Below are 115,343 nucleotides of genomic sequence, written 5' to 3'. Positions count from 1 at the left end.
GATATCTTTTCTTTCAAAGGGTTGAGTATAGGACAATTTATAGCTTCCTTCTTCTACTTCCGAAAGATATATGTCAATGGATAAAAGTGCTATAAGAAATACTAGTATTATTAGATTGTTTCCTTTTAAAAACATAACTAGTGAATTTGCTCCTGTCATTGTATAGGGATTTATAACTGGCTCTATTTCGTTATCTAATATGTATTGATTTAATGCCACTTCCTTTTGTATTTCTTCTATATTGGAATTTTTACCTAATAAGAAATCTTCTTTAATTACACCATCATTTAATCCCTTAATAATATTCTCATATCTTTCATTTTTATATATTAATATATCTCTATAGTACTCTGGCCTATTATTTACGTATTTTCCTTCAATCAATTTTAATTTACTTCTCTCTACCTTATAAAACTCCATTTGTTTCTCTATTTCTTCAATCTCTTCATCGGTTAATATATCACTTCTACTTACCAGTAATCTGGCGTTTCCCATAAAAAATCCATCTGCTTGAGCATAATTATTCAAATATTCTTGTTTGATTTCCTTCATATATATTTTGTATTCTTTTAAATTATAGAAATTGATACATAGTAGATAAGCGAAAAATAGGATTATAACAATAATGTTTTTCTTGCTTTTAAAAAACTTATATATTTCATTTTTAATTGTTTTTGTCATTTCCATCACCATATACTTCCTTATAGACGGACTCCACATCTATACTATCCTTATATATATCCAATATATTTATGTCTTTTTCTATAAGATATTTAAGGGTTCTTCCTAATTCTTCTTGGTTATCTAATTCCACTCGGATAGAATCATGAGAAATCTTTTCTACCTTTTCTATTTTTATCTCTTCTTTTATTATCTTATAAACTTCCTCATTATGATTTACCTGCAAAATATATCTATATTTTTGCTCCATTGACTTAGGTGTTTCTATGATTTTTCCTTTATTTATGCAAATGATCCTATTAGCTAATTTTTCTACTTCTCCTAATTGATGAGAAGAAAATAGTATGGATATATCCTCTTCTTTTATTAACATTTGTAATGTATTTCTTAAATGTATAATCCCTGTTGGATCTAATCCATTAGTAGGTTCATCTAATATAAGAAGTTTTGGCTTACTCATAATGGAAATTCCCAGACCTAGTCTTTGTTTCATTCCCATTGAATATCCTGATACATTTCTATCTAATGCATCTCCGATTTCTGTAAAATCATATATTTCTTTTACCCTTTCTTTTGATATATTTCTTAGCTTGGCTATTAAGTTTATATTTTCTTTTCCCGTCATATCTTGATATAGCCCTGGACTTTCTATTAATGCTGCTTGAGCATCCAATGCCTTTTCTCTGTCTTTAAATAAATCATATCCATTGATTGTTACTCTACCACTATCTGGATAAATTAGATTACATATGCATTTCATTGTGGTAGATTTTCCTGCTCCATTCGGACCAATAAAGCCTACGATTTCATTTGATCTTAAGTAAAGAGATACATCATCTAGTACTTTCTTTTTCCCATAGGTTTTATTTAAACCTTCCACAACAACTACATAGTTCTCATTCATAACTAATACCTCCTATTAGATTTCTTTTCTCTTGAAATAGATGGTCCCTGCTATCAACAAAACTATCGTAGATGCCAATAAAATAAGCGTACTGGTTAATGCTGTAACATTATAGGTTCCTATAACAATTCTTGATGCGTGTTTCATAGTAAAGGGGCTTAAATTTAAATGCTTACCATATTTAAAAGGGCTACTTATTAATATACCTATGGCAAATACTATTGATATTGCAACAAAACTTATTATCTCTTTATTAATAATTGCAGATATAAGCTGTGTTAGTGCTACAGTAAAGGCTATAAATAGAATAGTTGATAATATTACCATTAATAGATAGTTGAAAAAAGGAATAACTTCTATCTTATCGTGTGGATCAACAATATTAATATGATTCATATAATCATATTTTGGGGCGAAATAACTAAAGGTAGATTCATTAGGTAAAATGTAGGATAGTTTAAGGGTACAAATCCTTTTTTTAATCCTAACAATATACTTATAACCACTGACGGGAAAAATAGAATAAATATTATATGGATAACCCCACTTAACCATTTACTTATATAATATTTACATCTACTAATAGATTGAGTAAGAACTAGCTTTAAACTTCCTATATTCTTTTCTTTATTGATAATATTGTAAATAAAAAGTATTGGAATGATAATAATAAACTTTGGCAGGATATTAAAGAAATACTCATATAAATATGTAATATTGTTCACATCATCTGAATAAATAGGCTCCAAATTATTTAAATATAGCTGATAATAATATTTTGCAGATAGCAAAAACCAATTGCCTGCATCCGAATCTTCTCTAATGATAAATCCTATGTCCTCATAAGGTATCCCTCCGCTGACATCCATCCATATATTTATGACTTTTTTTTGAAAAATTTCGTTCATTATAGGGTCATTAGTTATTGAAGATGCTTTAGCAAATAAAAGATCATAGAAACTCATCAATCTAGTTATTTCTTTTATATTATTTTCTTCATTTGCTTTAAGTAAATCTTCTTGTACTTTATTAAGCATAGAATCTGAATAATATGCCTTTGGATATAATTTCATCTCACGATCACCATATACTTTACCCCATCCAAAAGTCCAATCAGTAAATCCTCTATTTCCTAAGGAATAAACATCATGCCCACTAAATCTACGATTAAACCTAGCATTTTTTGTTTCTATAATATTTAACATGGACATTATGCATAGTATCAATATAATAAACCAAGTCAATGGATGCTTTACTCTTTGTTTTAAATCCATTTTTATTAGTGTAAACATGAATATCTAACCCCCTTTAGATATTTTCTTATATATAAGATCTATATAAAACATTAGTATAATACCGAATATATCTTATCTATACTTTGAAAGTGGCCTTCAATAATTTTTTCTTCTAAAATCGACAAATTGTAGTTCTTCTTTATGTGAAAATATAGATATAATACTTGCTCTGCAGTTAAATAAAATGGATCGCAGAACAGGGATTTATCCGTGTTTTTTAATACCAAATTTATATCTTTTTTATAAATTCTAGCAATATCATCGCATAGTTTTATTTTTAATCCATCCAAGTCATTCCCCCCTTATGAGAACCTTTCAATTATATTATTTATCACTATATCTATACTTTCTTTTTTATTCAAATTAATTAGATTTAAATCACAGTTAGTTTTTTTGTCTAATATCATTTCATCAATTTCTTCTTCTAACATATACAAAGGCTTATCAATTATATCAGTTACTTCAGCAGTAATATCATATATTGCATTTGTCACATTACGCATATCAATGCTCTTTCCTATGATATTCTTAAAATGCTTGTCTATATCCTCTATGTATTCTTTAATAGTGATTGTAGGTAATACTGTTAATATTAAATAATCTGGCGGCAGAGTTTGGGCAATCATATAAGTGTAAATGCCAAAGGTATTATGGAAGCTATCACTATATTGAATCATTCCCTTTGGTATATCCATTAGTATAATATCTGGCTTTTCTGCATAATCAATAGCTTGTACAAATCTATTAACTTAGACTATCTGTCTTTCTATGGATTCATTCTCTTTCATAAATTCTTTTGGATAATTTATAGCACCAAATATTCTTCCGTCTATTTCCCTTGTTATCAAAGATGCGTTATACCCTAACTTTTCCATTCTCAATTTAATCTGTAATGCTATATCAAAACTATCTATAGTTTCTAATAATCCTCCAATATAGACTATTGGTGTTTTGGGTTTATATAATGGTAGATTTAGTTCATTATATCTCTTTATAGCAGTTCGAATCTCTTTTATCTTTTCTAACTCCCCTAATGAGTATTTTTTATATGATTCTAATAGCTTATTTATTTCTTCATCTTCTCCTAGATAAACAATCTCCATATTTTCTTTTTTGGATTGATTAATAATATCTGATATCTCATTTTTACATAGTTTATAACTAATATGAGAAGAGATAATTAGGGTATCGTAGTTTTTATAATCTATTTCTTTAGTAGACTTGACTATCTGCTTTATTTCATTTCGATTAACTGCATAAGCTATATCTTCACCTACAAGTCCTGTCCCTATAGGCGCTAAGATATCTATAGCTTCATTATTTAGTAATAATCCTTTAACTAATCCATAGCTTTCATCACTATAAGGATAGAATAAATATTTTTTCTATTGGTCATATCTCACACCTCAATTTATGGTTATTTCATTTATTATTTCTCTTCCTACTAATTCACTATGAAAATTATATCGTACATCCTTACATTTGCTTCTTATCCTATCTTCATCAATAAGTTTACATTCATGTTCTTTTACACACAAAGTACAATGCCTAAATGCAAAACATTCCTTGCAATTTTCAATGACAGACTGTGCAATGTTTAGTATTTTTTCTGCATTTTCTATATTAAATCCGCTATCTATACTACCAATACAATTAGAGTCTATATTTTCGCTGACTCTTTCACAAGGAAGTAATAATCCATCTACGCTTACCATTAGTCTATTATTACCTGGGATACATGGCCCTGATGGACAATTTATACTACCTAAAGTTACATGTCTAGCTAATTTCCCACATGCTTTTTTTATTGATGGAAAAAATACATTAGTATAAAATTTATTGTTCTCCATGTCTATTTCTCCGAAATAATGTAAATATGATAAAAATTTTGTATAATTAGAAGCACTCCTAAATTCTTCTGACTGTGTTATTAGATAGATATCCCCCATCTTTTAGATCTTTTAATTTTTCTTCTAATAAATCATTTACAATAAAATTATCTGGATTATGCAACATATTATGCAAATACTTATATAAATCCTGTTCAATTCTTACATTTTCATTTTTATTTACATCATAAAAATAAAAATTTTTAGGTGTGTCAAAAAGATGAATAAATGGTTGCATAGTTTATCCCCCTCTCAAATCTTAGTATTGGTATAAGTAAGGCTAAATTGTACTGTATTCAATTTATAAGCATCCCCTAATCACCTTTTCAATTAAAAATATTTCTATATTATACAACGAATGGAAAAATCATTTTGTAACAAAAATAGAGGTTGCCCTCGCGAGAAGTAAAATATTTTCATTAAATTATTCTATCACTTGAATACATAGCTTTAGTTTTTATAATTACTACCAAGATTAAATATTGACTTTTCATAATTTTATCACATATCAGAAAATTAATAAAGGAATTTGACCCCATACCTTCGGTCAAATATCGACATAAGTTCATTCTATTTTATAATAAAATCAATAAAATAATCTATTAACCGAAAAGTAAAAATTGGTTTTGTGATTTCCATAATTTTCATTAGCACAGCAAACTAAATTGCATATCATTAATTGTACTTAATAAAGATTATGAAATGACTCAATCTGAAAACTTATTAGATTTAAAACTGATTGCAGCAAAAAATGATGTTAAAGAAACTTTTCAGTTGTTATAATTATATTGATATTACTAGGTCTCGGACAAGAAAATAATAAAATAAATAATAGGGAAAATACATGTATTCCCCCTATTATTTATCATAAAATAATCAATATATTATAATTACATTTCTACAAACTTGACCATAAAACAAATTTTATCTTCATAGACCTCATAATCCATATATGCATTGTTCTTTTCAGCTAATTCTTTACAGATGAATAGTCCTAGCCCTGAACTTGTGTGGGTATATTCTTCATAATTATACTTAATAAATGGCTCTAAAAGATTTTCTCTAATTTCTTGTGGAATAGGTAAAATTTTATTCTCTATCGTAATACAAACACCATCTTCTGATTTACATTTAATAATTATATTTCCATCTTGACTATATTTAATCCCATTATCAATTAGATTTCGAATTATAGTTCTTATTTCTTCTTTTACAGCAAATATAACAGCATCATCACAATCAAAATAAATATCAACCTTTTGCTTATTAAAGGTCAATTCAAAATCATAGACTATCTTAGATAATAATTCTTTAACATTAAAATTTTCTGCCTTATATTCTTCTAATTGTCTACACCTGGCAACGGCTAACATATTTTGAACGAGTTTATACATTCTTTCAGATTCAGCTATAATTCTAGTATAAGCTCTTTCAATTACTTCACTGTCCAAGTTTCCTTTCTGCAATAATTGAGTATATCCTAAAATTGAAGTAATAGGCGTTTTCATTTCATGAGTTGCATAATTAAAAAAGTCTCTAGATTCTTTCTCTAACTCTTCTATCTTTTTCTTTTCTGATTGCAGATATCTCATCTGCTCTATTATTTGTTCTTCCATTTTATTGAAATGTTCAATTAATATACCTATCTCATCATTATTCTTATATTTTAATTTATTAAAAAATTTGCCTTCTCCTACAAAAGTCATAGCCATTGATAAGTCATTTAAAGGGTCTGTTATTTTTCTTAGCCATATATAATTGACGAAAATCATAAGGATAAATAAATTGAACTGTATCAATATAATCTTCATCATTAGATTAACATAATTATTATATTCATTTAAATAATCCTTTTGAAACACAAAGACACCTATATAGTCATTATCTATATAAACAGGATAAGAATAAGTAGCATAGAATTTTATTTTTGTATTGTGAATATATAATAATGATGATTTTTTATTACTATCTATAATTATATTATCCATACGTTCACTATCCAATAATTCGCCAGCAAATTGTCGAAAATTATTTTTAATATAATTCATAGATAAATATGTATTATATTGATTACTTACAGTGTTTAGGACAGACCATATTTCATTTTTATTAACTAAATTATTTTTTCCATTACTAATAGGATATTGTCTCTTAATTTCAGAAAAAACAATATCCCTTATCTTTTCCATATCGTTTATAATAAAATTTTGTAAATTTCTTTCGAATATTCCCCATATGATTAGATTAATTATAACAAGTACAATTATACTAATAGATACAATACCTACTGTAATTTTACCTTTAATAGTTCTTAACATTTCTTACCTCATAACATAGCCTGTCCCAAATACAGTTTCTATAATACTGTCCCCAGGCATTTTTAATTTAGCTCTAATTCTTCTAATATGTACATCTACTGTTCTAGCATCTCCATAGTAATCATACCCCCAAACTTTATCTAAAAGTTCTGGACGAGAAAACACTTGATTTCTATGTTTAAGTAGATAGAAAAACAATTTAGACTCTTGTCTCTTTAGTTGTATTTCTTTTCCACTTTTAAATACTCTTTCCCCAACTATATCTACATCTATATCTCCTTTTAATCTAATTACTTGTTCAATAAATGAGGATTTATCTTTTTCTAAGCTTCTAAATAATGCTTTTACTCTGACTATAACTTCTCTTATTTCAAATGGCTTTACAATATAGTCATCTGCTCCTAATTCTAATCCAACAATTCTATCAAAGATATTATCTCTAGCTGTGATCATAATCACCAAATAATTATTTGATATTTCCCTACATATTTCAAAACCATCTATATCTGGCAGCATAAGGTCTAATAAGACCAACTCTGGGTTAAAACTTTTTATTGCCTCTAATGCAGACTTGCCATTAAATACACTTTTAACCTCATATCCTTCATCTATTAATGCTATAGTTAAAATATCATTGATTGAATATTCATCTTCAACTACTAAAATTTTTTTACTCATTATATTCACCCTAATCCTTATAATGATTATAAACACGTTAAAATGAGTATAACTATATTTATTATACTCATTTTAATTGTATCTTAAATTTATCCCACCATCAATGTCTATACATATATTAAATCAATTCTCACTATATTTAATATAGTATTTTTTATAAATCATTTTTTCCGTCGTCACTACTCTGTCTTTTATCCTATTTATTTCCATAGCATCAAATATCTCTTCTCCATCTCCACTGATTACAATCCAATTATTTAAATACCTCTGCCCTGATTCTTCTTTAATCTCCTCCTCAAATATGGTATTCATTTCATTATTTCTTATTTGCTTAAAATATCTTTTTACAGACATTTCTATATTGCTATCTTCCTCTTTTTTAAGCTCTTCAATCAACAATATATCATTACCTATATACTCAGATGATATATTAACTTCATCAGGTACTTCAAATAATGGATTATATTGATTAGTCCTAAAATTTAATTTACCAATATATTTAGTCTCAAAATAGATTCCATTTATATTTACATCCATAAATAATATCATCTCGTCATCACTTTTCATTTCCGCTCTTATTTTATCTGCTTTTCCATATCTGTTTAAATCAATATATTCTTCTAAAGAATAATATCCATTTTTAAAAATGATCTTATATATCTTAAAATCTTTATTATCTACCCAAACTAATGATTGCAAGGCATTCACATAATAAATTTCACCATCTTTCTCCTCATTTTTCATTTTATATATTTTCTTATTTTCTATATCATATATATACTTTTTTTCTTTCCAATCACTCCAATATATGCTTTCATTCTTTTCATTTATATACTTTTCACTTTCATTATTAATTATTGTCTCTCTAATAACTAAGTAATTTTCATTCTCTGGAACCGATTTTATAAAGTAAAGCTTATAATCACTATCACCTTTTAACTTATTTACTACATCTGTTAATTCTGGCCAAGGCTTAGGAATGTCCTCACTTTTGTAGTCTACAGTAAATACTACATCTTCCACTAACTGAATGAATTTTGTATCCCGTGGATAAGCTTGTGAATTCACCTGAATATAATCATGATACATCTTAGAAGTCTTTATTAGATTATTATCCTTATCTATTTTATATAGATATTCCATTTGAGCCTCTTCTCTCCTATTACTCACATATTCCTTAATTCCACTTCCTTCCCAAACACACCCATATACTTCTCCTTGATAATAGAAAGATGGATAAAAATAGTATCCCTCATCTAATGGAAACTCTATTGATTTTGATGTTATACCTTCTATAGTCTTAGAGTTCACAGTCTTACTATTTTCATAATTCTTAGAACTACTATCTTCCTTATTGTTTATATTTACATCATCTTCAATTACAACTCTTTTTACATCATCTTCAATTACAACTCTTTTTACATTATCTTCTTTACAACCAACTAATCCTATAGTTAAGCCTAGAATTAAGGTTATTAAAATTATCTTTTTATTCATCTAAGCACCTCCATTTTAGTATAAAGTTATTACAAAGTAAGTTAAAGATGGCTAAGTTATCAACTCTCTTTATTTTTATAACTATGAACAATCACTGATACTCTTTCAAGAGAATACTCTTTATACCCTTAACTAATATTTAATATAGTATTTTTGATAAATTGCCTTATCCTTTGTCATTTCTATATCCAATATCATAGATTTTTCCTTTTCGATTATAAATCTAACAGAAAATATTTCTTTTCCATCTTCACTAATTAATAACTGATAATTTGGATATAACTCTACTGATTCACCTTCAAACTCTTCCTCAAATATGGTATTTATTTCATTATCTCTTATTTGCTTTAAATATCTTTTTATAGGTTTCTTAATATAACTATCCTCATCTACTTTAAATTCCTCAATTAACAATATATCATTGCCTATATAGTTAGAATGTATATTAATCTCATTAGGTGCTTCAAATAATAGGTTATATTGATTTGTCCTAAAATTAAATTTACCAATATAACTGGTCTTTCCAAGAAACATATCTATATCTGGACGATTTTCACTTATATCCATATCCATAAATAATAGCATTTCGTCATTGTTCTTCATTACCGTACTTATCTTATTTCCTTTACCATATATATTTAAATCAATATATTCTTCTAAATCATAATATCCTTCATTCAAAACTATCTTATATAATTTAAAATCATTATGATCCACCCAAATTAATGACTGTAAAACATCTGTATAATATATACTACCGCTTCTTTCCCCATTTTTCATAGTATAAAGCTTCTTATTTTCTCTATCATATATATATGGTCTTTTTTTCTTAAATTCTTCTTTTGTATTGATCCGTTCATTAATAATTAAATAATTTTCATTTTCCGAAAGATACTCTATAAAATATAATTTATCAGTACTATCTCCTTTTAATTTATTAACCATCTCCGTTAATTCTATTGATGGTTTAGGTTTATCCTCTTGTGTATAATCTACAACATATACTTTATCTTTCACAAAATTAATAAATTTTGTTCCAGTAGGATTATTTCCAATTAAAACAAATCCCCCATCTCCTTGAAAGTAATTATGATACTCCTTAGAGGTCTTTATTAAATTATTATGTTTATCTATTTTATATAAATATGTGATTTCAACTTCTCCCTCTGAGTCATAATTCATTCTTTTATCCTCTGAAACACTTCCATATATCTCTCCTTCATAGTAAAAAAACGGGCTAAAATAAGGCAACTCATAATTATACCTATCATCTAATATTTTTATTGGTTTAGATACTTTTACATTTTTTACTGTCTTATTATTTTGAAAGCTTATTAAATTACTTTTTTCCTTTTCTTTATCTTCCACGTTTACATCGTCTTCAATTATGACCCTTTTCACATTATCTTGTTTCTTCTCTTTACACCCAGTCAGCCCTATAGTTATGCCTAGAATTGTTATCATTAAGATTATCTTTTTATTCATCTCCCATCCCCCCTAGTTCATATCTTAGCACAAGGTTATTACAAACTAGGTTAAGGATGTTACCAAATTATTAACTTTTTGAATTTATATGTCTATAAGTTGTTACTTATCTTTTTTAATTTACATATAACTTAATAAACAGGCCTAAACTATTTTAAAAGCTTTTATGAATTCTTTTAGATTTATATGGAATACTAAATTTAACAAAACTTAGGAGGTAATATTAGTTATGAGAATTCCAAATCATATAGGTGTAATTCCAGATGGAAATAGACGTTGGGCTGTAAATCAGGGATTAACCAAAGAAAAAGGTTATAATAGCGGATTAAATCCTGGTTTAGAATTATTTAAGCTCTGTGAAAAGGTTGGGATAAAAGAAATCACTTATTATGGTTTTACAGTAGATAATACTAAAAGACCTAAGTTTCAAAGACTAGCATTTACAAAGGCATGTATTGATGCAGTAGATATGTTGTCCAAAGAAAATGCCGACCTCTTAGTATTGGGCAATACTGAATCAGATATGTTTCCAAAGGCTCTTTTGCCCTTTGCTATTAAAAGACAAAAGTTTGGAACTGGGGGAATTAAAGTTAATTTCCTAGTAAACTATGGCTGGCAATGGGATTTAAAACATTATTTCTCTAACAATGATGGAAAAGTCGATTTATTAGGAAATATTAAATCCAGGGATATATCTAGAGTGGATCTGATCATAAGATGGGGAGGTCGCAGAAGATTAAGTGGATTTTTACCTTTACAATCTGTATATTCAGATTTTTATATAATTGATGAATTCTGGCCAGATTTTCAACCAGAACATTTTTATAATGCATTAGAATGGTATAACAGTCAAGATATTACTCTCGGGGGTTAATTTTATTGCCAAATTCCTAATTAAGTGATAAAATTAATAGACTATAAAATTAGGGGGTAATACAATGAAAGATTATGGAGTTTTTGATATATTAGGTCCAGTTATGATTGGTCCTTCAAGCTCACATACTGCTGGTGCTGCCAGATTAGGTAAAATTGCCAAGGATATTGTAGGTACTGATTTTCATAAGGTAATTTTTTATTTACATGGTTCATTCGGTAAAACCTTTAAAGGTCATGGCACTGATAAAGCTTTAGTAGCAGGTATTCTTGGAATGGATCCCTCTGACGAAAAACTTAGAGATTCTTTTGAAATAGCAAAATCTAGGAATATAGAATTTGAATTTATAGAAGCCGACTTAGGCTATCAACATCCAAATACTGTAAAGATAGTTTTTAAGTTTGAAAATCAGGAGGATATTTATATTACAGGTTCATCCATTGGTGGAGGAAATATATTGATTACAGATATTAATGGAAACAAAGTAGAATTTAGTGGGGATTATCCAACTATGATTATTAAATATATAGATCAAAAAGGTGTTATATCTCGTATTAGTTCAATTTTATCAACTAATGGAATAAATATTGCAACTATGAAGGTAACAAGAGAAGAAGATATAGCAACTATGGTTGTAGAAACAGATTCAGATATTAAAGAAGAAATTATAAATGAAATCCATAAGTTAAACGAAATAATATATGTTAAAGGGATAAATCCAATCAAGAGGTGATTTTATGTTCAACAAAGCTGAAGAACTATTGAATTTGTGTAACGAAAATAATAAAAGAATATCTGAAATAGTAATTGAAAAAGAAATTAAAAATACTGATATCTCATATGATGAATTGATTCATAAAATGAAAGATAACTTATCTGTAATGAAACGTTCTGCTACATCTGCACTGAATAAGGAAGTAAAATCAGTTAGTGGATTAACAGGTGGAGATTCTAAAAAGGTTGAAGAATATAAGAATTCAGGAAATACATTAACTGGTAGTATAATAGTCTCTGCTATGGCTAAGGCTCTATCTACTTCAGAAGTAAACGCATCTATGGGAAGAATAGTTGCAGCTCCAACAGCTGGCGCTTCTGGCATTTTGCCATCAGCTGTATTATCTGCCCAAGAAAAGCTAAACCTAACAGACGACCAAGTTATCATGGGTCTTTTTACAGCTGCTGGCATTGGTGAGATTGTAGCCAAGAACGCAACTGTTTCTGGAGCAGAAGGTGGTTGTCAGGCAGAATGTGGTGTTGCCTCTGCTATGGCTGCTGCTGCTATTGTGGAAATGGCTGGTGGAAGTCCAGAGGCTTCTTTCAATGCTGCATCCTTTGCATTGGTTAATATAATGGGTCTTGTATGTGACCCCATAGGCGGTTTAGTAGAATATCCTTGTGCACTTCGTAATGCATCTGGTGTGGTAAATGCCCTTATTTCTGCTGACTTAGCATTGGCTGGAATTAAATCTTTAGTTCCTTTTGATGAAGTAGTTGAAGCTATGTATAAGGTAGGAAAATTGTTACCAGAATCATTGAGAGAAACTGCATTAGGTGGAGTTGCTACTACTCCAACAGGACAATGTTTAAAAAAGAAACTTAATATTAAATAAGATAAGAGCTTTGAAAATTCAAGGCTCTTATCTTATTGTAATGTATTTCCATTTATTTGTTTTCAACCTAATCAAAATAAGTCCCCATCTAATGGATTGATCTATAAGTACAGCTAACCAAGCTCCCATAAGCCCCATATCCATATTCAATACAAATATATAAGCTAGAGCTACTCTAATAACTAAAATCCCAATAAAAGTAGATACTAAAGTCCATACTGTATCCCCTGCACCTCGTAAACCTCCCGAAATAATCAATTGCGAACATTGAAAAGGCTGAATAAACGCCATTAGTTTTAGCACCTGTCCCGCTTCCCTGACTACTTCTTCATTATTAGTATAAAGGCTTGCTATAAACGTGCCAAAGAAGAAAAATAGAATTCCCATTGTAGCCGCTATTACAGCGCCTATTTTACCACATATCTTTATATAGGCTTCTGCCTTATCTGGTTCTTGCTCCCCTAAGCTTCGGCCTGTCAGTGTTGATGCTGATATACCAAATGCCTGACCAGGTGTAAAGGATAGATTAAGTATACTAATACAAATTTGATGAGTTGCATATGCAGTTGTACCTAACCTAGCCACTATCTTTGTAAATGCTAACAGTCCTGCTCTCATGGCAATTTGCTCTAAGGATGCTGGCAGTCCTATTTTAACTAAATTATATACAATATCATTATCTAATTTAAATCTATGCTTTAAATTTATATGAACTAAATTCTTCTCATTAAATATTATTCTCGTCAACATAATACTTGCTATTACATGGGATAAAGATGTAGATATACCTGCTCCTAATACCCCAAGCTTAGGAAAACCAAATAATCCATAAATTAAAATTGCATTTCCAACTACATTAAGTAAATTTACCTTTATATTGATTTTCATAGGTGTTTTAGTATCTCCAGCACCTCTTAAAGCTGCAAATATTGAGAAGTTAAAAGCTTGAAATATAAATCCTAAGGCAATTACCCTAAAATATCCTCTACCTATGGCAAGGGTATCGTGCCCAGCTCCTAAAAATCTCATGGTACTATCTGTCATACCTAATCCTATAAATAATATAGGGATTACCAAAAGTAATTGAGTTAATATCATAACATGTTTTACGACAGATTCTATTCTATCTTCGCGTTTTGCTCCAATATAACGGGCGACCATAGTTGTTCCCCCAGTATTTAAGGATTGCACTAAAGATAATCCTATAAATACCAATTGATTTGTAACACCTATAGCAGCTATTGATGCAGCAGTAGTAGCATTATCGCCAGATCTGCCTAGCATCATCATATCCACCATTCCAAAAAGGGTACCCATAAGTAATTCTATAAATACAGGTCCTGCTATTTTTACTATTTCATCTTTTAGATGTTTTTTGTCAAGATTAGACTCCATCCATAAATCACCTTTACTTTCTCTCCATTAATTCGATACCCTAAACATTATAACATAAACAATAAAAAAAATAAACTCTACAAAAGAGAGTTTACTTTTCTACTTATGCTATTATTTGCTCTTTGATGTTATATATTCATAAGAACTACTCTTTACATTACAGACATTTAGTTTATAATATATTCCCTTTATTATAATGATGACATGATAACTTATCAAATCTTTTTTCAATGTCTTTCTCAAAATTTAGATTATATTAAAATAAATTCATCTATCTTCTTTTGGTCTTATATTAAATCTAATAATAGCTCCCTTTGGATTATTATTTTCACCTTTAATATTTCCACCATGTTTTTCAACAATATTCTTAGATATATACATGCCTAAACCAGAATATCCCTTTTCAAAGGAACGAGATTTATCTCCCTTATAGAATTTATTAAATAGATTTTTTAAATCCTCATTACTAAATCCCTTTCCTGTATCTATAATAGAAAACTCTATGTCATCATCTTTACACAAAACAACTAATTTAACATATCCGCCTTTCTCTGTATATCTAATACTATTAGATATACAATTATCCAATACTTCTTCTATAGATTTAATATCAAATTTATCTATAAAATTACTTTTTCTTGAATCTATAATATCTATTATAAAATTAATCTCTCTTTTTTTACACAATATCTTATAATCTTTTTCTTTCAACTTTAAAAATTCTGCAATATTAATCTCCATATAATCCAAGGTAAAATTGGGATTTTCAATACTAGACACTTTATTCATATCCTGTATAAGAATCAAGGCCCTTTCACAATTTCTTTTGATTACTTTTATATAATCATTAAACTTATTCTCCTTGATTGTACCATCTATTAATGCTTCAGAATAAGTATTAATAATTGTAATAGGAGTCTTTAGATCATGAGCAATACTTGATATATTTTCCTTTCTCCTCTCTTCTAAATCCCATTGTCTTATAAGAGAATCTTTAAGATTTATCCTCATATCTTCAAAAGCACTGCAAAGTTTTGTGAATTCATTATTTTCACTATATTCAATAGTAAAATCTAGGTCCTGATTTTTTATTTTTTCTGATGCATTTAATAATATATTTACTGGCCTATTTAAATCCTTACTTAATTTTTTGGCATATACAAAAGTAAATATGATTATAAATACAAAAGGCCAGAATATCATTGAGTTATACAATAGGAACAAAAGATTACTATGAGTTTTTTGCGTACTTACTATTCTGTATCCTAATACAACGGCCCCTTTAATATCACTATTTCTATCTAAAATCGGAATTGTTCTAGTAAAAAATTTTCCATTAAAGGATTTAGCAGAGTTTATACTAATAATTACGTCTCTTTTACCTTCTATTATCTTTTTATCTAATGTTCCATATAATATATTCCCATCTATATCTAAGACTTGATAGGTTATTCCATTATGAGGTACTATTTTGTTCATTTCCCTTTCAAAACTTTTATCTAAAACAATCTCATGATTTTCATCTATTTTCCCTATTATATCTCCAATCTGTTTTTCATAGTGATTAGCTGGATATCTGACATAAGTAAATGTTACAATCCATATAAAAAGAGAAATTAGGGAACAAATTAAACTTAAAGCTAATATCTTTACAAAGGTTATTATGAATTGCTCTTTAAAGCTTTTATTTTTCATAATTTATTTCTCCCATTTATATCCTAGTCCCCAAACAGTTTCAATATATTTGTTTTCTTTATCAAGGGAACCTATCTTAAACCTAATATTTTTAATATGCTCTGTTACTGTAGAAGTATCTCCCAATCCATTATAGCCCCATATCTTATCATATATTTGATCCTTTGAAAACACTTGACCAGTGTTTAAAGCTAATAATTCTACTATTTCAAATTCTTTTTTAGTTAGATTTATATTTTCATTATTGACTCTTACATTTAACCCCTTTAGATCAATATCTAAGTTCTTGAAATTTAAAAATGTAGTGTCCTCTTTTTTTAGCTTTCTCTTTTCACGCCTTAAATGAGCTTTAACTCTGGAGACTAATTCCTTTAAACTAAAGGGTTTAGTTATATAGTCATCGCCGCCAATAGCAAATCCTTTTATCTTATCCTTTTCGCTATCCTTTGCAGATAGAAATAATATAGGACAACCTACATTATCTCTTATAAGATTGCAAACACTAAATCCATCTATATCAGGCATCATAATATCTAGAATAATTAAATCTGGTTTCTTTCTAGACATTTCAATTCCATCAAATCCATTGTAGGCAGTTAAAACATTATATCCATTTACCTCTAGGATATCAGTAATAATCCTAACTAAATCCTCTTCATCATCTATTATAAGGATAGTCTCCATAATATCTCCCCTAAATTAATATTTAAAATTATAAAGCAAAATAGATAATACATACAATATATAAACATGAGCTGGGTAGAATATATAAAATAATTTTTTCATAGATTTACCCCTTTCTCCATTATATAAAAACATGAAGATTACTGCAAAGACACTCATCCATTCATAATAATTTGTAAACATAAGTTTTAAACTAATAGGCCTAATATATGCCAATGGTATACCAATCATCCAAACTAATGTAAACATTATATAAGATGTAAATTGTAATTTCTTATTTTCATGAAATACATATAATATAAGTCCAGTTAAAATTACATATAATCCACCTTCAACCCAAAATGGAGAAGGAATAAAAGAGCATACTAGTAAATACACGCAATTAGCTGTATATATTCCCATAATTGGAATAATTATTACTTGGAAAATAATAACTAAAGCATAGCTTATTAAAAATGGAGATAATAATAGTCCAATACCTTTTAATATCTTTTTCTCTCTTATATAATCTATTCCCTTAAACATTATAATTAAAATTACAAAGGTAGAAAATATGCCATTTTCAGCATAGAATCCATCTCCTCTTTGAAGTGACTGAAATATCTGCATTAAACTCTTTATAACTGCCATAAATACAGACATAAAATATATCCTTGTAAAGTACTTTTTCCTATTTGAAGTGTGAATATATCCTTCTATCATAGTAAATAAAAACAAATCTCCTGATAATCTACCAATCCATGAAAATACAACAGGAACTTTGCCTGTAAATTTAAAAAAGTAATGAATATGGTCCAATAGCATAAATATAAGGGCCAAAAATTTAATTTGAAATCCTGTAAGTCCTCCTAAATCTTTTTTACTGTCTTCTATAATCATTTTACTTCCTCCTTATAAATAAAACTCCAACTGATATTATCCGAAGGCAATCATAAATCGTTGGATAATTTCTATATATAATTTAACATCTAAATATAAAGAATTTATAAGGTTTATGTAAAAAGTTTATCTGATGTAAGTATTCAATAATATATCTCTCATAATAGTTACTATATTTTAATTAATCTTGACATAAAAATATACTCCTCCTTGTCTTAGACAATTTTTATTGTTTTAACTTTCTACTACAAAGGGAACATATCAACTAGTTTATGCCTAATGATTGATACAATAAAAAAATAAACTCTATTAAATAGAGTTTATTTTTTTATTGTCATATTATTTGCTCTTTGATTTTATATATTCATCTATAGCTTTAGCTGCATCTTTACCAGCACCCATAGCTAAAATTACAGTAGCTGCTCCTGTTACAGCATCTCCTCCGGCAAATACACCTTCTCTTGATGTTTGTCCATTCTCATCAGCTACTATACATAGACGGTTATTTACTTCTAAGCCATCTGTAGTTGAAGAAATTAGTGGATTTGGTGATGTACCTAATGACATAATAACAGTATCTACTTCAAATTCGAATTCTGAACCTGCAATTTCTCTAGGTCTTCTTCTACCTGATGCATCTGGTTCTCCTAATTCCATTCTTACACATTTAAGAGATTTTACCCAGCCTTTTTCATCTCCAATTACTTCTATTGGATTTGTAAGAAGTTCAAATATAATTCCTTCTTCTTTAGCATGATGAACTTCTTCAGCTCTTGCTGGTAATTCAGCTTCTGTTCTTCTATATACTACATATACTTCTGCTCCAAGTCTCTTAGCAGTTCTAGCAGCATCCATAGCAACGTTTCCGCCACCAACTACAGCTACTTTTTTACCAACTTTAATTGGAGTCTCAAATTCTTCTTTAAATGCTTTCATTAGATTATTTCTAGTTAAAAACTCATTAGCTGAGAATACTCCATTAAGGTTTTCACCTGGAATATTCATAAATTTAGGAAGTCCAGCACCTGAACCTATAAATACTGCTTCAAAACCTTCTTCAAAGATTTCATCTATAGTAATAGTTCTACCAACTATAACATTAGTTTCAATTTTAACGCCTAATTTCTTTAAATTATTTATTTCATTTTTAACTACAGTATCTTTTGGAAGTCTAAATTCTGGAATACCATATACTAATACTCCTCCTGGTTCATGAAGAGCTTCAAAAATAGTTACATCATAACCTTCTTTAGCTAGCTGTCCTGCACAAGTAACACCTGCAGGGCCTGAACCTATAACAGCTACTCTATGTCCATTACTTGGTTTAGCTTTACCAACTTCAACATTATTTTCTCTAGCCCAGTCAGCTGCAAATCTCTCTAGTTTACCTATTGAAACTGCATCTCCCTTATTTCCTAAGACACATTTTTGTTCACATTGTGTTTCTTGTGGACAAACTCTACCGCAAACTGCTGGAAGAGCTGAATATTCTGCTAAAACTTGAGCAGCTTCTCCAAAGTTTCCTTCTGCTATATGTTTAATAAATCCTGGTATATCTATAGAAACTGGACAATTTCCTCTACATGCAGGCTTTTTACATTGTAAACATCTTTTTGCCTCCATTACAGCTTCTTCTTCTGTATATCCTAGACATACTTCTTCAAAATTGTGATTTCTTACTTGTGGATCTTGTTCAGCAATAGGAGTTCTCTTAAATCTATCCATTATTTTCGTCCCTCCTCTAATTTACATTTACATTTATAAGCTTCATCTTTTTCTGCTTCTTCAGTCTTATATTGACCTTGTCTTTTTAAAGCTTCATCAAAGTCAACAAGATGTCCGTCAAATTCTGGTCCATGAACACAAGCGAACTTAGTTTCATTACCTACTGTAACTCTACAAGCACCACACATACCTGTACCATCTACCATTATAGGATTAAGTGATACTATAGTAGGAATATCTAATTTTTTAGTTGTTAATGCAACAAATTTCATCATTATCATAGGTCCAATGGCAATACATACATCGTATTCTTTACCTTGATTATTCACTAATTCCTCTATGTAATTAGTAACTAGACCGTGAAATCCATATGAACCATCATCAGTTGCAACATATAAATTTCCAGCAACAGAGCGTAATTTATCCTCTAAGATAATTAAGTCTTTATTCTTTGCTCCCATGATAACATCAGCTTCTATGCCACGCTCATGTAACCATTTTACTTGAGGGTAAACAGGAGCTGTACCAACTCCACCAGCTACAAATAACATTTTCTTTTTCTTTAAATCTTCTATGTTTTCATTTACATATTCTGATGGAACTCCTAAAGGTCCAACAAAGTCCTTTACGGAATCACCTTTTTCTAATAAAGCAAGTTTCTTAGTGGAACTACCCATAGATTGAACAACTATTTGTACTGTTCCCTTTTCCTTATCATAGTCACAGATTGTTAGAGGTACTCTTTCACCTGTTTCATCAGCGATTACAATAACAAATTGTCCTGGATTAGCAGAACTCGCTACTCTTGGTGCCAAAATATCCATTGAGAAAATATTTGGAGCAAGAATTTCTTTTTCTACAATTTTATACAATTGTATTTCCCCCCTATAATATAATTATTTAGTTTTATTTTGTTACTTTATACTAGATTAATATAAATTCGTTTCAATAAAATATTAACATATTAAGATGCTTAATACAATCAAATACTTTAAAATTTAAATATAAGATTATATTGAAATAAATTATATATATGATTTTATCTTTGAAAACTATTATTTATAAATTATTTTCAAAAGTATTTAATATATTTTCAATAAATTCCTTAATTTTAAGTTCATTATATGCTTCTATTCCAGATTCAAGGGTTTTATATTCCCAGCTTTCTTCATCATAGCTTGTAATTGCCACCTTATAGTTTCTCTTAACTCCATTTATTTCTCTATAGAATCCGTTAAAGTTATTATTTTCTTTACTATACATAACCCTATATAATTCATCTTTTATTTCTACTTCCTCATTTTGAATATGATTATAATCTTCATATTGATATTCTAATATTATAGATTTTTCTAAATTCTCAACTTTTTCTTCTATACCAAACATTATTTTCATCTTTTTTCCATAGGTATTAAAGAATGTAAAATCTATATCGCTTATATTCTCTAATTTAGGCTCTATTGTATAAATCTTATCTAATTCAGGGTTGTCAACATAAGATATCAAACTATCTCTTACATCTATATTCCCTAATTCATATTGCCCTAAATTATATATTGATGAAAACTCTGGATAGATGGTATAAAGATCTTCAAAATTATCACCTTCATGTGATTTATAAAATGATATACAATCATTTCTTACTAATACTTCTTGATCTTCAATTTCCATATATTTATATTGATTAAATTCTAATTTTTCCTTATTTCTTGCTTCATTTCTTGCTTCATCTATCTTTTTCATAATCTCAGGTATATCATCTGATATTTCTGTGTTTTCTACATCATCTTTAGGAAGATCATAATTTTTATGTGAATTTTCTATTATGAATTTTACTATAGTATCAGATAGCTTCTCTATATACCCTATATGCACCTTATCAATATCATCTTCTAAACTATGGATTATTGAATTAAGCCCTTCTTGTGATAGCCCTATTGCATTTATATTATTATTTAAAAATATTATATGATCACTTCCACTTACAGTAAGTTTCTTATCTACTGATATGTCAAATTCATTATCTTTAAAGTCTTTAGATAGTTCCTCTACAAGCTCATTTTCTTCACTATATCCATCTATTAATAATCTACCACCATCTTTTATCCCTACACAGTCTATATTTATATTATATAAATTATTATATTTATCTGCTATCTCCTTAACAAATGGTATACTCCCTTGAAATCCAGAGTCTTCTCCATTAAATGCACATATAATTATATCCTGTTTGAAGTTTTCACTTTTAGAATGTTCCTTTAGTTTTTCTGCTATATCTAATAAAGCAGATACTCCTGTCCCATTATCTATGGCACCTCTCCATATGAGATCTTCCTTGCTACCTACATGATCAAAATGAGCTGTTATAACTATGGCATTTTCTCTATTTTCACCTGGTATAATTCCCACTACATTATGCTCCGAAAACTCTTCTTCAAGGGATTCTATTTCAAACTTTATATCTATTTCTTCCACTTCTTTTTCCTTAACTTTATTGTATATATTGTGGCTTATTTGAATCTTTGGAATTGACTTCCCCCCTGTGGCAAAGACGTTTCTTTTAAAAGACTTATGAGGAATTAGAAGTCCTCCAGCTTTATGCTCTTCATATACTAGGCCATCTTCATCCTCTAACAGCAAAAATTTATTTTCTATATCCTCATCGTTATTATCTAAAGCTATTTTTCCCTTGAAATTTATATTGGTTCTATCATTTTCTAGGAAATCCTTTCCATACTGGCAATTTAATATTTCTCCATCTGTAAATTTGATAATCATATTGTAGTTTTCTTTTTTAACTTTATTTCCTGAATGCAAATATTCAAAGGAATAATTATCTCCATAGGTTTCTAATCCCATTTCCTCAAATTTATCCTTTATATAATCTTGAGCAACTTTATTTCCCTGTGTTCCCGGTAATCTACCATCACATTCATCAGAAGTCAAAAATTCTAGCACTGATTTTATTGATGAATCTTTTGATGAATTAGAGGTATCAGTATAAGAACAAGAAGTAATTAAATAAACTAAAATAATTGAAATTAAAAATATAAATGTAAACCTTCTATTTTTATTAATCATATGTATCTCCTCTTTCCTTATATCTTGATTATCTTATAATAGCGAAATGGGGACTCTTTTGAGTCCCCATTTACTATCTTAGTATATGCTCATATCCTGAAACCCACACTTCGCTGTCTTATGTCAGTGAAGGAACAATAACTGCATCGATATCCAGTTTCATTTATTATAGTATAGTTTTTATGATTATATCTATATGCCTCTTGTATATCACAATCACATCTTGTAGTCCCAGCATTTTCTCTGTACTCTCTCTCAATATAGGTTAAATATCCATACTCACATCTTCCACATGTAATAGCTCTTAGAGCATTATTTGGCTTGTTTTCTTCTGCAAAAGCATTAATAAGTGAAAAAATTGATAGTATCATCATTAATGAAAGTGCTAATAATAATCGCCTTTTCCCATTATTCTTTAGCATTAATTTCACTTACCTTCATATTTAATATGTAGCTATGTATATATGGTATCACTATTGTTAAAAGCTTGTCAATATGTTTTAAGGAAATTTAATATTAAAAAACTGTCAAAATTCTATATATTTCGACAGTTTTTTACCAAGATTATTATTTAATAGAGTTCATTCTACTTCTAACCATAGATTCTATTAATTCTACCTTCTCTTTTGATCTAACCATATCCATATCTTTGGAATAAATATATAATTTTATCTTAGGTTCTGTCCCTGAAGGCCTTATGGCATACCAGGAGCCATCATCTAAATAATATTTTAAAACATTTGATTTAGGATTACTAGTATCATCTAATAAATAATCTATAGTTTTAGTAAGTTTTATACCATTAAAGTCTGTTATAGGCTCTTTTCTAAACTCTTCCATCATTCTGCCTATTCTTTGACTACCTTCTAATCCCTCTAATACTATAGAAATAAGTTTTTCCTTATAATATCCGTGTTCTTCATAGAGATCTTCCAATACATCTAATAGAGATTTTCCTTGTTTTTTATAAAATCCTGCCATTTCTGCTATAAACATAGAGGTGTTTACTGCATCCTTATCCCTTACCATAGTTCCATATACATATCCTATACTTTCTTCATATCCAAAAATAAAAGTATGCTCTCCTGTATTATCAAATTCATTAGCCTTACCACAAATATTTTTAAATCCAGTTAAAGTTTCTATAGTTTCCACATTATATTTTTTAGCTATGACTTTGCTTAAATCTCCAGTAACTATAGATTTAACTATAACACCATTTTTAGGAATACTATTTAATCTATATCTTTGGGATAATATATAGTTTACTAATAGTACTCCTGCTTGATTGCCGTTAATAAATTTAAATTCTCCATCCTCATCCCTTACCATCATGGCTACCCTGTCACAATCTGGATCAGTTGCTATAATTAATTCTGCATCTTCTTTTTTTCCCAATATTTTAGCATAATCAAATGCCTTTACATCTTCTGGATTTGGATATCCTACAGTTGTAAAATTAGGATCTGGATTTTCCTGCTCTGGCACTACAATTATATTAGTAAATCCTCTTTTCTCTAGTATTCTTCTCACCGGAATATTTCCAGTACCATTAAGAGGTGTATATATAATTCTTATATCCTTATCTATATCGTCATTGAGAGTTAGACTAAGCAAGTCCTTATCATAATCATCATCGATTTCCTTACCTATATATTCGATCAATCCCTTACTTTGGGCTTCATCTAAATCCATAAGCTTTATCTCTGAAAAGTTTTTTATGTTTTTTATTTCCATAAGGATTTCATCTGCAATATCATCTAATATTTGAGAACCTTCTTCCCAATATACCTTATATCCATTATAATCTTTTGGATTATGACTAGCTGTAATCACTATTCCTGATATAGTTTTCAGATTTCTTATAGTATAAGATAATACTGGTGTTGGCCTAATGTCTTTAAAAAGATAGACTTTAACTCCATTAGCAGCTAATACCCTAGCGGCCATTTCAGCAAATTTATCTGAATAATGCCTAACATCATAGGCAATAGCTACTCCCTTATTCATAGCTTCCTTACCTCTATTTACTATGGTTTTAGCTAATCCTTGGGTAGCTAGTGAAACAGTATATCTATTCATTCTATTAGTTCCAGCACCTATTTTTCCTCTTAATCCAGCTGTACCAAAAGATAAATCAGCATAAAATCTATCCTCAATTTCCTTATTATCAGTAATACTTTTTAGCTCCATTTTAGTATCTTCATCAAAATAATCATTTTCTAGCCAATAATTGTATTTTTCTCTATAATCCATAAAATCACCTCTATATTTAATTTAATTTTTATCAGTTGATTATATTTTATTGGTTATTAATTGATTTGTCTATACTTATAGATATTAAAGTTAATTACAAAAGCATTCCTCGAATATTATTTAATTCTTGGAATGCTTCTACTTATATTAAGAGGTTAGTATACTATCATCCTTAATTCTACAATTAAAATATATTGCAAATTTCATTTTTCACTTCACTTTATTAGTCTGTTAATAACATATATGGACTATCTTCTTTTGTATTTCTCCATTTTTTAAAAAAGTTTTCTAATATTCGATTTACTTCTACAATCGATAAGTTATCATTTGGCTGTGGTGGATTTTCTGATGAGACCATATTTTCTACTACAATCTTTATATCATCTCTCAATTGTTCTAAATATTCAATTTCATTTTCTGAAACAAATTTATCATTTAACACTCCATATATCTGCACACCATTGACCCCTATCTCTGTATCCAATAAAGTCTCAGCAATAAAATCAAATGATGTAATACCTGGATAATAAATAGGTTTTTCAAAATAAATACCATTTTGATGAATTATAGTATTTAGCTTAAATAACTCTATAGCTAAATTAGTTAATAATTTACTCTTTTCTTCATCTAGATTAATATCATTATTCAATATTATCTTATCTAAAATACTTAATGAAGAATAAAGATTAGAATAAACATTATTTATTACTATTTTTCTCGCCCTTTTTTGATTTCTAAAATTTTTTATATTAAGTCTCAAAGAAAATATTAGCACCAGTATTACAAATAAACAAAATAAATTTTTTTTATCTTTCATTAATACCCTCCTCCATTTATATTTTATAGGAATATTAACATATAATAGTATTTTTAGCAACTATTGTAATATATTAATAAACATTAAAGCAAAAAGACCACTATCGTATCAAGTTTAGTGGCCTTTCTATTATTGTATTTAAGTAAAATATAAATATGATATCAACAAAAAAACACTATAAGCTATGTCTAATTTTTGCTCTATATACCCATCTCCAATCATAAGTGTGATTATAAATTTGTCCTTCAAGTAAGAAATACTCACCCTTCATAGTTAAATATCCAGATCCAGAGTTTATTGAAATAGCTCGAACAACTTTATTATTATACTTTTCTTTTTGCCCGTTATAAGAATTTACATAAATAAATGCACTCTCATAATCTTGGGTTTCATGTGTATTTAAAGCATTCCATATATCATTAGGTGTTGATAAGTAGTGAACCATTGCACTCATTGCATCTAAGTATCTTGGTCGTCTCCCCATAGAGCCACTCGTAAGTCTTCTTATAAACACAGATTCATTTTTTAATTTTCCTAAGCCAAGCTCTACATTGGAATATTGCGGCGCCCAATTATAATTCATTACAGAAACTATGTCCGTATATTTATCATATGATAAAATCATTCCATTAACTATTTCCACTTGAATATTTCCATAAATTTTTGTTTCGTGTGCTACAAAATCCATAAAACCAATATGAATTAATAGTTCATCTGGACCATTTCTTGTAGTATACGCAGAAATCTCAAAACCATCACCCTGTAGATTTTCCCAACCGCTGTAATTAAAAATTTTTTTCTCAACATGATAATCACTTAACTTTACTTCACCATCTTTTTCTAAGTCTGAAAAAAAGGTATCCCAGTCACGAAATCTTGTTGAAGTTCTAATAGAAATCTGATCAGTATTCCCAGTCTTCTCTTTACCATCCTTAGTAGCAACATATGCTTTAACTTCAAGCTCATCTTCTCTAAGTGGAAGTTCTTTATATCCATTTAATGAAACTTCTTCTAGCTCATTATCCATGATTTTATTTTCTTTATGCATATCCAAAGGCCTGTCTAAAGATTCGATCTCAACATGAAGAATCATCCCTAGCTATCTCATTAAACAATTCTTCTATATTAGAAGACTCAATACCATTTACATTGTCAATAGCTATTGTTGCTTCCATAAAATTCTCTTTTGCGTACACATTGTTAAAAGGTAGTATAGTGAGCATAATAACTATCACTATTATTTTTTTTATTATTTTCATAATAAATCCTCCTTAAATTTTTTTGATTTGCAAAGGTAATATAAAAATTTCTCATTTAAATACATAATACTTTTTTGACTTCAATAAATTTTATAAATCATAATAAACCAAAGGGTAGATTCAGAATAATATTTTGGACTCTTGCTTTTCCCCCCCCTTTTTAACATATTTAAAATTAAATAATTGACTCTCTTATATGCAAGATAATGAAATTATGATAAAATACCATCCTCTTTTAGTTCTATAAGTTTAATTATTAAATATTTTTGATCTTAACATTTTAGATACTCTTATACATTAGATATATACATCTTGCATAGGATTGCCCCATTGGTTTTGGACAAATCTCACAAGTATTTCATTCATCATAATATTTTATTTGTCCTTGATTTATAGTACATTAATTTTTATCCTCATCAAGAATAGAATACAAATTTTTGCTACCACATATTCTTGAATTCAGTTGGATATTAATGTATTTGACTTTTAAAAGCAAAATCATATTAAAATTTTATTATAAGTTTTTAATACTTATATACTGCCTCTAAGTTTCAACATAGATTTTAAATTCACACCTTAACAGACATCAATTTGTTAATATTTTTATATAAAATCTCAAAACAGTGAAACATTAACTGAAATCAAAATATCTCTTCTTCTTATTACTTTAATCTCCAGAAAAGATATTTTAATTATTATTTTTAATACTAGCATTCCTAATTATCTAAATTATATGGTTTATTTAGAACATAATCAAGGAATTTAGCCCACTATTTTCCAGCATATTTCTACATATCATATTATATTCTGCCAAAATAAAAAGCCAATCAGTATTATATTTTCAAATCCTAATTAGCTTTTATCTTAATCTTATTATTTAATTATACTTAATCATTAAATTATTGAGTCTTTTCAAATCCAGTCTAAATCTAACTAATATTCCATTATAATAAAATAAATACAATATTTTATAAACACTGAAAACAAGTTATCTTATAAAATTCTCAAAAAAGTTAAAAATTTAAGCAGTAATATAATATATATTCTACATGAAATAGATAATGATTCAGAATATAAATATAATACTGATTTTGATGAACACTTTAAATTCTTCCAAAATAAGATAAAGAAAATAAATAGATTTAAAAGCAAAATTTTTATCATACCTTTAACCCAAATTTATATGTTAACATATAAGTATTTGACAATCTATATCACAAGTGATAAAAATATAATTTTTAGCTATTTAAGGAAAGTACTTTAAAAAAGAAGCTACTCTTTTTATATTTTTAATATGTAGAAATAACCTTAACACGAAAATAAACCTATTAAAGTAACAGCAAAATATTTATATTTTAATAAGAATAAGTACATTATTCTTATCCATTAAATCTTATAACATAAATCTCAAGTTATATTTCTATAAGTTTAAAATTCTATAATATCTATAATGGTAAAATAGACTTCTGATGTTATTTATATTCTATTGGCTATTGATTGATTTGTCTATACTTAAGAGATTAAAGTTAATTACAAAAGCATTCCTCGAACATTATTTAATTCTTGGAATGCTTCTACTTATATTAATATGGAGGTTTACAAGTAATATACTTTCTTCGCTTAAATTTACTTACATATATTAGGGCAAATATTAAGGATAGTACACATATACCTGTCGCTATTAATATATTCTTATTTTGTTGGACCATGCCACTCTGAGTCATATCTACTCTTTGTGGCATCCTATTTTTATTATCATCTGGCTTAGAATTATTATTTGATGGATTTATTCCTTTATTACCAGAAGGCATACCATTTCTCATATTTATCATCTCTTCTATTTGAGTATCATTTAATCCTAATTCTCTTAGCTTTCCTCTTTCTTCTTCAGTTAATTCATCCCCAGAGAAATTCCCAATAACTTCCATTACCTTCATCATATTCTCTCTATCTTCAATATTTCCAAACATATTTGGTCTTTCGCCTTGATTCATTGCCGGCATATTGCCTCCAAAGCCTCTACCCATAGTACCTAATGCTGATAAATCCATAGTAGTGGCAATATTTCCATAAGTAGTACTTGACTGCTGACCATTTAACTGAGCTATAATACTTTCAGCCCTGTCTTTTCCAAACTGAAGTAATATAGGTAAAGATTTTTCATATTGCTCATAAGTAAAAAATCCTGTAGGATCATTCTTAACATATTCCTTTATTAATTCATTAACTTTGCTAATAGAAGCTTTATATTTTCCAGACTTAATATATTTTACGACTAGTTCTTCAAGATACTCATGATAAATCTTTTTATATTCATCTTTTTCTAATAATTTAGATATTAGAGGACTATTTTCCATAGTGTCACTAACTGGATTATCTATGGGAAAATTTATAGCAGACGCTCCATCTTTGACTTCATGACCTGCAAAAGACAAATTAAAATCCCAAGGAAGTATTTGAAATTTACTATCCTTTTCATATAAATAGTAATTATGTTTCAAGCTTCCAGCATAACTATCTAAATTTACAAGAAAAGTATTTACTGCAAAATACCTTAATATTTCATCCACATCAAGATATTCTTCTAAATTAGTACCTGCGTTTAAACTCTTCATCATATTAACTACAGTATTATAATCTTTTTTACTAGTGGTCTTAAATATGGCATTATCAAAAATCCCTGAATAATTGGAAATATCATCTCCTGTATATACTAAATTTGTTCCGCTATTCCCTCTACCAAAACCACCAAAATTTTTCGGATTACCGTTCTCATTTTTCTCTATATCCATATCTCTAGGATTTTCCTCCATAGGGACTTTCACATTCTTCATATTTGGTTTTTCCATATCCATACCTCTGGCACCCATTTCCATTCCTTCTGGTTTATATAGGTTTCCATCTATAGTTCCAAAATATCTTTCAATAAAACTTTCTTCCATTACCTCCACTGCTAAATATAATCCCCATGGCTCACCATTTATCTTAATACTAGTATACGCAAATCCCGGTGTTGCAACTCCCATTTCATTAAATATTTCATAAGATAAATATTCTTTCATATTCGTAGCATCCGATATATTATTATTAAGAGCTAATTTATCCAAGCCATAATAACTTTGCCCTTTAATATATTTACCAAAATTGATTTTAAAGCTATATCTATCTGTAGTACTATCATTTGCCACCATGGTTAAACTTGAATTTCCTTTAGCTCTAATCCCTACATTAGAGAAAGTTTCTCCATTTATTATAATGTCACAGTTATAATATTCTTCTTTTAAAGCATTCTCCAATAGATCTTTCCACGAATTTTCATCAATTTTAATATCTATTTCCGATACTATATCCTTATTAAATATCTTACTCACATAATCCGGTTGACTAATCCTAGTACTGGTTACATCTTCATCTTTTTTTAATACTGCCGTTGAAGCTATTAATATAACTGCAACTAGAGTAATAGATATTAAAGATATAACTGTAACAAACCTTTCTTTTATCACTTAAACACCTCCTTCCTTAAGAAGCTTTTATTACCCCATATAGTCTCCATTATAGCTAACCATGACTACATTAGAAACTCCTTCAAGCTTAGATACTTCATTGATAAATTCAGTAGTAATTTCCCTTAATCTAATTTCAACAGTAAGTTCAATTCCACTATTTTTTGAGGCAGTCTTGGACTTTATCAAATATTTTTTTACTTTATTATTTATTACTGATAAAACATTTTGTTCACATTGATCATCTTCACAATTAACTACCATTATATATGGTACTTCATTGGATTTCTTATTTATAAATAATACCATTACAATACCTATGAATATGGACCCAAATATTGCCAAGGGAATAAGACCTGCGCCTAAAACTATTCCAGCAGAAATTGCCCAAAATAAAAAGGCTATCTCAATAGGCTCCTTTATAGCAGACCTAAATCGAACGATTGACAATGCACCAACCATACCTAAGGATAATACTACATTTGAAGTAACAGCTAAAATAATTAAAGTTGTAATAAGTGTTAAAGACATAAGAGCTACACCAAAACTTGAAGAATATAGTACACCCTTAAAAGTCTTCTTATAGACTGTCATTATAAAAAGTCCTAGAACAAAAGCTAGTCCAAGGGCAATAATCATATCAAATGCTGATATAGAGCCTACTTTATCTAAAAAACTAGATTTGAAAATATCACTAAAGTTTAACGTCTTTGTTGTATTCATTTTCTATCTCCTAACTTTTTTAATTTTATCCCCATTTTCTGCAAAGAGCATATTTTGAAACTGCTGTAATTCTTCTGTCTCCGATTTGTATAATATCCGCTATAACACTAGGCAGAAATTCATCATATTTTATCTCTAAAATTATTAATTGAGGATCTAAAGAATCCATAGTCGGCAGATTTTCATTAAATATCTCCTTTGAAAACAATCCAGAGCTTATTAATTTATCAAACGTCACCCGAACATTACCTACAGGATAAATATATGCCTCACGATTATAATCAACTATGGTCCTTGGCTTAAACAAATCACTTTTCATTCTGGTATAAAATTCTTTTAATAAGCTGCGGTTAGTAAATTTAATCCATTCAATATCTCCCTCTAAGATTTTTTCACATTCTTCCTTGGAGATTAGGCTACTAAACTTTTTTGTAAGTCCATTATCTTTTATTTTCTTCTCCAATTTAATAACAGAAGTATCATTATTATAAAATCTAATCCTATACTTCTCCCTATGATTAATACCAGATATCTTTTCAAATAAAGCTTTGTCATTTATATCATCAAAATATATACTTCTAATAAAATATCCATCATTTTCCTTAGAGTTCTTATCTAATTTCATTATCTTTTTAAGTCGAGATTTAAGTATATAATAATCTCCTAAATTGATGTAAATTTTATGCTCATGTCTATATTTGATATTGTCCATATTTCTCACCTCCAAGCTTTAGATTTATACTAAGGATATACTTCTTTTGTGAAATCTAGATGATAATTAATAGAAATACTAGTGAAAATTTAAAAATGCTGAGAAAATTCTCTCAGCATAATTAAATCTTAAAAAAAGTATAAAAATATAAGTATCCAATTTAGTCAATAAATCTATATAGTTTTTAGTTGAAACCAAAATGTAGTCCCTTGATTAACAGAGCTTTCTACTCCAAAATCTGACTCATGAGCTATTAATATATCTTTGACAATAGAAAGCCCTAATCCAGTTCCTATTACTGCTCGTTTATGGGTTTTACCTACCATATAATATCTATCCCATATATGATTTAGCTCTTCTTTAGGTATACCTTTTCCTGTATCTCTTATTTCATATTTAATAAAATCACCTGAGCTTTTTATATTGATAGATATTAGCTTATCTTCTCCAGTAAAATTTACAGCATTACTAACAAGATTATAGATTACTTGCTCTATTTTTTTCTCATCGCCTAATACCTTCATTTCATCATCGCAACTTAAGTGAAAAACAAATCCATCTTTTTCTTCAAGAATTAGAAATTTCTTTAAAATATTTTCCGTAGTCTCAACTATATTAAATTTTTCATAATTAATCTGACTAAGACCTGATTCAATCTTAGATAAATCCAAGATATCATTAACAAGTCTAGTAAGTCTATCAGTTTCATCTATAATTACATTTACATGGGATTGTCGTTTCTCAGGATTATTACCTGATATATCTTTTATCATTTCAGCATAGGATTTGATTAATGTAAGGGGAGTTCTTAAATCATGGGAAACATTTGCTATTAAATCCCTTCTCAATTCCTCAGTTTTAGATAGCTCCATGGTAGTATAATTAAGAGTAGCTACTAAATTATCTATTTCTGTATAATCACCTTTTTCAAATACAATATTATAGTTTCCTTTTGCCAAAACTGAAGCTGAATCAGTTACTTGAGTAATAGGTTTAGATATTTTTGATGCAATAATAAATGATAATCCTAATGCTAAGAGCAAAGATATTATAGTTACTATAATTAACTGGTTTTTCAAAACTGAAATAGTAGAATCCATTGGATCCAACAATCCATTAATATATAAATATAAATCTTCTCCATTATTATCATGTAATACAGCACCATAGACTATAGTTGGTCTTCTAAGTCTAGAATCTTCAATAGTATATAAAATTTTTCCTTGACTATCATTTATTAATTTATCTATAAATCCCTTTGTAGAATTTACAGGGTCAAATTTAGGTGGTCTATTCTCTCCAAATGTATTTAAAGGAAATATAGGAACACCATCCTCATTTAAAATCTGAATAATTATTCCTTTACTAAAGGAAACTTTATAGATAATATCTTCAAAATCTTCTTTTCCATATTCTAATACTAAATTATCTCCGATTTTCTTAATTTCATTGGTCTTCATAGATTTATAATAAGTGTTTAAAAATACAATTTGAAGAAGCCATAATATAGTCATGATTGTAGCTGCAAATAAAATAAAATATGTCCATATTTTAAACTTAAGACTTTTAGTATCTAGTTTACTTTTCAAATTTACCACCACTTCTATATTATTTTATATATTCAAATTTATATCCTAAACCTCTTAAGGTTACAATAAAATCTCTATATATTCCTATACTATTTCTAAGCATTTTTATATGGGTATCAACAGTCCTATCATCACCAAAGAAATCATAACCCCAAACTTCATTTAATAGCTTATCTCTAGTTAATGCTACATTTTTATTTTTAACTAAATAAAATAGTAAATCATATTCCTTTGGGGTCATTTCTACTTTTACCCCATCTACAATTACATTTCTGCCTACCATATCTATTTCAAGACCTTCAAATTTATATTTCTCATTGAAATCAAAATTATCTTGCATTTTTCTATGACGGTTAACGATTACATTTAACCTAGCCATAACTTCCTTAGGCGAAAAAGGTTTTACCACATAATCATCAATTCCTATTTCAAATCCAAATAACTTATCGTATTCCTCTCCTCTTGCTGAAAGCATTAACACTGGTATATCTTTTATTTTTTTAATTTCTTTATATGCAGAAAACCCATCTAATCTTGGCATCATTATATCCATTACTATGACATCAAAATCTTGTTCTTTACAGATACTTACGGCTTCCATTCCATCTTTAGCTTCTAATACTGTATGACCTTCGAATTCTCCATATTCCCTAATGACTTCTCGAATTTTTTCTTCATCATCTACAACTAGTATCCTAAACATATAATTCCTCCTATAAAGTTTTTGGGTACTAAATATCATTATATAAGTATATTATAAATACTTAATGTGTTGATTATGTGATAAAATACAAAAATTCAACTATAGATTATTTATAAATCAAGAATATATAAAAGACTAGCCAATAGGCTAGTCAATAGTATAACTATATTAACTTTTTAACTTCTTCTAATGCTTTATCATAATCTGGATGATTTGTTACTTCCTTTACATATTCTACATATCTTACTACATTATCTTTATCAAGAATTACTATACCTCTACTTAGAAGTCTAAGTTCCTCCATTACAAATCCATAATTCATTCCAAATGATAAATCCTTATGGTCAGATAAAGTTATTACTCTATCTATATTGTTGGCAGAACAAAATCTTTTCTGTGCAAAAGGTAAATCTACTGAAATAGTTAAGATAGTTACATCTTCAAATTCAGTAGCTGTTTCATTGAAGTTTATAGTCTGAAGTTCACATACACCAGTGTCTAAAGAAGGCACTACAGATATTATCTTTACTCCGTTGCCCGCATCTTTTAAAGTAAATGGTGTTAAATCGCTTTTTAATACAGTAAATTCTTGTGCTTTATCCCCTACCTTTATTTCTTTTCCTAATAATGTAACTGGGTTTCCTCCCATAGTTATTAGACCTTTTCTCTTTTCCATAATCTATTTCTCCTCCCGATATCATCTAATATACTTATCTTCCCAGTTCATTTACCCTAAAATATTTAAAATTAATCAATTTATTTAATTATATTTCTGCAGACTTAAAACCTTTTCCTTTTACTTCAACTACATCTGTTATTGTGAAGAATGCTTTTGGATCCACTACATTTACAATTTCCTTTAATTTTGCAATTTCTCTTGATGTAAGAGTACAATATATAATATCCTTATTTTCATGGGTATATCCGCCTTGCCCCTTTAAAAATGTAACTCCCCTATTCATTTGTTCTATAATAGCAATTGATAATTCTTTGGATTTTTCTGATACTATTATTACATTCTTTTGTATATTAAATCCAGTCTGTACTTTATCTAATATATGATATCCTATATACATGGCAATTAAAGTATACATTGCTGATTTATATCCAAATAATAAGGATGATAATGTTATTATAATAGTATTAACCATCATCAAACCTGTTCCAATATTTACATTAAATTTTCTTTTAAGAATAGCCGCTACAACATCGAAGCCTCCTTGGCAAGTTCCATTTCTAAACATAACTCCCATACCAAGACCATTTAATAGCGCCCCAAAAATTGATGCTAAAAACACATCTTCCAATATAAAATATCTCGCAAAATCCTTAGTTATAGTAAGCCAAGACGAAAAAATAATCATAGATATAAATGCATAAGTAATAAATTTTTTATCTAACATTCTAACACCTACTACAAATAGAGGAAGGTTTATTAAAAATACTGTTAAACCAGTTGGTATTTCCTTCAAGTATTGTATCATTATAGCAATTCCTCCAACGCCTCCACTTAATAATCCATTGGGAACAAAAAATAAGTTAAATGCTAAAGAACATAATAAATTACCAATTACTATAGATAATATTTTAATAACTATCTCTTTAATTCCACCTGATATTGATTTCTTTGTTTCATTAGTATTCATTTATTAACTCCTTTTATAATAATTTTAATGATAAATCTATACCCAAAATAATACTTTTTTATTATATCAAATATAAATTATATTAGTAGTACTAAAATAAAAAAATCCGCTTATTTGGATAAGTAGATTTTTTATTTTATCTTTTAATTTATGCTCCTAATATAATCTGTAGCCTCTTTAGATATTTCTAAAATTGTCTTTATCCATTTGTCTTTATTTTCTTTTGTAAACCTGGACTTTGGACCTGATATAGAAATACATGCAATAATTTCATCATTTATTCCGAATATTGGAGCTCCTATACAACTAACTCCTAATTCCCTTTCTTCATCATCTAAACCATATCCTTGTTTCCTTATTATATCCATTTCTTCTATTAATTTGGCTTTATCAGTAATGGTTTTATTTGTATATTCTATTAGTTCCATATTATTTATTATATGCTCTTGTTTAGCCTTTGACTGATATGTTAATAGAACCTTCCCTGCACCAGTACAATGTAATGGTGCTGAAGCACCTATTTTAGTAAACATCTTTAATAATCTATTACTTTCTTCTTGAGCTATATATACGATTTGATTATTATCCAAAATCGTCAGGTTAGAAGTTTCTCCTGTTGATTCTTTTAACTTTTTTAAATATGGTCTAAGTAATAAAGAAATATCATTTTGTCCATAGGCTAACATCCCAATTTGCCATAATTTAAGGCTTAGTTTAAACTTTTTAGTTACTTCATTTTGTTCAATAATATTACATTCCTTTAGAGTATTTAATAGATGATATGTTGCACTGACTCCATAGTTTAATGCTTCACTTATCTCCGTAACACCTAGCTCCTTATTGGATAATGCAATATGTTCTATAACATCAAAAGCCTTAACAACTGACTTTATTATTTTCTTTTGCTTCTCATCTGTTTCATTAGCCATACTATCCTCCTACTATTTTAATAATTATATTTAGTATTTATTTACCATTGGTAAATTATTATATCATTTTAAAGAATTATTTACTACTTAAAATACATAAACATTAAAAAAGATACTTTTCTTAGTACTAAACATCACTAAAAAAAGTATCTTGATTTAATCTATTTTTATTTTATTTTTGATAGTCCTTCAAGAAATGTTTCTACATCTTCTTTATATACATATCCCATAGTGCCTACTCTGAACATATCTTCTGCAATAGGTTCTAAGCCCCCATTTACAATTATATTTTGTTCTCTTAAAGCTTGAACTATTGCTTTAGCCTTACCCGGTGCATATACTGCAGTTAATGTTTTAGAGGCATATCTTTCATCCTTTGGAAATATAGTATATCCTAATTCTTTAACCCCTTCTATTATTCTCTTAGTATTTTCAATATGTCTTTTATAAACATTATCTAATCCCTCTTCAAATATTATCTTCAAAGCCTCATCTACTGCAAATACATTATATACAGCTGGAGTATTTGGTGTCTGGTTTTTTTCCTGGAATTTTTTTGCCTTTTTTAAGTCAAAGTAGAATTTCGGAATATTAGAGTTCTCTACTGCTTTCCAAGCCTTATTACTTAAAGATATAAATGATAGCCCTGCTGGTACCATAAGTGCTTTTTGTGAACTAGACAATACTACATCTATATTCCATTCGTCCATTTTCATTTCTAAGCCGCCTGCACCACTTACAGAATCCGTTATTAATAGTATCTCACTGTCTTTTAAAGCATTTCCAAAAACTTTTAAATCATTAGATACTCCTGTTGCACTTTCATTGTGGATTACAAATACTCCTTTTGTATTTGGAGTTAGATGCTCCATTACTCTACTTACATCTGCCGCTTCTCCTAAATCAAACTCTACCCTAATAACTTTCAAATTATATGCTTCTGCCATATCTGCAAATTGCTTACTGAAAGTTCCCAAAACTGGCACTACTACTTCATCACCAAAGGAAAAACAGTTCTGTATAGCTGCTTCCATAGCTCCTGTTCCAGATGATGTTAATATATAAACTTCATTCTCTGTTTTAAAAAGTTTTTTCAATCCTAATCTTACTCTTTCATGTATTTCACAATACTCTTTTGACCTATGAGATATGGATTTTCTATTCATTGCATTTAAAACTCTATCTGGAACTGCCGTTGGACCTACCATCATTGATACCTCTTTTTTCATTTCAATTCCCCCTTATTTTTACTATTGTTAAAATATATTTACTAATATTAAATATATTCTATTCCTTTTCACTATTAATGTCAATATATAAACATAAAAAAGACCTTCTTATTTCACTAAGAAGATCTTTCTTATATTTATTCCTCATTCCACCAACTTAATTTCCCTAATTGGGGAATATTTTTAGATTTAAATATTGGATTTTTTCCTTCCTTCAATTGTCCACCATAATCATCTAATGCTAAAAATACAATAGGGGATAGTTTAACTATTACCAATAGGTTGATAATTGCCAATATACCCATGAACACATCTGCAGTATCCCATACTAATGAAAAACTGCTTATTGAACCAATAAATACCATAACTAAAGCTAATATTCTATAGCCTGTTAAAAATATTGGGTTTAGTTCTAAAAATTCAATATTGGTTTCTCCATAATAATAATTTCCAATTATTGAACTATAAGCAAATAAAAACACACAAACTGCAATAAATGTACTGCCCCAAGAACCTACTTGAGAAGCTACAGCGGCTTGGGTAATTTGTACTCCTTTAAGATTTGACGTAGTTTCCAGAACTCCTGATAATAATATTATAAATGCAGTCGCACTACATACTAAAATCGTATCTACAAAAACTCCTAAGCTTTGTATAAATCCTTGTTTTATTGGATGTGATGTATCTGCTGTTGCAGCTGCATTTGGAACACTACCCATTCCTGCTTCGTTTGAAAATAATCCTCTTCTAACACCATTCATTATTGTAGCACCTAAAGTACCTCCTACTATTTGTGTAATCCCAAAGGCATTTTCAAATATCATCTTAAACATATATGGAATTAAATTTATATTTTTTACCATAATAAATACAGCAACACCTATATAAAGAGTAGCCATAATAGGCACTATAGTGGCTGATACGGAAGCTATTCTCCTAACCCCACCAAATATTATATATCCAGTAATAATCACCAATATAATTCCAGTAACTGTTTCCCTAATACCAAAAGCTTCGCTAAATGCTCCTGCTATAGTATTGGATTGTACAGTATTAAATACAAATCCAAATGTTATTGTAATTAGTACTGAAAATAATACTCCCAGCCACTTATTGTTGAGACCTTGTTTTATATAATACGCCGGTCCACCTCTAAAAGTATCCCCATCTTTTACTTTATATATTTGACCTAATGTACTTTCAACTAAACTTGAACCTGCACCAATTAAAGCAATGAGCCACATCCAGAACACAGCACCGGGTCCACCTGTTGCTATGGCAATAGCAACTCCAGCAATATTTCCAGTTCCTATTCTAGAAGCTGCAGATATACAAAAAGCTTGAAATGAAGAAATTCCTCTTTTTCCATCTCTTTTTTCCGTTTCCTCAGTTAGTAGTTTTATACTATGACCTAACAGTCTAAATTGAACAAATTTACTTCTAAAAGTAAAATATAGTCCAAGCCCAATTAATAGAACTACTAAAATATAAGAATAAAGCCAATTGTTCAAAACAGAAATAATTTTTTCAATATAATGTAACATACTCTCCCCCCTAAAAATGATATTTTAATTTTGTAATATTGCATCAACGACATAAAGTTATATCAAACATTTTTTAATTATACTATGTTCTACTAATTATTACAATGTTTTTATTTCATTTTTTGCAAGTTTTTTTATATATTGTTTCTTTTATTTAATTATATTGAATATTCACTCTTATTGTGCAGTATTTATTCCAAAAACAAAAAGAGAGACCCCCTCTCTTTTTCTCTTTGTAATTATTAAATATAACTTTATAGCATTAATGGTATCATTTTTACCTTTCGATAATTTATTTAATTTAAGATGTTTAATCTTCTATATCTCCATATTCTACATTTATTTCATCTTCCATATCTATTATATTTTCATCACTAGTTTTATCCATATTATCAGAATCTTTTTCATTTCTCCATTTTTCATATGCCTTTAATTCTTCAGACGTTCTTTTGATTACGTATGCAATTACAGCCAAATCGTCGATAAATCCTCCAACTAAAAAATCTGGTATTATATCCAATGGATTTACTAAATATAACAAGGATATTATTATCATTATTATAGTACCTTGAGATATCTCTTTATAATCTCCCTTCATCCAATCTCTTATTAAATCTATAAATAACTTTATATCATCCCAAATTTCCATTAGGGTTTTATTTTTTTCAATCTTTTCTTTAGTTGCATTAAGCAGATTTTTTAATCTATCCTTATCGAAATAGATTGTATTAGCCTTCGCCTCTAAACTCCTTAAAATTTCCTCAACATCTATCCTCATTTCTAAGCCTCCATTTTAAATTGTCTTAATATCTTATCCATTATCATATCTTAATTATACTATAATCGAAGGCTTTTTATATTAGGTTTTATTTGGCATTTCTTTAATTAACTGGATACTATATAATAATCATAGTAAACAAATAAGTATCATTTTTGGTGCCTGGCACCAAAAATGATACTTATTTGCAAACTTTTTATTATACTAGCAATGGCTGAATTTGCTTACCCTGTAATGCTTCTATTATAGTTGGTACTATCATATCATAGTGAGCAATTAATGAGTTTGCCTTTTTAAAAGGATCATCCTGCCCAAATGGAACAAAATATACATTCTTTTTATCTAATAATATACCTAAATTCTTTGCACTTCCACTTAATCCATCATTTGTGGAGATTGCAACTACAACAGGCTTGTTGTTTCTTAAATGAGCCTTCCATGCCATAGATACTGGTGTATCAGTAATTGCATTTGCTAATTTTGAAAGTGTGTTTCCCGTACATGGTGCTACAACAAGTATGTCGAGATATCCCTTCGGCCCTATTGGCTCTGCATCCTGTATTGTAGCTATGATTTCCTTACCTGTTGCTTTTTTTATCTTTTCTTTCCATTCTTCAGATAAGCCAAATCTAGTATCAAACTCATTAGCATTATAGGACATAATTGGATATACATCTGCTCCTTCAGCAGCTAATCTTTCTATTTCAACTAAAATGGTTTCAAATGTACAAAATGAACCTGTAATAGCTATACCAACTTTTACTCCATCTAATAACATACAGTCCCCCCCAATTCTTCAATAATATTATAAATAGTATCTTTCATAATTTTTGCTGCAGTCATAGGTGCTGCTTTTCCTGGCAAGCCTAATGCCCAAATTGTATTTATACCTAATTCCTTAGCTGTTTCAAAATCAACACCACCAGGTATAGATGCAAGATCAACTACTAAACATTCCCTTTTTAGTTTTAATAGCATTTCTTCATCTAAAATCATAGATGGTATAGTATTAAATATTAAATCCATCTCTTGAAGATAAAATTCTATTTCTCTTAAATGTATTGGATTATATCCATAACTCTGAATCCCTGCTAAATCAGAATAACTCCTTGCCTCTATATATACATTAGCTCCTATTCCTTGAAGCATTTTAGCTAAAATTTTTCCTATCCTTCCAAAGCCTAAAATCATAATATTGGCTCCATGAATGGTAGTTTCTGTTTCCTCCATAGCAACTTGAATCGCACCTTCCGCTGTAGGAATAGCATTTAATACTGCCATTTCCTCTCTCTTGAGTAAATCAATAGTATCAATATTGTAATTCTTTGCCATATCAGATATCTCCTTTGATATCTTGCCTCCTATAAATATCTGATCTTTATTCATATTGCTGAATATTTCTTCCATTTTTATTTCCTTAGAATATAAAGGTGTATTTAATAAAATATTGTCATTGGAACATGGTAATGGTCCTATAACTATATCTGATTTTTCAATGGCTGAATCTAAATTTTCACTTATCTCAAATAAGTTATTTTCCAATTTATCAAAACCAAACAGTTTAATATTATGGCTGTCCTTTTGAAGTAAATTGGCTAGTTTAATACTTCTATCATCTCCACCTAATACTGATATCCTCATATTTTCCCTCCCTATACTTAAAAAGACATTAAGTAATACATATTATGTATTTGAAAACTTAACGTGCTTGTATATAGAGATAAAAGAACAATAAATAAAGAGCGTCTGTGACTAAAAATCACAGACGCTCTTTATTTATTGTTGCTGATTATATTGAGGTTCCTCACTTTTAATAGTGTTTACTCTATTTTGTAACATTTGAGCCATATTCTCAGCACTTGAAGATAATGTACTAAACATTTGCTTTGCTTCTTGATTATCTGTATCTAAAGAAAAACTTTTCAAATCTGCAGCTAATCCTTTAGCACTTGCCAAAGCTGTTTCTAGTTTTGTCATTACTGTCATAAAATTATCTCTCCTTTAAATCATTTTTCTAAATTAGTATTTGCAGTTAATATTAAAATATTAGAAACTATCATTAACTTTTATTTCCTTTTATAAATATTATCTAGGAGAGTTTAATTTTACTTATATAAATATTTACATCTTATTATCATTATCTAACAAACTTTTAGCTGGCAACAATGCTTTTTTGCTAAAATGTTGTTCTTTTAAGATCTTAATAAATTGATTATTTGCAAGAGGATTTTTCTCATTTTCTAATAATGATTTATATCTAAAAAATATACTTCCTTTTACTTCATCGTATAAGCTGTTAAATTTAAGTTGATTTGATATTTCTTCAGGATTTTTCCAGCTCACATTCTTATTGTTTATATCTGCCTTTCTATAATTAGCATGTCCAATATACAAATTAACATTAGTACCTTGTACTACATCTGCCCACCAATTAACTAATTCTCCATAAGGTGCTGCCTTTTCATCAAAACTCCAATAAATCTGTGGTGCTATATAATCAATCCAATTGTTTTTAACCCATTTTCTCGTATCTGCAAATTGATCATCATAAGAAGCTCTAGAAGTCTTAGGTGTTTGAGAGCCTGTTCCTTCTATACTTCCCTCTGGATGAAATTCTTTATGTCCCCATATTCCAAAGGGACTAATACCAAATTGTACAGATTTTTCATTCTGAGTATTATAAGATGCTATAGAAGTATGAATGGTTTCTATAAGCTTGTCCACATTATTTCTTCTCCACTCATCCCTATTTTTAAATCCACTTCCATATTTATTAAATGAATTTTCCTCCTCTTTTGCATACCAATTATTACCATTTTTGAAAGGATAAAAATAATCATCAAAATGAACTGCATCTATATCATAGTTCTCTACTACTTCCATTACACTATCATTAATATATTTAATTACTTCTGGTTCTCCTGGATTTAATTGAAGCTTACCATTAAAACTAAAAACATATTGAGGATTTTGTCTTGCCCAGTTATTAGGAGCTAAATCTGATAATTTTTCTGTTCCTGTTGTTACCCTATAGGGATTAAACCAAGCGTGAAACTCCATTCCACGTTTATGAGTTTCTTCTATCATCCACTCCAATGGATCCCAAGTAGAATTTAACCCTTGTTTACCTGTTAAATACTCAGACCAAGGATTGATATTTGATTTATAAAACGCATCTAATTTAGGTCTGACTTGAAATATAACGGCATTCATATTTAAAGCTTCTAAATTATTTAAAAGTTTTATGTATTCATTTTTATATTCTAATTCAGTTGATGCTTTTTTAGCTGGAAAATCCAAATTAAATACTGTAGACACCCACACCCCTCTCAGTTGTTCTTCTTGTTCTTTTACATATACAGGTATTTGTATTGGTTTATTATTCAACAAAATTGTTTCATTTGAATTAAATTTTTTCAAAAATTGCATTGCCATACTGCTAGAACTTGCACTAACAGTAATAGTATTTAAGGTTATAGTTAGAACTGTAGTTCCTATAGTTATAAACTTAAACATTTTCTTTTTCATCTTCCATTCAACTCCAATCAAATAAATTTGTACCATTTTTTAAAATTATATTATACTTTGACAGTATTTTCAAATTACGATTGTATGACAATTATAATAAAATGATTATATTAATTGATTTAGAGTCCTTTTATAAAACATTTATAAAAAAATTACCTCTAAAATATAGAGGCAATTTTATCTATTTCCATTATTTAGTTCTTATGATTTCAACATCATATCCATCTGGGTCCATCACAAAATAATATCTTGGTTTTTCACCTGGGAGTCCCATTAATTCTGTAACTCCATAACCCATTTGTTCATGTTTTTGTCTTGAAGCTTCTAAGTCTTTTACACCAAATGCCATATGACTAAATCCCTCTCCAATTACATAAGGTTTTTCTTGATTGTAATTATATGTTAATTCAATTTCATGTTGTCCTGATTTATCGGATAGAAAAACTAAAGTGAATTCGTCTTCTGGAAAGTCTTTTCTTCTAGTCTCTATTAATCCTAAAGCCTCTTTATAAAATTTTAAAGATTTCTCTAAATCCATTACTCTTATACAAGTATGAAGTATCTGATAACTCATGTATATCCACTCCCTTTCATAATTTAATAGCTATTTACATTATACCCTATTTAATATAGATATTGTAACTATTTTCCTAATGAAATAATATTCTATATTTTGGACATAATAATTTAAAATCATTAGGAGGAGATAACATGTCTACTATGGAATTAGATACTAGTGGCTACGAAATAAATGATGTAAATAGTGTTGTTTTACGTACTTTTGATTCACTTCCTGTAGGAGAAAAAATGGTATTAATAAATGATTCAGACCCATCCCATGTATTCCACCAGTTAGAGGAAAAAAGAACTGGAAAATTTGAATGGGAATATATTCAAGAAGGTCCAGATGTATGGAAAGTTTCCTTAGCCAAGAAATATCTTAACTATATATAGAGTAGATGGCAAATTGCTATCTACTCTATTATTAATTTTTATATAGTTTTACTTGTTATAGATAAAGCTTATGATATAATAGCATATGTATATTTTAATCTTAATAGAAGAAGGGAATTTTATGTTTGAAATTGTTAATTACGAAAATATAGACCAAGAAAGAATAGATGCAAATCATGTACTAATAGATGTTAGATCCCCTCGTGAATATAAATCTCAGACTATACCAGGGGCTTTCAATATTCCTATTTTCAATGATGAAGAAAGAGAATTAATAGGTACAGTCTATAAACAAGAAAGTATTGAAAAAGCTAAAATAATTGGTATAGAGGTTGCGTCAAAACATCTTCCAGATATTTATAACAAAGTATTAGAGTTTGATAAAAAATATAAGAATCTTGTATTTTTTTGTGCTAGAGGAGGTTTTAGAAGTAGTTCATTAGTTTCTCTTTTTAGATCCATTGGAATAAATGCCATTAAACTTGATAGCGGATATAAAGGCTATAGAAAATATATAAACGAACATCTTCCAACAGTAATTGAAAAGATACAGTTTGTAGTCCTTTATGGAAATACTGGAACTGGAAAGACTGATATTCTAAAATATCTTAAAAAAGAAGGAATGGATGTTCTCGACCTTGAAGGATGTGCTAATCATAGAGGCTCTGTTCTTGGAAGTGTTGGACTTGGTGAACAAAATACACAAAAGATGTTCGAAAGTCTAATATATGAATCCTTAAGAAATAGAAAAACAAATCTTGTATTTGTAGAAGGAGAAAGTAAAAAAATAGGCAGAGATATAATACCTTCTTATCTATATGATGCAATGAATGATGGAATAAATATAAAAATTGAAACTAGTATGGAAAAAAGAATTGATAATCTTTTAAAGGAATATGTTCACGATACAGATACTGAGCTTATATCTTCATTAAATGATTTGAGAAAATATTTAGGCGATAAAAATATTAATAGGTATATAGAATTAATTGGCCAACATGAATATAAACAAATAATAGAAGAGTTAATTGTCAAATATTATGACCCATTATATGAAAATAAAGGAAGACAATATAGCAAAGTATTTTTTAACGATAATGCTATTTCAACAGCTGAAGATATAATTGAAAGATTTAAAAAACTAAGTTAGATACTCATATATAAAAATCAAGCTATAAAATTAGCTTGATTCTTTATATATAAGTATCTATGATGCAAATTCAACTAGTTCTTCATTTACACCTACTACTTTATATATGGTTTTAGCTATTAAATATATTAAAATCATAAATATATTAAATATAAGAAACACCATTAAACTATAGACCATTGGCGACATAAATCTTGTAAAAAATATATTGGCAAAAGGTGACTTATTCAAATAACAATAGTTAGAATTAGTAAATATATTAAATATATAAACCAATAAATGATAAATATTGGTAAAGTATAATATTGTCTTGAGACTACTTTTATTTATCCTATATTCATCAACTATTAAAAAATAAACAGTAGACCATAATAATCCAATATGCCCTATAAAATAAGAAACATTGGTATAATGGGGAAATGAAAAGGGATAAACATCAGTAGGTATCATTATAACTAATATTGAGCCTGCTAATCCCCAATAACAGGCTATATTTTTAAATATATCTTTATCTGTCAATAAACTTAAAACTGTAAAAATAATAGCAATCCTACAATTATATAATGGTAAGCTTTCCCTTATATTGCCATATCCTGAAAATCCATACCAAAGATACAATATTATCTGCTGTAAGGATAAAACAGCAATTATCAAACGTTTAAATTTCGTCCTGATTAGGGGTATTTTAAACTTTCTCTTATTTAATAATATATATTGGACTCCTAAAAATGCTATTATAATAATTATAAGATGTGTTAAACTCCATATTGGAAACACATAACCATCTGGACTTCCTCTAAAAAAGTATTTTAATCCTTTCATAAATCCACTCCTATCTTGGTATAAATCCTACCTTTTTATATACCTTTCTAAGTGTCTTCATGGCTTGATATTCAGCTTTTTCGGCTCCTTCTTTATATACCTTCTCTAAATAATCCTTATTCTTCACTAAATATTCAAATTTATCATGAACTGGTGAAAGACCTTCTACAACTACTTCAGCTAAATCATCTTTGAATTTTCCATAGCCTTGCCCTTCATAGCGGTTTACTATTTCTGATATTTCTTCCTTTGAAAATATGCTATAAATTGTTAATAAATTTTTTAATCCAGATTGGTCATCATTATAAGACATTACACCTAAGGAATCTGTAACTGCTCTTTTTATCTTCCTTCTTATGGCATCTTTATTATCTAAAATCAATATATATCCATTTTCATCTGAATCTGATTTACTCATTTTTGCTTCTGGATTTTGAAGACTCATTATTTTTGCTCCGAATTCCTTGATTAAAGGTTCTGGAACTTTAAAAGTATCACTATATTTATTATTAAACCTAACAGCCAAATCTCTAGCTAACTCTAAATGTTGCTTTTGATCTTCCCCTACTGGTACTAAATCAGCCTGATATAAAAGTATATCTGCTGCCATCAAAACTGGATAAGTAAATAAAGCAGCATTTAAATTTTCCTCTGATCTTCTAGATTTTTCTTTATATTGAGTCATTCTATTTAGTTGCCCCATATATGATATACTATTTAATACCCAGGTTAATTCTGCATGAGCTGGCACATGGGACTGAATAAATATCGTGGATTTTTCTGGGTCCATTCCACAAGCTAAATATAATGCCAATACCTCTAATGTATTTTTTCTAAGATCCTTTGGTACTTGAGGTACTGTAATAGCATGCATATCAACAATACAATAGTAGCAATCATATTCTTCTTGTAAGTCTACCCAATTTTTTATAGCTCCTATATAATTTCCAATAGTCAATGCTCCTGATGGTTGCACTCCACTAAATACAGTTTTCTTTTCCATATAAATATCTCCTTTCACTAATTTATAATTTAAATAGCTTCTCGCAGTTTCGCAACTCAAATCTATTTACTCGCTACGCTCGTATAGATTTGGTCCTAACGGACACTCCCAATGATAAATTCTACATTAAGGTTGGTGCTCATTGCGTTTGACCTACTAAAGCTCACTACGTTCGCTAAGTTAGGTCATTTCCCGCAGTCTCACTGCACAAATTCATTTGCTCATTATCATTCGCATGAATTTGGCGTTCGTTGCGTTTGACCTACTAAAGCTCACTACGTTCGCTAAGTTAGGTCATTTCCCGCAGTCTCACTGCACAAATTCATTTGCTCATTATCATTCGCATGAATTTGGCGTTCGTTGCGTTTGACCTACTAAAGCTCACTACGTTCGCTAAGTTAGGTCATAAAAAAAACCTTTCATCTCTGATTAAAGAGACGAAAGGATAATTCCGCGGTACCACTCTTCTTGCTAAAAGCCGGCTTTAATCCTGTAAGGTGGATAAATCCTATATCTTACTTATTTCAGATATAAACTCACAAGTCCATTCATCATAACAGTATCACTAGGCTCTCACTATTCCTAGTTCGCTTTAGACCTTTTTTATGATTACTACTCTTGTTCATTGCTCTTATTATATATTATACTCTAGATTTTTATATTGTAAACAGAAAATATATTTAATCAGATTTATACAACGTAAATATAGGCATTATATTTTTTTCGAACTACTCTTGCTGGAGCACCAACTGCTGTAGAATATGGTGGCACATCGTCTAAGACTACGGAATTTGCACCAATTTTAGCTCCTCTCCCAATAGTTATAGGACCTAATATCTTAGCGCCTGCACCAATTATAACATCATCTTCTATAGTAGGATGTCTTTTAGTACCTTTTTCACCGCCTATTCCGCCAAGTGTTACACCATGATACATCAACACATTATCTCCTACTTCTGCAGTTTCACCTATTACTACACCCATTCCATGATCTATAAATAATTTTTTTCCAATTTTAGCTCCTGGATGTATCTCAATTCCAGTTATTCTTCTAGCTCGTTGTGATATCATCCAAGAAAGTACGAATCTTTTTCTCTCATACAGTTTATATGCAATCTTATGATAAATTATTGCCTTTAGACTTGGATAGAAAAACATAGCTGTAAAAAGATTTTTAGCTGCAGGATCTTTTTCTAATATATTATTTGCTTCTTCTATGAGATACTTAAACATAGAATCACTCTCCATTAAATAAGTCTATAGATAAATACCTTTCTCCAGTATCTGGAAGAATAGTCAACACCTTTTTACCTTCACCTAGTCTTTTTGCTATTATATTTGCAGCAGCAACATTTGCCCCTGCTGAAATTCCAACTAGGATTCCCTCTTCTGCTGCTAATCTTTTAGCATATGAATATGCTGTTTCTTCATCAATATCTAGTATTTCATCTACTATGTCATTATCAAATATATCTGGTATAAAGTTTGCACCTATTCCTTGTATTTTATGACCATTTGGTTTACCTCCTGTTAAAACTGGAGATTTATCTGGTTGAACTGCCACTACCAATATATCTTTGTTATACTCTTTCAATCTTTTACCTGTTCCTGATACAGTTCCACCTGTTCCAACTCCTGCTATAAATGCATCTATGTTTCCATCAGTAGCTTGAAGTATTTCAACTCCTGTTGTTTCATAATGAGCTGTTAAATTATTTTTATTTGCGAACTGATTCGGCATAAAATAGTTTTTATCTTTAGCTAATTGATTTGCCAATTCCACTGAACCTGCCATACCATATTTTCCTTCCGTCAGTATAATTTTTGCACCATAAGCTTGCATTAGTTTTCTTCTCTCAATACTCATAGTGTCTGGCATAACTAAAATTACATTATATCCTTTTGCAGCTCCCATCATAGCCAAACCAACACCTGTATTTCCGCTAGTAGGTTCAATTATAGTACCACCTTTAGTTAAAATTCCTTCTCTTTCTGCTGCTTCTATCATATATAAAGCCGCTCTATCCTTTACACTTCCTGAAGGATTAAATGACTCAATTTTTACAAGTATTTCTGCTGAGCCTTCCTCTTTAATTTTATTCAATCTTACAATCGGTGTCTTTCCTACTGCTTCTCCAATATTGTTTAATATCATTTTATATACCTCCCTTTTTTATTCAATGCATAATTTGATAATTAATAATTTAAAACCATAAAATACTGGAGTCTTTAGTTCCTTATAAAGAAAAGCATACTACTAGTTTATCCTCATCTATGGGTAAAATTCCTCTAACATTTTTATCACCTTCTTCATATATTTAGGGACTAAATAAAAAAACCTTTTGCCCATGTATATATAAATATACAGAGGCAAAAGGTAAATTTCGCGGTCCCACTCTGCTTGAGGAAATAATAATCCCCAGCTCAATTCAAGTACTTTCATACTCTAGTTCTATAACGGGAACCACCGTATAAGTCTACTAACATTTTCGACTCCATGCTCCTTGGTGCACTTCAAATATATATAGTATAGATTCTTCCCACCAATAGAATCCTCTCTTGGATACTCTCTATAATTTACTTTACCAATTCATAGCATTTTAGTATGTTTTAAATATTATATTCAAGTATAGCATAATAGTTCATAAAAATAAAGTGTTTTTTTATTTTTCTATAATTAACTTTTGATAATATCACCTTATAATTATTCTAATAATGTTGTGAATTCACTAAATCTCTAATAGTTATTTTGTCAAGGAGGAAATCGACAGCGGTCCTTGATTAAATAACTATTAGAAATATTATCTTAATCATCATTTTTAAAGTTATGGTCCTCAACCATTTCATTTAGAGTCATAAAATTAAGAACTTTTCTTGCTATATTATTATATCTCTTAATATATCTTCTAAACACTTTTAGCATTTGTTTGTAACTTGCAAATCGTCTCTCACTGTAAAACAACTTATTATCTATCCTATGACTTTCTACTATACCATTTTGCCATGGTAAGTAAGGACAAACACGTTTATGCTTTATATTCATTTTTTCTAAATACTTTTCAAACTTTGATTTTCTACTTGCTAGTTCAAGTCATGACAAATAAATCATATTTCACAGATAAAGATTATTATATATCTCATAAAAAGTGGGTAGAATTTTCCTGTTTAAACAAGAGAATAAATTGAAAAATCAATTGCTGAAGTAGATAAATATACAATAAAAGATGAGAAGAACAAGTTGATGAAAAACTTATAGATGATACAGTATTTATGTTAGATAAAGCATTCGTAAACAGATGGCTTACTGATTTTGGCAGTAAATTAGGAGAAATACAACAAAAATTAAAACTTGATGATATGGAATTTAATTAATACCTATAATGAGGATGGAGACTTAGAAGATGATTTAAAATAACCAGTAGAAAATTACCACTGGAAGGTTGGCTATAATCAATATATAAAAATATCTTTAAAATAAGGTTTACTTAAATTGTAGTTTATGGTATTGTTAATACACTTAAGGGGGGGGAAAGAGAAGCAGAAATAGTTTTATTTTTTAAATTTAATATTCCTAATTTAATTCTTCTATTAAGAATAAGAAAGAAATAAGTTTTTTGAAATGAAAATTTAAGAGGGAAATTTTATGAAAAAAATTGTTGTTTTGTTATTATGCAGTGTTATTATTATATTTTTAGCTTTTATTGTTTTTGCAAATTTTGGTGTTAATTCAGAAACTAAGAGTTTAGAAAATTATATTTCTGATAAAAATATTTCTGAAATAATAGCTGTAGATAGTTTGGGAGACTTAGTTGATAGTGAAGAAATAAAAAACAAATTATTTGAATGTGAATATGGTCAAGTTAATAATTTATTGAAGGAGAATAATTTATTTTTGGTTTATAGCGAAGAAATCATTAAGCATCAGATTTATGATATATCTTCTGATGTTAAACGCGAATTTGTAACTGGTTATTATGGATATGATATAGAAAATAGACGAGCGCAAGAATGGATAACATCTATGAGTGTATCTTATATGAAGAATTCTGATGGAACATTAACTGCACAAGGTAATCCTAATATAAGTGTTTATGCTAACTTTGGTAGTGCATGGAATATAAAAGTTAATAATATTAGAACAGGATATTCATATAAAAATAGCGGAGAAGCAATAGAATTTTATGGAAATTATCGTCTGAATGCTACATTTGGGACATCTCTAGGATCAAAACTTGATTATGGTACTATACATGTTAGTAATATAGTAACATGGTAATTTTACAAATTAGATGAAATTTATAAAATTTTTATCTTGATTTAATAAATTTGAATGGTGCTTTCATTTGATAAACTTAATTGACAAGTTTCCTAATTACCAGATATTCGTTGTCAATTAAATTATTAATATTTAAGAAGATTTTTGAATCCTTTAATTTTAAATATGGTATATTGACGTAAGTTCAATAATTTATGGTTTAAATTGAAAGCCATTTTATTATCCTTATGGAGATACTCGAATTTTATATGGTAATATTATGTAAATAAGTATTATGATTCAATAACAAGAAATCCTTGGGTGAAATTTCTTTTATCCAAGAATTTCTTTATTCTGTCAATATTTAATTATTTCATAAACACAATACTAGAACCTAAATGAACATGCTCCTATCAAGTAGATAGTAGAAAAAACAAAAAAATCTTTGTACGCTAAAGGTTATTATTATATTTAATAGCATATTTGACTACTCTTTGATAAAACCTTATCTCTTCTATCATAATTAATTTCATAAGAAATATCCCTCCGATATTCTTGTTTGCTTTGGTTCACTAAAATTATATCAGAAATCTTTCTTTTATTATTGTTTTCTGTCATATCTGAATTATCTCATATCATTTTTTTATTTTTTTCTATCTTTTTATTATTCTTTTGGGTAATATGATTATGAGGTGATTAAACTTGAATTATACAAATATTTTATTAGTAGAAGATGAAAAGAATATTTCAGATGTTATTAATGCATATTTATCTAGAGAAAAATTTAAAGTATTTTTAGCTTATGATGGGGAGGCTGCTTTAAATTTATTTAGTAATAATGACATTCATTTAATTATATTAGATTTGATGATACCCAAGATTTCTGGTGAAGAGGTATGTAAAAGAGTAAGGTCTATATCAGATGTTCCAATTATAATGTTAACTGCGAAAACTCATGAAGATGATAGGATTGAAGGCTTATCAATAGGCGCTGATGATTATGTACTAAAACCTTTCAGTCCTAGGGAATTAATTAGTCGAGTAAAAGCATTACTTAGAAGAGCCTATCCTAATTCTAGGCCTTCAGCAGAAAAGCTTAGTTTCAATAATGGAGATTTGGAAATTGAAGTGGATAAAATGATAGTCAAAAAAAATAGCGAAAATATCAACTTAACAACAAATGAATTTAAAATTTTATTAGCCCTTATATCTAATATAAACCATGTTCTTTCAAGGGATCAGTTAATAGAACTTTCTCTTGGCTTTGGATATGAAGGTTTTGATAGAACTATAGATACTCATATAAAAAATATTAGGCAAAAAATTGAAAACACCCCTAGATTTCCTGAATATATTCATACAGTCTATGGTGCAGGATATAAATTTGAAATAGAAAAACAATAAATCCACTTTATTGTAATAATAAAGCGGATTTATTGCGGTTTGCTTATCTTCCTCAACGACTTCTTCCCATCATCCCCATACCTCTGCCAAAACCATTTCCATGACAGCCACCTGGCACAAGTCCATTTTCACTATGGAATTTTTCCATATAATCAAAATGCTCTTCCCATGCATCTGCTTCTTTCTCAGTTATTAATCCCTTTTCCAGAGCATTTTTTATTTCTCCTTTTCTATATTCATTTCTTTCTTTAAACCATGCTTCTCTATCTTCTGTACTAAAATTTGTATTTTTATTTTCAGGAATTATATTTGGTGTTTTTGCTGTATCAGCATATGAAACTATAGAACTAATTCCTAAACTTAATACTGCTGCCCCTATTACTAATGATTTCTTCATAATAAATCTCTCCTTTCAATTTATAGCTTTATTATAGCTACAAATTGTGAAGGAAATATGGAGAAAAATGAAATTATCTCAGATTTCTTTATAATGAATTCAAAATTAACTGTTATAATATATATTATAAATTTTATATTGCCAAAACAATCTAATATTTATGATTTAGACTACTTTCTGGCAATTATTGGAGGAATATATATGAAACTTTCTAAAAAGCTTACTTTGAGCCTTCTATTTTCAATCCTTCTTTCTACTATTATCATTAGCTTCACATCGAATTTAATGATAAATAATAAATTTGAAATTTATCTTGCTGAAGAGCAACAAAATAAGCTTCAACAAATATGTGATGAAATAAATGAATTATATAATAAAAATGGATATAAATTATATCAAAAGGAAATTAACTCCTACGCCTCTTTAGAAGATGTATATATTCAAATAAGAGATTTAGATGGTAATATTTTATATACGTCCAGTAACGGAAATGGCATGGGCGGAATGGGAGAAATGCATAGAAGAATGATGATGAGAATGCACAATATTCCTGAAGGGAAGTATGTTGAGAAATCTTATCCGTTACTTGATGAAGAGAATGAAGTAGGGAAATTAATTATAGGATATATTGATAATGCTTATTTAACTGAATCTGCAATTATTTTTAAAGATACCTTAACTAAATCATTCTTTATATCATCTATATTTACAGTCCTTTTTGGATTAGGAACTAGTACTATACTATCTAAATCTTTAACTAGTCCTTTATTAGAAATTAGAAACACAGCTGTTGAAATACGAAAGGGTAATCTTAATAAAAAATCTAATATAAATACTAATACAGTAGAGATTCTAGAACTATCAGATTCTATTAACTATCTAGGCGAGACTTTAGCCAATCAGGAAAATATTAGAAAAAAATATGCTTCTAATATTTCTCACGAAATTAGAACTCCACTTACTACACTTAAAACCCATATGGAAGCTATTATAGATGGAATATGGGAACCTAATGAAGATCATTTAGAAATTTTGATGAAAGAAATAGATAGGTTATCTAATTTAGTTGATGACCTTAAAGATTCTTTTAAATCAGAGGAATTAGAGCTTGTTATTAATAAAACTAAATTTAATATGTCTAAAGAACTTCATAATATTATTACAACATTTATTCCCCTATATACAAAGAAAGGCTTTATTATAGAAACCAATATTGAAAATAATATTGAGATTACTATGGATATAGATAAACTTAAGCAAATACTGTATAATCTTCTTTCAAACTCTATTAAATATCTAAATGAAAAAGGTAAAGTTTTTGTAACTCTTACAAAAGAAAAAGAAAGTGTTATTATTAAGGTTAATGACAATGGAATAGGAATCGAAGAAAAAAATCTGCCATTTATATTTGATAGATTCTATAGATCTGATGATTCAAGAAATAAAAGTACTGGTGGAACTGGACTCGGGCTCTCTATTGTAAAATCCATAGTTGAAGCCCATGAAGGAACAATAACAGTAGATAGTAAATATAAAGAAGGCACTGAAATTACAATAATTCTTCCTTTAAACAGCTAGTTATTCAGTTTCTCCTGTTTTAAATTTTTTTCTTCTAAATATATAAACTATCACTAAAACTAAAGGTATAAAAGTTTCAAAAATAAAATAATAAATATATTCTAATAATGGTATTGATTTTATTTCTATTAATATAGGTCTATATTCAGCAAAATAATAAGTTATCAATATAATAAATGTTCCTATAATATATAATATAAAATTTCTATCTTTTTTATTAAATACTTCTTTAAATGTCTCGGTGGCAATATATGTATACATTACAATTTTACCCATCATAGCTACTATCCATATAAGTATATAAACAGACTCTACTCTTTCAAAAATAGAATATGTTTTCATACGTCTTATATAGCTTAGAAAAGGAAAATTGGAATGTTTAGTTTGCTCTATTCCCAAAGATGCTTGAGTTGCTACTACTACAAGCAATATAAATAATGAAGAACAAAATACGGCTTTAATAAAAATCTTATTTATATCTTTCTTATTCTCAAGTTTGGGAGCAATCATACTTATTATAAATATATCAACAAATATGAAAGACATCTGTATTGCACCTATATTAATATCTAGAAAACTAGAGTCTTTATATATAGGCAATAATATTTTTAAATCTATGCTGCTATATCCTAAAACAACAAAAATAATAATGAAAACTAAAATAATTGGAACAAGCAACTCTGAGCCTCTTAGTATAACATCTACCCCTTTAGAAGCAACATACATACAACAGCCCATTAAAAATATTATGGTTAAAATAGGCTTTGTATTTGTTAGAAATGAAGTCCTTACCATTTGAATAGCTATATAAGAAAATAGAATTGCCACCGTTAAGAAAAAGATTCCATATAATGCCCCTACAACCTTACCAAAAACTTTACCTAGTATTTTTTCCGTATATTCAATAATTGTAAATTCATTAAATCTATTAGATAAAAATAATAAAGGAGTACATACTAAAGTAGTATAAAAAAAGGCTACTATAATAACCATCCAAATATCTTGATTAGCTGGAGGCATATAGATTATAGGCATAGTAGTCAGTATAGTAGTTACTCTACTAATAGTAATAAATAAGATTGCTTGCCTTGATGAAATCTTTTCACTCATACTTAATTATCTCCTTTTTCTTAAATTACTAGGCACATTAACTATTCCAACCTTCACTATATCCGTTTCTACATTAACACTATAAGATATCTCTGGAAAAATATTATGCCAGTCTTTAGATATCTTTTTCCATACTTCTGGATATTGACGATGTACTACCGCACCAATATTGAAATTATCTTGCTTGAATTCCTTTTGTCCTTTATCCATAGTTGCTGAAACAAGACTTTCTACTCTTTCAGAACAAGACTTTTCCAGTGCTTTAAGAACCTCGGAGTCAGTTACATCGACTGCTTTATTTTCTTCACCTAATCCTACTCTTAATTTTATGTTTATATTTAAATGTATTTGTCCATCATTTATCTCAACACTATTTTTAGTTTTTGAATTTAGAATTTCCATTGTATTAGGTTTTCTCTCACTTCCAATAATAGGCTTCCCTTTATTTAGTTCATCATTGATATTAAATACAATAACACCTTCTCCTATACGGTCTATGATAAAGTTATAACCAAGTATTTCATTTCCATCGAAATATCCTACTAAATAGTCCCTTTTAAGTACAGCTCCACCTGATGCATCTACTATTGATTTTGTAGTCATCTGTCTGCGTTTTTTCTCATCTATTACCATTTGATCTACTTTCTGTATAACTCCTATAACAGGTTCATTGCTTACTTCATAATAATATCTAAAATATTCAGCCATAGTTACACTAAAACATTTTCCACTATACTCAAATTTATCAAAAATATCTTTTAAATATTCTCCAGAAGATTCACTTAATTCTCCCCTAACCCCTATTACATCATAGGCCTTTGCCCCCTTAGCAACTACCATATATGCACTCTCTCTTGGCTCATAATCTCTTAAAAAGAAATCTAAACACTCATTAAGACCTTTCTTAGCAAACTCTTCACCAAATATAAGTACACTAGCATGAGAAAAAAATAATTTTCTATCAAAATGTAAAGTTACATTTCTAATTGCTTCAAATACAGTTTCACCTACACCTTGAACAAATATTACATTTTCTTCCGTAGGAGCTAAATTACTTGATGGTTGACTGCCACCAAATGTAGGGTCTACTATTTCACAGGTAATTATCACCTTATCACCTTCTAAATCAATTCCTGTTGCTGTAACTATAGCTAAAGTTTGTAATTCACGGGTTTCTGAACCAGATACAAGGGCTATAGAAGTTATTACTAAATATATTACTATAATTAAATTTTTTTTAGTTTTTTTCATCTATACCATTCCTTCTTGTGGCATCTTTATTAGTTAAGGCTCTAGGTCTATAATTCATATTCTTTATGGAACTCATAAAGATAAAATCTTTCATTCCTTCTCTATCATATGGAACTATAGGATACATATAAGGAACACCAAAGGATTTCAAAGATACAGCATGGATTATCATTGCTACTATTCCACAAGCTATGCCATACAATCCTAAAAATCCACCTAAAAGAAGTAATATTAACCTGTAAATAACTATTATTTCTCTTTGCTGTGGAACTATAAATTCTGATATCCCTGTAGTTGCAATAACTATGACCATTAAAGGTCCTACTAATCCTGCTTGAACTGCTGTCTGCCCCAGTACTATACCACTTACTACAGTTACTGCTGTACCTATATTATTAGGTATTCTGAGACCTGATTCTTTAATTAATTCAATAAAAAATAGCATAAGTACTGCCTCCATCAAAGCTGTAAATGGTACTTCCTGTATATTTCTAGCCATGGACATAAGTAGTTTTGTAGGTAACATTTCTTGATGAAAAGATTTCAATGCTACAAAGAATCCAGGTAAAACTATGGAGGAAATTAGGGCAAAAAGTCTTAAAATTCTAAGAAATGTTCCATATTGAGGTCTTGAATAATAGTCTTCTGCCATTTGCAAGTCTTCTATAAATAGTTTTGGTACAGTTAGTACATCAGGACTTCCATCACATAAAATAGCAATTCTCCCTTCCAATATTTTACCGACTGCTACATCAGGCTTTTCCGTATATCCAACTGTACATATCATGGTATGTGGAGCATCCTCTATATACCTCTGTATATATGCTCCATCTAATATTTCTCCCGCTTTAATACTTTCTATCCTTCTTCTTAATTCATCTAATATATTTTTCTCCACTAAACTATCTATATAAGCCAATGAAATCTGAGTATTAGTCTGCAACCCTATAGTATAGTCTTCAAATACTATATTGTTATTTCTAACTATTCGTCTTAGGAGACTTTTATTTACATTAATATCTTCAATAAATCTTTCTTTGGGACCTCTAACTACTCGCTCATTTCCAGGCTCATCTACTACTCTTCTTTCCCAGTAACCTAATTCAAATAAATATGCTGAGTCTATCCCATCTATAAATAACACTACATTTCCAATTGTTAATGGATGTAAAATGTCTTCCATATCATATACTTCTTTAGCACCTGCTATGAAAACTGTAGATAATACGTCCTGTGGAGATATCAAATCCTTGATTAATGGTTTTATTAAATCATTATTTAATCCTCCCCTATCAATTAACCCATCTAAATATCCAACCGTTGCCTTAACATTACATAAAGTGTCAAATTCATATAGAATTAGGTCACTGGAATTTTTAAATATTCTTTTTAACTCATCTTTATTTTTTTCTAAATTCTTTGAAATCATAATTTTCACCCTCAGAATTTTTCGACTACCATAGATTATTGACTATTAATGCAAAAAATATAATAATCATTAGGAAATTCCTAATGATTATTATATTTAAATCTACAGAACTTTTATTCTGCATAATGTTTTTTATCTTATAATTAAATTCTTTGCATGTTTTTCCGCCATAAACTTTATCTTTTCCACATCTAATGTTTTTATTTCTCTTTTCTCCATTATTATATTTCCATCTACTATTACTGTATCTACGTCTGAGGCTTGAACTGAATAAGCTAAAGATGAAATAATATTATGATGTGGATAAAGATGTGGCTTGTCTGTATCTATCAGCAATATATCTGCTTTCTTGCCTACTTCTACTGAACCTATTTCCTTATGCCAATTTAAAGCCTTAGCTCCATTTATAGTTGCCATTTCAATAGCTGACATAGCTGGAACTGATACTGCATCTAAATTAACAGCCTTATTTATAATAGCCGCTAGATTAATTTCTTCAAACATATTTAAATTATTGTTAGATGAAGAACCATCAGTGCCTAATGCCACTGAAATTCCTTTATTTAGCATTTTATCAACTGGCGCAAATCCACTGGCTAATTTAAAATTACTGCCTGGATTATTTACTGGAAACACATTTTTCTCTTTCATTATGTCAATATCCTCATCATTTACATGAACACAATGAGCTGCAATAGTATGCAGATCCAGTATACCTAAATCATATACATGTTTAATTGGCGATTTACCATGTAATTTAAAACTATCCTCTACTTCTTTTTTAGTTTCAGAAAGATGTATATGAATACCTGTGTTTAATTCTTTAGCTAAATTAAAAGCTTCTTTTAGAAAATCTGGACTACAAGTATATGGTGCATGAGGTGCTACCATAACTTTAATTCTATTATTTGCTTTTCCATTCCAATTTTTAAATAATTCTCTTGTTTCTTTAATTTTAGCTTTAGCTTCTTCATCTTCGATTAATCCCCTAGTAAGTACCCCTCTCATACCTGATTCTTCTAGTCCTTTACCTACTTCATCCATAAAGAAATACATATCGCAGAAAGCTGTTGTACCTCCTTGAATCATTTCAACCATACTTAGCAAAGAACCCCAATATACATCATCTTCTCTAAGTTTTGCTTCTGTAGGCCAGATTTTTTTTGTCAGCCAATCATGTAATGGTAAATCATCTGCAAAATTTCTAAGTAAAGACATTCCTATATGTGTATGTGCATTGATTAATCCCGGCATAGCTATTTTATTTTTTCCATCAATTACTCTTTCAACTTGTATATCTTCTCTTATTTCACCAATATGAGTAATTGTATTATTTTCTATATATATATTGGTGTTTTTAATTATTTCATTTTTCCCATCAATAGGTACCAAATCAATATTCTTAATTAACATACTATTCCCCCTAATATTATTAATCTAAATCTAGAGTCGTGTATTTCATTATACTATATACCAAACTCGGTATTAAAATTAATTGGATCACAATACCTGGGATACCAGTTGTAACTCCTCCTATAATGAAAGTTATAGGATCCATTTGATATGCAAAAAAAGCTGCTAAAATAAATACTACTAAACCTGCCATTATCCTTCCAGCTACCATAGATAATACCAAAGAAATTACAGAAGGCAATTTAAGCTTTCTATATAATATTGAAGCCACTAGACCATAAATCCCCAACTCAAAGACCATAATCACTGCCATAGGAAACAATGGGGGCATACCTGTAAGTAAAGAACTAAGTATTGGTGTTAATATGCCTAATAATAATGCCAAATAAGACGGTAATAAAAATCCTCCCAATAAAACAGGAATATGCATAGGTAAAAATACATTTCCTGGAATTCCTGTAGCATGGAATATCAATGGTATAATAATTCCTATAGCTAATAACACTCCCGCTATAACCAATTTTCTAGTATTATCTCTTTCGTACATAAAATCTCTTCCTTTCTATAAGATAGCAAAACACTATCGATTGTTGTTTATTGATGCAAAAAATTCCTTTATTCTTTGTAATAATAATATAGGATCTTTAGTATCTAGTGAAAGTTTCTCAATAGGACAATAATCAGTTTTATCTCTATTTTTTATATATGGACAAGAATTATCTATAATATGTGGAATTTTATACTCATCTAAAATTGCCAGTCCACTTTCTGATATTAATTCTCCATATACTTCTTTGATGCCAATATAAGTACATAAAACAGCTGCCCCTTTACCTATTACTCTGTCAGCCAATGAAGCCTCATAGGCCTTTGCCTTCATTTCAGTGGCTAAAGTATACATAGGCTTAATACCTTTATCCTTTGATTTAAAAACTACCTCGCCATTTTTTATGGCCACTAATGCCAGATCTTCCTCTAGCAAAAGTTTTCTCGCTATTTCTAAATCTTTCATATACTCACCTTCCTATTTTTATTCAATAATTAATGCATTATTTTCAAAGATATCCTTTCTCTTATAATACCAATATGAAAAGAATAATCTAAAACACATATCTATTCCAATGCCTATCCAAATCCATAGTATATCCGCTTTGAATATATATGCCATTATCATGACAAATGGAACCCTAATAATCCAAAGTCCTATTCCTGCATTTATCATAGGTACCATTGCATAACCTGCCCCCCTCAAAGCTCCGTTTAACACTCCAGATATATTTTGAGGCAATTGAGCAAAACCCATTACAAGTAAATACATGGCTCCCATCCTAATAACTTCATCTTCCTTTACTAAAAGCTTCATTATCTGTTTTGGAAAAATAATAAGTACACCTGCAGCAAATATTGTTACTATTATAGTATATTTCATCAGATGTTTAAGATATTTTTTACCAGATTCCTCATCTTTACTTCCTAAAGCATATCCTACAAATGTTGTTGCAGCAACACCAAAGCCTGTTGCTGGCATATAAGATATGGATTCTGCCTGTAAACCCAATTGATAAGCAGAATAAGCCAGTTCTCCATATGTAAGAATAGCTCTTGTAATAAATATAGATGCAGCCTGCCAGAATGATGTTTCAAAGGATGTTGGTAACCCAAGCCTAAGTATCGTCAGGGCTTCATCTGGTTTAAATTTGAAATTTAATTTTTCCCCCATATTAGCTATGATTCCATTTCTCCCAAATAACATTATTATGCCAAATATGGCTGCAACAATATACGCAGTATCATAAGCATATCCTGCTCCTTGTAATCCTAAGGAAGGAATGCCTGCTTTTCCAGTTACCAAAATAAATCCTGCAATAATATTAACTATATTTAATATTGCAACGGCTATCATGGGAGTTCTTGCATTACCCATTCCTTGAAGTATTCCCGAAACTAAAAGTATAATAGCTGCAAAAGGCAATGACCAAGAAATTATCCTAAGATATAATACACCATTCATAAGTAATTTAGGATTTGGATTAAATACTTTCAATAATGGCTCAGCAAACCAAAAAAGTAATTGCTGAAATATAATAGCTATACATATGGACAAAGTAAATGATTGCTCAGAAATAGATTTTAACTTCTTATAATTACCTGCACCATGGGACTGAGCTACCAAAACAGAAGTCCCCGTTGCTATACCTTTAAATATACCCCATAATATCCTATAAAGTACTGTAGCTATACCTATGGCTCCAACAGCATATGCATCAATTCTGCCAACCATTGCCATAAGTACAATTCCTGCAGTCATCTGCAAAATATTCTCCCCAGTAATTGGTAAAATCATAGATAATATTCTATTTCTAATTACCTTATTTTCAGATAAAAGTTTTTCCTCCATTCTATATCCCCTTGCAGTTAATTTTTTTAATATCTACTTTCATTATTATAATATATTTCGATACTCTAAACAAGTCAATATCTATATTTAGAACTATAATACTACTATACCATGCCTATTAGGAATAATAAATATAATTTGCTTTTAATTATGGCTCTGTTATAATGTTTTTGTCAATCTAATTCTAAGGAGGTAAGGATAATGGAAATAGTAAAAATATCTAGATTGGTTAAATCAGAAGATTTAAACCATCATGGTACATTATTTGCTGGTAGAGGAGCAGAATGGTTTGTTGAAGCATGTTTTATATGTGGTGCTAAAGTTACACAAAAACCTGAAAGTATAGTGTGTGTAAATATTCATGGATTAACCTTCAAAATTCCAGGTAATAGAGGTGATATAATAAATCTGGAAACTAGAATAGCTAAAACTGGAAAAACCAGCTTTACTGTATATGGGAAAATGACTAAAAATAATAGTAAAGAAATATTATCAGATGGATTCATTACCTTTGTATTTGTTGATGAAAATAATAAGACAATACCTCATGGCATAGTTTTAGAATACCCTATTGATGAAGAAGATATTAAAATAAGAGAAAGAGCAGAAAATTTAAAATAAATCAAAGAGGAAAGTAAATGATAACGATTATCATTTACTTTCCTCTTTTTCTATGCTATAATATTATTGGCTCAAAATTATCGCGGCAAATAATTTTGATGGAGTGATAAATATTGGCAAAAATGATGGGACCTAGATTTAAGCAATCTAGAAGATTAGGTTTGAATGTTTGTGGACATCCTAAGGCAATGGACAGAGCTGCTAGAGGAACTTCTCGAGCTGATAAAAAACTTACAGAATACGGAAGACAATTGTTAGAGAAACAAAGGCTTCGTGCATATTATGGTGTAATGGAAAAGCAATTTGCAAAATACGTTAGACAAGCCAAGAAATCTAGTGAACAAACAGGTCATGCCTTAGTTAAAATCTTAGAAACGAGATTAGATAATTTAGTATATAGACTAGGTTTTGCCTCATCCATTAGGCAAGCTAGACAAATAGTAGTTCATGGTCATATTTTAGTAAATGGAAAAAAGATAGATATACCTTCTTATATCGTACAAGTAGGAGATACTGTTGAGTTAAAAGAAAAATCCCAAAATGTTGAACTCTTCAAAGAAAATTTTAATAATTTCTTTTTAAATCAATATCCTTACTTGGAAAAATATGAAAATAAAATGTCTGGTACTCTAATTAAGTATCCAGAAAGAAATGAAATTCCCATAGAAATAGATGATCAATTAGTTGTTGAATATTATTCAAGACTTATGTAATAGTCTGAAACTAACATAAAAAGCTCTCAAATGAGAGCTTTTTTTATTCATCACTCAATGCTTTCAAACTGTTTAGTTATCAGTTTTTTTAAAGCCCAAAATAATATTACTGATGATATACTAAATATTAAAGTTAATAATCCATATATAAGATATATATCTACATTATCTATTATTTGAATTACTAAAAATATTAATCCTCCTACATATAAAGCGCCTATTCCCATAGCAATTAATACATTTAGATTTTGCTTCATAGCCTTTTGTGGATTATCCCAATCTAACATTGGTCTTAATATATCTATTATCATGCCAAGCTGAGTCATTGGAATACTTCCTAAAAGTCCTAAAAATATTATCAATATAATACTTAGGATATCTAATTTAACTATAAAAACCAAACTGATTAATAAAGCAATTATACCTAATATTTGAACAGCCAAAGATGATAATACTCTACCTATTATCTGATCCTCTACTTTTATAGGTAAAGTCTTTTGTATCCAAAAACATTTACCCTCCCTAGAAAAAGTAGTAGCTCCTATACTGTTTAACATGCCTAAGGCTGTAATAAAACCTATGCTGGCTAAAGTAATTAACCCAGAATTATTTCCTAGTATATCTATTATCCGGGACAAGGATTCATCTCCCCCAGCTATAGTTGACATCACAAGTATTATGGGAAATATAATTACTCCCCCTACTGCATTTAGTAAATATATAGGAGTCTTAAAAAGCATTATAATTTCCTTCTTAGCCAATGCTAAGTATGGTTTAGTTTCTTTAGACAAGTCTTTTACAGATATGTTTTTTCCTTTTCCCTTAGATGCTGACATTTCAATATTTCCTATTAGGCCATCAAAAAATAAACCTTCTGATAAAAGTATCATAATGAAGAAAGATATGATACTTACTACTATAAAAGATAATAAATTTATCAATCCTAATGCGCTAGAAATATTTGATAGAGCCAATGCTCCCCATTGTGAAGGCGGAAATACTAAACCTAATTTCTTCACTAGGAAATTAGAATCCTTCACTAAATTTATAATAAAATCATCACCTTGCATTAAGACTTTTTGAGTTATTGTTTGAATCTTAATCTGGATATATATCATTGCCATAAGAAAGACTACTGCACTAATTGTCCTAATTAAATCCTTCTTTCTTCCAACATTAGTATATTTCATAAAAAACATTATGACTATAGATGCTATTACTAATGGTATAATCGGAAGCATGACCACTAAAATTATGGAATATATCCAATAAATAGCCCCTTCTACATTTTTTATTCCATAAATAAAAACAAAGGGCAGTATTATAGGCAAAGAAGTCAGATATTCGCTAATTATAAGTGTTACGAACTTAGAACCTAATATATACGATGGTTTAATTGGTAATGGTACTAAATTGGATAAATCATTAGAAAAATAATATTTACTCATTACATAAAGCAATCCAAATAGAAATATCATTATCTGCGAAACTAAAAATCCTGAAAGTAAAAACATAGATTTCTGTCCTATTTGATCATAGATATCGTATATTCCATTTAAACTTTTCACAATAAGAAAATAAGTCGGTAATAAAGATAACATAGCTAGTCCAAAGAGTATTATCTGCCATCTATTTTTCTTAAGTTTAAATCTATATGCTAGAGAAGATAGACCAAATGTAGTATTAAGATCAGTTTTAATTAATGAAATTATTTTATTCATCATTCGGTTAACTCCAAGAATATGTTTTCTAAGGATTCTTTTTCAGTGGCATGAGCTCTCAACTCTTCCATTGTTCCCACTGCTACGATTTTCCCTTTATTTATTATTGCGATTCTATTGCAAAGTTTTTCTGCTACCTCCAATACATGGGTAGAAAAAAACACAGTCTTTCCTTCATCACACATTTTTCTCATGATTTCTTTAAGATTAAAAGCTGATTTTGGATCCAGCCCCACCATAGGTTCATCTAAAATAAATAATTGAGGTTCATTTAATAAAGCCGATGTAAGAACTATCTTTTGTTTCATACCATGGGAATAACTGGCTATTATATCTCCTATAGCATCTTTTATGTTGAATATTTCCAGGAAATAATTCATCCTTTCTTCCCTCTTATCTTTAGGAATACCATACATATCAGCTATGAAATTTAAATACTCAATACCCTTCAATCTATCATAAATTTCAGGATTATCTGGTACATAACTAATCATAGACTTAGCTATAAGTGGCTCTTTCCAAGCATCTACTGTATCTACTGTTACCTTGCCACTATCTGGTTTAAGTAATCCTACTATCATCTTTATTGTAGTAGTTTTTCCCGCACCATTAGGTCCTAGAAATCCAAATATTTCCCCGGGCTTAATGTCCAAATTAATATTATCTACTGCTTTTACTGAACCCTTATTATAAGATTTAGTAACTCCTTCAAGTTTTAGCAAACTCCATTCCTCCTTGTCTTGTATAGTATATTAATCATTTTATTGTATCAGCTGTAATTTCTACAACTACAATGACCTTTATCCTAATTCCTTATTTTTGATCTATTGTTTATTGATAAAAAAAGATAATAATTCTCATATATACCTTTTTATTATATCTCCTCCATAGATAAAATAACCACTTTCTTTAATTATAATCTGGAAAAGTGGTTATTGAAATTATTATATATTTAATTGTTTATACTTTTCTAACAGTCTTATATAAATTAACCTCACTACATTTCAGTAAAATTCATATAATTATAATCTATTCAATATTCCTATTGATATAATATACTTATCTCTTTAGACCAGATATCTATATCTTTATCAAAGTCAGTAATAATATTGTCCAAAATATTATCACTTTGTTTATAGTATTCTTGAATAATACATAAATCATTAATGGAATTTTCGTCTAATTTTATATATTCTATATCTAGGCTAAATTCTTTTCTAATTTCTCTATAGATATCTCGTGTATCCTTCCACTTAAGTCGTTGATTTCCTTGTTTTATTTTCTTTCCATACTTTTCAGACTTAAGAATATCTATTTTTTCAATGATTTTAGTTAATAATACATTGATTTCTTCATGATTAAAAACTAAGTTCTTTAAATCTTCATAACTTAATTCTTTATTATCAATGCTTTCCAATAATAATATATTGTTGTTATCTATGAAAGATTTAAGTTCAATAATATCCTGTTTTATTGTTCTCTCTACATATTCATAAATTCTAGATTTAGCTCTATATATATTATAGTAATTATAAAATAAAATTAGACAAACACCTATTATACTCAAGACAATAGATTTCCTTTTTAACATATTTAGCACCTTCTAAATATTATCAAATATTAGACTTGTTTACTTATGATATTGCAATGTATACAATATCATATTTATCAATTCATAATATTGCTCTAATTATTAAGTTAGTAATAAATATACTTTTATGTCAATAATTAAAATAATATATAGCTATCTAATGACCCTTCTCGAGAAGGGTCATTAGATAATTATTTTATTTAATCTAAAACATCACAGTTAGAATCTCTATCTGAAACGGAAATTATTAGTTTATCTAAATCTATTGAATCTTCATTTTCTATATTTTGCAAATCTAATTTCCCATTTTTCATTAATTCTTCAGTTTTTTCTTGTAAAATTTTATTAATTTCTTCATCACTAAGGTCTCCAAATATTTCCTCTTTATCTTTTTCACTATATCCAACAGTTACAACTCTTTTTACATTAGGATCCATTTTCATCTCGTCTTTTACAATGAAATTACTTCCCCAAATTGAAATCGAAGTAAAAATCATTGTTAGTAATAATCCAAAAACAATAAACGGCTTTTTCATAATTCATTTCCTCCCTTTTTAAAGTCATAAACAATAGTATCTAACATTAAATAATTAAATTTTCACTCAACTCTCCCTTACATAATATGTTATAAGCTTCACTAAAAGACATCATTACATCTTCCATATATCCTTATTGATAATCTTTTAATTATTAATCATAAATAATTACTATATAGCTTTTCTATCAAATGCCTAAAACAAAACTTAATCTTTATGCTAAAACATTATATAAAATCTATTGAATCTATGATAAATACTTAATTATTGACATCTCTCCATATATTAATTTGAAATTACATATAAATTCACTGAGACAATTCTACCTTAATTATCCTTATAATTATATAACGAAATTAGAAGTCATTTTGTGACACTTTAATTATATTTTTATTTATACATTTATCTAATATTTCCATAAGCATTGACTTTATAAATATATTTTTATTTAACAAAATACCATTAGAGACGAATAAATATTATTGCAAATATCAAAATGAAAATTTTAGATTAAATATATTACTACTTGTCTAAGCTTATTAGCACTATAGCATAAGTGTTATATCGAAGTTTGTTGAACTTTAAAATATATATATTAAGTTTCTGTAATATATTTATAATAGCAAATCCATCAATATATCTACACTCTTACAGTATAAAAATACACCTCAAAAGTTAAATTTATCGTCTAACCTTTGAGGTGCTATTATAGAGTATCTAGTCAATATTATCTAAATCTTACTTCAACACGTTTTTTAAAAACTTTCCTGTATATGATTTCTTCACCTTAGCTACTTCTTCTGGGGTTCCTATAGTTACTATGGTTCCTCCCTTATCTCCGCCTTCAGGTCCTAGGTCTATAATATAATCTGCTGTCTTTATAACATCTAAATTATGTTCTATAACTACTACGGTGTTTCCACCTTCTACAAGTTGGTTTAATACTTTTATTAGTTTATGAATATCTGCTACATGAAGTCCTGTAGTTGGTTCGTCTAATATATAAATAGTCTTTCCTGTAGATCTCTTAGATAATTCTGTTGCCAACTTTACTCTTTGGGCTTCTCCACCAGATAATTCTGTTGATGATTGACCTATTTTTATATATCCTAGTCCTACATCAAATAGCGTTTCTAATTTCCTGGATATTTTAGGTATATTCTTGAAAAACTCTACGCCTTCTTCCACTGTCATATCCAGTACATCTGAAATAGTTTTTCCCTTATATTTTACTTGTAAAGTTTCCCTATTATATCTCTTTCCTTTACATACTTCACATGGTACATATACATCTGGAAGAAAGTGCATCTCTACTTTTAATATTCCATCACCATTACATGCTTCGCATCTTCCACCCTTTACATTGAAACTAAATCTACCTTTTTGATATCCTCTCATCTTTGCTTCATTTGTCATGGCAAATACATCTCTTATATGGTCAAATACTCCCGTATAAGTAGCAGGATTTGACCTTGGTGTCCTTCCGATAGGAGATTGGTCTATATCTATTACCTTATCTAAATACTCAATTCCTTTTATTTCTTTATATTTTCCAGCCTTTGCCTTTGCACCGTTTAGCTTCTGTGCCAAGGTTTTATGAAGGATTTGATTAACTAAAGAAGATTTTCCCGAACCTGATACTCCTGTGACACAAGTAAATAATCCTAGAGGAATTTTTACATCTATATTTTTTAAATTATTCTCCTCTGCTCCAATTACTTCCAGCCATTTCCCATTAGGTTGTCTTCTTTCTTTTGGCACTTCAATTTTTTTCTTACCTGAAAGATATAAACCTGTTATAGAGTCAGGATTATTCTTTATTTCATCAACTGTTCCTTCTCCTACTATATATCCTCCGTGAATACCAGCTCCAGGTCCTATGTCCACAATATGGTCTGCTGCATACATAGTATCTTCATCATGTTCTACTACTATTAATGTATTACCTAAATCAGTTAAATTCCTTAATGTTTTCAATAATTTTTCATTATCCCTTTGATGCAATCCTATACTAGGTTCGTCTAATACATAAACTACTCCTACAAGACTGGAACCTATTTGAGTTGCCAATCTAATTCTTTGAGATTCACCACCAGACAACGTACCTGCTGTACGAGAAAGAGTCAAATAATCTAGTCCTACATCCTTTAAGAAATTTAACCTTTCTTTAATTTCTTTAAATACTTGCTGTCCTATTATTTGCTGCTTTTCTGTAAGAACTAAATTATCAAAGAATTCTATTGCTTTAGTAATAGATAAATCCGTCAGTTGAGCTATATTTAACTTATTTATTCTTACTGCTAATACTTCATCTTTTAATCTCTTTCCATGACAAGTTGGACAAGGGTTTTCTGCCATATATTCATCTATTTTATTTCTCATATAATCAGAATTAGTTGCAGCATATCTTCTTTCTAAGTTTGGAATTACCCCCTCAAACTTTCCTTTAAAATCCCTCATTCCTTCTTCATCAAAATGACTAACAAATTTAAAGGAAATCACTCTATCTGTACCATATAATAGTTCTTGTATAAACTTCTCTGGTGCCTCTCTTAATGGTTTATCTGTACTAAAACCATTGTCATCTGCCAAAGTTTTAAATATTTGATAATAATATGTTGATTCGTTAGAAGTAGAAAATGGTGCTATTCCACCTTCATCTATACTTAAATCTAAATTTGGTATAACTAAATCCTTGTCTATTTCTTTATAAAATCCTAGACCATTACAGGTAGGACACATACCAAATGGGCTATTAAAAGAAAACATTCTAGGTGATAATTCTTCAATAGCTATATTACAATCGGGGCAAGCAAGTTTCTCACTAAACATTACTTTTTCTTTCCCTATAAAATCCACTACAACTAGTCCATCTGCAAGTTTAAGTGCAGTCTCTAAAGAGTCAGACAGCCTGCCTTCTATACCTTCTTTAACTACTATTCTATCTACTACTACTTCTATAGTATGCTTCTTATTCTTCTCTAACTTTATTTCCTCTCCAATATCATACATTTCTCCATCTACTACTACCCTAACAAATCCCTCTTTTTTTATGTTTTCTAAAATCTTTACATGCTCACCTTTTTTTCCTCTAACAACTGGTGCCAATATTTGGAGTTTTGTTCTTTCTTCAGATCCCATTATCTTATCTACCATTTGCTCTACTGTCTGGCTAGAAATCTCTTTTCTGCATTTATGACAATAAGGTGTACCTATTCTAGCATATAATAGTCTTAAATAGTCATATATCTCTGTAACAGTTCCTACAGTAGACCTTGGGTTTTTAGATGTAGTTTTCTGATCTATGGAAATAGAAGGGGATAACCCTTCTATATACTCTACATCTGGCTTATCCATTTGACCTAAAAATTGTCTAGCATAACTAGATAAAGATTCCACATATCTTCTTTGTCCTTCTGCATATATAGTATCAAAAGCTAGAGAAGACTTTCCTGATCCTGATAGTCCTGTAAAGACTATAAATTTATTTCTAGGTAGAGTTAAGGATACATCCTTTAAGTTATTTTCCTTAGCTCCCCTTACTATTATTTCATCCTTTGCCATTCACTTCACCTCTACTTTAGCTTCTTTTTCAATTCAATTATTTTATCTCTAAGTTCTGCTGCTTTTTCAAAGTTTAATTCTTCCGCTGCTGTAAGCATTGCAGATTCTAATCCAGCTAATATTCCTTCTATTTCTTCCCTAGAGAATGATTCTTCATACTTCACTTCATCTTCAGCTACTATTGTAGCTTCTATTATTTCTCTTATATCTTTCTTTATAGATTTAGGTATAATATTATGCTTTTTATTGTATTCATCTTGTATCATTCTTCTTCTATTGGTTTCAGATATTGCTCTTTCCATAGAATTTGTTATTCTATCTGCATACATAATTACTTTTCCTAAAACATTTCTTGCAGCCCTACCTGTAGTTTGAATTAAAGATGTTTCAGATCTTAAAAATCCTTCCTTATCTGCATCTAATATGGTAACTAAAGATACCTCTGGCAAATCCAATCCTTCCCTAAGTAAATTGATACCTACTAAAACATCATATTTACCTAATCTTAAATCTCTTATTATCTCCATTCTCTCTATTGTCTCCACATCTGAATGAAGATAGGTAACTTTTATTCCAATTTCTTTAAAATAGTTAGTTAAATCCTCTGCCATTTTTTTAGTCAAGGTTGTTACCAATACTCTTTCTTTTCTATCTACTACTTTTCTAATTTCATTTACTAAATCATCTATCTGATGCTCTGTAGGTCTTACTTCTATAATAGGGTCAAGTAATCCTGTTGGTCTAATAATTTGCTCTACTGTATTTTCAGTATGTGAAAGTTCATAAGGACCAGGAGTTGCAGATACATACAATATTTGATTTATCATTGACTCAAATTCAGTAAACTTAAGAGGCCTATTATCCAATGCAGATGGGAGTCTAAAACCGTATTCAACTAAATTGGTCTTTCTAGACTTATCCCCTTCGTACATACCCCTTATTTGCGGTATTGTAACATGAGACTCATCTACTATTATCAAAAAATCATCTGGAAAATAGTCTATTAAAGTAAAGGGTCTAGATCCAGCAGGTCTGTCACTTAAATGTCTGGAATAGTTTTCTATCCCTTGGCAAAATCCCATTTCTTCCAACATTTCTAGATCATATCTAGTTCTTTGCTCTAATCTCTGAGCCTCGAGTAATTTTTCCTTGCCCTTTAATTCCTTTAACCTTTCATCTAGTTCTTCTTCTATGGTTTTTATTGCTCTTTTTATTTTATCTTCAGTAGTTGCATAGTGAGAAGCTGGAAATATAGATACATGGTTTCTCATTCCAATAACTTCACCTGTTAGATGATTAACTTCTACTATCCTATCTATTTCATCTCCGAAGAATTCAACACGAATAGTATTTTCACTAGAAGAAGCTGGAAATATTTCTAATATATCTCCTCTAACTCTAAAGGTTCCCCTAATAAAATTAATATCATTTCTAATGTATTGGATATCTATTAATTTTCTCATTATCTCATCTCTATCTTTTTCCATACCTGGTCTTAGGGATACTACTAAGTTCTCATAATCTATAGGGTCTCCTAAACCATAAATACAAGATACAGATGCTACTATGATTACATCTTTTCTTTCAAATAATGCTGCTGTAGCAGAGTGTCTAAGTTTATCTATCTCGTCATTTATTGATGCGTCTTTTTCTATATAAGTATCTGATTGGGGTACATAAGCCTCTGGCTGATAATAATCATAATAACTAACAAAGTATTCAACTGCATTATCAGGAAAAAACTCTTTAAATTCAGAAGCTAATTGATATGCCAATGTTTTATTATGTGCTATAACTAAAGTTGGTTTTTGAACTCTTTCAATTATATTTGCCATAGTGAAAGTCTTTCCAGAACCAGTAACTCCAAGTAATACCTGATGCTTTAAATTTTTATTTATACCTTCCTCTAATTTATCTATGGCTTCTGGTTGGTCACCAGTTGGTTTGAAGTTTGATTTTATCTTAAATGTATTCATACTTTTCACCTCATTGTTTGAACATTTGTTCCAGATATTATATATTATATAATATAATATCTTTTTGTCAAAGCATATTATGAAAATATATACAGTTGTACAACCATCATATAAAATCTATATTGAAGAAATTAGATTAATATAGTAAACTATCAATAGGAGGCGAATTTCATGAAGCGGAATTTATTAATAATAATCTCAGTTCTTATTGCACTATTCTTTTTTGGCTGTGTTTCCAATAAAAAAGAGCCCATATCAACAGATGATGCAAGATTTGAAGAAGAAGAAGTTAAATACGAAATTGAACAAATACTTTTTTCTAAAAGCTTTCAATCACTTGAACCTTCCGTAGAAATCATGACTAATAACAATAAGCTAAAAATATTAGCTTCTTTAGGATTAAGTGAATGTTCAGGCGTTAATATTAACAATATAATTAAAAAGGGCAGTGAAGTTAATATACATGTTAGTGGAACTTATGATAAAAGAAATTCTCGTTTAGTAGTCCCACAAGTAATCATGGAAATAAAGAAATCACAACTTAAAAAAATTGAAGATTTAAAATTTAATATAGTCTATGATGACTATACCCCATTGAAAGTTAAATATGGTATTAATGATACTTTAAACAAAATTCAATCTCATTTTAAAATATCCACAAAAGGATCTCCAAGCTTTAACCTAGTTAGAATTGATGATGATAATATAGTATGGGACATATCATACAATAATATATTTGACAAAGATAATCCAGAAACTCCTTTAGTAAATCTATATGCTCAGGTTAATGCAAATACAGGAGATATTATAAATTCAGAAAAAGTATCTATCTCCTCTTCCTTAGATAATGGTCATATTTTAAATTTTGTAAATGAAGGTCATATTCTATACAAAAAATCTGTATCTGACAATAATACTAACAAAATAACTGAGCAGCTATGGATGTATGACGATGTAAATGGCGAAAAAGCCATGCTTTATTCCTCAGATTTTAAGATATCATATGCACAATTTAGTCCTAACTTAAAATATGTTTCTCTTATAGAAGTAAGTGACAACGGAACTGGATTATACATAATTCCATTGGAGGATAAAAGGGCATATAAAATATCCTTTGAAGATAAATTTAGCCCAAAAACAATGCGATGGGATAGCACAGGTATTTTATATTTAGTAGAAAATGATGACGATAGATCCACAATATATTCCTATAATATAAAAAATAATAAAACAGATATTGTAAATGTTTTGAATAAAAATGTTGAAAATATAATGATTTTGGATAATCAATTTTTATTAACTGAAAAAAACTATGATATGGCAAATAAAATAATATCTATTACTAATGACTGGAAAGATTTTAATCTTATAGGATATGGATTTAATCCAAGGTTTATATCTAAAAATATAATCTCTTATTTACACAAAGATGAAAAAAATGATACCAATTCTTTATTATTCTATAATAAGGATAAAAATAATAAATCAGATAATGGACCGCTTACAAGTGAAAAAATTGCAAATTATTCACTACTTCCAAACGGTGATATTATTTACGTAAAGAAAAATACTAATAATGACGATTTTACACTATGTAAATATTCAATGAAAGAGATGACAATTGAAACAATAGCCAATTTAATAGGAGATAAAATATATTACAACGAAGAAAAAAAACTTATATACTTAAATATAATATTACCATTTGACAATGAAAAGACAGAGATGATTTATTCTTTAGATTTAAATAAGTTAAATTAAAAATCCCTAGGGACTATTATAAGTCCTAGGGGTTTTCTTTTTCCATAGTATTCCTTCGTAGATAATCCAGATTTTATATTGAAAAATTCAATTTCCATTCTATTTATTTGTATATTCATCACATCTTCTAAATCCTTATTGCTGTTTATTTCAATCCCATTTATTTTTAGCAATATATCCCCTGTTTCCATTCCTATATTATGGGCAATTGTATTTGGAATAACATCTAATACTTTCATCCCTTTATCAAAAGATGTAAATATAGGTATCCTCTTATTCTCAATAATCTTATTTTGAAGAATAATATATTCATGCCCTACCAAAGCAAATAATGGAGGTATAAAAAGATTATCTACAGTCTTTGATATGTATAATAAAATAATGCTATATAAAAATAACACAATGGCAGTTTTTATAACCTTTTTTCTAGGATAAGATACTATGGAATAATCTCCATAACTAAGAATTGCCATGAGAGTAACAGGATGAATTAATCCATCACCAATAAATATTACAAAGGGAATAGGCCAAAACCTATTCATATTAAAACCACCAACTATTTGAGATTTTGTTTCAAAGAAAACTGGTACTTTACTCCTTCCTCCGTCAAGAAGAATTAATATACTTTCAACTATATGAAGTACAGCAACTACAGACATTACCTGGGAAATCTGAATTTTTGGATATCCAGTTATTAGACTTATTAAAGATACTATAGCACCTCCATAGGAGAAACACATGTATCTAGGATTTATAAGGGATAGAACAATTGCAACAATTAATATATACATAAAGTCTTGAGGTATTGCAACTACACCTAAATAAATAAACATAACAGTTGTAATTATCCCACCTAATATTCCGAACATGGTTGATATAGATAATTTTAATAATGCAGACCTTCTATATCCTAAAATCTCCTTTTCTATTTTTCCTATCTTTATATATTGAAAATATATAATACATAGGACTGCAATAAAAAAAGGAGATTTTAAAGTATTTATAATATCTATTATCGTAAAATATACAATCTGATATAACCCGTACATACTTTAATTCTCCTCTTTAAAGATTATTTAATTTTAGATTTTATTTCTTCTATTGCTCTTCTTAATTGATTGTCTTCCTTTAAGTTATTTACACCGATTTCCTCAACACCTTCTGGTAATTCCACTACTATATCTGGTTCAATACCTACTCCGTGAATATTTATTCCATTTGGTGTAAAGTATTCAGATATGGTTAATCTTAATCCTGAACCATCATCTAAATCTTGAATTCTCTGTACTACTCCTTTTCCAAATGTTGTTGTTCCAATTAAGATACCCCTATTATGGTCTTTAACTGCACCTGCAAGTATTTCTGACGCTGAGGCAGACCCTTTGTTAACTAGTAAAACTAATGGATAATCAACCATTTTTTTATCTGACCTTAGGTATTCCCTTTTTCCATCTTTAGTTTGTGTATATACTATATCTCCCTCTCCCAATAATTCATCTGATATATTAGCACATACACTTAATAATCCACCAGGATTATTTCTTAAATCTATAATCAGACCCTTAATATTATGACTTCCTAGCTTATCTAATTCTTTTTTAAAATCTTTATATGTTAATTCATCGAAGGATGTAATATTTATATACCCTATATTATCATCTATTATATTTGATTTTACCGTAATCAATCTTATGATCTCTCTAGTTATTTCAATATCGAAAACCTTGTTTTTTCCATTTTTATCTTTTCTTAAAATTGTAAGTGAAACTTTGGTATTAGCCTCACCTTTCATTACCTTTACTGCTTCATCCATACTTTCCCCAAGATATTCTACTCCATTTACTTTTATTATCTTATCTCCACTTTTTATGCCTGCTCTCTCACCAGGAGTATCTTCTATTGGTGATACTACAGTTATTAAATTATCATCTCCTGGAGTAACTACAACTCCAATCCCTGCATACGTTCCGCTAGTTTGTTGTAAAAAAGATGCAAACTCATCTTTAGTCATATAGTTAGAATATGGGTCTTCAAGAGCTTGAAGCATCCCCTTTAATTGTCCATCTACTAATTTCTTTTCATCTACATCCCTTAAGTAGTTCTTCTTAACATAATCCTCTACCATCATTACTTTTGAAAATTCATTATAGACAGACTTTAATTTGTTGTATTCTGCCAGTGGAATATAAGCCTTGTTACTAAATGTTACACTCATTAAATTAGTTAGACCAAAAGTAATTATATTTGTCACTACTAATAAAACTACCATCAATCTTATGACTTGCTTCTTGGACATTTTCTCACCTCTATAATTTTTGGGTTATACAGTTATTGTATTTGTTTTATATGAAGATTATACCATTTATTCTTTACATTAAAAAGACTAAAAAAACACCCCATCCAATGTGAAATCCATAATCCTTCCTATTTATATAATTTACTTATAGATATAAAGTCCATATCATCATATTCTCTAGTCATTAAAAACAAATTATAAACCAAGTTAGTAAATGGCAGCGGAATATCATGTACTGAATCTATTGCCGTTTTTATATCTTTTCTCATTAAACTTAACTTAAAGCCACCTTCAAAGTCTTCTTGTCCAAGTTTATGCAAGTATCTATTTAATGAATATGAATTTCCTGAGCTTTGACTTATTACATCTTGTATAATGTTTAAATCAATTCCTTGATTCCTAGCAACGGTATATGCTTCTATTAACCCCATAGTATTTATAGCAATCATCATTTGATTAATTGATTTAAGTGTTTTTCCTGTTCCAAGCTTTCCTATATAATGAATATTTTTTCCAAATACATTTAAGACTTCCTTTATTTCATTGAAAACTTCTTCATTTCCTGACCCAAAAACAGTTAAACTTCCATCATTTGCACCTTTAACTCCTCCACTTAAGGGAGCATCTATTACCTTTACCCTTTTACTCATATAATATTTTTCTAATTTAATTACGATTTCCGGGGAGCAGGAAGTCATTTCAAGGATTACAGTATTATCTTTGACATTATTAAAAAAGGATTCATCTAACAATACAGATTCTACTTCTTTATCGGAAGGTAAAATACTTATAATCATATCTACTCCAACTGGAATTTCAGAAATACTTTTCTTGTTTTTCGCCCCAAGTAATTCTAATTCTTTAATTTTATCTATGGATTCTTTTTTGTTGCTATGTTTTGCTATATGAACTTCAAATCCATGTTTTAAAAGATGTTTTGCTATGGGAAATCCCATAGCACCTAATCCTATGAAGCCAATCTTGTTAATGGACATATTATAAACTCCTTACTTATTTTCTATTATTCTTGATTCTTCTAAATTATCTAATCTAACTAAATCAGACTTTTTTCTATTACCCATTCTCTAAATCATAGTTCATTTTCTCATCTTACATACTATACATTTGTCTTTTTATATCTATCAAAATATCCGCTTACCCCAATTAAAGCTAAAATAATAATTATACCTCCTAACATTACTCTAGAATTCAAAGGGTCTGAGAATAAAGCTATTCCTAAAATTGCTGCTATTAAAATTCTGCTGGCAGATACAATAGCGCCTGTGGCATTATCTACATATTTGTATCCCATAGTTATAAATACCTGTCCTAACACTCCAGTTACTGCAGATAAAACTATATCAAATAATACTTTTGTATCAGGCATTGCTAAATCTTTTATTACAAATGGTAAATTAATAATAGTTGCTAAAAGCATTACATAAAAAATTATAATATGAGATTCATCATGTTTTCCAGCTTCTTTAAGAGATAATATACTAATAGCTGCTGCGACAGATGATAAAATAGAATAAATATCTCCTATATTTATACTGCTGAAATCTGGAAATGCTACTAAATAGCACCCTAACATAATTATACCTAAATATAAATAACTACTTTTCTTTACCTTATCTTTATAAATTATTGGTGCTAATATTAAAACAAATACAGGATATGTCATTTGCAACATATTTGCATTTGTTATAGTAGTATATTGGAAACCAAGAGAAAAGAGCATTATTGATATACTGTTAAATGCACTTCTAATAAATATATGCTTAAACCTATTAGGTTTAAAAGATTTTTTAGTAGCGACTATATAAATAAACATTACTATTGTACCTAATAAAAATCTACTAAATGAATTGACCATACCTGACATAGATGAATTCATTGTAACCATTTTTCCAAAAGATGAACTAGCTGCAAAAGTTAATGCAGATAATAAAACATATATAATTCCTATTAATGCTGAATTATTGTTTTTAATTGTAATCCCCTCCTAAAAATAAAAAAGTCCATTAAACAAGCTTAACATAACCCTGCTAAATTAGCTAGAGTTATGTTATTTGCTTTTATATATTAAGAGATTAAATAAATATTAATTTTCTGATTATAATAACCACAAATATGCAATGGCAGATAATAAAGCAGACCCTATAGGTAACACCTCTTCATTAAATATAACATTACTATTGTGTTGTCCAAACTCATATCCTTCTTGATTACTCTTACCTGCTCCAATAAATAGATATGCGTTATTATTAATTTGCTCAGATATATATGAAAAATCTTCTGAGCCTCTTTTCACTACAGGTTCTACATTAATATTTATTTTATCTTCAAGCTTTTGTGATAATTTTAAAATCTTATTAGTGAACTCCTTTGATGTTGTTAGTGCCGGCAATGATTTAACAATTTTAAATTCTGCATTTGACATAAATGATTGAGATATGGCTTTTGTCACTGTTTCAAATCTTTTTAATAGATATTCTCGCTGTTTATCATCATATGTCCTTAACGTTCCTTTAATCTTTGCACTGTCTGGTATAATATTAAATGTACTGTTTGCTTCTATGGAAGTTACAGAAAATAGTACATGGTTAAAGGGATCTACTTCTCGGTTTATTACATTATATATACTATTATATATATTAATAGCTATATTGATTGGATCTATTGTTTCATAGGCCCTTGCTCCATGTCCTCCTCTACCATTGACAGTTATTTCAAAGCTGTCATTTGATGCAAATGTCTTACCATATCCATAATCTAATGTACCTAATGGACTCTTTGCATCTACATGTAGAGCCAATGCTGCATCTATATTTCTATCCTTTAGAACTCCATTATCTAACATTCTCTTTGCTCCAGCTCCACCTTCTTCATCTGGTTGGAACATAAGTCTTACTGTACCTTTTAAATCTGCTTCTCTTTCTTTAAGAATCTTTGCGGCACCTAATAACATAGTTGCATGTAAATCATGACCACAACAATGGGAAGATTCTATATTTGATTTAAACTCCAAATCATTTATCTCATACATAGGTAGTGCGTCCATATCAGCTCTTAATAAAATTGTCTTTTCGCCAAAGCCAATGTCTGCAACTATTCCTGTTCCATCAATATCACGGAATTTAACTCCTATTTCTTCAAGCTTTTCCTTTATATGAGCAGAAGTTTTAACTGTGTTATATCCAACTTCAGCATTTTTATGGATATATCTTCTTGTTTCTATTAAACCATCCTCAATTTCATAAGCTTTATCAATAATGCTTTTAACATTTGGGTCCATTTTATCCCTCTCTACTTAACATTATTTCAATAACTGTATCATCAACAGGTTTCATTCCTTTAGAACTGATTTCTCTTAAATTTCTTATACTTCTTTCTGCACTATTACTAGCTATTCCATTATTGTCTTTTATATTAGTTCCTTGAATAGCTAATAAAGCCGATTGCACTGCAGTAGAAGCTGCAGTTCCTAACTTAAGTGCACAACTTGGTTTAGCTCCATCACATATTACTCCTGCTTGGTTTGCAATAATATTATTTATAGTCGGTGCAATATTATCTCTTCCTGATAATAACCATGCTATTGCTGACCCAGATCCTATAGATGCTGCTAAACTGCATCCACATAAGTTTGATAATCTTCCTATATATTTTTTAACATAGGATGTAATTATATGACTAATAGCTAAAGCTTTGGCTAAATCTTCATTATTTACTTCTCTGATTTCTTTATATGCAGCTATTGGAAGTATAGCAGTCAAACCATTGTTTCCGCTTCCACTTGAACTCATAACTGGCATAGATTGACCTGACATTCTAACATCTGATGCTGCTGCTGTTAGCATATAAGCCAGATTTCCAAGGTCCTTTGATATAATACCGCTTTCAATATTTCTATGATAACTATATCCTGTTCCAAGTCCATACTTTGCTTTTATTCCTGCTTCAGCTACTTGGATATTCATTTCCATACCTTCTAATAAAAACTTAATATCTTCATAGTCTATCTCTTCAATTTCTTTAACAATAGTATCTATTGATAAATTATAAAATCCCTCATCAAGATTTTCATTAGTAGCTTTATCGGTTATTTCACTTTTTTTATTTAATATTTCATTTCCATCTAATGATAAATAAACTATATTATCATGCTTGTCTTCGGTAACAGCAATTGCAATGTGTTTAGTATTTTCAACAGTTGTTTTTATATAAACTGATTTATTATTATCTTTTGCAACTTTAACATCTATTTCATATTTTCCTGATGCTTCTTCTGAATTTCTTAGTTCTTCATCAGAAATCTTTCCTAAAATTTCTAATCCATATTTAGGGGAAGTTGCAGCCCCTAACGAAGCCGCAACATCTAATCCTATTTTATTAGTATTTGGTATTCCAACATCCATACCATTTTTATATATACCTTTACTTACTTCCACTGATAATTTTGAAATTTCTTTAGAATCAGCAGGTAATAAATCTACTGCATAAGCTGTATTTAACGCAACTGCTACTGGTTCTGTACAGCCAACTGCAGGCTTTACTTCTTTTTTCAATATTTCAATAACTTGTTCTTTAATATTCACTTATATTAACTCCTTATTTAATCTTTTGTTTCTTAAACTGTTAAAATGGCCCTAGATTTATTGCTGCTGCAAATGCTACACATATAGCTCCGATTATAGTATTTGTAAGAATTATCCTCCAAATATATTTAAAATATTTTGGATAACTAATACCTGCTATAGCTATTGCTCCTGATGTTAATGGAGACATTGGCAATAAAAGATTAGTAATACCATCACCGTATTGGAAAGCAGCACAAACAGTCTGTTGAGTAATACCAATTATATCTCCTATAGGTGATAGTATTGGTATAGTAACTGCCGCTTGTCCGGCACCTGAGATTATAAAGAAGTTTGTAATATATTGAATGAAGTACATTACAACTGCACCAACTATTTTTGATGTTCCTGTTAACATTCCAGATAATGCATATACTATTGTATCAATCATTCCTGCGCCTTCCATAATTATAGCAATGGCTTTTGCAAAGCCTACTACCATTATTCCGCCAACCATTCCTGATGCACCTTTAACAAATAATTTCATTAATTCGTTTGGTGAATATCTAGCAATAATTCCAACTACTACCATCATCATTAAAAAGATAGCTGGTATCTCTGTTTTAAAATCTCCTCCAGTTAATGCTGTATATACAACAAAAGCCATACCTGCAAATACTGCTAATAAAATTCCTATATTTCTAGCATTTAACTCTGGCATTACTTGTTCTTCTGCATCTTTTCTAGCTTCCTGCTCTACATCATATATATAACTGTTTTTAGGATCTTTTCTAATACTCTTAGCATACTTTACTGTCCAAAAAGAAACTGAACAGTTAAATCCAATAAATGCAATAACTCTATACCATGCAGCTGAGAATAATGGTAAGCCAACTAATCCTTGAGCTGTACCAATTGTAAATGGATTAAATATACCAGATGCTAATCCAGCTCCTCCGCCAGCAACTACTATACTAATTCCAACTAAGGCATCTAACCCCATGGAACGTGCTAATAAAACTCCTAATGGAACGAAAGCTAAGTAAGCCTCTAATGTTCCAATAAATGTGGGTATTAATGAGAAAACAAATACTAATACAGGTATAAAATAAATATCTTTTCCTTTAGCTTTGGAAATTGCTTTATTTAAAAATGCTTGAATAGCACCAGTACTAGTAACTACTGAAAAAGTGCCTCCTACTATTAGAATTAAAAAGCATATCCAGCTTGTTCCTAAGAATCCTTTAGGTACAGCTGTGAATATATCCATTATAGAAGCTGGATTCTTTTCAGTTCCATGATATGAACTTGGGTCAACCAAAACTCTTCCTGAAGCTGGGTCTTCAACTCTATCGTATTGCCCAGCTGGAACTATATAAGTTAATAATGCTGCCAAAAGAATTATACAACTAATGATTATAAGAGTATGTGGAAATTCCTTCTTTTTTTTCAGATCAACGGTTTTTTCAGCCATTTTTATCCTCCTTAATCTAGGTTAACAGATTTTCTAAGTGCTTCTACAGATTCTCTAAGTGCTTTTAAATTTTCCTTTGCTGTTTTAGGATCAACAACACAACCAGGTCCTAAAATAAATCCTCTACCGTCTATATCTTCAATAGCTTCTTTAGCATGTGCTAATATTTGCTCTTTATTGCTTCTTGCCATTATACTATCGTAATTTAATACTCCATCAACAAAGTATGGAACCTCTTGTATTCCGCCTAAGAAGCATTTATCTGTTTTCTTTCTTGCCTCTGATAGGCTTGGGAATGTATGTCTATCATGCCAGTTAATGCAGTTTACTGGATAATTCTCAGCTATTGTATCAAACATTATATTATCTCCGTGAATATGTATAACATTAAAATATGTTTGATCTGCATAAGATTTTATTACTTCTAAATCATATTTCATTCCGAATTCTTTAAACTCTTCATCATTCATTAAATTATAATTAGCATTTTGAGTTGCTAAAAAGAATCCGCTTACTCCAGCATTTATATTTTCTTTAACAAAATTAATTGTTGTTGCAGTTATAACTTCTAATGCTTTGTGTACTTCAGCTGGATTTTCCTTAATATCTTTAAATAATCTGTCTCCTGCCAATTTTTTCAATGTGGAAATTGGGCTGAATATTGTTTGTACATAAGGTGTGTGTTTAGGAATAATCTTAGATATTTGCTGAGATAATTGTAATTGTTTTCCCCAAGTACCATAATAAGCAGGTAATACTTCAAGTCTTGAATAATCTTTTACTTCCTTTATACCAGGTGCTATTATTATAGGTTCATGATATTTATGACAATATATCTTTAATTGTGCACCCCAATCCTGAATTGAATATGTTCCGAAAGGCATTAGCTTAATAAAGTCAAAGTCATATTCCTCATTAAATGCAACTTGTGTTTGAGCTAATGTTATTGGATCTTGGTCTACTTCTGAAAAATGCATCCATGCACTGACAGGTACTCTGTCTACTTCTTGATTACGTAATGCTGCCATAATTCTCTGTTCTCTGTTCATATAGCCTTCCTCCTAACCCTAAATTTAATAATGATATATTTGACATAATAATTTTGCATAAGTATAATTATTAATAATAGTATTAATTAAAATTATTAATGGAATTATTTGGTTATTATGTCTTATGTTGTTTATAAATGAATTATTTAATAATGAATTCCTTTAAATAATATCATATTTAATTAAATTCATTATGGGTTAGCTTAATCTGATGTACAGTTTATTTTAAGGTGGTATGAATTATGGAAAAAGACATCAAATGTAGTAACAGCTGTAATATTTTATATAATAATTTTTCAATATCTGAAAAAGCATGTTTAGATAACCTTTTTGATAATTTCAAAAATAGTTCTGAGACCTATTGTGCTTTTATACTAACAGATATTTCCCTTGACCTTGGGGAAAACTTCCCCTACACTAAAGTTATTTATGTAACAAATGGCAGCCTAAATGTCCATGTCAATGATTTATCAACAATATTAGTCAAAGACCATTTTCTATTTGTAAATGCACATTCTAGACTAAGAGTTAGTCCGAACACAAGTGATACTATATATTTTAATTTCTATTTTAAAAGAACATTTTTTCATCCTGGTTTTATGAAAAAACTTTCCGAATATGAAGTATTCTATAACTTCATCAATTTTTGCCTAATGGGAAGAGAAAATAACAAGGCTCATACTTTATTTAAATGCAACAATTTTACAGTAAGACAGTTATTATATATTATGCTCTCTTTGGTTAAAAATAAAAATACTGATTTACTAGAGGCAGCTTTATTGTTTCTTTTTGAATATCTGTATAAATCTGAAGATAGTGAAGTCCTCACTTCTCTCTCAACATTAATAAATGCTACAATAGTGAATTCAATGATTAAATATATTTCTGTTAACTACAATGATGTTACCTTACAAAGCTTATCTAAGCATTTTAATTATCATCCAAATTATATATCTAATTTAATTAAAAAAGAAACAAATATGACTTTCCAACAACATGTTCAAAATGCAAAATTAAAAAAAGCAGCTTATTTATTGATAAATACTGATTATTATGTTAAAGATATAGCTTTGGATTTAGGATATATTGATACTTCTTATTTCAATAAAATATTCAAAGAAACTTATGGTTGCACTCCAACGAATTATAGATTAAGGAATAAATCTATATAATACATATTAACCCTTATAATTTAAAAGAGAGATAAAGTTAATCTTTATCTCTCTTTCCCTATTATTAAATATAAATTTTATTTCCCCTTTAGCCATGGTATTGGGTCTACATAGGCTCCATTTTTTCTTACTTCAAAATGACAATGCGGACCAGTAGATATACCTGTACTACCAACTTTTGCTATAGTATCTCCACGTTTTACCTCTTTACCTACAGATGCTACTAAAGATGAATTATGACCATAAAGTGTAACAATTCCACCACCATGATCTATCATTATTGCCTTACCATAACCACCTAAGGTTCCTGAATATATTACAGTTCCCGGTGATGCAGCCTTAACACTTGTTCCAGTAGGTGCTGGTATATCTATTCCTGTATGTAGCTTCTTTGTCTTAAAAACAGGATGAACTCTATACCCATATGGAGAACTAATTCTAGAATATCCAGGTACAGGCCATGTCATTGTTCCACCAGAATATGGACCAGTATTTATCTGTAATTTAACTATTTGTGATTCAATCTCCTTAGCATAATCATTTAATTTATCATATTCTTTTTCATATGCTTCCTTATCTTTTACTAGTCTATCCATTAAATCTTCTTTTTCTCTAGTTGCTTTAGCCAAATCCCTTCTTCTGACTTCCAACTTAGTTTTAGATGTTTCTACAGCTTTTTTTTGTGTCTGTAATTCAGTTTTCTTTGTATCAATTATATCTCTTTGTTCCTTCATATACTCTATTAATTCTGTATCATGTTTTGCCACAGCTTTTACCATATCCTGTCTAGATAAAAAGTCTTTAACATCTGCAGATGATAGAAGTACTTCTAAATATCCTACATTTCCATTTTTATACATTACTCTTAATCTTTTTCCAAATACTTCCTTTTTATCACTAACTTTTTTCTCTGCTTCTTTTAATTCTCCAGTGGTTTTTTCAATATTTAAAGCTAAATCTAACAATTCCTTTTCAACTTTATCTAATTCATTAGTAGCACTAGACATCTTCGTATCTAAATCATCGATTTGCTTTGATACTTCTTTGGCTCTTTTATCAATGGCTTTTATCTCTTTCTTAGTATCCTTTATCTGCTTATCAATTGTATTTTGCTTTTTCTTTAAATCTTCAACTGTATCCGCCGCATATACTTGAATAAAGTTAAAGATAAATATTAAAGCTAATACTAGATATACTATTTTTCTTCTTTTTTTCATATTGTCCCCCCTATACATTAAGAAAACGTTTTAAAGATAATATACTGCCCAAAGCTCCTATTCCAACACCTATTACAGTAAACATTATTGTGACGTCTTTAACTAATAATGCTGGTGAAACCAAATATACTGTAAGAAGTACATAGAGCTTATCACTTACTGATTTGAAAAAATATTCATAGCCATAGTTTATCATTATTATAGATACTACTGCTCCTATAAACCCAAATAATACTCCCTCTATAATAAAAGGTCCTCTTATATATCCGTTGGTTGCGCCTACGTATTTCATTATATTTATTTCTCTTCTCCTTGAGGCTACAGTAATCTTTACAGTATTAGAGATTATAAATACAGAAACTAATACTAATACTCCTATTACAATTATACCTCCAAGTCTAATATAATTAGCAATTACCATAAGCTTGTCTATTATATCCTTATAATACTTAACATCCTCTACACCTTTTATGGATTTAATTTCTTTAACTACTTTATCTGCATATTTTATGTCCTTTAATTGGATTATATAAGAATCTTGAAGTGGATTTTCTTCTAATCCATCTAATAGATAAGAATCTCCTTCCCATTCTTCTTTCATAATTTCCAATCCTTGTTCCTTTGAACGAAATACTGCTGATAATACACCTTCTATAGATTTTATAGATTCCTCTATGGATTCCATATCTTTTGCTTCCATATCTAATTCCAAATATACTTGTACTTCATCAAACTTCGTCTTTACTTCTAATACTAAATTATTTATACTCAAAATCAGAATTAAAACTACACCTAATATAATAAGTACCGCCGATATAGAACCAATGGATGCTAATCCCATACCACGGTTTCTCCACATGCCTTGAAACCCCTGTTTTACTATATTCTTAAACACCCGAAATCGCATCACCATATCCACCCTTCTGTTCATCCCTAACTAATTTGCCATTATGGATTTCTATTACTCTTTTTTTCATTTTATTTACTATGTCTTTTGCATGGGTTGCCATAAGTATAGTAGTACCTCTGCCATTAATTTCAGATAAAACCTTCATTATTTCCCATGCAGTTTCTGGGTCTAGATTTCCAGTAGGCTCGTCTGCTATTAAGACAGGCGGACTATTGACTATAGCTCTTGCAATAGACACTCTTTGGCGCTCACCTCCAGATAATTGATCTGGAAAGCTAGAAGCCTTCCTACTTAAATCTACCATGCTTAATACCATAGGTACACTTCTTCTTATTTCTTTAGGATGAGCTCCTATTATCTCCATAGCAAAAGCTACATTTTCATATACTGTCTTATTTGGTAATAATCTAAAGTCCTGAAAAACTACACCTATATTTCTTCTAATAAATGGTACTCTTCTATTTCTAACCTTAGTTATATCCATATCTTTTAAGATTATCTTACCATCTGTAGGCTGTTCTTCCTTTAATAAAAGTTTAATCATTGTAGATTTTCCTGCACCTGATGAACCTACTAAAAAAACAAATTCACCTTTATGTATATGCAAATCTATATTTGAAAGAGCTTTAACATTATTATCATATTCTTTACTTACATTTTCAAATTTTATCAATCATACCACCCCGTTTTTTCTATAATATAATATATTAAAACTTGAGTAAAGTCCCATTAATTTCCAATCCTTTTTTACTTTCCCTTAATTGTATATTATAATATAAAATGTGAGATAAATAAACCATAATGAGGTGATTATTTTGGATAAAAGATTTTTAAGAGATAAAATTTTGCAAAAAAGGGCAGAATTATCTACAGAAAACATTGTAAAATATAGCAATATTATGGAAGATAAATTATATGAAATGGCTGCTTATGAAGAAGCAAAAACTATTATGTCCTTTATTAGTTTTAGTGATGAGGTAAATACTCACGAAATAATTAAGAAGTCTATAAAAAATGGAAAATCAGTCGTTGTACCTATAACTATACCTAAGACTAAGGAGATGAAAGTTTCCAAGCTTTTAGACTTTTCAGAGCTTGAGTTAGGTTATTATAATATCCTTACTCCTAAGAAAGAATTTACACGATTCGTTGATCCTAATACTATAGACCTAATTTTAGTTCCTGGTGTTGTCTTTGCTAGAAATGGTTATAGAGTTGGATATGGTGGAGGCTATTATGATAGATTCTTATCTAAACTAGACAAAAAAGTTAATACAATTGGATTGGCATTTGATTTACAAATCGTAGATGAAGTTCCTAGGGATTCCTTTGATATCCCTGTAGACTTAATAATAACAGAAAAAGAAATAATAAATTGTTTGGAAAAATAAACTTCATCTAAGCTTTTAATTTGAATTATTAGTGGTATAATATATGAGGTATTTAATTTGTTATTTAGGAGGAATTATAATGGTAAGAACAGTAGGTACTACAGCAAGGGGTATTAGAACTCCAATCATTAAAAAAGGTGATGATTTGGCTAATATCGTAGTTGATTCTCTGCTATTAGCCTCTAGCTCTGAAAACTTCACTATTAATGATAGGGATGTTTTAGGTATTACGGAATCACTATTAGCTAGAGCTCAAGGGAACTATGCTACTGCTGATGCTATAGCTAAGGATATCAAACTTAAATTTCCTTCAACTGTAGGATTAGTGTTCCCTATTTTAAGTAGAAATAGATTTTCAATTATATTAAAAGGAATAGTATCAAGTGGAAGAAAAGTAGTATTGCTACTTTCTTATCCTTCTGATGAAGTAGGAAATCATTTAATGGATATAGATAAAATGGATGAGTTAAAAATCAATCCATATACTGATATAATGACAGAATCTGATTATAGAAGACTATTTGGTGAAAAAGTAGTACATCCTTTTACAGGTGTAGACTATGTCAATATGTATAAAGAAATAGGTAAAGGAAATATAGAAATAATATTCTCTAATAATCCAAGAACTATATTGGACTATACAAAGGATATATTAGTAGCTAATATTCATGATAGAAATAGAACTAAGAAAATTCTTAAAGAAGCTGGAGCTAATATTATCTATGGATTAGATGATATTCTTAATTCATCAATAGATAATTCTGGTTATAATCCAGAATATGGTGTACTTGGCTCAAATCTTGCTTCCGAAAATGAACTAAAGCTATTCCCTAGAGATTGTCAAGTATTTGTAGAATCTGTACAACAAAAAGTCAGAGAAAAAACTGGCAAAAATATTGAAGTTATGATTTATGGAGATGGAGCTTTTAAAGACCCTGTAGGAAAGATTTGGGAGCTTGCTGACCCTGTTGTTTCTCCAGGATATACTAAAGGATTACATGGCACTCCAAATGAGCTAAAATTAAAATATATTGTTGATACAGAATTAGATAGTTTACGTGGAGATGAAGTTATACAAGCTGTTAAGCAAAAGATAAATAGTAAAGGTGATAATTTGGTTAAAAAAGAAGAATCTTTAGGGACAACCCCTAGAAGATTAACAGATTTATTAGGAAGCCTTTGCGATTTAACTAGTGGCAGTGGAGATAAAGGTACTCCAGTAGTATTAATTCAGGGATATTTCGATAATTATGCAACAGAATAGTTAAAGATAGTGTAAATTAATGAATCATTAGCTTAGAGGAATTATTAAATTGAGTTAAATTTAATTTTTAATAACTTTAGATTTATATTGTCAGGATAAATAAATAATTAAATAATTAACTATCTGTCTTAGCAATTTTAATGGTCTGATTCACATAAAAATGCTCCTTTCTAGTTTAAATCATTTTTGATTATTACTAGAAAAGAGCTTTTATTTCAACAAAATCACAGGTTTTTTTAATTGTCATCTTTCAATATACTAGCTGTATTCTATTCTTCTTCATATTCTCTATTCAGCATAGAATAATATATTAATTTTTCCTGTACATAAGCATTTATTGTATTTTCTTCATATTCTCCATCTCCATTTAACTCTCCAGCTTCTATACCTGTTAATATTTCCATTCCCTGATCTATATTATCTATAGCATAAATAGTAAATTTATTTTCCTTAACTGCATTTATTACTTCTTCATCTAACATCAAGTTTTCTATATTTTTATTTGGAATTATAACTCCTTCTCCGCCTTTAAATCCTTTTAATTTACATACCTTGTAGAATCCTTCTATTTTTTCATTTACTCCTCCTATAGGTTGAATTATCCCTTTTTGATTTACAGAACCAGTCACTGCAATTCCTTGTTTTATTGGAATATCTCCTAAACTAGAAAGTATAGCATATAGTTCAGTACTTGATGCGCTATCTCCATCTATGCCATCATAGGACTGTTCAAAAGTAATACTAGCCGTCATGGATAATTGAATATTTTGAGCATATTTCTCCCCTAAATACCCACTCATAATTAGAACTCCTTTATTATAAATGTTTCCACTTTGTTCAGCTTCCTTTTCAATATTTATTACTCCATCTTCACCAAAATAAGTGTTAGCAGTTATTTTAACTGGCCTACCAAAGGAATATTGTCCCAAATCAATAACAGAAAGTCCATTTATCTCCCCGATTTTTTCTCCTTCTGTATCTATTAAAATAGTCTCATTATTTATTAATTCTAAAAGTTTCTCCTCATATGCATTATTTCTGTGTTGTTTTTTAGATATTGCCTTTTCAACATCTTCTTTCGTAACTATATTTTTGCCTTCACTTGATGCCCATCCATCTGCTTCATATATTACTTCGACTAAATTATTAAAACTTGCAGTAAGTTTATTCTTTTCATCTGCCATTCTACTACTTAAATCTATTATTGCCCCTAATGCCTCTTTGCTAAATGGTAATAAACCTTGTTCTTTGCACTGATAAGCCACAAATGAACCAATCTTTAGTATGTTTTCATCATTTCTTTCCATCTCAGTATCGAAATCAGCCCTTATTCTAAAGAGTTTTTTGAATTCCTCATCATAAGAATATAAGATATGATATGTCATATAATCCCCAATAATTATTATTTTAATATCTAAGGGGATTGGCTCAGGATTTAATGTTTCAGATGTTAAACTGGAACTATAAATATTTTCAATTTTTAATTCCTCAGTAGTTATTGCCCTTTTTAGTCCATCCCAAGAAAATTTTTCCTTCAAAATATCCTTTGCCTGAATTAATATATATCCTCCATTAGCTTCATGCATAGATCCTGGTTTAATCCTAGTATGGTCAGTCTTTGCAACACCCATTTCATTGGCATATTCAATTTTTCCAAATAAATTATAATAATTTGGATTCATCTCCTTTATAACTGGAGCACCTTTTGTATAGCTATTATCTATAAAAAGATTAACAGAATACCTTCTTAGGAATTCATCTTTCTTATTATCTTGAAAAAATATTTTTTCTACATAATTTTCTTCGTCAACTAAAAACATCTCATAATTTTTTACAATATCTTCTTTCATATCCAGAAGAAACTTAATTATTCCTTCATTTTCTCTGTATTTTACCTGAATTGGCCCTACAAATGTGGTGACTACTAATGAAACTTGTTCTTCCTTTAATTTTTTCATTTCATTTTTTAATTTAACTTCAATATCCTTTATACGTTTAATATAATCATAGGATTTTTGGGTTAATTCTATGGATATATTACCAAGTCTATCCATTTCTTCATCTGATAATTTATCAAGTTCTTCATCAGTCATAGGCCTATTGTCTATTAATGGAATACTCAATATTCCTCTTTCTGTTTGCTTAAATACAAAATTATATTCCTTTGCAAAATTATTTAACTCTACTAATATACTTTCAGCCATAGCTTTACTTTCATTAAATATAACATTTTTACTGTCTTCATAATCCTTTGAACTTAACGCCTTAGGTATTTCAATATCTATATTTTTTATAGCAGATTCTATTGCCTTCTTAAAATCCATACCTTTCCCAGTTTCTAAACTTATTGCTCTTGGACAATTGGACCTTTTAAAATTATATACATAGCACCAATCACATGGTGTAGTTCTTTCCTTAGCAAATTCATCTGCAACTAAATATGAATATGAATTCCTTCCTGTACCTGCATAACCTGATACATAAATATTATATCCTTTTCTTTTCATAGAAAGTCCATACTTCAATGCTTCCATAGCCCTATCTTGGCCTATTAATTCTCTATTTACTATCCAGTCTTCTGTTGTATCATGTGGAAATATATCTGGATTACATTGATTTCTTAGTTTCTCAACTGGAACTTTATATTTTTCTAACATTTGGAGCACCTCCATAAATAACTTATTTAATTATACACCATTTTATATTTCAATGTATTCCAAAATTTGTATTTGTTGAATAAAAATAAGGGGGCTGTTTCAAAATTTAATTTTGAGACAACCCCTTATTTCTATTTTATCCCTGCCGCTATTTTTATCATTTTTTGATGTTCTGGATCCTGCTTACCATCCATATGTCTTGTACTACCTGCAAAATGTATATCAAAATGACCATCTATTCCATTACCTTTTACATAGTCATAATTAATTCCTCTACCATATCCACCAGATCTGTTATTAGTCACTATTCCACCTTTTACACTATCTAAACCTGCATGGGGCATAAAAGTTACACTTGCTGCTATTCTTCTACCATTATATTCTACAATGGCTGGTCTTCTTACCCAGCTAAACCCTCCCCATATGGATTTCATAATATCAGTATCTTCTTTAGTTAATGTTTCACAATCCGCATGATTTGATCCTACTGACCTTTGTACCATAAAGGATTTTCCCGTATAGAAATCTATTACTTTAAACTTCGCTTCCCTTGGTACCATTTTTTCTACTTCAGCAAACCATTTAAGATACTCTCCATATGTAGTTTCTTTAACTGGCTCTTTCTGTGTTGCTTCTTGCTTTTGACTTTCCTTTTCTTTTGTTTCTTTAGCCTGTGCCTCAATAGTTTTATTTATTTCTCTTGTATCTACAGTTCCTCTATTTACAGAATTATTTTTTACTCCTCTATCTGGAATTTTTATAACTTGTCCGGGATAAATTTTTGTTTTTTCATTAGCTTTATTTTCTTTTAATACACTTTCTAATGAAACTCCATATTTTTTAGAAAGTTTCCAGAAAGTATCTCCCTTATTTACTGTATGATTTACTGCGAAACTAGTAGTACTAATGCAAAGAGTTAATGCTACTGTTCCTATTGCTGTTTTTGTAGTTTTCTTCATATGCTCCTCCTCCAATTTACATTTGTTTTTGTAACCTTTTTGTTACTATTATATTATTTCGCCATAAATTATTGAAATCCTTTATGTAATATTTTCCAACATTATAATCAAAAAATAAAAAAGGAGATATAAATCTCCCTATTATTACTTCTATTAATCATATTCAATATCTAAATGTACCTCTTCAGGCATATCTTTTAGATTTGTTTTTACTACAACATATGGATAATCATATTCTTGTTCAACTATTTCATTAGGATCCGGGTCTGTAAATTTTGCATAGACTATTAAATCAAATACATCTTTATTATATTTTTCTTTTACAATTTGAACTATTTCTACTAAGTATCCCTTTGAATTCTTTTCTCCTCTTGTAACTACAACATAAATATCATCTTCATATTTACATGTTAATGCTCTTTCCTCAGTTAGATATTTAGGCAGCATCTCAGAGATCTTTTCTGGTATTTCATCTTCTTGTACTACTTTGAATTTAATTAGACCATCTCTTCCCTTTAAAAGTCTAGGTATGAACAGGATTCCAATAATTAAAATAATTGCCAAGGCAATAATTTGATTTCTTTTCAACTCTATCCCCCCAATATTAATCTTATATAATTAATATTCCTTAGAGGACTCCATTATGTATATTTTATAAAAAAGCCTTTCTTTGAAATATTAAGATACTTATAAAATTTATATTATAGATAAGTAGATTCAAATTTAAATATGCTTTTAGAGAATTTCTAAACTTTAAGTGATGGAATTTAAATATATTTAATTAAACTATGAAGTTTCTTATCTATAAAGTTAAATTGACTTACATAAAAACCCCTGATATTAATAATCAGAGGTTTACATACTATAATAATTCTTTTGCTTTATTTATAATATTATCTACACCAAGACCATATTTTTCTAATAACTCAAATCCTTCTCCTGATTCACCAAAGGTATCCATTGTTCCAATTCTAACAATACGAGTTGGTTGTTTCTCAGCTACTACTTCAGCTACTGCACTACCTAAGCCTCCTATTATGCTATGCTCTTCAACAGTAACTATTCCTTTTGTTTCTTTAGCTGCTTTTATTATAATATCCTCATCTATAGGTTTAATACTAGCCATATTTATAACTCTTGCAGATATACCTTCTTTAGCTAACTTTTCTGATGCAGATAGTGCTTTTTCAACTACAACTCCTGTAGCTATAATAGTTACATCTGTTCCTTCTTTTAGCTCAACACCTTTACCTATTTCAAATTCATAACTCTCATCAAATATCATAGGAACTTTTGCTCTACCCAGTCTTATATATACTGGTCCATTATGCTCTGCTGCTTTAAATATACATTGCTTTGCTTCTGTAGCATCTGCAGGACTTAATACTACCATATTTGGTAAAGATCTCATTAAACTAATATCCTCTAAGGCTTGGTGAGTTGCTCCATCTTCCCCTACTGTTAATCCAGCATGAGTTGCCGCAATTTTTACATTTAGTTTTGGATAGCATACTGAATTTCTTATAATCTCAAAGGCACGACCTGTAGCAAAAACAGCAAAAGTGCTGGCAAAAGGAATCTTACCTGCAGCTGCTAATCCTGCTGCTGTACCTACTAAATTTTGTTCTGCTATACCTACATTAAAAAATCTATCTGGATAAGCCTTAGCAAAAACAGATGTCTTAGTAGAACCTGAAAGGTCTGCATCTAATACTACTATATTTTTATTATTTCCGCCTAATTCTTTTAATGCTTCTCCATAAGCATCTCTTGTTGCAATCATATTAGTCATGTAATGCACCTCCCAATTCTTCTAATGCTTTATTGGCTTCTTCTATTGATGGTGCCTTTCCATGCCAGCCTACTTGGTCCTCCATGAAAGATACTCCTTTTCCCTTATGGGTATGAGCTATTATCATAGTAGGTTTATCTTTTGTATTTTTTGCTTCATCTATTGCATTTAGTATTTCATCAAAAGAATGTCCATTAATAGTCAATACATGCCAACCAAAGGCTTTAAACTTTTCATCTATTGGCTCAATATTCATTACTTCTTTATTTGGACCATCGATCTGAAGTCCATTATGATCTAAAAATACAGTTAAATTATCTAGCTTATAATGGGCAGCCAACATTGCAGCTTCCCAAATTAATCCTTCCTGAGATTCTCCATCTCCTATTAATGCATATACTCTATAATCCTTATTATCTAATTTGCCTGCTAATGCCATACCATTTGCAGCTGCTAATCCTTGTCCTAAAGAACCTGTTGTCATATCAACTCCAGGAATACCCTTCATATCTGGATGTCCTTGTAACATGGAACCCAATTTTCTAAAATTATCTAATTCTTCTTTTGGAAAAAATCCTTTTTCAGCTAAGGTTCCATATAAAACTGGAGTACCATGTCCTTTTGACAATACAAATCTATCCCTATCTTCCCATCTAGGATTTTTAATATCTACTCTCATCTCCTTAAAATAAAGAGATGTCAGAATTTCCACTGTTGACAATGAACCTCCTGGATGACCAGACTGAGATTTTTCTAACATATTGATTATATCCACTCTAATATTTCGAGCTATTTCTTTTAACTCCATCATATACCTCCTACTGTTTTATTTCATAGGTAAATCCTTCACCTAATACTTCAGACATTTCAGATACCATAACAAAAGCATGGGGATCAATTTCCTTTACTATATCCTTAACCATAGCAAATTGTGCCCTAGATACTACACATAAAAGAACATCCTTATCTTTCCTAGAGTACATTCCTTTACCTTTTAGTAAAGTTACTCCTCTGCCTATTTCTATCATAAGTTTTTCACTTATGGCATCAGGATTATCAGAAATAATAAAAAATCCTTTTTGATATCCAATTCCCTCTAAAATCATGTCTATTACTTTCATTATAACAAACATAGCAATAATTGAATATAGCGAAGTCTCAATCTTCTTTTCCACTACTCCTGCAAGTACAACTACAAATAAATCAATCATTGTCATAAATGTAGTTATGCTTAAATTAGGAAACTTATTATTCAATATAGCACCTGCTAAATCAGTTCCTCCTGTAGTCCCTCCAAACTTAAATACTATTCCTAGACCTATGCCACTTAATACTCCCCCAAATATGGCAGATAATAATAAATCATGGGTTAATACTAGTGGAGGTAAAATCTTTAAAAATAAAGATAACAATATAGTTGCATATAAAGTTTTTATAGCTGCGTTTTTGCCTAAAGTCTTTGCACCAAAAGCAAATAATGGAATATTCAATGCTAAGTTTGTAATATATATTGGTATTTTAAATATTTTTTTAATAACTACAGCAAGTCCTGTAACTCCACCAGGTGCTATGGTATTTGGTGCAAGAAAATAACCTAAAGATATAGACATTAACAATACGCCAATGCCCATTAAAATATAGCTATATACTATCTTATACCATTTTTCATTATTCCCCATAAGATTCCCCTTCCTTATTTGACTACATCCTTAGAAAATAATACCTTAAGCATAAATTTAGGCAATACTATTTGTCTTTTAATTCTAGAAGGTTCTTTAATTAATCTATAAAACCATTCCAAGCCTAACTTTTCAAATATCTTAGGTGCACTCTTAGTATTTCCTGACAGGATATCCATTACACCTCCATTACCTATTATAACCTTTCCTACTATATTCTCCTTATTTGAATCTATCCAAGTTTCTTGTTTAGGAAATCCTAGCCCAACAAAAATTATATCTGGATTGGAAGAATTTATATCATTAATAATCTTAATTTCTTCTTCATGATTTTTATATCCATTTTGACTGCCCTTAAAATATCCATGATGATAACCTGCTATTCTAATATTTGGATAGGTTTTTTTTATGTTTTCTGCCGCTAATTTAGCAACTCCATCCTTTCCTCCTAATAAATACAGGCTATAATTATGTTCATTAGCTATATCAAGAAGCTTAAGAGACATATAATATCCTGTGACCCTTTCCTTTAAAGGCTTTCTCTTAATTCTAGAGGCATAAATTAAACCTATGCCATCTGCTGTTATTAAATCACCTCTGTTTATTAGTTCTTTAAAGCTTCTATCATCTTTGGCTCCCATAACAATCTCAGTATTTGGAGTATAAATAGATTTTAGTTTATCACCCTTTAGATAACTCTCTATTTCTTTAGTAGCCTCATCAAATGTTATATTATGTATTTTTACTCCAAATATTTCTATGCTATCCATTTAATAATCTACTCCTTTAATAAATCTAATGCCATAGTTACATTAGATAAAGCTTTATTTTTTAATTCCTTATCTTGATCTATTAATAGCTCTCTAATCTCTATTCTATTATTCCATACATAATTTATTTTTTCTAATAAATCATTATAAACTAAAGCATTTACATCACAAATATAATCCATTCCAATGGAACGCAAGATTCCATCTACTTTAGGATCATAAGATAGACCTACCATAGGAACTTCTTGAGTAGCGGCATAAATCAATGAATGGAGTCTCATAGCTACAATAATCTCCATCTCTTTGATTATACCCATTATTTCTTCAACATTATATTTTTCTGATATTACATGACAATTTTCTTTATTGACCATTTGCTTAATTTCAAGACTTATTTCCAAATCCTCTGGATAATGCATTGGTATCATAACTACATCTACATCATACTCTCCTATTATATGTCTTATGGTATCTGATAAAATCGTAGTTAAATTCTCAGCATTTTTCCATCGTCTAACTGAAATACCTATAAGTTTTCTATTAGTAGGTATTTTCTCGTTTTTAAATATCTCTTTTACTCGTTCCTCTGATGATGGCTCTAAAGTAAAAACAGGATCTGCTGTTACAATTATATTTTTATTTTTAACTCCTAGGTCATATATAAAATCTTTGGAATCCTCGTCTCTAAGAGTTATTAAATCCACTTTATTTAGTATCTTTCTTGTCAAAAATCTATTTAATTTCTTTCTAATAGGACCAATGCCATTGGCATATATCATTACAGGTTTATTATATAGTTTTGCTATTTTCATTAAAGCTAAATAATATAGTAATGAACGGGTACTTGTTACATCTTGCAGTAGTGAGCCTCCTCCTGAAAGAAATAAAGATGAATTTTTCATGGATATAAATACTTCTTTAAATTTAAACCTATTAATAGCATTTACCGAATACATTTTCTCAGTCTTTAGGGGGTTTTTGGAAAGCACAGTTATATTTATTTCTTTATTATACTCTTTAATATCTTTTACCATGGCTTTTAAAATAGCATCATCACCGCTATTATCAAATCCATAATATCCCGATATAAGAATTGAGTTTTTAAATCCCATAAAAATTCTCCTTTTCCCAAAAACTATCTGTTCCAAATAAAAACACTATAAAGTTCATTTTATATTACCTAATATTTCTTTATAAATTTCAACATGCTTTCTAGCCATTGCATCAGAGGAATAGTTTTCCTCAACTTTTTTATATAGCCTTTCACCCATCTCTTCAATCTTAGGCTTATTAGAGGCTAAGACATCTATCTTATTGGCTAAAGCTTTAATATCTCCAACTTCAATTAAGTATCCGTTTTTATCATCTTCTATTAATTTACTTAATCCACCTACATTTGTGGATATAATAGGCTTTTTCATTATAGCTCCCTCTAATATAGCATAGGGGAAACTTTCACTTATGGAAGTTAAAGTATTTATATCTATTGCATTAAAAAATGAAAATGGATCCTTTACATATCCTAAAAAATGAATATACTCTCCTAGATTTAATTCTTCGACTAGAGATTCTAATTTTTTTCTTTCATTACCTTCCCCTGCTATCAAAAATATTATATCCTTTCGTTGGTTTAATATAATATCTGCTGACTTTATAAAGGTTTCATGATTTTTTACTTGATCTAGTCTAGCTGCAATCCCAACTATAACTTTCCCTTCATAGTTGATTTTATATCTTTTAAAGAACTCATCTTTAGATACATATTTTAGGTTTTGTTCCATATCAATTCCATTATATACAGTAAATATTTTATCCCTTCTAAATCCTCTATCTACTAACATTTCTTTAAATGTATCTGAAATAGCAATATAATATTCAAATTTTTTCAACGCAATTATATTCAATGTTGTAAATACCAGCTTCTTATAGAAATTATCCTTAAAATCTAATTTATAATCACTATGAACAGTAGTAATAAAAGGTCTATTTACTTTATTCTTTAGAAACATGGCAATAAAGTTAGCCCTAGCACCATGACAATGAACTAAATCATATTTACCATTTTCAATTTCCTCTTTAAGTCTACGAACTACTGACATATCAGATCTATTCTTTTGTTTAAATACTTCAATGTCTATACCTGCATCTTTGGCATCATAGTAAAAAGTATCCTCAATAAAACATACGATTTTCGCATCTATTAATTTGTTAATCCCCTTTATAAGTGAGATTATATGGGTTTTAGCTCCACCTGTATCTCCACCACTTATTAGATGAAGTACTTTCATTTAATGGCCCCCCTTTCTATTGATTGTCTCCCGCTTTGGTGCGAAGGCATTTATTAATGCAATAACAATCCAAAAATATATAATCATAGCTGGTACTTCAAATATATTTTCAACAAAGTTTTGTGCTAATACTCCTATTGCTCCTGAAAACAGTCCAATAGCCACTATTCTTTTTCTAATATCATCTTGATATCTTATTATCTTTATTGAAAAAATAATAAAACATATGACAACAAATGCCAATCCTACTATACCGTATATTCCCATTTCAGTTAATGTTTTTAAATAATAATTATCTAAATAAAAAGGTGCTAACTGATTATTAATTGCCACAGCTCCACCAAATCTTCCTAATCCAACACCGAATAATCTATTTCTACGCCACATCTTAAGTCCTATATCCCATCTATATAATCTACCTCCAGCAGCAGATTTTACTAGATATACTGGTGAAAGCATAAATAACAGTCTTTGACTTAATGAACCACCAAATAAAATGAATATACCTACAAACGCCATAAATGGAACTATCAACCTTGGATTTAAAGAAATAATAAAGATAAACATCGCTAAAGCAAAAGCTAACCATGCACCTCTTGAAAGCGTAAGAAGTAATCCTAATGTCATAAATCCACTTGCACATAGGTAAAACATTTTCATATATTTATTTTTATGAGTAATAAACATTGAAATTGCAATAGGTATAAACAATACAAAAATAACTCCTAGTATATTAGGGCTACCAACTATAGAGAAGGCTCTAGTTTTAATATTTTCAGTTGTATCTACCCAGTTGCCTGGCATAGGAACTCTTGCTATATATTGATATACAGCATGAACTCCCATAAACAATCCTATGGAAAGCATTAAATTTATTACCCTCTCTGAATCTTCAATGCTTCTAATAAATTGTGTAGCAATAAAATACCAAAGAATATGTTGAAAAACCGCCCTAAATCCTTCTATTGCTATACCTAAATTAGGAGCAATTATAAGTACATGACAAATTCCCATAATTATATATATAGTTGCTGGTAATCCCATTGGGGTAAAATTATGTTTGATTTTTCCACCAGATAATATTCTCTTCGTGATTATATATAAGGTTAAAATAATCAATGCTAATTCATCCCATATGGAACCTAGAACTGCTAATCCTCTAGTTCTCCTTATTATAAAGTCCAACACAAAATAAGATGCTGGGATAAATATTAATAAATCTAACCACGAACCATTTCCCTTTATCTTCCTGATTATTTTATATAAATAACTGCTATCCCTAATAGGTCTTTCTACAGGCATTTTCCTTGTTTTGAATTTCATAAAGGGACTTAAAATCCAACTAGTCATTAGGGAATTAAATATAGATTCTTCCATATTCATAAGTTTTTTATCTAAGTTCATAAAAAACATATAAATAAAACTAATATCCATCCAAGTTTTATATTCTTCTTGTCTATGCTTTCCCTTATTATTAGTTTTACTTTGCAGCCTAAATAAAAAACTATTATCTGATAGTCTTTTAAGACTAAGTATTAAGTTAAAAATAAAACTTACCCTAATAGCTTTTCTTATATCCATATTAATCCACTACCTTTAAACTTACTATTTGGGCTTTTAATCTATATAAATCAGACTCTATAAAGATTGTTTTCCCTTGTCTTAATTCCTGTTTTCCAAATTTATAGCTATAATTTTTATATGGAGTAGTTGCTTTAAATTTAACTCTAGCCTTTTCCATCATTGGATCAATGGATGTAACCACATTACCATTTTTATCTAAATTTGTCACCTCTACAGGCAATATCTCAACTTCTTCTACATAAGCATCTAAATAGTGTTTCATCTCACCTAGTTGGTCCCCAACCTTTATTGTGTCAAGATATCCTTTATCTATTACAATAGTTGCCTCTACTTCTACATTAACTATTTCATCTTTTACAGATAAGTCTGCAAGGTCTTTATTTAATACTTTTAAAGCCGATAAAAATATTAAAAATACGGCTAAAACCATAGCTATAAAATCCAAAATATTTATTTTACCAAAAATTCTACCCTTTTCATCTATTAGTTTCATTATTTCACCTCTATATGCTTTATAGTACCAGGAAATTCAACTGTAGTTGTCTTTAATATTATAGGAAGTCCTACTTTTATTTCTTGACCGCCTAAGTCCATGTAAGGACCAGATGAAGCAACTTCAGCTTTAACTTTCACTATCACTGTTATTTCTTCTGCATCCTCATAAGTAGTAATCTTGCCGTCTTCCCCTACAACAGATTGTATTTTAGGATTGACATTTATTTCTTCAACAAATCCTTTTTGAAGATTATTTTGAGAAAAAATTTGATCTCCTACTTTTAAATCTGTTACCATTTCTTCAGTTAATTCACTGGCTTCAGCAGTTATTACTATGTTTTTTCCACCTGCGGTTACAACTTCCTTAGACTTTTTTATTAATTTGCCTCTATTTAGGAATACTACAACTGCCAACAATATAATAATCGTTATAGTCGTATCTATCCAATTCCATCTTTTTTTCACAAATTTCACCTTCCTAAACTATTACTAAATTTATTTGTTGCCTTTTAATATCTCAGATAATCTTTTAGCTTGAGCTTCCCTACTATATATTTGAATCTTGTCCCATTTTGGCTTATGATCTAATTTACCTTCCATCCAATTTCTATAATACTTCTCTAATGCTATACTAACTCCATTTATATCTTCTGGGTCTACTACTGTTCCTGTATTGGTTTCATTGATTACTTGTGCAGCAGCTCCATCTTCTGGAACAATAGCCAAAATAGGTCTATTTACTTTGATATATTCAAATATCTTTCCAGTATAGAAGTTCTTAGATCCCTTCCCCTTACCTATTACCAATAGTAAAATATCTGAATTATATAGCATCTGTATACTTTCCCTATGTGGCAAATATCCAAATGACTTCATATTATCTACTAAATCATATTTTTCAGCATATTCATTTAAAACTTCTTGATATATATTACCAACTACTCTTATTTCTAATTTATTTTTATCAATTTTATTATTATCTACAGCTATCTTCAGACCATCTAAGAATTCAATCAGATTTCGTCTGCCATAAAGGGATCCTGTATATGTTATAACAAATTTATCTCCACCATCTCTTACATCATTAAGTTCAATAAAATCCTCTTCATCATATCCATTTGGTATATAAGTAGAACGTCCTATTAAAGATGGATTATCTTTAATGAAATTCTCTAACATAAAAGGAGTATTGGTAATTAGAAAATCACATTCACTAGTGACTTCCAATTCTTTCTCCTTTTCAAATTTTAATTTTACTCTTTTATGCCAACTATCTAAATGGTAAGGATTGTTTGTCCATTCATCTCTAAAATCTGTTATCCATCTGATATCAGGAAGTAATCTTTTTATATATAGTCCCATTAAATGAGAACTATAAGGAAAGGAAGTAGTATAAATAATATTTATATTTTTCTTCTTAATTATGTCAACTACTTTATCCCTATTAAAATAATACCAAAAATACTCTGAGTCTGGCGATAATACTCTAGTACCTAAGAACTTAAATGGTAATCCTAGTATCCCCTTCTTATTTACAGTATCATAAGGCTTTAATCTATATACATTTAGATTTTTTGGTAAATCTTCTAATAAGGTTGTATCTGTTAAACTTGCCACATGTTCCTTAGTAACAACTATTGGCTGGAATCCAAACTTAGGCAGATACTTAACAAATTTTGTAGTCCTTTGAACGCCTGCTCCCCCCATTGGCGGAAACTCATTGGCAATAATCAATACTTTTTCCATATTAATCCCTACCTAATAATGTAATCTTAAAGCCTAGACTTCTAAGGAAAGCTTCATCAAGGAAATTCCTAGTGTCATAAATATGCTTTTCTTTCATTAAGACAGCAGCTTTTTCAAAATCTATATTCTTATATTCATCATGATTTACTGCTAAAATCATTAAATCTGCATTATTTACAGCATCATATAAGGAATCTACCATTAGATTACCTATTTTAAGATTATCTTTACATGCATGAGGATCATGTAATGATAAAGTGAATTTAGTATTTTCCCTTAATAAATTTACTAAATTTACTATTGGACTTTCTCTCATATCATCTATATTTGGCTTATATGTTAGACCTAATATGGCTATTTTAGCATTTCCATCTGGAAACATCTGCATTAATTTATCTAATATATGCTTTGGCATACTATCATTTGTCTGTCTAGCAAGTTTAATAATATTTCCCTTACTTTGTCTTTCTACAACAAACCAAGGGTCTACTGCTAAACAATGTCCGCCTACCCCTGGACCTGGTTGATGAAGATTAACTCTAGGATGTCTATTGGCTAATTTTATAACATCCCATGCATTTATTTCCATTTCTTCACAAGTTATAGCAATTTCATTTGCCAATGCAATATTAACATCCCTATAGGTATTTTCCATAAGTTTACACATTTCTGCTGTCGTAGAATCTGTTGTAAAAATTTCACCCTTAACAAAAACACTATATAATTCTTTAACCAATTCTGCAGATTCTTCATTAATTCCACCAATAATTCTATCACTTCCAATTAATTCTTGAATTATCTTACCTGGTAAAACCCTTTCTGGTGAATGAGCAACATAAACTTCTTTACCTATATCAAGTCCTGATTTTTTAAGTATAGGTACTATTATTTTTTCAGTGGATTCTGGTGGTGAAGTAGATTCTAAAACTACAATATTTCCCTTTCTAAGTACTGGAACTATAGATTCTGCTGCATTTCTAACATAGTCCATATTAGCAGTTTTATCTTTATTAATTGGTGTTGGGACTGAAATAATAAATGCATCAGATTCTTCTAATTTATTAATACCTTTTAGCTTTCCATTATCTACGACTTCTTTAACTAAATCCTCAAGGCCTGGTTCTTCGATTATAATCTTTCCTTGATTTAAAGCATTTATTATTTTTTCATTAATATCATAACCTAATACTTCCATACCTGATTCAGCAAATATGGCAGCAGTAGGTAAACCTATATAGCCTAATCCTATTATGGTTATTTTCTTTTCTTTTATTGATTCCATAACTTTTCCTCCATTTCAACTTATATTACATCTTAGCCTTTATAGTATATAATATCAACTAAAATATTTATCTATCGTATTTCATAATTTCCTTTTACAAGGAAAAAACTATTTGTTAATGCTCTAGCACCTCTTCCATCATCTCTAGGAATTATAAGTAAATGATTTGCTTTTATATTTTCTTCCATTACCAAATCCTTTCCAGCAGTAACATCTGTTAATCCATTCATTATTCCATTATTTACTACCGCTATGGCTCTAGCATCTCCTGATCTTAATATGATTTCTGTACCATCTTTACAAATTAGAGACTTCCCTGCTGAAACTTCAACCACTGTCCATGAACCTATATTTTGATTTTCATTCCCTTTACTTCCTAGTTTTTCATCAACATAATATTTCAACTGCTCTATTTTTTTCTCAACATAGCTAAGAGTCACTAATGGGTCTGATTCAGATCCTGGTTCAGAAAATACTGTTGTCGCTCCAAGTAATATAACTAATGCTCCTAGTCCAATTCCTATTCTCTTAATTTTACTCTTCATATGTGTTACCCCCATTTCTACAGTGTAAAGTCAATAATTAACAATGAAAACTTATAAAACCAATTCATAATTCCTTTTTATTTATTAATTGACAAAATTGTTCTTTGTTAATTGTTTTTTGTCAATTGATTTAATTATACTACAAAACCAATAAAAAAATAAGCATTAAGTAATGCTTATTTTTTTAATATGTATGTATTTATTATAATTCTATTAGCCCTAGACTTATTTTTAAACATTCATCTACATTAACCATCATTTCATCACTAAATCTTCCTATTCGTTCACGAAGTCTTTTTTTATCTATGGTTCTTATTTGCTCCAGAAGGACTACTGAATCCTTAGGTAGTCCGTATTCTGGAGCATTTATTTCCACATGTGTAGGCAACTTCGCCTTATTTATCTGAGAAGTAATTGCAGCAATAATGATGGTAGGACTATATTTGTTTCCAATATCATTTTGAATAACAAGTACAGGCCTTACTCCCCCCTGTTCAGATCCTATAACAGGACTTAAATCAGCATAATATATATCTCCTCGTTTTACTATCATAACATCGCCTGCCTCTTAAGACTTGCCTCATATATAGCTAGATCAACATTGTCTTGCTCTAACCCCATTTCAGCAAGGACTAAATTAATTTGACTCATCTCTTTATATCCTTCCTTTAATTGTTCAATAATATTTAATTTCTTTTTCTCACTAATAAAAACTTTCATGGCCTCTGCTATAAAATCAGAACGGTTTTTATACTCCATAGGAACCATCACATCAACTTCTTCAAGGAGGCTATTAGGTAAACTAACAGTTATCCTTCTAGTCTCAGCCATAAAGACACCTCCCATACAAAACGTCTTAGATAAAATATATAAAAATAGTCTAAATTAATTATATATGTTTTATATTGCCTATGTCAACTATTCATCAATCTATTGTATTTACCTTATTCCAATAGATAATCTTTTATGTTTACTATGTTTCCATTTGATATATATACCCTAGGAACCCGTCGACCTACCATACATACAATTTCATAATTTATTGTGCCAAGTTTTAAAGCTAATTCATCAGCAGTAGGATAACCTGATGCATGCCCAAATATAACTACTTCATCTCCTAATTTCACATCATCTATATGAGTAACATCTATCATACATTGATCCATACAGATTTTACCAACTATTTTCGCCCTTTTTCCCTTTATATAAACTTCCGCTTTTCCAGTTAAAATTCTTGTAAATCCATCTGCATATCCTATTGGAATAGTTGCTATTTTTGATTCTTTTTCCGTAACAAATATTTGACCATAGCTAATCCCAGTTCCTTTAGGTACTACTTTTAAATGTGATATCTTAGCTTTTAAAGTCATTGCTGGTTTTAATTCAATTTCTTTTTTCACTTCATCTGAAGGATAGAAACCATAAAGCATTATTCCTGCCCTAACCATATCTAGATTAAACCTTGGTATATCAATAATCCCTGCACTATTACATACATGCCTTATTGGTATATTTAATCCTTGCTCCTTTAAATCATTTACAACTTTCATGTATTTTTCAAATTGTCCTTCTGCATGAGATTTATTTGTTTCATCTGCTTTTGCAAAATGAGTAAAGATCCCTTCTATATAAATATTAGGAAGATTAGATATATTTATTATATCTTTTATGGAACTCTCTGTAGGAAGAAAACCAATTCTACCCATTCCACTATCAATTTTAATATGAATAGCAGCTTTCTTATTTAATTCTACTGCTTTATTAGATAATATCTTAGCATCTTCATAATTATATATAGCTTGAATAATATCATATTCCAATAATTTCTCATATTGGGTTGGTGGGGTATAACCTAATATTAAAATGGGTACATTTATATTTGCTTTTCGCAGTTCTATAGCTTCTGATAAAACAGCTACTGCTAATCTATCTGCCCCATTATCCAAAAAAGTTCTTGAAATATTTACAGAACCATGACCATAGCCATCAGCTTTAACTACTGCAGTAACTAATGCCTTCCTGTCTGTATGCTTTCTTACTTCCTTAATATTATGAGCTAAATTATCTAAATCAATTTCTGCCCATACTGGTCTTGTTTCATCTAAAGTATACATTATAATCCCCCTTATAATTTTTTCTTTAGGTTTTTTATAAACTTAAAGTTTTCATAAGTAATCTCCACTTGTAATGCTCCGTCTTCACCAAATATGCTTAATCTATATGGAGTAAAACCTTTCTTCTTTACTAGAATTCTTGCATAGTCCCTATATTTATTCTTGTCTTCAAGGTTATATTCAAAAGCAAGATATTCTTCTCCATTTACTTTTTCAGTGCTCATTGTTTTAGCATTAGACAAATTTTCATAAAATCCTCCCATCAACATCTGTTTATTTAAGGATTTTATGGTTACTAAGGATATGGATTGATTAATAGATGGGTGTTCAACAAAAACCTTATCATCAGTATTTAAAATTATTATTCCTTTACTTTCTTTTGGCTTTAAAATTTCTAATTTATATTTATTAGGTTTATTATATGTTTCTTCTATTAAATATATTGATTCTGTATCTTCTGAAATGATCCTAACATTAGCTTTACATTTATATCCTTTATATTTTTCATAAGTTTTTTCCATCTTAGACAAGACTCTTTTATCTTTATACGGAAGCTTCTTGTTATAAGAAAAATTACATGATGTTAATACAAGCATAATAATCACTATAAATAATAGGAGCCTTTTCAATATCACCCCAACCTTTACTCATAAATTTTTTTAATACTGTAGGGGATATTTTCTAATATATCTGTAGCGATAATTCCATACTCTCCTTTATAAGCATTTACTAAATCTCCTGCTAGCCCATGACAAAATACACCTAGCTTTGTTGCGGCAAGCGATTCTATACCCTGCCCTATAAAAGAAGCTATAATTCCTGTTAGTAAATCCCCAGACCCTGCAGTAGCCATTCCTTGATTTCCAGTTGCATTTATATATACTTCTCCATTAGGTGCTGCAACTATAGTATTATATCCTTTTAGAACTACTACTATATTATATTTACAAGAAGTATATTTAGAATAATAAATTCTATTTTCTTGAATTTCTTTTATGCTCTTACCTAAAAATTGGGCTAATTCTCCTGGATGTGGGGTAATAACAATTGTCTGATTTAAATTACATAAAATATTTGAATTAAAAGATAAGCAATTTATTCCGTCTGCGTCTAAAACTATTGGACCATCATAGTTATTTATAATTTCTTCTATTAGATATGTTCTTTCTTCGTCTACTCCAAGACCTGGTCCTATGGCTAATACATTCATATTTTTTATTTCTCTAAGGACATCAACTAATGACGACTTTGTAAAATGTCCTTTATTATCATCCTCTACTGATTTTACTATGACTTCTGTAAGTTTTATAGACATAATAGTCTCTAAAGATTTAGGTACTATACTATATACAAGACCTGAACCAGTTCTTAGGGCTGCCATGGAAGTTAAATAAGGAGCCCCTGTCATACCTTTACTTCCACCTATAACAGCCACTCTACCATAAGTTCCTTTATGACTGTCTTTTTTCCGCTTAGGGAGTAATATTTTTATAGAATCATCTATTTTTATATCTATATTATCACTTTTATATCCCATTGCAAAGGCTATAGCATATTCTTGTTCGTGTGAAATAGATATTTCTATTCCATCAAGTCCCAATTCTTTCAATCTTGAATTTCCTCTGCCAATAAGCTTTACATATGGCTTTCCATTATCATAATGAAGTATCTCTATATCTTTCCATTTTACAATACCTATTCCAGTTCCTAGGACTTTGCTAATGGCCTCTTTAGCGGCAAAAATCCCCGCTACAGTTGTGCCCTTATCCTTATTCCTTACAATATACTCTATTTCCTCCATTGTAAATATCTTGTGATAAAATCTATCTTTTTTTCTTGAGATTATATCTTCTATTCTATTTACATTTACAATATCTATTCCTATATTTCCTCTATTTTTATAAACCATATTATTTAAATCTCTCTCTATCAATTTTCTCAATAACTTCAGACCCAAGAAGTCCATGAAGAAAAGTATAAGCTTCATTTACCCATTCTTCATAATCATTCTTTGTTTTTATTAATTCCTTTAATCTTTGTCTTAAAACTGCTATTTCACTTACTGATTCATTAACAACTCTCTCTTTGGTTTTAAGTTCATTATAACCATATTGAATAGTAGCATTTAAGAGCCTAAGATTTACTTCTCTTATTTCCTTTGGTATAGTTTCAAGCTGAAATGTGATTTCCTCTAATTCTTCATTTATATTAATAATTGAGTTTTTATAATCATCTAAAAGCTTTATATTCTCAATTTTATTATCATTATTTATAGAATCAGATACTCCAAGAATCATTTTCATACATTTCATTTTTTCTTTTTGCAATTCCCTATTTCTGATTTCTATTTCCCTCTCCTTATTTACAAGTTGTATAAGTTCTTCTTTAGCATTCTGGATATTCTTATCATTAGCATCTCCAAATAACTTATTCCAAGAATCATCATTATGTAATAAGGATATTCTATTTTTAATTAATATACTTTCATCTAAATTAATAGCCTTGCTAAACATTAAACCACTCCCTATATATAATTTTACTATTTTTTTCGAATTTTACAAATAATATAATTTATCATTCTTTACAAAAGATTAATACGAAGGATTAATATAGACATTTCTACTAATTATTATAATTTATATTTCCTTTTTTTGCATTAATATAAATAACTCTATAGTGAATACTACTATTATAAATGGAGGTGACAATATGAACCATAAAGAAAAGCTTAATCAGCCGCATTACACTGATGATGTGAGTAAAAAGCAATCTAATTTATCTAATAAAAAGAGTGATTCAGATGGTTTCGGATTTTACTCAAATAGTGAGTCTTTTCCTCCTAGAGGTAGCTTTATAAACATACCTGAAGATATTTTATCTAATCCTAAGAAGAAGTCATTGGACAGTATAATTGAAGATAAAAATAGGACTATTGGCTCAGACTTATATAAAGAAACAAAAGACTAAGTTTATCATCCTATACTTGAGACATTGAAATCATTTCTTATAAAAATGATACTAAGCTTATAATCTAAGGGATCATTAAAATAAATGATTTCTAAATTTAATTATTCATCAATCTATTATATTGACTTTTACTTGATAAATTACTATCATATTAGTCAATATAAAAGAGTGGAGATGATAAAATGTTTATTCCAGCATATGTAATAATTACAATTTTATTATTGCTCAATTTAGTATTATTGATTACAAATACTATAATAATTTTGAAAGTTAATTCCTCTATAAATAAATTAAATAAAAAAGAATAAAAATATACAAGAGATTTATTCAATAATACTCCAAATTGAATATAAACCATTTCTAGGTATGCCTCAAAATATTTATTTGTAAATAGATTGAGTTCTTTAAATCAATATCCTTATAATAAATAAAAATGATTGTCAAAAGAATTATTCTTTTGACAATCATTAGAATCTTTTAACCAAGGATATAAATCTATATTTTTCTGCTTCCCGGTTTTACTATTGGCAATCCTTCTTTACATAATGGACATTCTTCTATATCATAGGTTTTTATCTCTAGTTTAGTGCCACCATATACAGGATATCTAATATCTCCTTTGGACCTATCAACTATACAAGCTATACCAACTACTACTCCACCATATTCCTCCACAACTCTAATGGCTTCATATGCTGACTTTCCAGTAGTTACAACATCTTCAGTAATAAATACCCTTTGTCCTTTTTCAATATGGAAACCTCTTTTTAGTTTCATTTCTCCTTCTTCTCTTTCAGTAAATATAGAAGGTTTACCTAATTGACGTCCTAGTTCATAAGCTACAATAATCCCTCCCATAGCAGGACCTACAACTATATCAATATCTAAATCTTTTACTTTCTCTACTATATAAGCTATAGCTTTTTCTGCTCTATCTGGGTATTGTAATAGTTTTGCACATTGTACATATCTATTGCTATGTTTCCCTGATGACAATAAAAAATGGCCTTCAAGTAATGCATTTGATTCCTTTAATAAGTCGATTATCATACTAAAACCCCTTTCTTCAATTGGCAATTAACGATTAACAGTTGGCAATCGAAAACCATAAAACCAATTAATAAATCAATGTCTTAATCGTTCTTTGTTAATTGTCTTAAATTATTCCTCTTATTTCTTCCAGTGATTTAATACCTTCTTTATTCATAAAATTTTCTATACCTCTAATAATATCCACAGAGATATTTGGTTTAATAAAATTAGCACTTCCTACTTGGACAGCCATAGCTCCAGCCATAATAAATTCTATAGCATCCTCTGCTGTTGCTATTCCACCTATGCCTATTATAGGTACATCTACAACTTGATTTACTTCATATACCATTCTTAGAGCTATTGGTTTTATACAAGGTCCTGACAAGCCAGCAGTTATATTATTAAATACAGGCTTTCTCTTATAAATGTCTATTGCTAAAGCATTAAATGTATTTACCAAAGAAAGTCCATCAGCCCCAGCTTCTACACATGTATATGCCATATCCTTTATATTCTCTGCATTTGGAGATAGCTTTACAATCATTGGTTTTTTAGATACCTTTTTAGCTTCCTTTACTATCTGGGATGCAGTATCACATTTTATGCCAAAGGCCATACCACCTTCTTTTACATTGGGACACGAAATATTCAGCTCAATAAAATGAGCTGAAGTGTCATTTAACAATTCTATACCCTTTAAATAATCATCTAAAGTGCTTCCTCCTAGATTAGCTAATATTACCATATCCTTTTTCTCTAAAAACGGTAATTCATCCTCAATAAATCCTTTTACTCCAGGGTTTTGCAAACCTATACTATTCATAAGTCCCGATGAAGTTTCATATATCCGTATTCCTTTATTTCCATCTTTTTTATTTAAAGTAAGTCCCTTAGTAGATATTCCTCCTAATCTTTCTATAGAAAGATATTCTTCAAATTCTCTACCAAATCCAAAGGTTCCTGAGGCAGCTATAACTGGATTTTTTAATTCCACTCCACATATATTTACTTTAGTCATGGAAAATTACCTCCTCACCTTTAAATACTGGTCCTTCCTTACAAACTCTTTCCATTCCCCATATAGTCTCTATAGTACATCCAAGGCAAGCACCTATACCACATGCCATACGATTTTCCATTGAAACATATACTGGCACTTTATCCTTACACATCTTTATCACTACTTCCATCATAAGAATTGGTCCACAGGTAAATACTAAATCATATTTACTCGGCTCAAACAATTCAGTTACAAATCCCTTATGACCAACAGAACCATCTTCCGTAGCTACAAATACATTATTTACATGAGGCTTTATTTGGTCTAAAAAATAAGCATTATTCCTAAACCCACTGTAAATATGGATTTCTCCTGAAATATTTTTTGCCAAATATAACATTGGTGCAATGCCTGCACCTCCAGATATCAAAGCAATTTTCCCTTGGGTTTTTAAATTAAATCCATTACCTAAGGGTCCTAATATACTTAATCTATCTCCTTTTCTTAACTTTGATATTATATGTGTCCCTCTTCCCCTCACTTCATATAAAAACTTAATTCTCCTGCTTTCTATATCAGCAATACTTATTGGTCTAGGTAAAAATGGATCCAATCCATTCCACCCTCTTACCATATAAAATTGTCCCGGTACTCCGTTAAAATCTCCTTCTAATACTATTTCATATATATTTGGACTTATTTCAGTATTTGAATAAATTATCCCGTCCTTATAACTATCTTTCACAGCCTATATCCTCCCTCATGGAAAGTACAGCTTCTCTAGTATATTTCTCAAATTCTTTAATTCCATCTTCATGCTTCATATATGCTGTAATTATTCCCCTTGATGAATTAACAATTCCCCCATTTCCTTCATTTAGATAAAGACTCACATCTTTTCCCTTAGCTCCTTGAGCTCCATATCCAGGTATTAAAAAATACATATCCTTATATCTTTCCCTAATTTCCATAGCTTCATCAGTATGAGTACCACCTACTACAGCTCCTATTAAACTATATCCAGATTTTCCAATATATTTTTTGCCCATTTCTTCTAGTTTGTCCCCTACATGGTAATAAAGGCTCTTGCCCTCTACATTTAGATATTCTATATCCTTTGAACCTGAATTAGATGTTCTAAGAAGAACAAATAATCCTTTATTTCCCTTATCTAAATATTTAAAATATGGAGTAATACTATCAAATCCCATATACGGATTAATGGTGATAAAATCAGTTTCAAAATCCCCTTCAAAATGTGCCTTAGCATACATATCTGCTGTAGATGCAATATCTCCACGTTTTACATCTCCTATGGATAAGGCATTGATACTCTTTAGATATTTTAAGGTTTTTATATAAGCAAATAATCCACGAATTCCATAAGCTTCATAATATGCAATCTGCAATTTATAAATTGCAGTTAAATCCTCTGTACAATCAATTATTCTCTTGTTAAATCTAAAAATAACTTCATCTATATCTTTATATCTTTTCTTCATTTTTTCAGGTATATAATCT

Annotated in this window: 109 protein-coding genes, 1 pseudogene and 2 other annotated features (2 of these 112 cut by a window edge); of the genes and pseudogenes, 15 read left to right on the top strand and 95 right to left on the bottom strand. The window is 29.1% G+C overall.

Annotated elements, in window-relative coordinates:
• The 13 genes from ABWP20_RS02970 to ABWP20_RS02910 form a co-directional block, all read right to left on the bottom strand.
• Positions 1-687 carry the 5' portion of an ABC transporter permease gene (locus tag ABWP20_RS02970; protein WP_353093581.1) on the bottom strand. It extends 534 nt beyond the left edge of the window, so only the first 687 of its 1,221 coding nucleotides appear in the window; it begins with the start codon at positions 685-687; the stop codon falls past the left edge of the window.
• Entirely contained in the window at positions 665-1,585 is a 921-nt protein-coding gene (locus tag ABWP20_RS02965; RefSeq protein WP_353093579.1) for an ABC transporter ATP-binding protein, read from the bottom strand. The genes ABWP20_RS02970 and ABWP20_RS02965 overlap by 23 nt, the downstream gene beginning before the upstream one ends.
• A 15-nt stretch (positions 1,586-1,600) precedes the next feature.
• Positions 1,601-1,981: a hypothetical protein gene (locus ABWP20_RS02960; protein WP_353093578.1), complete on the bottom strand. Its 381-nt coding sequence runs from the start codon at positions 1,979-1,981 to the stop codon at positions 1,601-1,603.
• Positions 1,978-2,877, bottom strand: a complete 900-nt coding sequence (locus ABWP20_RS02955; RefSeq protein WP_353093576.1) for an ABC transporter permease subunit — start codon at positions 2,875-2,877, stop codon at positions 1,978-1,980. Before ABWP20_RS02955 ends, ABWP20_RS02960 begins: the two co-directional genes overlap by 4 nt.
• Positions 2,878-2,930: 53 nt before the next feature.
• Positions 2,931-3,170: a hypothetical protein gene (locus ABWP20_RS02950; RefSeq protein ID WP_353093574.1), complete on the bottom strand. Its 240-nt coding sequence runs from the start codon at positions 3,168-3,170 to the stop codon at positions 2,931-2,933.
• A 12-nt stretch (positions 3,171-3,182) separates the two neighbouring features.
• Positions 3,183-3,575 (bottom strand): hypothetical protein, encoded by a 393-nt coding sequence (locus ABWP20_RS02945; RefSeq protein ID WP_353093572.1) that lies wholly within the window; start codon positions 3,573-3,575, stop codon positions 3,183-3,185.
• A 54-nt stretch (positions 3,576-3,629) separates the two neighbouring features.
• Entirely contained in the window at positions 3,630-3,983 is a 354-nt protein-coding gene (locus tag ABWP20_RS02940) for a hypothetical protein (protein WP_353093570.1), read from the bottom strand.
• Positions 3,984-4,286: 303 nt separating this feature from the next.
• A complete protein-coding gene (locus ABWP20_RS02935; RefSeq protein ID WP_353093568.1) occupies positions 4,287-4,730 on the bottom strand; it encodes a hypothetical protein in 444 nt (147 codons plus the stop codon).
• Positions 4,731-4,788: 58 nt separating this feature from the next.
• Complete coding sequence (locus ABWP20_RS02930) at positions 4,789-5,007, bottom strand: hypothetical protein (protein WP_353093566.1); 219 nt, start codon at positions 5,005-5,007, stop codon at positions 4,789-4,791.
• Between the two features lie 652 nt (positions 5,008-5,659).
• Positions 5,660-7,087: a HAMP domain-containing sensor histidine kinase gene (locus ABWP20_RS02925; RefSeq protein WP_353093564.1), complete on the bottom strand. Its 1,428-nt coding sequence runs from the start codon at positions 7,085-7,087 to the stop codon at positions 5,660-5,662.
• Positions 7,088-7,090: 3 nt separating this feature from the next.
• On the bottom strand, positions 7,091-7,765 hold the full coding sequence (locus ABWP20_RS02920) for a response regulator transcription factor (protein ID WP_353093562.1): 675 nt from the start codon (positions 7,763-7,765) through the stop codon (positions 7,091-7,093).
• A gap of 123 nt (positions 7,766-7,888) precedes the next feature.
• Complete coding sequence (locus ABWP20_RS02915) at positions 7,889-9,262, bottom strand: hypothetical protein (protein WP_353093560.1); 1,374 nt, start codon at positions 9,260-9,262, stop codon at positions 7,889-7,891.
• Between the two features lie 132 nt (positions 9,263-9,394).
• The gene (locus ABWP20_RS02910; RefSeq protein WP_353093558.1) at positions 9,395-10,747 is read right to left on the bottom strand and encodes a hypothetical protein; all 1,353 of its coding nucleotides are present in this window, start codon (positions 10,745-10,747) and stop codon (positions 9,395-9,397) included.
• 229 nt (positions 10,748-10,976) lie between these two features.
• Here ABWP20_RS02910 and ABWP20_RS02905 point away from each other — a divergent pair, with 229 nt between their 5' ends.
• The 3 genes from ABWP20_RS02905 (at position 10,977) to sdaAA (ending at position 13,231) form a co-directional block, all read left to right on the top strand.
• Positions 10,977-11,621: an undecaprenyl diphosphate synthase family protein gene (locus ABWP20_RS02905; protein WP_353093556.1), complete on the top strand. Its 645-nt coding sequence runs from the start codon at positions 10,977-10,979 to the stop codon at positions 11,619-11,621.
• Positions 11,622-11,685: 64 nt separating this feature from the next.
• Positions 11,686-12,354 carry an L-serine ammonia-lyase, iron-sulfur-dependent subunit beta gene (sdaAB, locus tag ABWP20_RS02900; protein WP_353093554.1) on the top strand — a complete coding sequence of 223 codons (669 nt, stop codon included), beginning with the start codon at positions 11,686-11,688 and terminating at the stop codon, positions 12,352-12,354.
• A 4-nt stretch (positions 12,355-12,358) separates the two neighbouring features.
• The gene (sdaAA, locus tag ABWP20_RS02895) at positions 12,359-13,231 is read left to right on the top strand and encodes an L-serine ammonia-lyase, iron-sulfur-dependent, subunit alpha (RefSeq protein ID WP_353093552.1); all 873 of its coding nucleotides are present in this window, start codon (positions 12,359-12,361) and stop codon (positions 13,229-13,231) included.
• Positions 13,232-13,258: 27 nt separating this feature from the next.
• Here sdaAA and ABWP20_RS02890 read toward each other — a convergent pair whose 3' ends face one another.
• The 27 genes and pseudogenes from ABWP20_RS02890 to gloA all read right to left on the bottom strand — a co-directional run bounded on the left by ABWP20_RS02890 (position 13,259) and on the right by gloA (position 44,483).
• On the bottom strand, positions 13,259-14,626 hold the full coding sequence (locus ABWP20_RS02890; RefSeq protein ID WP_353093550.1) for an MATE family efflux transporter: 1,368 nt from the start codon (positions 14,624-14,626) through the stop codon (positions 13,259-13,261).
• A gap of 267 nt (positions 14,627-14,893) precedes the next feature.
• The gene (locus tag ABWP20_RS02885) at positions 14,894-16,321 is read right to left on the bottom strand and encodes a sensor histidine kinase (RefSeq protein WP_353093548.1); all 1,428 of its coding nucleotides are present in this window, start codon (positions 16,319-16,321) and stop codon (positions 14,894-14,896) included.
• A 3-nt stretch (positions 16,322-16,324) separates the two neighbouring features.
• Complete coding sequence (locus tag ABWP20_RS02880) at positions 16,325-17,005, bottom strand: response regulator transcription factor (RefSeq protein ID WP_353093546.1); 681 nt, start codon at positions 17,003-17,005, stop codon at positions 16,325-16,327.
• Positions 17,006-17,020: 15 nt separating this feature from the next.
• A complete protein-coding gene (locus ABWP20_RS02875) occupies positions 17,021-17,884 on the bottom strand; it encodes a TraX family protein (protein ID WP_353093544.1) in 864 nt (287 codons plus the stop codon).
• Positions 17,885-18,223: 339 nt separating this feature from the next.
• Positions 18,224-20,481: pseudogene (locus ABWP20_RS18445) on the bottom strand (bifunctional dihydroorotate dehydrogenase B NAD binding subunit/NADPH-dependent glutamate synthase).
• A gap of 187 nt (positions 20,482-20,668) precedes the next feature.
• Positions 20,669-22,690 (bottom strand): M28 family metallopeptidase, encoded by a 2,022-nt coding sequence (locus ABWP20_RS02860; RefSeq protein WP_353093540.1) that lies wholly within the window; start codon positions 22,688-22,690, stop codon positions 20,669-20,671.
• Positions 22,691-22,779: 89 nt separating this feature from the next.
• Complete coding sequence (locus ABWP20_RS02855; RefSeq protein WP_353093538.1) at positions 22,780-23,112, bottom strand: hypothetical protein; 333 nt, start codon at positions 23,110-23,112, stop codon at positions 22,780-22,782.
• A 145-nt stretch (positions 23,113-23,257) separates the two neighbouring features.
• A complete protein-coding gene (locus tag ABWP20_RS02850) occupies positions 23,258-24,946 on the bottom strand; it encodes a phospho-sugar mutase (RefSeq protein WP_353093536.1) in 1,689 nt (562 codons plus the stop codon).
• Between the two features lie 223 nt (positions 24,947-25,169).
• Positions 25,170-25,763: a hypothetical protein gene (locus tag ABWP20_RS02845; protein WP_353093534.1), complete on the bottom strand. Its 594-nt coding sequence runs from the start codon at positions 25,761-25,763 to the stop codon at positions 25,170-25,172.
• A gap of 175 nt (positions 25,764-25,938) precedes the next feature.
• Positions 25,939-26,856, bottom strand: a complete 918-nt coding sequence (locus ABWP20_RS02840; protein WP_353093532.1) for a hypothetical protein — start codon at positions 26,854-26,856, stop codon at positions 25,939-25,941.
• Positions 26,840-27,022, bottom strand: a complete 183-nt coding sequence (locus ABWP20_RS02835) for a hypothetical protein (protein ID WP_353093530.1) — start codon at positions 27,020-27,022, stop codon at positions 26,840-26,842. Before ABWP20_RS02835 ends, ABWP20_RS02840 begins: the two co-directional genes overlap by 17 nt.
• A 1,583-nt stretch (positions 27,023-28,605) precedes the next feature.
• Positions 28,606-30,528 (bottom strand): CotH kinase family protein, encoded by a 1,923-nt coding sequence (locus ABWP20_RS02830; RefSeq protein WP_353093528.1) that lies wholly within the window; start codon positions 30,526-30,528, stop codon positions 28,606-28,608.
• A gap of 30 nt (positions 30,529-30,558) precedes the next feature.
• The gene (locus ABWP20_RS02825) at positions 30,559-31,251 is read right to left on the bottom strand and encodes a DUF4956 domain-containing protein (protein WP_353093527.1); all 693 of its coding nucleotides are present in this window, start codon (positions 31,249-31,251) and stop codon (positions 30,559-30,561) included.
• A 25-nt stretch (positions 31,252-31,276) separates the two neighbouring features.
• Positions 31,277-31,963, bottom strand: a complete 687-nt coding sequence (locus ABWP20_RS02820) for a polyphosphate polymerase domain-containing protein (protein ID WP_353093526.1) — start codon at positions 31,961-31,963, stop codon at positions 31,277-31,279.
• Positions 31,964-32,136: 173 nt separating this feature from the next.
• Positions 32,137-33,552 (bottom strand): sensor histidine kinase, encoded by a 1,416-nt coding sequence (locus tag ABWP20_RS02815; protein WP_353093524.1) that lies wholly within the window; start codon positions 33,550-33,552, stop codon positions 32,137-32,139.
• Positions 33,553-33,571: 19 nt separating this feature from the next.
• A complete protein-coding gene (locus tag ABWP20_RS02810) occupies positions 33,572-34,255 on the bottom strand; it encodes a response regulator transcription factor (RefSeq protein ID WP_353093522.1) in 684 nt (227 codons plus the stop codon).
• Between the two features lie 163 nt (positions 34,256-34,418).
• The gene (gene tpx / locus ABWP20_RS02805) at positions 34,419-34,931 is read right to left on the bottom strand and encodes a thiol peroxidase (protein WP_353093520.1); all 513 of its coding nucleotides are present in this window, start codon (positions 34,929-34,931) and stop codon (positions 34,419-34,421) included.
• A gap of 88 nt (positions 34,932-35,019) precedes the next feature.
• Positions 35,020-35,901, bottom strand: a complete 882-nt coding sequence (locus tag ABWP20_RS02800) for a YitT family protein (RefSeq protein ID WP_353093518.1) — start codon at positions 35,899-35,901, stop codon at positions 35,020-35,022.
• A 143-nt stretch (positions 35,902-36,044) separates the two neighbouring features.
• Positions 36,045-36,830 carry an IclR family transcriptional regulator gene (locus ABWP20_RS02795; RefSeq protein ID WP_353093517.1) on the bottom strand — a complete coding sequence of 262 codons (786 nt, stop codon included), beginning with the start codon at positions 36,828-36,830 and terminating at the stop codon, positions 36,045-36,047.
• A gap of 167 nt (positions 36,831-36,997) precedes the next feature.
• Positions 36,998-38,059 (bottom strand): pyridoxal-phosphate-dependent aminotransferase family protein, encoded by a 1,062-nt coding sequence (locus tag ABWP20_RS02790; protein WP_353093515.1) that lies wholly within the window; start codon positions 38,057-38,059, stop codon positions 36,998-37,000.
• A gap of 137 nt (positions 38,060-38,196) precedes the next feature.
• Positions 38,197-39,603: an alanine/glycine:cation symporter family protein gene (locus ABWP20_RS02785; protein WP_353093513.1), complete on the bottom strand. Its 1,407-nt coding sequence runs from the start codon at positions 39,601-39,603 to the stop codon at positions 38,197-38,199.
• Positions 39,604-39,913: 310 nt separating this feature from the next.
• A complete protein-coding gene (locus tag ABWP20_RS02780; RefSeq protein ID WP_353093511.1) occupies positions 39,914-40,381 on the bottom strand; it encodes a YkvA family protein in 468 nt (155 codons plus the stop codon).
• Between the two features lie 199 nt (positions 40,382-40,580).
• The gene (locus ABWP20_RS02775) at positions 40,581-41,159 is read right to left on the bottom strand and encodes a dipicolinate synthase subunit B (protein WP_353093509.1); all 579 of its coding nucleotides are present in this window, start codon (positions 41,157-41,159) and stop codon (positions 40,581-40,583) included.
• The gene (gene dpsA / locus ABWP20_RS02770; RefSeq protein WP_353093507.1) at positions 41,150-42,022 is read right to left on the bottom strand and encodes a dipicolinate synthase subunit DpsA; all 873 of its coding nucleotides are present in this window, start codon (positions 42,020-42,022) and stop codon (positions 41,150-41,152) included. The genes ABWP20_RS02775 and dpsA overlap by 10 nt, the downstream gene beginning before the upstream one ends.
• Positions 42,023-42,157: 135 nt before the next feature.
• Positions 42,158-42,367 (bottom strand): DUF1657 domain-containing protein, encoded by a 210-nt coding sequence (locus ABWP20_RS02765; RefSeq protein ID WP_353093505.1) that lies wholly within the window; start codon positions 42,365-42,367, stop codon positions 42,158-42,160.
• A gap of 135 nt (positions 42,368-42,502) precedes the next feature.
• Complete coding sequence (locus ABWP20_RS02760) at positions 42,503-43,909, bottom strand: glycoside hydrolase family 10-like protein (protein ID WP_353093503.1); 1,407 nt, start codon at positions 43,907-43,909, stop codon at positions 42,503-42,505.
• Between the two features lie 190 nt (positions 43,910-44,099).
• Positions 44,100-44,483, bottom strand: coding sequence for a lactoylglutathione lyase (gloA, locus tag ABWP20_RS02755; RefSeq protein ID WP_353093501.1), 384 nt, complete (start codon positions 44,481-44,483; stop codon positions 44,100-44,102).
• 137 nt (positions 44,484-44,620) lie between these two features.
• Here gloA and ABWP20_RS02750 point away from each other — a divergent pair, with 137 nt between their 5' ends.
• Both ABWP20_RS02750 and mnmH read left to right on the top strand, forming a co-directional pair.
• Positions 44,621-44,863: a DUF2249 domain-containing protein gene (locus ABWP20_RS02750; RefSeq protein WP_353093500.1), complete on the top strand. Its 243-nt coding sequence runs from the start codon at positions 44,621-44,623 to the stop codon at positions 44,861-44,863.
• A gap of 121 nt (positions 44,864-44,984) precedes the next feature.
• Positions 44,985-46,013 carry a tRNA 2-selenouridine(34) synthase MnmH gene (gene mnmH / locus ABWP20_RS02745; RefSeq protein WP_353093498.1) on the top strand — a complete coding sequence of 343 codons (1,029 nt, stop codon included), beginning with the start codon at positions 44,985-44,987 and terminating at the stop codon, positions 46,011-46,013.
• A 57-nt stretch (positions 46,014-46,070) separates the two neighbouring features.
• On the opposite strand, the gene ABWP20_RS02740 is transcribed toward mnmH, so the two are convergent.
• From ABWP20_RS02740 to ABWP20_RS02720, 5 genes are all read right to left on the bottom strand, one after another.
• The gene (locus tag ABWP20_RS02740) at positions 46,071-46,835 is read right to left on the bottom strand and encodes a YwaF family protein (RefSeq protein ID WP_353093496.1); all 765 of its coding nucleotides are present in this window, start codon (positions 46,833-46,835) and stop codon (positions 46,071-46,073) included.
• A gap of 10 nt (positions 46,836-46,845) precedes the next feature.
• Positions 46,846-47,838 carry a tryptophan--tRNA ligase gene (gene trpS / locus ABWP20_RS02735; protein ID WP_353093494.1) on the bottom strand — a complete coding sequence of 331 codons (993 nt, stop codon included), beginning with the start codon at positions 47,836-47,838 and terminating at the stop codon, positions 46,846-46,848.
• 430 nt (positions 47,839-48,268) lie between these two features.
• Positions 48,269-48,473, bottom strand: a binding site (T-box leader).
• 55 nt (positions 48,474-48,528) lie between these two features.
• The gene (gene epsC / locus ABWP20_RS02730) at positions 48,529-49,071 is read right to left on the bottom strand and encodes a serine O-acetyltransferase EpsC (protein ID WP_353093492.1); all 543 of its coding nucleotides are present in this window, start codon (positions 49,069-49,071) and stop codon (positions 48,529-48,531) included.
• A 4-nt stretch (positions 49,072-49,075) separates the two neighbouring features.
• A complete protein-coding gene (gene cysK / locus ABWP20_RS02725; protein WP_353093490.1) occupies positions 49,076-49,993 on the bottom strand; it encodes a cysteine synthase A in 918 nt (305 codons plus the stop codon).
• Positions 49,994-50,201: 208 nt separating this feature from the next.
• Positions 50,202-50,441 (bottom strand) — a binding site (T-box leader).
• A gap of 203 nt (positions 50,442-50,644) precedes the next feature.
• Entirely contained in the window at positions 50,645-50,881 is a 237-nt protein-coding gene (locus ABWP20_RS02720) for an integrase core domain-containing protein (RefSeq protein ID WP_353093489.1), read from the bottom strand.
• A 600-nt stretch (positions 50,882-51,481) separates the two neighbouring features.
• Between ABWP20_RS02720 and ABWP20_RS02715 the strand changes: the two genes are divergently transcribed.
• Entirely contained in the window at positions 51,482-52,114 is a 633-nt protein-coding gene (locus ABWP20_RS02715) for a hypothetical protein (protein ID WP_353093487.1), read from the top strand.
• Between the two features lie 681 nt (positions 52,115-52,795).
• Positions 52,796-53,497 (top strand): response regulator transcription factor, encoded by a 702-nt coding sequence (locus ABWP20_RS02710; protein ID WP_353093485.1) that lies wholly within the window; start codon positions 52,796-52,798, stop codon positions 53,495-53,497.
• Positions 53,498-53,549: 52 nt separating this feature from the next.
• On the opposite strand, the gene ABWP20_RS02705 is transcribed toward ABWP20_RS02710, so the two are convergent.
• Positions 53,550-53,894 (bottom strand): hypothetical protein, encoded by a 345-nt coding sequence (locus ABWP20_RS02705; protein ID WP_353093483.1) that lies wholly within the window; start codon positions 53,892-53,894, stop codon positions 53,550-53,552.
• A 201-nt stretch (positions 53,895-54,095) separates the two neighbouring features.
• Between ABWP20_RS02705 and ABWP20_RS02700 the strand changes: the two genes are divergently transcribed.
• Positions 54,096-55,472 (top strand): sensor histidine kinase, encoded by a 1,377-nt coding sequence (locus ABWP20_RS02700; protein WP_353093481.1) that lies wholly within the window; start codon positions 54,096-54,098, stop codon positions 55,470-55,472.
• Here ABWP20_RS02700 and ABWP20_RS02695 read toward each other — a convergent pair whose 3' ends face one another.
• The 7 genes from ABWP20_RS02695 to ABWP20_RS02665 form a co-directional block, all read right to left on the bottom strand.
• Positions 55,473-56,582, bottom strand: a complete 1,110-nt coding sequence (locus ABWP20_RS02695) for a GerAB/ArcD/ProY family transporter (RefSeq protein WP_353093479.1) — start codon at positions 56,580-56,582, stop codon at positions 55,473-55,475.
• A 6-nt stretch (positions 56,583-56,588) separates the two neighbouring features.
• On the bottom strand, positions 56,589-57,833 hold the full coding sequence (locus ABWP20_RS02690) for a Ger(x)C family spore germination protein (protein ID WP_353093477.1): 1,245 nt from the start codon (positions 57,831-57,833) through the stop codon (positions 56,589-56,591).
• Complete coding sequence (locus tag ABWP20_RS02685) at positions 57,820-59,262, bottom strand: spore germination protein (RefSeq protein ID WP_353093475.1); 1,443 nt, start codon at positions 59,260-59,262, stop codon at positions 57,820-57,822. Before ABWP20_RS02685 ends, ABWP20_RS02690 begins: the two co-directional genes overlap by 14 nt.
• Before the next feature lie 132 nt (positions 59,263-59,394).
• Entirely contained in the window at positions 59,395-60,675 is a 1,281-nt protein-coding gene (locus ABWP20_RS02680; RefSeq protein WP_353093473.1) for an amidohydrolase, read from the bottom strand.
• Positions 60,676-60,694: 19 nt separating this feature from the next.
• Positions 60,695-61,222: an ECF transporter S component gene (locus tag ABWP20_RS02675; protein ID WP_353093471.1), complete on the bottom strand. Its 528-nt coding sequence runs from the start codon at positions 61,220-61,222 to the stop codon at positions 60,695-60,697.
• Positions 61,223-61,255: 33 nt separating this feature from the next.
• Complete coding sequence (locus tag ABWP20_RS02670; RefSeq protein WP_353093469.1) at positions 61,256-61,687, bottom strand: DUF1893 domain-containing protein; 432 nt, start codon at positions 61,685-61,687, stop codon at positions 61,256-61,258.
• A gap of 18 nt (positions 61,688-61,705) precedes the next feature.
• Positions 61,706-63,073 (bottom strand): MATE family efflux transporter, encoded by a 1,368-nt coding sequence (locus ABWP20_RS02665; RefSeq protein WP_353093467.1) that lies wholly within the window; start codon positions 63,071-63,073, stop codon positions 61,706-61,708.
• Positions 63,074-63,274: 201 nt separating this feature from the next.
• Here ABWP20_RS02665 and ABWP20_RS02660 point away from each other — a divergent pair, with 201 nt between their 5' ends.
• Positions 63,275-63,694, top strand: a complete 420-nt coding sequence (locus ABWP20_RS02660) for an acyl-CoA thioesterase (RefSeq protein ID WP_353093465.1) — start codon at positions 63,275-63,277, stop codon at positions 63,692-63,694.
• A 113-nt stretch (positions 63,695-63,807) separates the two neighbouring features.
• Positions 63,808-64,407, top strand: a complete 600-nt coding sequence (gene rpsD / locus ABWP20_RS02655) for a 30S ribosomal protein S4 (protein WP_353093463.1) — start codon at positions 63,808-63,810, stop codon at positions 64,405-64,407.
• A 50-nt stretch (positions 64,408-64,457) separates the two neighbouring features.
• Here the strand turns inward: rpsD and ABWP20_RS02650 are convergent, their stop codons facing one another.
• The 6 genes from ABWP20_RS02650 to uvrB all read right to left on the bottom strand — a co-directional run bounded on the left by ABWP20_RS02650 (position 64,458) and on the right by uvrB (position 73,795).
• Entirely contained in the window at positions 64,458-66,131 is a 1,674-nt protein-coding gene (locus tag ABWP20_RS02650) for a putative ABC transporter permease subunit (RefSeq protein ID WP_353093461.1), read from the bottom strand.
• A complete protein-coding gene (locus ABWP20_RS02645; RefSeq protein WP_353093459.1) occupies positions 66,128-66,850 on the bottom strand; it encodes an ABC transporter ATP-binding protein in 723 nt (240 codons plus the stop codon). Before ABWP20_RS02645 ends, ABWP20_RS02650 begins: the two co-directional genes overlap by 4 nt.
• Before the next feature lie 320 nt (positions 66,851-67,170).
• Positions 67,171-67,719, bottom strand: coding sequence for a hypothetical protein (locus ABWP20_RS02640; protein ID WP_353093457.1), 549 nt, complete (start codon positions 67,717-67,719; stop codon positions 67,171-67,173).
• Between the two features lie 200 nt (positions 67,720-67,919).
• Complete coding sequence (locus ABWP20_RS02635; RefSeq protein ID WP_353093455.1) at positions 67,920-68,255, bottom strand: hypothetical protein; 336 nt, start codon at positions 68,253-68,255, stop codon at positions 67,920-67,922.
• A gap of 738 nt (positions 68,256-68,993) precedes the next feature.
• A complete protein-coding gene (gene uvrA / locus ABWP20_RS02630; RefSeq protein ID WP_353093453.1) occupies positions 68,994-71,819 on the bottom strand; it encodes an excinuclease ABC subunit UvrA in 2,826 nt (941 codons plus the stop codon).
• Positions 71,820-71,830: 11 nt separating this feature from the next.
• Positions 71,831-73,795, bottom strand: a complete 1,965-nt coding sequence (uvrB, locus tag ABWP20_RS02625; RefSeq protein ID WP_353093451.1) for an excinuclease ABC subunit UvrB — start codon at positions 73,793-73,795, stop codon at positions 71,831-71,833.
• A gap of 171 nt (positions 73,796-73,966) precedes the next feature.
• Between uvrB and ABWP20_RS02620 the strand changes: the two genes are divergently transcribed.
• Positions 73,967-75,556 (top strand): TolB-like translocation protein, encoded by a 1,590-nt coding sequence (locus ABWP20_RS02620; protein ID WP_353093449.1) that lies wholly within the window; start codon positions 73,967-73,969, stop codon positions 75,554-75,556.
• On the opposite strand, the gene ABWP20_RS02615 is transcribed toward ABWP20_RS02620, so the two are convergent.
• The 8 genes from ABWP20_RS02615 to ABWP20_RS02580 form a co-directional block, all read right to left on the bottom strand.
• A complete protein-coding gene (locus tag ABWP20_RS02615; protein ID WP_353093447.1) occupies positions 75,553-76,605 on the bottom strand; it encodes a PDZ domain-containing protein in 1,053 nt (350 codons plus the stop codon). The two genes, ABWP20_RS02620 and ABWP20_RS02615, sit on opposite strands and share 4 nt — an antisense overlap.
• A gap of 23 nt (positions 76,606-76,628) precedes the next feature.
• Complete coding sequence (locus ABWP20_RS02610; RefSeq protein WP_353093445.1) at positions 76,629-77,852, bottom strand: S41 family peptidase; 1,224 nt, start codon at positions 77,850-77,852, stop codon at positions 76,629-76,631.
• 128 nt (positions 77,853-77,980) lie between these two features.
• Positions 77,981-78,847 (bottom strand): NAD(P)-dependent oxidoreductase, encoded by an 867-nt coding sequence (locus ABWP20_RS02605; RefSeq protein ID WP_353093443.1) that lies wholly within the window; start codon positions 78,845-78,847, stop codon positions 77,981-77,983.
• Between the two features lie 122 nt (positions 78,848-78,969).
• Positions 78,970-79,812: a DMT family transporter gene (locus ABWP20_RS02600; RefSeq protein WP_353093603.1), complete on the bottom strand. Its 843-nt coding sequence runs from the start codon at positions 79,810-79,812 to the stop codon at positions 78,970-78,972.
• A gap of 156 nt (positions 79,813-79,968) precedes the next feature.
• The gene (locus tag ABWP20_RS02595) at positions 79,969-81,150 is read right to left on the bottom strand and encodes a M20 family metallopeptidase (RefSeq protein ID WP_353093441.1); all 1,182 of its coding nucleotides are present in this window, start codon (positions 81,148-81,150) and stop codon (positions 79,969-79,971) included.
• A 1-nt stretch (position 81,151) separates the two neighbouring features.
• Positions 81,152-82,453 (bottom strand): L-cysteine desulfidase family protein, encoded by a 1,302-nt coding sequence (locus tag ABWP20_RS02590; protein WP_353093439.1) that lies wholly within the window; start codon positions 82,451-82,453, stop codon positions 81,152-81,154.
• Positions 82,454-82,493: 40 nt separating this feature from the next.
• Complete coding sequence (locus ABWP20_RS02585) at positions 82,494-83,906, bottom strand: YfcC family protein (RefSeq protein WP_353093437.1); 1,413 nt, start codon at positions 83,904-83,906, stop codon at positions 82,494-82,496.
• 11 nt (positions 83,907-83,917) lie between these two features.
• Positions 83,918-84,955 carry a uroporphyrinogen decarboxylase family protein gene (locus tag ABWP20_RS02580; RefSeq protein WP_353093435.1) on the bottom strand — a complete coding sequence of 346 codons (1,038 nt, stop codon included), beginning with the start codon at positions 84,953-84,955 and terminating at the stop codon, positions 83,918-83,920.
• A 242-nt stretch (positions 84,956-85,197) separates the two neighbouring features.
• Here ABWP20_RS02580 and ABWP20_RS02575 point away from each other — a divergent pair, with 242 nt between their 5' ends.
• On the top strand, positions 85,198-86,127 hold the full coding sequence (locus tag ABWP20_RS02575; RefSeq protein ID WP_353093433.1) for a helix-turn-helix domain-containing protein: 930 nt from the start codon (positions 85,198-85,200) through the stop codon (positions 86,125-86,127).
• A 77-nt stretch (positions 86,128-86,204) separates the two neighbouring features.
• Here ABWP20_RS02575 and ABWP20_RS02570 read toward each other — a convergent pair whose 3' ends face one another.
• The 3 genes from ABWP20_RS02570 to ftsE are packed head-to-tail and all read right to left on the bottom strand — an operon-like array spanning position 86,205 to position 88,927.
• Entirely contained in the window at positions 86,205-87,344 is a 1,140-nt protein-coding gene (locus ABWP20_RS02570; RefSeq protein ID WP_353093431.1) for a murein hydrolase activator EnvC family protein, read from the bottom strand.
• 10 nt (positions 87,345-87,354) lie between these two features.
• On the bottom strand, positions 87,355-88,257 hold the full coding sequence (ftsX, locus tag ABWP20_RS02565) for a permease-like cell division protein FtsX (RefSeq protein ID WP_353093429.1): 903 nt from the start codon (positions 88,255-88,257) through the stop codon (positions 87,355-87,357).
• On the bottom strand, positions 88,232-88,927 hold the full coding sequence (gene ftsE, locus ABWP20_RS02560; protein WP_353093427.1) for a cell division ATP-binding protein FtsE: 696 nt from the start codon (positions 88,925-88,927) through the stop codon (positions 88,232-88,234). Before ftsE ends, ftsX begins: the two co-directional genes overlap by 26 nt.
• A gap of 142 nt (positions 88,928-89,069) precedes the next feature.
• Between ftsE and ABWP20_RS02555 the strand changes: the two genes are divergently transcribed.
• Both ABWP20_RS02555 and ABWP20_RS02550 read left to right on the top strand, forming a co-directional pair.
• Positions 89,070-89,645: a 5-formyltetrahydrofolate cyclo-ligase gene (locus ABWP20_RS02555; RefSeq protein WP_353093425.1), complete on the top strand. Its 576-nt coding sequence runs from the start codon at positions 89,070-89,072 to the stop codon at positions 89,643-89,645.
• Positions 89,646-89,724: 79 nt separating this feature from the next.
• The gene (locus tag ABWP20_RS02550; RefSeq protein ID WP_353093423.1) at positions 89,725-90,909 is read left to right on the top strand and encodes a coenzyme F420-0:L-glutamate ligase; all 1,185 of its coding nucleotides are present in this window, start codon (positions 89,725-89,727) and stop codon (positions 90,907-90,909) included.
• A gap of 269 nt (positions 90,910-91,178) precedes the next feature.
• On the opposite strand, the gene ABWP20_RS02545 is transcribed toward ABWP20_RS02550, so the two are convergent.
• From ABWP20_RS02545 to ABWP20_RS02445, 21 genes are all read right to left on the bottom strand, one after another.
• Positions 91,179-93,566, bottom strand: a complete 2,388-nt coding sequence (locus ABWP20_RS02545; protein WP_353093421.1) for a Lon protease family protein — start codon at positions 93,564-93,566, stop codon at positions 91,179-91,181.
• A gap of 131 nt (positions 93,567-93,697) precedes the next feature.
• Complete coding sequence (locus ABWP20_RS02540; RefSeq protein ID WP_353093419.1) at positions 93,698-94,525, bottom strand: LysM peptidoglycan-binding domain-containing protein; 828 nt, start codon at positions 94,523-94,525, stop codon at positions 93,698-93,700.
• 153 nt (positions 94,526-94,678) lie between these two features.
• Positions 94,679-95,113: a protease complex subunit PrcB family protein gene (locus tag ABWP20_RS02535; protein WP_353093417.1), complete on the bottom strand. Its 435-nt coding sequence runs from the start codon at positions 95,111-95,113 to the stop codon at positions 94,679-94,681.
• A 274-nt stretch (positions 95,114-95,387) separates the two neighbouring features.
• Positions 95,388-96,317 (bottom strand): transketolase family protein, encoded by a 930-nt coding sequence (locus ABWP20_RS02530; protein ID WP_353093415.1) that lies wholly within the window; start codon positions 96,315-96,317, stop codon positions 95,388-95,390.
• On the bottom strand, positions 96,310-97,125 hold the full coding sequence (locus ABWP20_RS02525) for a transketolase (RefSeq protein ID WP_353093413.1): 816 nt from the start codon (positions 97,123-97,125) through the stop codon (positions 96,310-96,312). The genes ABWP20_RS02530 and ABWP20_RS02525 overlap by 8 nt, the downstream gene beginning before the upstream one ends.
• A 10-nt stretch (positions 97,126-97,135) precedes the next feature.
• Positions 97,136-97,996, bottom strand: a complete 861-nt coding sequence (locus ABWP20_RS02520) for a YitT family protein (protein ID WP_353093411.1) — start codon at positions 97,994-97,996, stop codon at positions 97,136-97,138.
• A gap of 14 nt (positions 97,997-98,010) precedes the next feature.
• The gene (locus tag ABWP20_RS02515) at positions 98,011-98,766 is read right to left on the bottom strand and encodes a WecB/TagA/CpsF family glycosyltransferase (RefSeq protein ID WP_353093409.1); all 756 of its coding nucleotides are present in this window, start codon (positions 98,764-98,766) and stop codon (positions 98,011-98,013) included.
• An 8-nt stretch (positions 98,767-98,774) separates the two neighbouring features.
• Positions 98,775-99,878: a polysaccharide pyruvyl transferase CsaB gene (csaB, locus tag ABWP20_RS02510; RefSeq protein WP_353093407.1), complete on the bottom strand. Its 1,104-nt coding sequence runs from the start codon at positions 99,876-99,878 to the stop codon at positions 98,775-98,777.
• A gap of 54 nt (positions 99,879-99,932) precedes the next feature.
• Positions 99,933-101,054 (bottom strand): glycosyltransferase family 4 protein, encoded by a 1,122-nt coding sequence (locus ABWP20_RS02505; RefSeq protein WP_353093405.1) that lies wholly within the window; start codon positions 101,052-101,054, stop codon positions 99,933-99,935.
• Entirely contained in the window at positions 101,055-102,635 is a 1,581-nt protein-coding gene (locus tag ABWP20_RS02500) for an O-antigen ligase family protein (RefSeq protein ID WP_353093403.1), read from the bottom strand.
• Between the two features lies 1 nt (position 102,636).
• The gene (locus tag ABWP20_RS02495; protein ID WP_353093401.1) at positions 102,637-103,131 is read right to left on the bottom strand and encodes a DUF4330 domain-containing protein; all 495 of its coding nucleotides are present in this window, start codon (positions 103,129-103,131) and stop codon (positions 102,637-102,639) included.
• Complete coding sequence (locus ABWP20_RS02490; RefSeq protein ID WP_353093399.1) at positions 103,131-103,598, bottom strand: DUF4330 family protein; 468 nt, start codon at positions 103,596-103,598, stop codon at positions 103,131-103,133. Before ABWP20_RS02490 ends, ABWP20_RS02495 begins: the two co-directional genes overlap by 1 nt.
• A gap of 30 nt (positions 103,599-103,628) precedes the next feature.
• Positions 103,629-104,879: a glycosyltransferase gene (locus ABWP20_RS02485; protein ID WP_353093397.1), complete on the bottom strand. Its 1,251-nt coding sequence runs from the start codon at positions 104,877-104,879 to the stop codon at positions 103,629-103,631.
• A gap of 1 nt (position 104,880) precedes the next feature.
• Positions 104,881-106,161, bottom strand: coding sequence for a nucleotide sugar dehydrogenase (locus ABWP20_RS02480; RefSeq protein ID WP_353093395.1), 1,281 nt, complete (start codon positions 106,159-106,161; stop codon positions 104,881-104,883).
• A 71-nt stretch (positions 106,162-106,232) separates the two neighbouring features.
• On the bottom strand, positions 106,233-106,706 hold the full coding sequence (locus ABWP20_RS02475) for a hypothetical protein (protein ID WP_353093393.1): 474 nt from the start codon (positions 106,704-106,706) through the stop codon (positions 106,233-106,235).
• 202 nt (positions 106,707-106,908) lie between these two features.
• Positions 106,909-107,259 carry a type II toxin-antitoxin system PemK/MazF family toxin gene (locus ABWP20_RS02470; RefSeq protein ID WP_353093392.1) on the bottom strand — a complete coding sequence of 117 codons (351 nt, stop codon included), beginning with the start codon at positions 107,257-107,259 and terminating at the stop codon, positions 106,909-106,911.
• Positions 107,256-107,537: a CopG family ribbon-helix-helix protein gene (locus tag ABWP20_RS02465; protein ID WP_353093390.1), complete on the bottom strand. Its 282-nt coding sequence runs from the start codon at positions 107,535-107,537 to the stop codon at positions 107,256-107,258. The genes ABWP20_RS02470 and ABWP20_RS02465 overlap by 4 nt, the downstream gene beginning before the upstream one ends.
• A gap of 113 nt (positions 107,538-107,650) precedes the next feature.
• On the bottom strand, positions 107,651-108,820 hold the full coding sequence (gene alr, locus ABWP20_RS02460; protein ID WP_353093388.1) for an alanine racemase: 1,170 nt from the start codon (positions 108,818-108,820) through the stop codon (positions 107,651-107,653).
• Positions 108,821-108,831: 11 nt separating this feature from the next.
• Positions 108,832-109,449, bottom strand: coding sequence for a LolA family protein (locus ABWP20_RS02455; RefSeq protein WP_353093386.1), 618 nt, complete (start codon positions 109,447-109,449; stop codon positions 108,832-108,834).
• A 14-nt stretch (positions 109,450-109,463) separates the two neighbouring features.
• On the bottom strand, positions 109,464-110,762 hold the full coding sequence (locus ABWP20_RS02450; RefSeq protein ID WP_353093384.1) for an NAD(P)H-hydrate dehydratase: 1,299 nt from the start codon (positions 110,760-110,762) through the stop codon (positions 109,464-109,466).
• Complete coding sequence (locus ABWP20_RS02445; RefSeq protein WP_353093382.1) at positions 110,731-111,333, bottom strand: hypothetical protein; 603 nt, start codon at positions 111,331-111,333, stop codon at positions 110,731-110,733. Before ABWP20_RS02445 ends, ABWP20_RS02450 begins: the two co-directional genes overlap by 32 nt.
• A gap of 196 nt (positions 111,334-111,529) precedes the next feature.
• Between ABWP20_RS02445 and ABWP20_RS02440 the strand changes: the two genes are divergently transcribed.
• Positions 111,530-111,787, top strand: a complete 258-nt coding sequence (locus ABWP20_RS02440) for a hypothetical protein (protein WP_353093381.1) — start codon at positions 111,530-111,532, stop codon at positions 111,785-111,787.
• Between the two features lie 495 nt (positions 111,788-112,282).
• Here ABWP20_RS02440 and pyrE read toward each other — a convergent pair whose 3' ends face one another.
• The 4 genes from pyrE to pyrF form a co-directional block, all read right to left on the bottom strand.
• A complete protein-coding gene (gene pyrE, locus ABWP20_RS02435; protein ID WP_353093379.1) occupies positions 112,283-112,837 on the bottom strand; it encodes an orotate phosphoribosyltransferase in 555 nt (184 codons plus the stop codon).
• A gap of 106 nt (positions 112,838-112,943) precedes the next feature.
• Complete coding sequence (locus ABWP20_RS02430) at positions 112,944-113,840, bottom strand: dihydroorotate dehydrogenase (RefSeq protein WP_353093377.1); 897 nt, start codon at positions 113,838-113,840, stop codon at positions 112,944-112,946.
• Positions 113,833-114,567, bottom strand: a complete 735-nt coding sequence (locus ABWP20_RS02425; RefSeq protein WP_353093375.1) for a dihydroorotate dehydrogenase electron transfer subunit — start codon at positions 114,565-114,567, stop codon at positions 113,833-113,835. The genes ABWP20_RS02430 and ABWP20_RS02425 overlap by 8 nt, the downstream gene beginning before the upstream one ends.
• Positions 114,557-115,343, bottom strand: the 3' portion of a protein-coding gene (gene pyrF, locus ABWP20_RS02420; RefSeq protein ID WP_353093374.1) for an orotidine-5'-phosphate decarboxylase. 71 nt of this gene lie beyond the right edge of the window; the window shows 787 of its 858 coding nt (coding positions 72-858); its start codon lies off the right edge, out of view — the gene reads right to left on this strand; it ends in the stop codon at positions 114,557-114,559. Before pyrF ends, ABWP20_RS02425 begins: the two co-directional genes overlap by 11 nt.

The organism is Tissierella praeacuta, assembly GCF_040396155.1.
Taxonomy (GTDB): Bacteria; Bacillota; Clostridia; order Tissierellales; family Tissierellaceae; genus Tissierella; species Tissierella praeacuta_A.
The sequence above is the reverse complement of the archived record's forward strand: the minus strand, read 5'-3'. Positions and strand labels throughout refer to the sequence as shown.

What these genes read in the sequence shown, in the direction of transcription:
- ABWP20_RS02965 (WP_353093579.1), bottom strand. Translation starts at nt 1,585, where the DNA reads ATGAATGAGAACTATGTAGTTGTTGTGGAAGGTTTAAATAAAACCTAT.
- ABWP20_RS02960 (WP_353093578.1), bottom strand. Translation starts at nt 1,981, where the DNA reads ATGAATCATATTAATATTGTTGATCCACACGATAAGATAGAAGTTATT.
- ABWP20_RS02955 (WP_353093576.1), bottom strand. Translation starts at nt 2,877, where the DNA reads ATGTTTACACTAATAAAAATGGATTTAAAACAAAGAGTAAAGCATCCA.
- ABWP20_RS02945 (WP_353093572.1), bottom strand. Translation starts at nt 3,575, where the DNA reads ATGGATATACCAAAGGGAATGATTCAATATAGTGATAGCTTCCATAAT.
- ABWP20_RS02940 (WP_353093570.1), bottom strand. Translation starts at nt 3,983, where the DNA reads ATGGAGATTGTTTATCTAGGAGAAGATGAAGAAATAAATAAGCTATTA.
- ABWP20_RS02935 (WP_353093568.1), bottom strand. Translation starts at nt 4,730, where the DNA reads ATGGAGAACAATAAATTTTATACTAATGTATTTTTTCCATCAATAAAA.
- ABWP20_RS02930 (WP_353093566.1), bottom strand. Translation starts at nt 5,007, where the DNA reads ATGCAACCATTTATTCATCTTTTTGACACACCTAAAAATTTTTATTTT.
- ABWP20_RS02925 (WP_353093564.1), bottom strand. Translation starts at nt 7,087, where the DNA reads ATGTTAAGAACTATTAAAGGTAAAATTACAGTAGGTATTGTATCTATT.
- ABWP20_RS02920 (WP_353093562.1), bottom strand. Translation starts at nt 7,765, where the DNA reads ATGAGTAAAAAAATTTTAGTAGTTGAAGATGAATATTCAATCAATGAT.
- ABWP20_RS02915 (WP_353093560.1), bottom strand. Translation starts at nt 9,262, where the DNA reads ATGAATAAAAAGATAATTTTAATAACCTTAATTCTAGGCTTAACTATA.
- ABWP20_RS02910 (WP_353093558.1), bottom strand. Translation starts at nt 10,747, where the DNA reads ATGAATAAAAAGATAATCTTAATGATAACAATTCTAGGCATAACTATA.
- ABWP20_RS02905 (WP_353093556.1), top strand. Translation starts at nt 10,977, where the DNA reads ATGAGAATTCCAAATCATATAGGTGTAATTCCAGATGGAAATAGACGT.
- sdaAB (WP_353093554.1), top strand. Translation starts at nt 11,686, where the DNA reads ATGAAAGATTATGGAGTTTTTGATATATTAGGTCCAGTTATGATTGGT.
- sdaAA (WP_353093552.1), top strand. Translation starts at nt 12,359, where the DNA reads ATGTTCAACAAAGCTGAAGAACTATTGAATTTGTGTAACGAAAATAAT.
- ABWP20_RS02890 (WP_353093550.1), bottom strand. Translation starts at nt 14,626, where the DNA reads ATGGAGTCTAATCTTGACAAAAAACATCTAAAAGATGAAATAGTAAAA.
- ABWP20_RS02885 (WP_353093548.1), bottom strand. Translation starts at nt 16,321, where the DNA reads ATGAAAAATAAAAGCTTTAAAGAGCAATTCATAATAACCTTTGTAAAG.
- ABWP20_RS02880 (WP_353093546.1), bottom strand. Translation starts at nt 17,005, where the DNA reads ATGGAGACTATCCTTATAATAGATGATGAAGAGGATTTAGTTAGGATT.
- ABWP20_RS02875 (WP_353093544.1), bottom strand. Translation starts at nt 17,884, where the DNA reads ATGATTATAGAAGACAGTAAAAAAGATTTAGGAGGACTTACAGGATTT.
- ABWP20_RS02860 (WP_353093540.1), bottom strand. Translation starts at nt 22,690, where the DNA reads ATGATTAATAAAAATAGAAGGTTTACATTTATATTTTTAATTTCAATT.
- ABWP20_RS02855 (WP_353093538.1), bottom strand. Translation starts at nt 23,112, where the DNA reads ATGCTAAAGAATAATGGGAAAAGGCGATTATTATTAGCACTTTCATTA.
- ABWP20_RS02850 (WP_353093536.1), bottom strand. Translation starts at nt 24,946, where the DNA reads ATGGATTATAGAGAAAAATACAATTATTGGCTAGAAAATGATTATTTT.
- ABWP20_RS02845 (WP_353093534.1), bottom strand. Translation starts at nt 25,763, where the DNA reads ATGAAAGATAAAAAAAATTTATTTTGTTTATTTGTAATACTGGTGCTA.
- ABWP20_RS02840 (WP_353093532.1), bottom strand. Translation starts at nt 26,856, where the DNA reads ATGATTCTTCATGTTGAGATCGAATCTTTAGACAGGCCTTTGGATATG.
- ABWP20_RS02835 (WP_353093530.1), bottom strand. Translation starts at nt 27,022, where the DNA reads ATGAAAATAATAAAAAAAATAATAGTGATAGTTATTATGCTCACTATA.
- ABWP20_RS02825 (WP_353093527.1), bottom strand. Translation starts at nt 31,251, where the DNA reads ATGAATACAACAAAGACGTTAAACTTTAGTGATATTTTCAAATCTAGT.
- ABWP20_RS02820 (WP_353093526.1), bottom strand. Translation starts at nt 31,963, where the DNA reads ATGGACAATATCAAATATAGACATGAGCATAAAATTTACATCAATTTA.
- ABWP20_RS02810 (WP_353093522.1), bottom strand. Translation starts at nt 34,255, where the DNA reads ATGTTTAGGATACTAGTTGTAGATGATGAAGAAAAAATTCGAGAAGTC.
- tpx (WP_353093520.1), bottom strand. Translation starts at nt 34,931, where the DNA reads ATGGAAAAGAGAAAAGGTCTAATAACTATGGGAGGAAACCCAGTTACA.
- ABWP20_RS02800 (WP_353093518.1), bottom strand. Translation starts at nt 35,901, where the DNA reads ATGAATACTAATGAAACAAAGAAATCAATATCAGGTGGAATTAAAGAG.
- ABWP20_RS02795 (WP_353093517.1), bottom strand. Translation starts at nt 36,830, where the DNA reads ATGGCTAATGAAACAGATGAGAAGCAAAAGAAAATAATAAAGTCAGTT.
- ABWP20_RS02790 (WP_353093515.1), bottom strand. Translation starts at nt 38,059, where the DNA reads ATGAAAAAAGAGGTATCAATGATGGTAGGTCCAACGGCAGTTCCAGAT.
- ABWP20_RS02785 (WP_353093513.1), bottom strand. Translation starts at nt 39,603, where the DNA reads ATGTTACATTATATTGAAAAAATTATTTCTGTTTTGAACAATTGGCTT.
- ABWP20_RS02780 (WP_353093511.1), bottom strand. Translation starts at nt 40,381, where the DNA reads ATGAGGATAGATGTTGAGGAAATTTTAAGGAGTTTAGAGGCGAAGGCT.
- ABWP20_RS02775 (WP_353093509.1), bottom strand. Translation starts at nt 41,159, where the DNA reads ATGTTATTAGATGGAGTAAAAGTTGGTATAGCTATTACAGGTTCATTT.
- dpsA (WP_353093507.1), bottom strand. Translation starts at nt 42,022, where the DNA reads ATGAGGATATCAGTATTAGGTGGAGATGATAGAAGTATTAAACTAGCC.
- ABWP20_RS02765 (WP_353093505.1), bottom strand. Translation starts at nt 42,367, where the DNA reads ATGACAGTAATGACAAAACTAGAAACAGCTTTGGCAAGTGCTAAAGGA.
- ABWP20_RS02760 (WP_353093503.1), bottom strand. Translation starts at nt 43,909, where the DNA reads ATGAAAAAGAAAATGTTTAAGTTTATAACTATAGGAACTACAGTTCTA.
- gloA (WP_353093501.1), bottom strand. Translation starts at nt 44,483, where the DNA reads ATGAGTTATCAGATACTTCATACTTGTATAAGAGTAATGGATTTAGAG.
- ABWP20_RS02750 (WP_353093500.1), top strand. Translation starts at nt 44,621, where the DNA reads ATGTCTACTATGGAATTAGATACTAGTGGCTACGAAATAAATGATGTA.
- mnmH (WP_353093498.1), top strand. Translation starts at nt 44,985, where the DNA reads ATGTTTGAAATTGTTAATTACGAAAATATAGACCAAGAAAGAATAGAT.
- ABWP20_RS02740 (WP_353093496.1), bottom strand. Translation starts at nt 46,835, where the DNA reads ATGAAAGGATTAAAATACTTTTTTAGAGGAAGTCCAGATGGTTATGTG.
- trpS (WP_353093494.1), bottom strand. Translation starts at nt 47,838, where the DNA reads ATGGAAAAGAAAACTGTATTTAGTGGAGTGCAACCATCAGGAGCATTG.
- epsC (WP_353093492.1), bottom strand. Translation starts at nt 49,071, where the DNA reads ATGTTTAAGTATCTCATAGAAGAAGCAAATAATATATTAGAAAAAGAT.
- cysK (WP_353093490.1), bottom strand. Translation starts at nt 49,993, where the DNA reads ATGATATTAAACAATATTGGAGAAGCAGTAGGAAAGACACCGATTGTA.
- ABWP20_RS02720 (WP_353093489.1), bottom strand. Translation starts at nt 50,881, where the DNA reads ATGAATATAAAGCATAAACGTGTTTGTCCTTACTTACCATGGCAAAAT.
- ABWP20_RS02715 (WP_353093487.1), top strand. Translation starts at nt 51,482, where the DNA reads ATGAAAAAAATTGTTGTTTTGTTATTATGCAGTGTTATTATTATATTT.
- ABWP20_RS02705 (WP_353093483.1), bottom strand. Translation starts at nt 53,894, where the DNA reads ATGAAGAAATCATTAGTAATAGGGGCAGCAGTATTAAGTTTAGGAATT.
- ABWP20_RS02700 (WP_353093481.1), top strand. Translation starts at nt 54,096, where the DNA reads ATGAAACTTTCTAAAAAGCTTACTTTGAGCCTTCTATTTTCAATCCTT.
- ABWP20_RS02695 (WP_353093479.1), bottom strand. Translation starts at nt 56,582, where the DNA reads ATGAGTGAAAAGATTTCATCAAGGCAAGCAATCTTATTTATTACTATT.
- ABWP20_RS02690 (WP_353093477.1), bottom strand. Translation starts at nt 57,833, where the DNA reads ATGAAAAAAACTAAAAAAAATTTAATTATAGTAATATATTTAGTAATA.
- ABWP20_RS02685 (WP_353093475.1), bottom strand. Translation starts at nt 59,262, where the DNA reads ATGATTTCAAAGAATTTAGAAAAAAATAAAGATGAGTTAAAAAGAATA.
- ABWP20_RS02680 (WP_353093473.1), bottom strand. Translation starts at nt 60,675, where the DNA reads ATGTTAATTAAGAATATTGATTTGGTACCTATTGATGGGAAAAATGAA.
- ABWP20_RS02675 (WP_353093471.1), bottom strand. Translation starts at nt 61,222, where the DNA reads ATGTACGAAAGAGATAATACTAGAAAATTGGTTATAGCGGGAGTGTTA.
- ABWP20_RS02670 (WP_353093469.1), bottom strand. Translation starts at nt 61,687, where the DNA reads ATGAAAGATTTAGAAATAGCGAGAAAACTTTTGCTAGAGGAAGATCTG.
- ABWP20_RS02665 (WP_353093467.1), bottom strand. Translation starts at nt 63,073, where the DNA reads ATGGAGGAAAAACTTTTATCTGAAAATAAGGTAATTAGAAATAGAATA.
- ABWP20_RS02660 (WP_353093465.1), top strand. Translation starts at nt 63,275, where the DNA reads ATGGAAATAGTAAAAATATCTAGATTGGTTAAATCAGAAGATTTAAAC.
- ABWP20_RS02650 (WP_353093461.1), bottom strand. Translation starts at nt 66,131, where the DNA reads ATGATGAATAAAATAATTTCATTAATTAAAACTGATCTTAATACTACA.
- ABWP20_RS02640 (WP_353093457.1), bottom strand. Translation starts at nt 67,719, where the DNA reads ATGTTAAAAAGGAAATCTATTGTCTTGAGTATAATAGGTGTTTGTCTA.
- ABWP20_RS02635 (WP_353093455.1), bottom strand. Translation starts at nt 68,255, where the DNA reads ATGAAAAAGCCGTTTATTGTTTTTGGATTATTACTAACAATGATTTTT.
- uvrA (WP_353093453.1), bottom strand. Translation starts at nt 71,819, where the DNA reads ATGGCAAAGGATGAAATAATAGTAAGGGGAGCTAAGGAAAATAACTTA.
- uvrB (WP_353093451.1), bottom strand. Translation starts at nt 73,795, where the DNA reads ATGAATACATTTAAGATAAAATCAAACTTCAAACCAACTGGTGACCAA.
- ABWP20_RS02620 (WP_353093449.1), top strand. Translation starts at nt 73,967, where the DNA reads ATGAAGCGGAATTTATTAATAATAATCTCAGTTCTTATTGCACTATTC.
- ABWP20_RS02615 (WP_353093447.1), bottom strand. Translation starts at nt 76,605, where the DNA reads ATGTACGGGTTATATCAGATTGTATATTTTACGATAATAGATATTATA.
- ABWP20_RS02610 (WP_353093445.1), bottom strand. Translation starts at nt 77,852, where the DNA reads ATGTCCAAGAAGCAAGTCATAAGATTGATGGTAGTTTTATTAGTAGTG.
- ABWP20_RS02605 (WP_353093443.1), bottom strand. Translation starts at nt 78,847, where the DNA reads ATGTCCATTAACAAGATTGGCTTCATAGGATTAGGTGCTATGGGATTT.
- ABWP20_RS02595 (WP_353093441.1), bottom strand. Translation starts at nt 81,150, where the DNA reads ATGGACCCAAATGTTAAAAGCATTATTGATAAAGCTTATGAAATTGAG.
- ABWP20_RS02585 (WP_353093437.1), bottom strand. Translation starts at nt 83,906, where the DNA reads ATGGCTGAAAAAACCGTTGATCTGAAAAAAAAGAAGGAATTTCCACAT.
- ABWP20_RS02580 (WP_353093435.1), bottom strand. Translation starts at nt 84,955, where the DNA reads ATGAACAGAGAACAGAGAATTATGGCAGCATTACGTAATCAAGAAGTA.
- ABWP20_RS02575 (WP_353093433.1), top strand. Translation starts at nt 85,198, where the DNA reads ATGGAAAAAGACATCAAATGTAGTAACAGCTGTAATATTTTATATAAT.
- ABWP20_RS02570 (WP_353093431.1), bottom strand. Translation starts at nt 87,344, where the DNA reads ATGAAAAAAAGAAGAAAAATAGTATATCTAGTATTAGCTTTAATATTT.
- ftsX (WP_353093429.1), bottom strand. Translation starts at nt 88,257, where the DNA reads ATGGTGATGCGATTTCGGGTGTTTAAGAATATAGTAAAACAGGGGTTT.
- ABWP20_RS02550 (WP_353093423.1), top strand. Translation starts at nt 89,725, where the DNA reads ATGGTAAGAACAGTAGGTACTACAGCAAGGGGTATTAGAACTCCAATC.
- ABWP20_RS02545 (WP_353093421.1), bottom strand. Translation starts at nt 93,566, where the DNA reads ATGTTAGAAAAATATAAAGTTCCAGTTGAGAAACTAAGAAATCAATGT.
- ABWP20_RS02540 (WP_353093419.1), bottom strand. Translation starts at nt 94,525, where the DNA reads ATGAAGAAAACTACAAAAACAGCAATAGGAACAGTAGCATTAACTCTT.
- ABWP20_RS02530 (WP_353093415.1), bottom strand. Translation starts at nt 96,317, where the DNA reads ATGACTAATATGATTGCAACAAGAGATGCTTATGGAGAAGCATTAAAA.
- ABWP20_RS02525 (WP_353093413.1), bottom strand. Translation starts at nt 97,125, where the DNA reads ATGGAGTTAAAAGAAATAGCTCGAAATATTAGAGTGGATATAATCAAT.
- ABWP20_RS02520 (WP_353093411.1), bottom strand. Translation starts at nt 97,996, where the DNA reads ATGGGGAATAATGAAAAATGGTATAAGATAGTATATAGCTATATTTTA.
- ABWP20_RS02515 (WP_353093409.1), bottom strand. Translation starts at nt 98,766, where the DNA reads ATGGATAGCATAGAAATATTTGGAGTAAAAATACATAATATAACATTT.
- csaB (WP_353093407.1), bottom strand. Translation starts at nt 99,878, where the DNA reads ATGGGATTTAAAAACTCAATTCTTATATCGGGATATTATGGATTTGAT.
- ABWP20_RS02505 (WP_353093405.1), bottom strand. Translation starts at nt 101,054, where the DNA reads ATGAAAGTACTTCATCTAATAAGTGGTGGAGATACAGGTGGAGCTAAA.
- ABWP20_RS02500 (WP_353093403.1), bottom strand. Translation starts at nt 102,635, where the DNA reads ATGGATATAAGAAAAGCTATTAGGGTAAGTTTTATTTTTAACTTAATA.
- ABWP20_RS02495 (WP_353093401.1), bottom strand. Translation starts at nt 103,131, where the DNA reads ATGAAACTAATAGATGAAAAGGGTAGAATTTTTGGTAAAATAAATATT.
- ABWP20_RS02485 (WP_353093397.1), bottom strand. Translation starts at nt 104,879, where the DNA reads ATGGAAAAAGTATTGATTATTGCCAATGAGTTTCCGCCAATGGGGGGA.
- ABWP20_RS02480 (WP_353093395.1), bottom strand. Translation starts at nt 106,161, where the DNA reads ATGGAATCAATAAAAGAAAAGAAAATAACCATAATAGGATTAGGCTAT.
- ABWP20_RS02475 (WP_353093393.1), bottom strand. Translation starts at nt 106,706, where the DNA reads ATGAAGAGTAAAATTAAGAGAATAGGAATTGGACTAGGAGCATTAGTT.
- ABWP20_RS02470 (WP_353093392.1), bottom strand. Translation starts at nt 107,259, where the DNA reads ATGATAGTAAAACGAGGAGATATATATTATGCTGATTTAAGTCCTGTT.
- ABWP20_RS02465 (WP_353093390.1), bottom strand. Translation starts at nt 107,537, where the DNA reads ATGGCTGAGACTAGAAGGATAACTGTTAGTTTACCTAATAGCCTCCTT.
- alr (WP_353093388.1), bottom strand. Translation starts at nt 108,820, where the DNA reads ATGTATACTTTAGATGAAACAAGACCAGTATGGGCAGAAATTGATTTA.
- ABWP20_RS02445 (WP_353093382.1), bottom strand. Translation starts at nt 111,333, where the DNA reads ATGTTTAGCAAGGCTATTAATTTAGATGAAAGTATATTAATTAAAAAT.
- ABWP20_RS02440 (WP_353093381.1), top strand. Translation starts at nt 111,530, where the DNA reads ATGAACCATAAAGAAAAGCTTAATCAGCCGCATTACACTGATGATGTG.
- pyrE (WP_353093379.1), bottom strand. Translation starts at nt 112,837, where the DNA reads ATGATAATCGACTTATTAAAGGAATCAAATGCATTACTTGAAGGCCAT.
- ABWP20_RS02430 (WP_353093377.1), bottom strand. Translation starts at nt 113,840, where the DNA reads ATGACTAAAGTAAATATATGTGGAGTGGAATTAAAAAATCCAGTTATA.